Genomic DNA, 111,909 nt, shown 5'->3' with positions numbered 1-111,909 from the left:
GCCTGAAGGAAGAGTACGACGTGGTCGGCCACGACCAGACCATGGCCGGCAAGGCTTCCATCATGGGCGCCCTGTCGCTGTACCTGAACTTCATCAACATGTTCCAGTTCCTGCTCTCCCTGATGGGTCAGCGGAACGACTAAACGACGGGCCGCGACGGCTTGAAGTGAGGCCCCGGGGCAACCCCCGGGGCCTTTTTTGTTGCGGCGCAACTGGAGCGACTTTCGCCCGCAGCCGGATGGCGCCACAAAGGACAGGCAGAAGCCGAGCCCCCGAATGACCTCCATCGTCCGCCCGTCCGAAGATCGCGACCTGCCCGACATCACGGCGATCTATTCGCACGCCGTCCTGAACGGCACGGCGTCGTTCGAGATCGACCCGCCCGACGAGGCCGAGATGGCGCGGCGTCGCCGCGAATTGCTGGCCGCCGGCTATCCCTATCTGGTGGCCGAGGCCGACGACCGGATCGTGGGCTACGCCTACGCGTCAGCATACCGGCCGCGGCCCGCCTATCGGTTCACGGTGGAAGATTCGATTTATGTCGCCCCCGAGGTTCAGGGGCGGGGCGTCGGCCGGGCGCTGCTGTCGTCCCTGATCGCGCATTGCGAGCGGCAGGGCTTCCGGCAGATGATCGGCGTGATCGGCGACAGCTCGTCGACCGGCTCGATCGCGCTGCACCGTGCGCTCGGCTTCCTGAACGCCGGCGTGGTGCGCGACGTCGGCTACAAGCACGGGCGCTGGCTGGACCAGGTCATCATGCAGCGCCGGCTCGGATCAGCGGCCGAGGGCGTCCCCGCCATGGAAGGCGACCCCAAGGCCTAGCGCTAGCGCCTTACCCCGGGCGGTGGTGAGAACCGAAGGAGCCGCCACTTCCGGCCAGTTGAACCAGCAGTTCGGCCGGCTCCCACCCATGCCCGAAGGCGGCATGGATCTCGCGCATGTCGGCCAGGATTGTCGGTAGCCCGACAAGATCGGCCTCGAACATCGGGCCGCCGCGCCAGGCCGGGAAGCCGTAGCCGTGCAGCAGCACCATGTCGATGTCGAGCGCGCGCGGGACGATCTTTTCGGCCAGGATCCTGGCTCCCTCATTCGCCATGGCGGCGCGCACGCGCCGGACGAGCCGATCCGGGTCGAACGGCTCGCGCGGGCGGCCGAGCTCCGCCGAGACCGACTGGACGATCGCGGTCACCTCGGGGTCGACCTGCCGCTTGCCGTCCACATAGCGGTAGTAGCCCGCGCCCGTCTTCTGGCCGAAGCGTCCCAGCGCGCAGAGACGGTCCGCGACGGTTCCGCCGTAGCGCGCCTTCGGATCACGCGTTGGAGCGAGGCGCTTGCGGCGGGCGGCGCCGATGTCGAGGCCCGCGAGGTCGGCCACCGCGAAAGGCCCCATCGCCATGCCGTAGCTTTCCAGCGCGGCGTCGACCTCTTCGGGCAGCGCGCCGTCCTCGAGCGCGAAGTCGGTGATCTGCCGCCAGGTCGCCAGGATGCGATTGCCGACGAAGCCGTCGCAGACCCCGCAGGTCACCGGCAGTTTGCCAAGCCGTTTGGCGAGGGCGACGCCCGTCGCGACCGCATCGGGGGCGCTGGCCGCGCCCTCGACGACCTCAACGAGGCGCATGATGTTGGCGGGCGAGAAGAAGTGCAGCCCGATCACGTCGGCGGGGCGTCCCGAGGATTGCGCGATCTCGTTCACGTCCAGATAGGACGTGTTGGTGGCCAGCACGGCTCCAGCCCGCGCAACCGGGCCAAGCCGGCCGAAGATCTCCTTCTTGACGCCCATTTCCTCGAAGGCCGCCTCGATCACGAGGTCGCACCCGGCGAGGTCGCCGAAATCCTCCGAGACGGTCAGCCGCGAGAGCCGCTCGTCCTTGCCGGCTTCATCGATGCGGCCGGATTTGAGCGCCCGCGCGTAAAGGCCGGCGATGCGGTCCCAGCCCGCCCCGACGGCGGCCGTGCTGGTTTCCACCACGGTGACGCGAAGCCCGGCGTCGAGAAGCGACACCGCGATGCCGGCTCCCATGGTGCCGGCTCCGATGACCCCGACGGTTTCGACCTTGCGGGGCGTGACGCCCTCCAGGTGCGGGACGCGCTGGACTTCGCGCTCGGAGAAGAACGCGTAGCGCAGCGCCTTGGCCTGGTCGGAGCCGACCAGCTCGCTGAAGATCCCGCGCTCGGCCGCGAGGCCTTCGCGGATCGTCGTCGTGGTGGCGAGCCGCACGGCCTCGACGGCGCGCACGGGCGAGAGTTGGCCGCGCGCCTTGTTGACGACAGCGGCCGCGGCCTTGTCGAAGGCCGCAGGGTCGAACGCCGGCATGGAGAGCTCGCCCGTCCGGCGCAGCGGCTTGCCGACGAGACTGCGGGCGAGCGTAATCGCTTCGGCGCGCAGGTCGCCCGACGCGACGGCGTCCAGCAGGCCCATGGGCCTGGCCTGGGCGGCCTTCACGGGCTTGCCGGACGCGATCATCTCAAGCGCGGCGACCGGCCCGGCGAGGCGCGGCGTGCGCTGCGTTCCACCCGCGCCAGGGATGATGCCGAGCTTCACTTCGGGCAGGCCGACCGCAGCGCCCCTGTCGGCGATGCGGCCATGGCAACTGAGCGCGACCTCGAAGCCGCCGCCCAGCGCCGTGCCGTGGATCGCGGCCACGACGGGCTTTTCGCAGGTCTCGATCGCGGCCAGCACGTCCGACAGGCCGGGCGCGAGCGGCGGCTTGCCGAACTCGCGAATGTCGGCCCCGGCGATGAAGGTGCGGCCCTCGCATGCCAGCACGATGGCGTTGACGTCTGAGTCGCCGGCCGCGTCGCGGACGGCCTCCAGCAGCCCCGCCCGCACGGCCTGCGACAGGGCGTTGACCGGCGGGCTGTCCACCAGGATCAGCGCAACATCGCCCTCGCGGCGGGTCGTGACGGGGCCGTGGGGGGCGGCGCTGCTCATGGGGCGTCCTCGCTGATGCGTTTTGCGCGATCCTAGAGGCGGCGAGGCGGGGCTGGAAGCCCTTGCGACCGGGCAGGCGTTCCAGAGCCGGTGTGGAAATGCGATCACAGGCGCAGCTTTCCGCCCTCTCCGGCTTGAAACCCGCGAGCGGATGGACTATTCACCAACACCGAAGGGGCGCGTGGGCCGCAGAACCACGTGGTTTACGTCGTGCCCGCGCAAATCCTAGACCCATTCAGGTCGTTCCGCGCGACCGTTTGAAGCGAGACTGGACCGATGAAGATCCGCAACTCTCTCAAGTCGCTGCGCGAGCGTCACCGCGACAACCAGATCGTGCGCCGCAAGGGCCGCGTCTACATCATCAACAAGACCCAGAAGCGCTACAAGGCGCGCCAGGGCTGAGCCCCGGCGGCTGGCCCTCGGGCCGGCTTTCAACGTGATCCATCGAACAGGGCGCAGCCTCTGCGCCCTGTTTTCGTTCGTTTGCGGCCGGCTGCGACAGCGGAGCCTTTGACAGGCCGGGTTCGAGCCTTATGTTGACCGGATGCGCGCGATCCGGATCCTCCTGCTCTCCGGCCTAAGCCTCGCCATCCTGGGCGACGCCGCCCTTGCGGCCCCGCCGCAGCCGGCGCCCAAAAAGGCCGAGGCGCCGCCGCCTCCCCGGGCCGCCAGCCTTGGCGATCTTTATGAGCGGCTCGCCCGCACGACGGACGAGAGCGAGGCCAAGGGCATCGTGGCCAGCATCCAGCGGCGCTGGATGCGCTCGGGCAGCGACACGGCCGACCTCCTGCTGAGCCGGGCCATGGAGGCCGCGCAAGACGACCAGCCGCTCGCCATCGAACTCCTCGACCGCGCGATCGCGCTGCAGCCCAATTGGGCGGAAGCCTGGAACAAGCGCGCGACGGTGTTCTTCATGATGGGCGACATGACGCGCTCCATGGCGGACCTGCGCGAGACGCTGTCACGCGAGCCGCGCCATTTCGGCGCCCTCTCGGGCCTGGGGATCATCCTGCAATCCAACGGCGACCGGAAGCAGGCCTATGAGGTGTTTCGCAAGGCCCTGGCCGTGAACCCGTTTCTAGCCGACGTGAAGAAGGCCGTGCAGAGCCTCGAGCCGGACGTAGGCGAAACCAGCCTCTGACAATCGGGACGACGGTGCGGCATTTGGCGCGTCCGCGTCCTGAACCTTTTCCGGGGTCTCGCGCGTAAGCGTCGGAACCGGGAGTTCTCCGCCTCATGAAGTTTTTCGCCAATACGCTGGCGCTCACGGCCGGCGTAGCCTTGACCTCAGCCGCCGCCTCGGCGGTGCTGGCTGGCTACATGGATCGCCGATACTCGCCGCGCGGCAAGCTCGTGCGCGTCGCCGGCGCGACCGTTCACCTGGTCGACCGTGGCCCGCGCGATCGCGACAGCGCCGGCACGGTGCTGCTGCTGCATGGCGCATCGGCCAACTCGGGCGACATGATGATGGCGCTCGGCGATCGGTTGGCCGAGCGGTACCGGGTCATCGCGGTGGATCGGCCGGGGCATGGCTGGACGACCCGCCCGGGCGGTCGCGCCGACGCCTCGCCGGCCCGGCAGGCCGAAACCATCCGCGCCGCGCTGCGCGACATCGGGGTGGACCGGGCCGTGGTGGTCGGCCACTCCTGGTCGGGCGCGCTCGCGACCGCCTTCGCGCTGAACCACAAGGACCTGGTGAGCGGCCTCGTGCTCGTTTCGGGCGCGACCCATCCGTGGATGGGAGGCGTGGCCTGGTACAACTCGGCCGCCGCCGACAGCCGCCTCGCGCCGGCGTTCAACTACTCGATCGCGACGCCCGTCACCGCGCTCGCGCTGGACGCCGGGATCAGGGGCGTGTTCTCGCCCAACACGCCGCCGCCCGATTACGCGGAGCGCACCGCGGTGAGGCTGCTGCTGCGGCCGGCCGAGTTCCAGGCCAATGCGGAGGATCTCCTCGATCTTCACGCCTATGTGGAGGCGCAGGCTCCGCGCTATGGCGAGATCACGGTTCCGACCAGCATCCTGCATGGCGAGGCGGACAAGATCGTGTCGCCGGTGATCCACTCGGTGGCGATCAGCCGCCAGATCGCCGGCTCGAAGCTGATCCTGCTGCCGGGCGTCGGCCACATGCCGCACCACGTGGAGACCGAGCGCGTGCTGGGCGAGATCGACCGGGTCGCCGATGAGGCGCGCCGGGCTCTGCAGGCCGCCGAGTAACGGCGTCAGTTGCCCTTCGGCGGGGTCGCGGGGGCGGCGCGGCTAGGGTCGGTGAGCTGCACGGTCCAGCTCTTCTGCTCTCCGGTGTCGATCTCGAAGAAGCCGACGCGGTCGAAGCCGCGCGCCAGGCAATCCTCGATGCCGCGCACCGTGAATTCCTTGTCGCGCGTGCACATGAAGGTCTTGCCGCCCCACTCGCCGCCGCGGTCATAGTCCTGGGCGTAGATGTAGTAGAAGCGCGCCGCCAGCCCGCCCTTGAGCATGGTCTCGCACTCGTTCGGCTTCAGGTTCCACCAGCCTTCGGACAGCCAGCCCTGGCCGTCGCGATAGCCGAGCGCGACGCCGATGCGGCTCTGGGTGAGGTTGCACAGGCGCAGGTCCGCCAGCGCCGGCGCGGCGAACGCCACCGTGGAGACAAGCGCGGCGGCGAGCAGCGCGGGAAGTCGCATCGACATGGGCGAGAGCGTATCCGTGGTGAACCCGGAAGGGCGCGATTCGGCTGCGATTTGGCGAGGCTGGCCGGGCGCTGTCAACCGATCAGCACGACCCGCAGGTCATTGACATTGGTGCGGGTCGGCCCGGGCTGCAGCAGGTCGCCGATCGCCTCGAAGAAGCCGGTGGAATCGTTGCCATCCAGGCAGGCCTGGGCATCGAGGCCCGCTTCGCGCGCGCGTCGCAGCGTGGTGGCGTCCACGATCGCGCCCGCAGGGTCATCCGCCTTGCCGGCGCCGCCGTCGGTGCCGTCGGTGTCGCCCGCCAGCGCCGCGATCCCGCTCTCCCCGTCCAACGCGAGGGCGAGCGCCAGCGCGTATTCCTGGTTGGGGCCGCCCCGGCCTTCGCCCTTGATGGTGACCGTGAGTTCGCCTCCGGACAGGAGAGCCGCTTTCTGGCCGGCGGCTTTGAGGCGCAGCGCCTCCTCGGCGTGCGCGCGGGCGACGTCGCGCGCCTCGCCCTCCAGGTCCGCGCCCAGCAGGAGCGGCTCGTAGCCGGCCGCCTTGGCGGCTTCGGCGGCCGCCGCGAGCGACTGCGCGGGCGTCGCCACGATGGCGAATTCGGCGCGCGCGAAGGCGGGATCGCCGGGCTTGGGCGTCTCGTTGGCGTCGTCGTCCAGCAGCGCCTTCGCGGCCGGAGGCAGGTCCAGCTTGTATTTCGCCGCCACGGCGCGCGCGTCCGCCATGGTGGTCTGGTCCGGGACCGTCGGCCCCGACGCGATGGTAGAGGGATCGTCGCCCGGCACGTCCGAGATCGCCAGCGTGACGATGCGGGCCGGAGCCGCGATGCGGGCGAGGCGGCCGCCCTTGATCAGCGACAGGCGCTTGCGCAGCGTGTTGATCTCGCCGATGGACGCGCCCGAACGCAGCAGCGCGCGGGTGAGGCCCTGCTTCTCGGCCAGCGTGAGCCCGCCCGCCGGTGCGATCCAGTTGGCGGAGCCGCCGCCCGAGATCAGCGCCAGCACGAGATCGTCCTCGCCGGCCGCCTGGGCCAGCGCCAGCGTGCTGCGCGCCGCGGCCAGCCCGGCTTCGTCGGGGACCGGATGGCCGGCTTCCACCACGCCGACGACCCGTGTCGGCTCGCCATAGCCGATGCGCGTGACCGCGAGGCCGGAGAGCCTGGCCGGCGCTACGCCGCGCTCGTCGAGATAGAACCGTTCGGCCGCCGCCGTCATGCTGGCCGCGGCCTTGCCGGCCGCAAGCACGATGATCTGCCCCTTGGCGGGAGGCTCGGGAAGAAACGCCGGCAGGCAATCGCTGGGGTGAGCCGCACGGACCGCCGCGTCGAAGATGGCTCGCAGGGTCGCTCTGGTTTCGGCGGCGTCACGCATCGGGATCTCCCTGTTTTTCGCCCTCTTGCGTTCGGGCTTCTTGGGTCCGGCCTTCTTGGGTCCGGTCTTTATCGGTTCTTGGCCGGGCCACCCAGATGCCGATCAGGATCAGGGCGCCGCCCAAAGACTGCACCAGCGTGAGCGCTTCGCCCAGCGCGATCCACGCCACGATGGCGGCCGCGATTGCCTCCAGGAAGATCACCAGGGAGGAGAACACCGCCGGCAGGCGGCCGAGCGCCACCGAAAGCAGCCCCTGGCCGCCCGCGTGGCTCAGCCACGACATCGCAAACAACGCCGCGAGGCCGCCCATGGTGGCGGGCCAGAGCGCGTCCCCGGACAGCAGCGCGGCGGCGAGCAGGATAACGCTGGTGACGCAGGACAGCGCGAAGGTGACCCGGGCCGCGCCCGCATGCTTGCGCGCCGCCTGGACGGCGATGAAGTACAGCCCAAAGAACACCGCGGTGGCGAGGCCCATGAGGTCGCCGCGCAGCTTGGCGGGATCGACCTGCAGCGAGTTGCCGATCAGCGCGACGCCGCCCAGCGTGCAGATCGCGATGCCGACCACGATCTCGCGCCGGATCTTCTGCTTCAGCGCCAGCCACGAGAACAGCACCACCCAGATCGGCGCCGTGGTGGCGAAGAACGTCGCGTTCGCGATGGTGGTCTTCAGGATGGCGAGGTGCCAGAACAGGAGGTCGCCGGCGAACAGCAGCCCCGACACGACGGCGGCCTTGGTGAAGGTGGGCCGCGCGCCTGCGCCGGCGGAGCGCTCCTCCAGCAGGGCCCAGCCGTAAAGGACCGGAAGCGCCAGCGCGACGCGCCAGAACGCGGACGCGAAGGGGCCGACCCCGGCGTCGCTCGCCAGTCGGACGAACAGGGGCGAGACGCCCATCGCGAGCGCGCCGCCGATCAACGCCGCGAGAGCGCCGGCGCGGCCGCTCGCCACGCCGGGCGCCGACGAGGAGGGCCCGGAACGGGCGGCTTCAGGGGCGCTCATGGAAAACCGCTTCACGGTGGGAAAGGCCACTGTCCTATGGCAGTTCGTCGGGCCCGTCACTATGGTTGCGGGTCACTGGGATCCTTGCATGCCTGCCCCGCGCGACGCCGCCCCGATCGAACGACCCGTCATCATTCCAGGCGATCCCGCCAGCGGCGTGGTGCTGCTCTGCGACCATGCGTCGAACCGTATTCCGGCGGATTACGCCAGCCTCGGCATGCCGGCCTCCGAGCTGGAGCGGCACATCGCGTATGACATCGGCATCGCGGTTGTCACGCGGCGCATGGCGGAGCGGCTGGGTTGCCCGGCCGTGCTCAGCACGTTCTCGCGGCTGCTGATCGACCCCAACCGGGGCGAAGACGATCCCACGCTGGTGATGCGGCTGTCGGACGGGGCCGTGGTGCCGGGCAACGCCCGGGTCGATCGAGCCGAGGTGGAACGGCGGCTGGCGCGGTTCTATCGGCCGTATGACCGGGCGGTTGGCGCAGCCGTCGATGAGGCCCTCGCGTCGGGCGTTCCGCCCGCCATCGTGTCGATGCACTCGTTCACGCCCGCCTGGAAGGGCGTTCCGCGGCCCTGGCACGTCACCGTGCTGTGGGACGCCGATCCGCGCCTGCCCCTGCCGCTCATCGCCGCGCTGGCGGCCGACCGGGCGCTGGTGGTCGGCGACAACGAACCCTATGACGGCGCGCTGGCGGGCGACACCGTGAACCGCCACGCCACCGTTCGCGGCCTCTCCAACGCACTGGTGGAGGTTCGGCAGGATCTCATCGCAACGGCGGAGGGTCAGGCGGAGTGGGGCGACCGCATGGTGGCCGCGCTGGAAACGATCCTCGCGGATCCGGCGCAGCACCGGGTGGAGCGGCATCCGACGCGGACGGAGAGCCGCCACAGGGCCGCGTTTCGCCCCGATCCGGGCCCGAGCATCTGACGGCTGGGTCGCGCGCCTGTCCCCGCGTTCCACAGGGCCGCGACGCGGGCCTTGACCGCAGCCGCCCCATGTCCGAAACCCCCAGCCTCCAAACGACGACGATTCTCGCGGGGCAGACTCAATGGACACTTCGATCGCGGCCGACCAGCTGAAGGCCATCATCGAGCGCATCGAGCGCCTCGAGGAAGAGAAGAAAGCACTCAGCGAAGACATCAAGGATGTGTATGGCGAGGCCAAGGGCAACGGCTTCGATACCAAGATCATCCGCAAGATCGTGGCGATCCGGAAGCAGGATCACGCCGAGCGCAAGGAGCAGGAGGCCATCATGGAGCTCTATCTCGAAGCGCTCGGGATGGGCTGACCGGCCCGCGACATCCTTGTCGGCAGCAAGCGCGTCGCCTCGGCGGCGCGCTTTTCTTTTGAGCGGAGATCAGCGCGTGGGGCTGAAGGACGCGGTGGGCAGCGCCTTCACGGCCGGGCCGCTGAAACGATCCGTCCTCAATTCGGCCGGAGCCTGCTCGAACCGCATCGCGACCGTTGACGCCGGCTTGGAGCCGCCGCCCGGAACGTCCCTGGCGGAGGGCTTGGCCTTGGCGGTATTCACCACGGCGGTGCGCAGCTGCACCTGGCCGGACAGGCTGGCGCCCGCGAAGAGGCTTTGAAGCCCATCACGGTCCAGCGACGCGGTGGCGTCGGGATCATGAGCCGGTTCAGGCTGCCTGCTCGCAACCGTGGTGGTCGCGGCCGCATGCGGCGCCTCGGTGGGGCGCAGGCTCGGCATGCCGGCCGGCAGCGCGCCGGACGCCGGCGCGATCGGCATCGAGGCCGGGACCATCGGGACCAGCGAGGCCACCGTGACGGGCCGCGAGGGCGGCAGCGGCACGTTGGCGTAGACCGGCGCGGCCGACGCGCCGGAGCCGAGGTCGGCCGGGCGCGCCATCGGCAGCGGAACGTTGACGACGCGCGCCTCGACGGCGGTCGGGGCCCCAGCGGGGCCGGCCTGCCACACGAGCTGCGGCTGGGTCGGCTGGGGCTCGGCGACCTGTGCGGCCGCCACCGGCGGGGGTGGCGGGACGATGTTGGCCGGTCGGGCGGTCGGAAGCGGGACGTCGACGCGCCGCGGTTGCGCGGGCGCGGGAGCCGGCTCGGGCGGCGGTGAGGGCTCCATGACGGCCATGCCGGCGGGGCCCAAGGAGGCGACCTGGACAGGCGCCTGGACCGGGGCGGGAGCGGGCTCAGGCGCGGGCTGACGGCGCGCGAAGGGCTGGCTGCGGGCCGGGGCAGGGTCGGACGACCCGAACAGCGACCGCGACGCGTTCACGGCGACGTAGCGGTCGTCCTCGCCCGGCGTCGGCGCATAGGCGGCGACCTGCGCGGGCGGCCTCGGCTGGCCGCGTCCGCGACCGCGCGTCGGCTGCGCGAATTCCTCGTCCTCGTCCTCGCCGCCAAGGCCGAACAGCGCCGCGAAGAAGCTCTTGCCCTTGCGGCTCGCCACCACGCGGGTGCCGCCTTCCTCACCCTCGCCGCCGCCGCCGCCGAACACGGTGCCGCCATTGGCGATGACCTCGGCGGCCGCTTCCTCGTAGCGGGCCATCGGCTTGTTATCGAGCGGGAGGTGGACGGTCTTGCCGTCCGGGAACAGGCGCGTGAGCTGGTCACGGCTGAGACGGGGCCAATGACGCACGCTGCCGGCGTCGAGATGCACGAAGGGGTTGTAGGCTGTGGGGTAGTAGCCGACGCCGCCGCGCTGAAGACGCAGGCCGACTTCGCGCACCTTCGCCATGGAGGCGTCCGGCAGGTAGAAGTCCATCGCCTTGCCGAGCATGTGCTGCGAGTGCTTGGCGACCGCGCGCGAGCGGCGGCGCAGCATCGCGTTGGTCTCGGGCGCGCGATAGGCCGAAACGACGTTGATGGGCTCCTCGGAGCCGACCTCGCGGTACACTTCCCACACGATGTCGAACAGGCGCGGGTCCATGCTGGTGGGCTCGTCGCGACGCCAGTCGCGGAGCATCCAGTTCAGCTTCTCGAGCCCGTCGCGGTCGAACACCCCGTTCCGCTTGAACGTGATGGTCGCGCTTTCCTTGGAATGCGTGTGGTAGATGCTCAGCGACCGGGTGCCGCCATCCGCGACCGCGTTCCCGACATCGCCGGTCGCGCCCAGGATCATCGTGATCGCCGCAAGCGCGGGCGTCGCCGAACGAAGGCAACGCGATGCGAGAGCCGCGGGTCGAGACGCACGCCTTGAACGCAAGATTCAACTCATCGGTTGGTCGGAAAAAGGCGCAAACACGCCCAAAACCGTTGGAATGATGAATTGAACCTTGCCCAAAAGGATTAATGGCACGTTAGCGCCCCCCTGCGGGCCGCCTTGGCCCCAAGGGGGCCGGCGGTCCATTGCGTCGTTCCACCGCCGACTCGCGAGAGCCGACGTCAGCCTGGGTCCGATCGGGGCGAATATGACCACGGCGAAGAGGTCAGGTCAAAGCCTTGGCGAGGCTCGCCTGTTGACGGCGCCGCTCCGTGGAGGGCAGCTCAGGGCTGCCGGGACTGGGGCAGGGTTGTCGCATGCGCGAAGCGGCGGCCATCCGGGCCGACGCCGAGCGCCGTTTTGACCCGGCCGTCATAGCCGTAGAGGTCCTCGCGGCGCACGAGGCGGCCCGCATCGTCCACCCCGACTGTGAAGTAGGTGAGATGGATCGGCAGCGCCTGCTTGAAGTGAATGGTGCGCTCGCCCTTGCCGATCATCGCCCTCAGGCGCTTCTCGTCGAAGCCCTGGTCGCCAAGCACGAAGTCGGCCAGCCGGAACGGGTTCTCGACGCGCACGCAACCATGGCTGAAGGCGCGCTTCTCGTTGCCGAACAGCGCGCGCGACGGCGTGTCGTGCAGGTAGACGGCATGCTGGTTGGGGAACATGAACTTGATGAAGCCGAGCGCATTGCGCTCGCCGGGCGGCTGGCGGACCGAAACGCGGTCGCCGCGCCGGATGACCTCGTAACCGAGCCGCTGCGCGTAGAGCGGGTCGGCCGCCATCTTGGGCAGGAACTCGTTCTTCAGGATGGACGGCGGCAGGTACCACGACGGGTTGACAATGACGTGGTCCATCATGTGCGAGAAGATCGGGGTCGGCGAGGTCGTCTTGCCGACCACCACGCGCGTGCGGTGGATGACCTTGCCGTCCTCGTAGAGGCGCAGCGTGTACTCGGGCAGGTTCACCTCGATGTGGCGCGCGCCGAGATCCTGCGGCAGCCAGCGCCAGCGCTCCATGTTGGCGATGATGTCGCCAAGCCCGATGGCGCCGGGATTCGAGCGAATGCGGCCGGTGAGCAGGTCGGCGGTGCGCTGGTCGAAGATGCCGGTCGCCCGCACCCGCCGCTCGCGCTGGAAGCTCTTCACGGCCGCGATCAGGTCGTCGTCATAGGCGATGTCTGATTTCGGCGCGAGCGAGAGGCGCGCGCGGATCAGCGGCACGCGCTCGTCGGATGAGCCGAACCGGAGCGGCGGGCCCTCGAACTCGTCGCGCTCCTGCCGCACCGCGCCGGTGGATTCCCGCAACTCGTGCAGCTTCGCCTTGAGGGCGAGATAACCGGCATGGGGCGGCTGATAGGCGGCGAGCGCCTGCCCGGCGTCGGCGGCGCCCACGACGGCGGTCAGGATTTCGGCTGGAGCCGGAAGGTCGATATCGGGCGTGATCAGGTTCGACAGCCGGCTCGGCTCGATCCGGGCGCCGCGAGCGTCGCGTGCATAGGCGACCGCGGCGGCCGAGAGGGCGATCTCGGCGCCCGCGGCGTCCTCGGCCGCAACGGCGTCGAGGCGCGGCGTCGGATAGGCGGAAAGGTCGAGCCCGTCGTCCTCGGCGGTGGCGATCTGGGCGTGGAGCCGCTTTGCGGCGGGCCCGGGCGCGCCGGCCAAGATCCAGAGGGGTTCGTCGTTGCGGGCGGCGTAAAACGCCGCGATCTGCTCGCGCTCTTTCTTGCCGAGCCTGGCCACCGGGGCGGACGGCTTGCCGCCGCCGTCCACGAAGGCTTTCAGCGCATCCCGCAGAACGGCCGGCTCGAGCGCGGCCACGGCGGCGGCGGGCCGGTCGATCACGACCGTGACGGCGGGGAGATCAGGCGGCGGGATGTCGACGGCGGGGCTGTTGGGCGCGGCCACGACTGCGGCCGGCGCGGACGGGGCCGCGTGCTCGACGATGAGCTGCGTCGGCTCGTCCGGCAGCGGGACTTCGACGGTGGAGGCGCGCTTCTCGGCCGCCGCGTCAGCGTCCACGGCCAGAACGGACGGTTCATCAGGCAGCGGAACCGAGACGCCCTGATCGGCGACGGCCGCAATCGCGGCGTCGCTCTGCGCAGAGGCCGGCCATGCGAGCGCGAGCCCCATCGCGAGCGCCGAAACACCAACCCAAGACGCACTTCGGCTGCGCGCGCGCATCCCAAACTCCAGTCGATTCGCCATCGGCGACCTAGCCTCGGGTTTTAGCGCCCAAACCTACGAACGGCACAATGCAAACGCTTGCGAAAGGCCTGTGCGCCGCCACACGCGCCCGCTTTGGCGATGCTGTGTGGCCGGCGAACATCGCTTCTCAGGCTGCAGCGTTCTCGGCCTGCTCGTCGGAATCGTCGAGCCCGAGTTCCTTCAACTTCCGGTAAAGGGTCGAGCGGCCGATCCCGAGTTTGCGGGCCATCTCGGTCATGTGCGACCGGTAGTGGCCAAGTGCAAACCGAATCGCTTCCTCTTCGAGCGCCGCCAGGGTGCGGACGTCGCCGTTCTCGTCCAGCAGGGCGATGCGGCTCGGGTCGCGCAACTCGATCGGAGGCTGCGGGGCAGCCGCGAAGGCGGCTCCGTGGGCGGCGTAATCATCGACCAGACGCGGCGGCTGCGGCTGGGTCGGCGGCATGCTGTAGACGGACGCCGGCACGATCGGCGGCGGCGCGGGCGGCATCCGGACTTCGAAACCGTCGACCTGGGCGGCGATCTGCGGGAATTCGTCCAGCGTCAACTCGTCCCCGTCGCACAGCACGACGGCCCGGAAGACAGTATTCTCGAGCTGGCGGACGTTGCCGGGCCAGGGATAGCTGGCCAGCAGCGCGGCGGCCTCGGCCGAAAGGCCGCGCAGGCGCTTGCCCTCTTCTGCGGCGAAGCGCGCCATGAAGCGGCGGGCGAGATCGACGACATCCTCGCGGCGCGCGCGCAGCGGCGGGATCGTGATCGGGAAGACGTTGAGGCGGTAGAACAGGTCCTCGCGGAAGCGGCCCTGCTTCACGGCCTCGATCAGGTTGGCGTTGGTGGCCGAGATCAGCCGGACGTCGACCTTCACGGTCTTGCGCCCGCCGACGGGGTCCACTTCGCCTTCCTGGATGGCGCGCAGCAGCTTCACCTGCGCGTCGAGCGGCAGGTCGCCGACCTCGTCCAGGAACAGCGTGCCGCCATTCGCCTCGACGAACTTGCCGACATGCCGCTCGGTGGCGCCGGTGAAGGCGCCCTTCTCGTGCCCGAACAGGATGGATTCGACGAGGTTGTCCGGGATGGCACCGCAATTGACGGTGACGAAGGGTCGCCCGCGACGCTCCGACGAGCCCTGGATGGCGCGGGCCAGCAACTCCTTGCCGACGCCGGATTCGCCTTCCAGCAACACCGGGATGTTGGATTTGGCCGCGCGCTCGCCGAGCCGGATCACGCGCGCCATCTCGGGGCTGCGGGTGACCAGGTCCTTGAAGGTGAGCGTGCCCTGGACGTGGCGGTTGATGCGCCGGATCTCGTCCTCGAGCGCCTCGGTGCGCAACGCGTTCTTGATCGAGACCGCGAGCCGCTCGGCGCCGACCGGCTTCACGACGAAGTCCGCCGCGCCGGCCCGCATGGCGTTGATCACGGTTTCGATGGAGCCGTGGGCGGTCTGGACGATCACCGGAACGGCCTTGCCGGCCTGACGCAGGCTGCTGAGGACGCCCATGCCGTCCAGGTTCGGCATTACGAGATCGAGGATCACGAGATCGATCGAGTCGGCTTCGGGCCCGGTCAGAAGCGCGAGCGCCTGTTCGCCGCCCTCGCAAACGCGCGTGCCATAGCCGAGGCGCGACATCATGCTGTCGAGAAGGCGGCGCTGAATGGGATCGTCATCGACGATCAGGATCGTGCTGCTCATCTGCCGCCTTGGGTTGTATGTCCCGTTTCGGCGCGATCGTGACTGCGCCGGGTAAACGCCTCTTTAACAGGCGACCGAATGGCTGCCCTGCGCGGCCGGTTGCTGGCAGTGCGATCGAGGCCATATGTGCTATCCAGATTCCTGTTCTTTTTTCAGATGGTGAGACATGCCGCTGCTCAGGTCCGTTGTTCACGCTTCCGCATCCGCCTCCAATGCCGGCGCGGCGCTCGGCGATTTGCCGGAATGGGATCTGACCGACCTCTATCCGGCGATGGATTCGCCTGAATTCTCCAAAGAGCTCGGCGACGCCGAGGCTGAGTGCAAGGCGTTCGCGGACGCCTATAGGGGCAAGCTCGAGAGCCTGGTTTCGGCGGCGGACGGGGCCGAGACGCTGTTCACGGCCGTGCGCCGCTACGAGGCGCTGGAGGATCGGCTTGGCCGCGTGATCTCATATGCCGGGCTGGTTTACGCGGGCGACACCACCGACCCCAAGCGGGCGAAGTTCTACGGCGACGCCCAGGAGCGGCTGACGGCGGCCTCTTCGGACCTGCTGTTCTTCCAGCTCGAACTGAATCGCGTCGACGATTCCAAGCTCGACGCGCTGGCCGCCCACGCGCCGCTGAGCCATTACCGGCCGTGGCTGGAGGACATCCGCAAGGAGAAGCCCTACCAGCTGGACGACAAGCTCGAGCAGCTCTTCCATGAGAAGTCCGTCACGGGGCGGGCCGCCTGGAACAGGCTGTTCGACGAGACGATCTCGTCCCTGAAGTTCCAGATCGGCGGCGAGGAGCTGACGCTCGAACCCACGTTGAACAAGCTGCAGGACGCCGACGGCGAGGTCCGGCGCACCGCCGCGGAGGCGATCGCCAAGACGCTGGGCGCCAATCTGCGCACGTTCACGCTGATCACCAACACGCTCGCGAAGGACCGGGAGATCGCGGACCGCTGGCGCGGCTTCGGGGACGTGGCGGACAGCCGCCACCTGTCGAACCGCGTCGAGCGCGAGGTGGTGGACGCGCTGGTGTCGGCCGTGCGCGCCGCCTATCCGCGCCTGTCGCACCGCTATTATGCGCTGAAGTCGAAGTGGTTCGGCGTCGACGCCCTGAACTTCTGGGACCGCAATGCGCCGCTGCCCAAGGTCGAGCAGCGCACCATCGGGTGGCCGGAGGCGCGCGACACCGTGCTTGACGCCTACAACGGCTTCTCGCCGCAGATGTCCGAGATCGCCCGCCGCTTCTTCGATGGCCGCTGGATCGATGCGCCGGTGCGGCCCGGCAAGGCGCCGGGCGCTTTCGCGCATCCGACCGTGCCGTCCGCGCATCCCTACGTGCTGCTGAACTATCAGGGCCGGCCGCGCGACGTGATGACGCTGGCGCATGAGCTGGGCCACGGCGTGCACCAGGTGCTGGCCGCGCCGAACGGCGCGCTGATGGCGCCGACGCCGCTGACGCTGGCCGAGACCGCGTCGGTTTTCGGCGAGATGCTGACCTTCCGGGCGTTGCTGGCCAAGACCACTGATCGCGCCGCCCGCAAGGCGATGCTGGCCGCCAAGGTGGAGGACATGATCAACACGGTGGTGCGGCAGATCGCGTTCTACAGCTTCGAGCGCGATGTCCACACAACCCGGGCGGCCGGCGAGCTGACGTCCGAGCAACTCGGCGAGATGTGGATGAACGTGCAGGCCGAGAGCCTGGGGCCTTCGATCCGCCTAGGACCCGGCTACGAAACCTTCTGGACCTACATCCCGCACTTCATCCACTCGCCGTTCTACGTCTACGCCTATGCGTTCGGCGATTGCCTCGTGAACTCGCTCTACGGTGTTTACGAGAAGGCCCAGGACGGCTTCGCGGACCGATACCTCGCCATGCTGGCCGCCGGCGGCACCAAGCATCACACCGAGCTGCTTGCGCCGTTCGGGCTGGACGCCCGCGATCCGGCCTTCTGGAGCATCGGACTCAACCTGATCGAGGGCATGATCGTCGAGCTGGAAGGGATGGAGTAGGCATCCTCCGGTTGCGGTCGGTTTGTGGTGTGAGGGCGGCGGCCGCGACAGCGGTTGTGCTGGAGCTTGCGGCCGGCTCGGTGAGCGAGGAAGGCCTCGCGCGCTGGATCCGCGACAACCTGCCCTCCGGCTGACTAGCGCCACGCTCCGGCTGCGCCATCGACAGCGCGCATCAAGCGCCCCATATCCTCCGCATGGCTGATCAAGACGACGAACGGAACCGCTTCTCCGCACGGGCGGCGCGCTATGCGCGGGTGGGGGCGAATGTGGGCGGCGCTGCAGCGCGCATCGCTGGGGCGCGGCTGTTCGGGCGCGACGGCGAGCGCTCAGGCGCGCAGGCGCTGACGCAGGCGCTCGGGGGGCTCAAGGGCCCGCTCATGAAAGTCGCCCAGCTCATGGCGACGATCCCGGACGTGCTGCCGCCCGAATACGCCGAGGAACTCTCCAAGCTGCAGAGCGACGCGCCGCCGATGGGGCCCGCCTTTGTGAAGCGGCGCATGATGGCGGAGCTCGGCGCCGACTGGCAGTCGCGCTTCGGCTCGTTCGAGTTGCGGTCCTCCGCGGCCGCCTCGTTGGGGCAGGTCCACAAGGCGACCGCCAAGGATGGCTCGCTGTTGGCCTGCAAGCTGCAATATCCCGACATGCAGTCGGCCGTGGAGGCGGACCTGCAGCAGCTCGAGCTTCTGTTTTCGCTGCACCGGCGCATGGACCCGGCCATCGACACGCGCGAGATCTCCAAGGAGATCGGCGCGCGGGTGCGCGAGGAGCTCGACTATCGCCGCGAGGCGAAGCACGCCGCGCTCTACGCCGCCATGCTGAAGGACGAGCCGCAGGTGCGTGTGCCGGGCGTCTGGCCGGAGCTGTCGACCGGGCGCCTCCTGACCCTCGACTGGCTCGAGGGCGAGAAGATGCTGAGCTTCAAGCAGCACTCGCTGGTGGAGCGAAATCGCATCGCCACCGCGATGTTCAAGGCATGGTGGACGCCGTTCAGCCGCTTCGGCGTGATCCACGGCGACCCGCATCTCGGCAACTACACGGTGTTTTCGGAAGGCGGCGAGCCGCAGGGCATCAACCTGCTCGATTACGGCTGCATCCGCATCTTCCCGCCGAGCTTCGTGGGCGGTGTAGTCGACCTTTATCGGGGGCTTCTGGAGAACGACCCGGACCGCGTGGTGCACGCCTACGAGGTGTGGGGCTTCAAGGGGCTCACCAAGGAGCTCATCGAAATCCTGAACATCTGGGCTCGGTTCATCTACGGGCCGCTGCTGGACGACCGGGTGCGCACCATTGCGGACAAGGTCAGCCCCGCCGAGTACGGGCGGCGCGAGGCCTTCACGGTGCATAAGGCGCTGAAGGAGAAGGGGCCCGTGCGGGTGCCGCAGGAGTTCGTGTTCATGGACCGCGCCGCCATCGGCCTCGGCGGCGTGTTCCTGCATCTGTCGGCCGAGCTGAATTTCCACCGCCTCTTCGAGGACGCGATGGAAGATTTCGCCCTGCCGGCCGTCGAGGCGCGGCAAGCGCAGGCGCTCGCCGCGGTCGGGCTCAAGCGGCCGGCCTGACGCTCAGGCTCTCGCCTGACCCTCAGGCTCTCACCAGGTCGGCAAGCAGGCTCGCCGCCACGGTGAGCTTGGAAAGCGTCAGGCCCGAGCCGGTCATGCTCTCCACAGCGCCGGCGATCCGCTCGACTGAAGGGCCGCGCTTCTGCGTCCAGGCGTCGATGGCGGCTTCGCCATCCGGCAGGCCGAGCAGGGCGACCTCGCTGGTGAGCGCCCGGTGGGCGGTCTCGATGCCGGCCAGGGCGCGATCCAGCGCGAGCCGGTCGTAGTACTCGGTCGCCGGCACCTCCTGGGCGGCGTTGAACAGCGCCCCAAGCCGGAAGCGGTTGGCCACCGCGAAGTGGATCGCGGCGATCTCGGCCACGGGCCGTCCCACCTTCTCGGCCACGAGCACGATGTCGGGCGCCGCGCCGATGGCGGGCAGAGTGGCAAGGCGCTGGGCCAGCTCCTCGGGCACGCCTTCCTGCACCAGCGCGCCAGCCCGCCGGGCCACGGCTTCGCGGGCGTCCGGGCTGAGCGCCGCGTCACGGGCGCCCTCCACGGCGGCGACCCCGGAGCGGAAGCGGCCCACGACGTCGTCCAGCGAATGCTGCGACCAGTCCACGTGGCGGATGAACCAGACCATGCGCGACAACAGAAGGTCCTGCACGCCGCGATACAGGCGCAGTTGGAGTTCGCCCGAGATGCGGGCGTCGAGGCCGTCGATCGCGGTGTTCAGGGCGAGCAGGTCGAAGCTGTCGCGCGTGGCCGCATAGGCGGCCGCGATGGTGGGCGCGTCCGCGCCGGTCTGGTCGACCAGACGCGTCACCACGGTCGAGCCGCCGCGGTTGACGATCGCGTTGGCGAGTTGCGTGGCGATGATCTCCCGGCGCAGCCGGTGCGTCTCCACCGCATCCGGGAAGCGCTCGACCAGGATCTTCGGGAAATAGCGCACCAGTTCGCGCGACAGATAGGGATCGTCCGGCACGCGGCTGTCCAGCAGCGCGTCATGCAAGGCGAGCTTGGAGTAGGCCAGCAGCACGGCCAGCTCCGGCCGGGTCAGCGCCTCGCCCTTGCGGTCCCGCTCGGCCAGGGTGGCCTCGTCCGGGAGATACTCCACCGTGCGGTCGAGCCGCCCGGCGGCTTCCAGCGTCTGCATCAACCGGCGGGCGAAGCCGAAATCCTCATGGCCGCGCGCCTGAGAGAGGGAGAGCGCAAGCGTCTGCAGGTAGTTGTTGCGAAGCACCAGCAGGCCGACCTCGTCGGTCATCTCGGCGAGCAGGGTCTTGCGGGCGGCGTCGTCGAGGCGACCGTCCCGGACCGGCGGCGCGAGCGCGATCTTGATGTTCACCTCGACGTCGGAGGTGTTCACGCCGGCCGAATTGTCGATCGCGTCCGTGTTCAGGCGAATGCCCTTCTGGGCGGCCTCGATGCGTCCCAGCTGCGTCGCGCCCAGATTGGCGCCTTCGCCGATCACCTTGGCGGCGACCTGCGCGCCGGTGATGCGCACGGCGTCGTTGGCGCGGTCGCCGGCCTGGTCGTCGGTTTCGCTGGAAGCGCGAATGTAGGTGCCGATGCCGCCGAACCACAGCAGGTCGACGGGGGCCTTCAGGATGGCGCGCATGACCTCGGCAGGCGTCGCCTCGGCCTTGTCGAAGCCCAGCACGGCCCGGATCTCGGCCGAGAGCGGGATGGACTTCAGCGAACGCGCGAACACGCCGCCGCCCTGTGAGATCAGCGTCTTGTCGTAGTCCTGCCAGGACGAGCGCGGCAGGGCGAAGAGCCGCTGACGCTCGGCGAATGAGCGCGCGAGATCGGGAGCGGGGTCGAGAAAGATGTCGCGGTGATCGAACGCCGCGACCAGCCGGATCTGCTCGGAGAGCAGCATGCCGTTGCCGAACACGTCGCCCGACATGTCGCCGACGCCCGCCACCGTGAAGGGCGTGGTCTGGATGTCGACGTCGATCTCACGGAAATGGCGTTTCACCGCCTCCCAGGCGCCGCGCGCCGTGATTCCCATGCCCTTGTGGTCGTAGCCGACCGAGCCGCCCGACGCGAAGGCGTCGCCCAGCCAGTGGTGGTGTTCGATCGAGAGACCGTTGGCGATGTCCGAGAAGGTCGCGGTGCCCTTGTCGGCCGCCACCACCAGATAGGGATCGTCGCCGTCGTGCCGCACCGTGTCGGCCGGCGGGACGATGCGGTCGTCCACGATGTTGTCCGTGAGGTCGAGCAGCGTGCCGACGAACTCCTTGTAGGCGGCGACGCCCTCGGCCATCCAGGCTTGCCGGTCGGACGGCGGCGGCAGGTGCTTGGGCACGAAGCCGCCCTTGGCGCCCACCGGCACGATCACGGCGTTCTTGACCTGCTGCGCCTTCACGAGGCCCAGCACCTCGGTGCGGAAGTCCTGGCGTCGGTCGGACCAGCGCAGGCCGCCACGCGCGACCTTGCCGAAGCGCAGGTGGACGCCTTCGACGCGGGGCGAGTGCACGCAGATCTCATAAAGCGGCCGGGGCAGCGGCAGGCCGTCGATCCGGTGGCTGTCGAACTTGAACGCGATCGGGATGCGAGCCTTGCCGTTCGGCCCGAGCTGGAAGAACGAGGTGCGCAGCGACGCCTCGATCAGGTTCACGAAGCTGCGCAGGATGCGATCCTCGTCGAGGCTGTCGATGGCCTCGAGGCCGGCCTCGATCCTGCCGCGGATCTCCCTCTGGCGTTCGTCGCGGCCCGTCGCCGCCTCGGGCCGCGGATCGAAGCGCGCGTAGATGAGCTCCACCAGCAGGCCAGCCAGGCCGGCGTGCTTGGCCAGCGTCGTCCACATGTAGTCCTGGCTGAACGGCGCGCGGGCCTGCTGCAGGAAGCGCGACAGCGTGCGGAGCGCCGCGACGTCGCGCCAGCCAAGGCCCGCTTCGAGAACCAGCGCGTTGTAGCCGTCCGATTCGGCCAGGCCGCGGAACAGCGCCATCAGGGCGGCTTCGAGCTTCGGCTTCAGGGCGGCAACGTCGATCGCGCCTCCCTGGAAGCGCTCCAGCGCCATGTCGTGCATCCAGACCCGCCCGGCCTCCGACGCGCCGTCGGGCTCGACCCTGTAGGTCCGCTCGTTCAGCACCCGGAAGCCCAAGTTCTCCAGCAGCGGCACACGCTCGGAGAGGGGCAGGGGCTTGCCGTAGGCGAAGACCTTCAGGTTGACGCGGGTCTCGTCGTCGTTGTCGCGGCGCTCCACCCGAACGGCGCGCGGATTGGCGTCGTCGAGGCGTTCCAGAACCTGGATGTCCGCGATGGCCTGCGCGGGCCCGAACGCCTCGCGATAGGCGGCCGAGAACGCGCCGGCGAAGCGGGAGGCGACGCCGCGGGCTCGCGAGCCCTCCATGGCGTCCCCGAGGGCGTCCGCGAGCTGGTCGCTCCAGGTGCGCACCACCGCGTTCACGGCGTCCTCGAGCGCGCCCCGTTCGATGGCGGGCGTCTTACCCTCGTCGCGCCCGATGATGTAGTGCGTGCGCGCCAGCGGCCCTTCCGGATAGGCCGGATAGGCGGCCGAGAGCCGGCCCTTGAACATTTGCGCGAGCAGCTGGCCGACCCGGTTGCGCACCTGCGTGTCGTAGCGGTCCTTCGGGATGTAGACGAGCACGGAGACGAAACGGTCGAAGCGGTCCGGCCGGGCCAGCACGCGGACGCGCGGGCGCTCGTAGAGGGTCAGGATGTCGGTGGCGAAGCGCAGCAGCTGGTCGACGCCGACCTGGAACAGCTCGTCGCGCGGGTAGCTCTCCAGCACGTTGAGAAGCGCCCGGCCGGAATAGCTGGCCGGGTCGAAGCCGGCGCGGCGGATCACCTGCGCGACCTTGTGGCGGACATACGGGATCGCGCCGGTGGTTTCCGTGTAGGCGGACGACGTGAACAGCCCCACGACGCGCAGTTCGCCCGACAGCAGCCCGTCCGGGGTGAACAGCTTGACGCCCACATAGTCGAGATGGACGCGGCGATGCACCCGCGATTTCACGCTCGCCTTGGTGACGATGAGCGGCGCGGGCTCCTTCAGAAAGGCCCGGATCTCGGGCGTCATGGTGACGAGCTCGCGGCCTCGACGCAGCACCTTCACGTTCGGGTCGGCCAGAATGCCGAGACCGCTGCCCTCGACCGGATCGGCGGCGGAATCGCCCTCCGGCATGCGGTATTCGCGCAAGCCCAGCAGGGTGAAATTGTCGGCCGCGAGCCAATCCAGGAAAGCGATGGCCTCCGCGATCTCGTCGCCCGGCAAGGGCGGGGGATTGCTGCGGTAGGAGTGGATCGCCTCGGCGACGCGCCCGCGCATGGCGGCCCAATCCTGCACGGCGACGCGGACGTCGCCATAGACGAGCCCGAGCGCCTCGGCGAGCCGCTGGCGCGCCTCCTCGCCGTCGAGGCGATCGACATGAACCTGGATCAGGCTCTCGCGCCGGGCGCCGGGCTGGCCACCCGCCATCGCCTCACCGGCGAAGCGCACCAGCCGGCCTTCGGCGTCGCGCTCCACGGCCACGATGGGATGGGTGACGAAGCGAATCGTGAGGCCGCGCTCGGTCAGCTCCGCCAGGGTGGAGTCGAGCAGAAACGGCATGTTGTCGTTGAGCGCTTCCAGAACGGTGATGTCCCGCTCGTGGCCGCCGATCTCGACCCGGCGGTCGGTGAAGCGAATGTCCTCCCGGCCCTGCCGGCGCGGGGCGGAGAGATGCTCGAAGGCGCTCGCCGCAAAGCTCGCCAGGTCGGCGGGCGAATACAGCGCCAGGTCTTCCGGCGACACGCGTGCGAACAGGGCTTCGACGAACCCTTCCGGAACGGACGCTCCCGCCGCCGGGAGGGCCTCGACCACAGCGGATACAAGCCCTTGGCGCCCATCCCGGTCGCGCTTCAGCATGTCGATCTCCCCTCGCGGCATTGTTCCGGAGCCGTTTGCGTCGGCCCCGGTGGTTCGGCCATGCTAGGCACGGTCTGGTTGCGAAGCCATGACGGATTTTGGGCGTCGAGGAGAAGAATATGTCGAAAAACAAGCCTCAGACCGGGGAAAACCCGCGTCGGCAGGACGGGACGCCGCGCGTGATGGCGCTGGACCTTCCCCGCGCTGAGCTCAGCGAACCGATGCAGGCCTATTTCGACAAGTGCCAGGAGAAGATCGGCTTCGTCCCGAACGTCTTGGCCGCCTATGCGCATGACAACGCCAAGCTGGAGGCCTTCGCGGCGCTCTACAACGACCTGATGCTCGCGCCGTCCGGCTTGTCAAAACTGGAGCGCGAGATGATCGCGGTGGCGGTCTCGGCCGAAAACCGCTGCTTCTACTGTCTCACCGCACATGGCGCCGCGGTGCGGCAGCTCTCGGGCGATCCGGTCCTCGGCGAACTGATGGTGATGAACTGGCGGGCTGCGGATCTTTCCGCGCGTCATCGCGCCATGCTGGTGTTCGCATCCAGGATGACGCGCGCATCGCACGAGATCGTCGAGGACGACAGGCAGGCGCTGCGCGACGCCGGCTTCGGCGAGCGCGACATCTGGGACATCGCCGCGGTGGCGTCGTTCTTCAATATGTCGAACAGAATGGCGTCCGCGGTCGACATGCGTCCAAACGCCGAATACCACGCTCAGGCGCGGTAAAGCGCGGAGCGCGGCGGCGGCACGGGCGAGGGTCTGGCGCCCCGGGCTTTTCCGTGCTTCAAGCCGGCTCCTTTCGACGCATCTCCGGAGTTCGCCATGGAAACCCGCCCTCTCGGCCGCACCGGCCTGCAGGTCAGCCTCCTGTGTCTCGGCACCATGACGTGGGGGCAGCAGAACACCGAGGCCGAGGGCCACGAGCAGATGGACTATGCGCTCGACCAGGGCGTGAACTTCTTCGACACCGCCGAGCTCTACTCGATCCCGCCGAGCGCGGACACGCAGGGCTCGACCGAGCGCATCATCGGCACGTGGTTCCAGTCCCGCGGCTCGCGCGACAAGGTGATCCTGGCCTCCAAGGTCATCGGCCGCAGCGTCATGGACTGGTTCCGGGACGGCCGCATCCCGGGCGAGCTCAACCGGGCGCAGATGACGGAAGCGCTGGAGAAGAGCCTGAAGCGCCTGCAGACCGACTATATCGACCTCTACCAGCTCCACTGGCCGGACCGCCCGCTGCCCTGGGGCGGCAACCCAACCGTTTATCGCCACCAGGACTATGTCGGCCCCGAGAACCCGATCGAGCAGATCCTCGAGGTGCTGGGCGACTTCGTGAAGGCGGGCAAGATCCGCCATATCGGGCTCTCCAACGAGAGCGCGTGGGGGACGATGAAGTTCGTGCAGGTGTCGGAAGCGCGCGGCTTGCCGCGCGTCGCTTCGGTGCAGAACGCCTACAACCTCGTGAACCGCACCTACGAGACCGCCCTGGCCGAAATCTCGATGCGCGAGCAGGTGGGCCTGCTCGCCTACTCGCCGCTGGCGCAGGGCTATCTCACCGGCAAGTACCTGAACGGCGCGCGGCCGGAAGGCTCGCGCACGACGCTGTTCAACCGCGGCCAGCGCTACGAAAAACCCGGCGCCGAGATCGCGTTGGCCAAATACGTCGCGCTCGCGAAGGACTGGAGCCTCGATCCTGCGCAGATGGCGCTGGCCTTCGTGAACTCGCGTCCGTTCCTGGCCTCCAACATTATCGGGGCCACGCGCATGGAGCAGTTGAAGACCGACATCGCCTCCGTGAACGTCAAGCTGGCGCCGGAGCTGCTGGAGCAGATCGATGCGATCCACCAGGTCCACATGAACCCCTGCCCGTAGCGTACGAGGACGCAACCACGGGCGCGTGTTTGGCATTCCGCTTGCGAAGGCGGACGCCAAACATGTCACGCCGACAGCGATTGAGAATCACGCCGGCCTTGCTCATTCTGGGTCGGCGTGGAGAACTCGGGCGTTCTTCGCGCCCGTATCGACCGTCCCGCCCGGCGCTTTGCGCCGCGCTTCTCCTTGGGAGGGCAGGATGCCGCGTCTCTTCACCGGCCTCGAGGTGCCGCCCGAAATCGCCAGCGCGCTGGCCAGCCTGCGGGGAGGGCTCGTGGGAGCCCGCTGGATCGACGTGGAGAACTACCACGTCACCCTGCGCTTCATGGGCGACATCGACGACCATTATGCCCGCGACGTCTACCACATGCTCGCCGACGTCCGGCGGCGGCCGATCACGCTGACGATCGACGGCCTGACCACATTCGGGGGCGACAAGCCCCGGGCGCTGGTGGCGCGCATCAAGCCCGAGCAGGCGCTGATCGAGTTCCAGGCCGAGCAGGAGCGCATCGTCCGGCGGGCCGGCCTTCCGCCCGAGAAGCGCAAGTTCACCCCGCATGTGACGCTGGCGCGCCTGCGCGACACGACGCCCTGGCACGTGGCCGATTTCCTGGCCGGGCAGGGCCACGTGCCGTCGCGCAGCTTCACGGCGAACCGCTTCGTGCTGTTCTCGTCGCGCGCGTCCACGGGCGGCGGCCCCTACGTGGTGGAAGCCGCCTATCCGCTCGGTTGAGCGTTCATAGATGATGCGCGAGGGCTGGACCTTCGGGCCGTGCGCGCCACCTCTCGGGTGAGAACCGGGAGGATGGCATGGCGACGCGATTGGGAGACGACGAACGCAGGCAGGCGCTGGAGCATCTCACCGGCTGGGCGATGGCGGAGGGCCGCGAGGCGATCCAGCGACGCTACGTGTTCCGGGACTTCAGCGAGGCGTTCGGCTTCATGACCCGCGTGGCGCTGGCGGCCGAGCGGATGGACCATCATCCCGAGTGGTCCAACGTCTACAAGACCGTCGACGTGACGCTCACGACGCATGACGCCGGCGGCCTCACCGAGCTCGACGTGAAGCTGGCGCAAACCATGGACCGGCTGGCCGGCAAATAGCCGCAGGCTATTTCGGCTGCATGCGCAGGGCGCCGTCGAGGCGGATCGCCGTGCCGTTGAGCATGTCGTTGTTGATGATGGTCCGCACCATCGCGGCGTATTCCTCCGGCCGACCGAGCCGGGACGGAAAGGGAATGCCGGCTTCCAGCGACTTGCGGATGTCGTCCGGCACGCTCTCGAACATGGGCGTGTGGAACAGGCCCGGCATGATGGTCATCACCCGGATGCCGTAGCCGGCGAGATCGCGCGCGATCGGCAGCGTCATGCCGACCACGCCGCCCTTGGACGCCGAATAGGCGGCCTGGCCGATCTGTCCGTCCTCGGCCGCGACCGAGGCCGTGCAGACGATGACGCCGCGGCCGCCGTCCGGGGTGACGGGCTCCAGCCCGGCCATGGCGGCCGAGCTCTTGGCGATCATCCCGAAGGTGCCGGCCAGGTTCACGGCGAGCGCCTTGGCGAAGGTCGCCATGTCGTGGGGGACGAATTCGCCGGTGTCGCGCTTCTTCGACACCGTGCGCTTGCCGGGCGCGATGCCGGCGCAGTTCACCAGGATGCGCTCGACCCCGTGGGCGGCGCGGGCCTTGGCGATGGCGGCGTCCACGGACGCTTCGTCGGATACGTCAGCCATGCAGAACACGCCGCCAAGTTCGCGGGCGACGGCCTCGCCGCGCGCCTCGTTCATGTCGAACACTGCGACCCGCGCGCCCTGGGCGGCGAGCATGCGGGCCGTGGCCTCGCCCAGACCGGAGGCGGCGCCGGTGACGATGGCGGCTGTGGCGGCGTCGATCTTCATGGCGGCGTCTCCCGGGGCGTTTCTTGGCGCTGCGATTTCTAGCCGCATCCCGGCCTTCCCGAAAGGGTCGCGGCCGTGCGGAGGCTCCCACCTCCTTGTGCGCCGGATCATCGGGGCCATCTATGGGGGCGTGCGCGCGGCACTCCCCCCAACCGCCCGCGCCCTGGAGGCGACCATGACGCAGACGTCCGACGAGTGGCTGGGCCGGCCGCTGAACAAGGCCGAGATGGAGGCCATGCGCCGCGCCGCCCGCGACGAGAAGGGCGTGTTCGCGGATACGCTGCGGTTGCTGAAGCGCGTGGGCAAGAACATCCCCTTCGCGGAGGACGTTCTGGCCGCCTATTATTGCGCCCTAGACCCCAGCACCGAACGGCGCGTGAAGCTGATCCTGGCCGGCGCCCTGGCGTATTTCGTGATGCCGTTCGACGTGCTGCCCGACATCATGCCGCTGATCGGCTTCACGGACGACGCGGCCGTGATCGCAACCGCGATCGCGAGCGTGTCGCGGGCGATCAAGCCCGAGCACCGCGACCGCGCCAAGGAGGCGCTCGGCAAGGAACTCGGGGCCTAGGCCCCGTCCATCCGCACCACGACCTTGCCGGCCGCCTTGCGGTCGGCAAGCAGACGGATGCCCTGGCCGGTTTCGGCCAGCGGCAAAACATTCGAGACCAGCGCCTTCACGCGCCCCTCTACCGCCCAGGCGAAGATGGAGCGGATGTTGACCGCGTTCTGCACCGGCTCCTTGTCCGCGAAGGCGCCCCAGAACACGCCCTGGACATCGCAGCCTTTCAGCAGTATCAGGTTGAGCGGGATGCGCGGAATATCGCCGGCCGCGAAGCCCACGACCAGGAAACGGCCGCGCCACGCGATGGCGCGCAGGGCCGCCTCCGACAGGTCGCCGCCGACCGGGTCGTAGACGACGTCTACGCCCTTGCCGCCGGTGAGGCGCTTCAGACCTTCCTTCAGGTCTTCCTTGGAATAGTCGAGCGTCTCGGTCGCGCCGTGCTGGCGCGCCAAAGCGAGCTTCTCGGGCGAGGACGCGCAGGCGATCACACGCGCGCCCATGATGGCGCCGAGCTCGACCGCCGCGAGGCCGACGCCGCCCGACGCGCCGAGCACCGCCAGCGTTTCGCCAGGCTGGAGCTTGGCGCGATCCTGCAAGGCGTGCAGCGATGTGCCGTAGGTGACGAGCAGCCCCGCCGCGGCCTCGTCGGACAGGCCGTCCGGCACCGGAATGAGCCGCCCGGCCGGCGCGACCACCTTGGTGCGGCACGCGCCATAGCCGACATAGCCGGCGACGCGATGGCCGACCGTCAGCCCGGTGACGCCCTCGCCCAGCGCGCTGATGCGGCCGGCGAACTCCGCGCCGGGCGAAAAGGGCAGCTCGGGCTTCACCTGATAGCGGTTCTGGATGATCAGCGTGTCGAAGAAGTTCAGCGCCGCGCAGGCGACATCCACGACGACCTGCCCGGGGCCGGGCGTCGGATCCGGGAGTTCCTCGACGACGAGGCTTTCGGGCGGCCCGAAAGCGCGGCACAGAACGGCGCGCATGAACGTCTCCTGGTGAGTGAGGCTGGTTGCGCGGGGGCGCTATCCGGCTTCAAGGACGCCGTCAGCCTCGAGGGTCTTTCGCAATCGGCCAAAGGCCAAGCGGATTCGGGACTTCACGGTTCCAAGCGGCAGGTTGGCCCGCTCGGCGATCTCGCTGTGCGAGAGGCCTTCATAGAAGGCGAGCCGCACGAGATCGAGCTGCTCGGCCGGCAGGCTGCGCATGGCGATTCGAAGCCTTTCCTCGCGCTGCTGCAGGTCCAGCATGCGGTCGGTCTGCGGATCCTCGGCGACGTCGAGCTCGGCGTCGAGAGGGTCCATGAATTCGACGCGGTCACGCCGCAGGCCGTCGATGCGCCTGTTGCGGGCGATGCGGTAGAGCCAGGTGGGCACGGAGGACTTGGCGGCGTCGAACTGCTCGGCCTTGCGCCACAAGGTGACGAGCACCTCCTGGGTCAGCTCCTCGGCCGCGCCGGCGTCGGTGCCGAGGCGCGTCAGATAGGCGTTCAGGCGCGGCGCGAAATAGTCGAAAAGCTTCGCAAACGCCTCACGATCGCGCCGCTCGGCGACGGCGGCGACAAGGGCCGCCAATTCTTCGTGGGACGTCAACGCGGTGGCTCTGTCTCTTCCGCGATCTCAAATGCAGCGGCAGGCCTGGCTTGGCGCGGGCCGCGGATCGCGATCGCATGTTCGCATGTCCGGCGGCGTCGCGAAACAGAACTCGTCCGCAAAATGCGCGAAAGTCGGCGTCATGCCGTGTTCACGCCGCCATTCGTGGCGATTGATCATTCTAGCGCCGCGCTGCAGGCGAGGTAACATGACGCCCATGATTCGATCAGTCTCCCTGCGTTCGCCCCTCGTGATCTCCGTGCTCGCCGCCGCGCTCTGGTCGGGCTCCGCCCTGGCCCAGGACGCGAAGCCCGCAGCCAAGCCTGCGCCCAAGCTGCCGGCAGGCGCGCTCGGCGCGAAGCCCGCGCCGGCGAAGCCGGGCGCTTCGGCGAAGCCCGCGGCCCCGGCGAGCGCCGCCAAGTCCGGCGCGGCCAAGCCGGGAGCCAAGCCGGCGGTTGCGCCCGGCGGCGGACAGCCCGTGCAGCTCGAGGTATACGGCGACTGGGGCGCCTACGCGTCCACGACCGCCAAGGGCAAGGTCTGCTACGCGCTGGCCCAGCCCAAGGATCGCCAGCCGAAGTCCCTGCAGCGGGACCCGGGCTACCTGTTCATCGCCACGCGGCCGTCAGAGGGCGTGCGCAACGAGGTCAGCATGGTGCTGGGCTTCGTCACGCAGGACGGCGGCGACGGCAAGGCGGCGATCGGCAATGCGAGCTTCGCGCTCGTCACCAAGGGCAACGCGGCGTGGGTGAAGAACGCGGCCGAGGACGCCGCCTTCGTGGACGCCATGCGGCGCGGCCAGAGCCTCACCATCGAGGCGAAGTCCAAGCGCGGGAACAGCTCCACCGACCGCTACGTGCTGGCCGGCCTCACGCAGGCGCTGGACCGCGTGAAAAAGGAATGCCCCTGAGCTGACGCGCCGTCCGAGCGTAGCCGCGGGGGCCCGACCGGGCTCCGCCGCATTGGGGCCATCTTGGCCCCGCATAGGATTTCGCACGCACCTATGTTAGGGGATCGGCCGGCTGGCGCATGCGCCAGGCCGCCGTTTTCGCCGTTGGGGCGCCTGCGCGCCGGATCCGGACCATGACCGCCATTACGCTCGACCTTTCCCGGGCCAAGCCCGTCGACATGCCTGCGCCCGCCGTCGCGGCGGGCAAGCGCTCGCTCGTGGGCGTGACCCGCGCGGGGCTCGCCGAGGCCCTCGCGAGCGCGGGCGTGCCCGAGCGTGAGGTGCGCATGCGCGCCGGCCAGCTCTGGCACTGGATCTACTTCCGCGGCGCGCGGGACTTCGAGGCCATGACCAATGTGGGCAAGGGCCTCAGGCAGGCGCTGGCCGAGCGGTTCACGCTGGAGCGGCCCGAGATCGTGTCCGAGCAGGTGTCGGTCGACGGCACCCGCAAGTGGCTGCTGCGCATGCCGTCGACCGGCCCGCATGATCGCGGCGCCGAGATCGAGGCGGTCTACATTCCCGAATCCGACCGCGGAACGCTGTGCGTCTCGTCGCAGGTCGGCTGCACGCTCACCTGCACGTTCTGCCACACGGGCACGCAGAAGCTGGTCCGCAACCTCACCACGGCCGAAATCGTCGCGCAGCTCATCGTAGCCCGCGACGCGCTGGGCGAGTGGCCGGGCGGCGTCCGGCCGACGGACGGGTTGGTGCCGGACGTGGAGCGCGCGATCACCAACGTCGTGCTGATGGGCATGGGCGAGCCGCTTTACAATTTCGAGAACGTCCGCGACGCCATGGACGTGGTGTCGGACGGCGAAGGCCTGTCGCTTTCCAAGCGCCGCATCACGCTGTCGACCTCCGGCGTCGTGCCGATGATCGAGCGCGCCGGCTCGGAGATCGGCTCGATGCTGGCGATCTCGCTGCACGCCGTGCGCGACGACCTGCGCAACGAGCTCGTGCCGCTCAACAAGAAATATCCCATCCGCGACCTGCTGGAAGCGTGCCGCACCTATCCGGGCCTCAGCAATGCGCGCCGCATCACGTTCGAGTACGTGATGCTGAAGGGCGTCAACGACAGCCTGTCGGATGCGCGCGAGCTGGTGCGGCTGCTGAAGGGCATTCCGGCCAAGATCAACCTGATCCCGTTCAACCCCTGGCCGGGCACGAAGTACGAGTGCTCCGACTGGGAGCAGATCGAGGCGTTCTCGGAGGTGGTGTTCCGGGCCGGCTATGCGTCGCCGGTGCGAACCCCGCGTGGGCGCGACATCCTGGCGGCCTGCGGCCAGCTCAAGAGCGAAACCGAGAAGCTGCGCGCGCGGGCCCGGCTGATGCTGGACAGCGGCATCGGGGCCGAGGGGATGTTCGTCTCGCAGGAGAGCTGAGCCATGCGCCGCCTCGTTCTGGGTCTTTTCGGGCTCGTGCTGGCCATCCCGGCCGGAGCGCTGTTCCTGGTGATCGGCGGCCTTGCCGTGCCGGAGACGCGGGAGCTGGCGGCGGACCTGACGCTCACGAGCGTGTTCGCGCTCTTCGCCGCGCTCCTGAACGCCGAGGGGCCCGATACCGTCTGGGCGGTCGCGGCCGGCGCCTTCTGGGCGCTCACCACGGCGCTGCTGGTGTTGCCGCCGGTGCTCACGGCGCTGATCGGCGCCGCCGCCGGGCTCAGCTCCTATGTCTGGTACGCCGGCGGAGCGGGCTTGCTCACCATCGCGATCGCGTGGTTCGGCCGGGCGAGCGGGGCGACGCTGGACAGCGCGGACGTGAAGCTTCTGTCGCTGCTGTTTCTCACCGGCGCGGTTGCGGGCTTCGTCTACTGGGCGGTGGCGGGCCGCGACATGGGCCCGGTCAACGACCCTGCGTCAGCAAGAGCCTGAGCGCGAAGCCGCCCATCACGCCGGCGAAACCAAGGTCGAAGGCCCGCATCATCTTGCGGGAGCGGCGCATATAGGCCGTGAAGCGCTCGGCCGTCAGCACGATCGCGAAAGCGACCGGGACGCCCACCACCAGGAACCAGACGCCAAGGAACACCATCTTGCCGGCGGCGTGCGGATCCGTGGGCTCGACGAATTGCGGCAGGAACGTCACGAAGAACAGCACCACCTTCGGATTGGTGAGGTTGATGCCGAGTCCCGTCAGGAACACCGCGAAGGCGTTCCTCGATGCGCCGTCATCCGGCGCGACATGAAAGGCCGAGCCGTGGCGGAGCGACTGCCAGGCGAGCCAGAGCAGGTAGACCGCGCCGACGATCTTCGCTGCCGTGAACGCCGTCGTGGAAGCGGCCAGCAAGGCGGATAGGCCCAATCCGGCCAGCAGCGCGTGGATGACCACGCCCGTGGAGCAGCCCGCCACCGTGGCGAAGCCCGCGCGGCGGCCGCCCGCCAGCGTGCGCGCCAGCATCAGCCCCATGTCGGGGCCCGGCGTGATGGCGAGCAGGAAGCTCGCGCCCGTGAAGGCCAGCAGGGTGGCGGCGGAGGGTACGAAGTCGATCGACATGCGCGGGCTCAGGTTCAGCTGTCGCGGACCGTAGGAGCCCGGAGCCCGGCGCGCCACCCGTTTTCCGCCGCGCCTCACCGACCAACAATCGACGGGCTCTCCCGCCCGAGGGCGAGAGAGCCTCTTCGGCTCAGCGCAGCTTCGCCTCGAGCTCCGGGAGCAGCACGACGCTTTCCTGCTCGTTCGGGTCCGTGCGGGCGATGATGGCCACGCAGGGCTCGGTGTCGCTGGTGTTGTAGGGCAGGTGGGGAACGTCGGCCGGGATGTAGCAGTACTCGCCGGCGTTGAGGTCCATGTGCTGCTCGAGGTTGGGACCGAACCACATGGCCGAAGAGCCGCTCAGGACGTAGATCGCGGTCTCGTGCGACTCGTGCTTGTGCGCGTTGGCCTTAGCGCCCGGAGGGATCGTGACCATCTGCATGTGCAGGTGTCGAGATCCGACCGTCTCGGCGGAGATCCCGGGCTTGTAGGGAAGATTCTGCTTGCCGGTATATTCCGCGCCGGGCCGGACCTTCCGGCAAGTTGGCGCGCTCTCCGGTGTTTGCGGCGCGGTGGCGGGCTGAGCGTTGAAAGCCATGGCTGACCTCCTGATGGGTGCGAACTCCGATTGCCCCCATTCAGCGCCGGCCGTCGACGACGCGCAACCGTGTGCTTGGCTGCTCAGGCGGCCGCGGCCTCCTGCCTCGCCGGCAGCCCCGCCAGCAGGCCGATCAGGGCCCGGTCGTGCAGCACCACCATGGCTTCCTTCGGGTGCAGCCACTCGATCACGTCGTCGACGGATTCGGCGTCCATCAGCTTGGCTTCCGCCACCGCGCGCTCCCGGTCGATCTCGCCGCGCTTGCGGCGGGGGGCGGCGGGCAGCATGGCCTCGTGCCGCGACCGGAACAGCGGGTCCGCATGGAGGGCGCGCACCGCGACGTCGTCGTCAAAGCCGGCCTTGTCGAGCTCCCGCATCAGCGCGTTGGCGCGCGTCGCGATCGGCGGGGGCGAAGTCTCCTCGGGCGTCAGCAGCAGCCCGGCGCGCTTCAGCGCGAGACCCATCGACAGCATGCCGGACGCCGCCGAGATCGGGATCGCGAGCACGAGGCCCAGGATGGTGGGCGACATCCAGCCAAACAGCGACGGCGCGATCATGAAGGCCGAGATGCCCGTGAAGATGCCGAGCAGCATCTGCAGGCGATGGCGGCGGACGATGTCGCGGAACGGGATCGAGCCGTCGTCGCGCCGCTGAGGGTTCCAGCCGGTGTCGCGCCCGGCGATGATCTGGAATACCGCGCCGGACTGGATCACCATCAGGATCGGCGCCAGCAGGGCCGACATGATGACCTCGATGATCGCCGAGATCACCAGCCGGAAGCCGCCGCCGCTGGCGCGCCGCAGCGAGCCGCGGATCAGCGCCAGGATCAGGCCGAAGAGCTTGGGGGCGAGCAGGATCGCCATCGTGATGCCGAAGAGCTGCAAGGCGCGCTCGGCGTCGAAGCGCGGCCAGGCTGGAAACAGCGAGAACTCGCGCGTGAAATATTCCGGGCGCACGTAGCGCGTCTGCAGCACCAGCACGATGCCAACCACGAGTTGCGACAGCCAGAGCGGCGAGGCCAGGTACGAGAAGATCCCGGTCGCGAAATGCTGGCGCGTCGGCCAGGTCAGGCCGGCCGCGCCGATCACGCGCGAATGCTGCAGGTTGCCCTGGCACCAGCGGCGGTCGCGGGTGGCGAGGTCGATCAGCGACGGCGGGCTTTCCTCGTAGCTGCCCTCCAGGTCTGGCAGCATGTAGACGGTCCAGCCGGCGCGCCGGATCAGCGCCGCCTCGACAAAATCGTGGCTCAGGATGTGGCCGCCGAAGGGCGGCTTGCCGGAGAGGTGGGGCAAGCCGCAGTGATCCGCGAAAGCCTTGGTGCGGATGATGGCGTTGTGGCCCCAGTAGTTGCCTTCCCGGCCGGACCAGACCGCGAGGCCGGTGGCAATCACGGGGCCGTACATCTTGGCGGCGAACTGCTGCAGGCGCGCGAACAGCGTGTTGCGATTGATGATCAACGGCAGCGATTGAATGATGCCGGCGTCCGGGTCAGCCTCCATGGCGGCGGCGAGGCGAGTCACGCAGGCGCCCGTCATCAGGCTGTCGGCGTCCAGCACCAGCATGTGGTCGTAGGCGCCGCCCCAGCGGGTGACGAAATCCTCAATGTTGCCGGCCTTGCGGTTCGTGTTCTTCTGCCTGTGCCGATAGAAGAAGCGGGCCTTGGGGCCCAACCGCTCGCGCAGCGCCCAGAAGGCGCGTTCCTCGGCCACCCAGGCGTTCGGCTGGGTGCTGTCCGACAGAATGAAGAAATCGAAATGATCGATGAGGCCGGTGGCGTCGATCTCCTCGTACATGGCCTGCAGCGAGGCGAAGACCCGCGACGTCGCCTCGTTGTAGACCGGCATGACGACGACCGTGCGGGCGCGCAGGCTCTTGGGAACCGGCGGCGTCCGGCGGCGCAGCAGCAGCGCCACGAAGCCCAGGATCGCGCTCGTGAAAGCCAGGGCGATCCAGGAGAAGTTGACCGTAAACAGCGCCACGAGGGCCCACTGCAGCGCCGTGACGCCCGAGACCGACACGACCCGGTACATCTCGGAAGCGCCCCAGACGGTGAGCGCGATCGCGCCCGCAAACACGAAAAGGCGCGCCAGCCAGGGCTTGGGGCGACGCACGAGCGGCTTGCGCGTCTGCCTGCGCGACCACGTCCCAAGCGCCTGCACGGGCATCGCCAACGGCGATTCCGGCGGCAACGGCGGGTGATCCGCCGGCGCGATCACGCCGAGGGGCGCGTGCGGCGAAGGGGCGGCTACGGTGTCCAACGATACAGCCATGTCTCGCTCAAGGGCTTCCCGCCCGCTTCCAGCACGAGCCTCAATTCACAGGCGGTCTCGTTGCCGGGTTCGAGTTCGAAACCCACTCGGTAAAGCTTGCGTTCCGGATAGGGCCACAACCTCAGGTTCGATACCACGCCGGTCGCCGACGACAGCATCGCCTTGAGTTCCGCAGCCGTTTGGGCGGGCCGCAGCATGTCGCCCGTGAAGTCGACCGCGAAGCGCCGGGCCGTGGCCGTGCGGCCACGCCCGACGCGCGTCGATGTGACCTGCGCGAGGGGTATGCGCTCCGGCGGCTGCCAACACCAGAACTGCCGATAGGCGACCGAAACGTCGGCTCCCGGCTGAAGAGGCTGCTTGGGCCGCCAATAGGTCAGGACGTTGTCGTTGATCTCGGACTCGGTCGGGATCTCGACGAGCTGCACGAGGCCGGGCGACCAGTCGCCGATGGGCTCGATCCAGAGGCTCGGGCGGCGCTCGAAGTTCTGGTCGTCATCCTGGAAGGCGGCGCTGTCGCGGTCGCGTTGGATCAGCCCGAAGCCTTTCGGCGCGGGATCCACGAAGGCCGAGATCTGCAGCGTCTCGGGATTGGACAGAGGCCGCCAGATCCACTCGTCGTTGCCGTTGTGGATCTGCAGGCCGCCGCTCTCGTACACGGCGGGGCGCAGGTCATCGACGTTACGCCGGTCGTTGGGGCCGAACAGGTAGGTCGACGTCATGCCGGCCACGCCCCAGTTCTCGACGGGCGCCCGGGGAAACAGCGTGATCTCGGTGTCGATGATCGAAACGTCGCCGGTGCGCAGCGTGAAGCGGTAGGCGCCCGTCACGCTTTCAGAATCCAGCAGCGCGTGGATCACGAGATTGTCGGTCCGCGCCGCTGGTTGCTCGATCCAGAAGGCGCGGAAAAGGGGGAATTCCTCGCCCTTGGGATCGCCGGCCTTCAACGTGAGGCCACGCGCCATGACGCCGAGGTTCTGGCCCCGCGCGGACGAGCGGAAGAAGGTCGCGCCCTGGAAGATCGCGACTTCGCGCTGGCGGCCGTTCTGCGGGTCGCCGAATACCTTGAACCCGGAGAAGCCGAGGTCGGGCAGCGTCGCCGGGACCTTCAGCGATCCGTAGTCGAAGCGGCTGCGATCATAGATCACGCGCCGGACGATGCCGTCTTCGACGACATAGAGCGAGACGGCGCTCCCGAACGCGAAGCCGCGGTGCAGCGGCTCGACCGTGAAGCCGCGTCCCTCGTTGTTCCACAGCACGGCGCCCGGCTGGGCGCGTATGCCGATATATTGCTCATAGTTCAGCGCGTTGAACGGCTCAGGCAGGTCGCTCGAGGGCGCCTGATAGGCGCGCTTCGACAACAGCCGCGCGAGATCGGCGAGCGTCGTGGCCGTGAAGCGCTGCCCCTCGCCAAGCGCGCTCTGCAGCGCCTGCGCGACGAAATTCTGCCCCAGCGCCGGCGACGCGGCCGCCAGCGCGCCCGCGCCAAGGCCCCAGGCCAGCAGCGAGCGACGGTCCATCCGCGGCAAAGCCGCATCACTACCGTTGTGTGGGGGTACTCTCGACATTCAGTGGGAGACCTGTTTCGGACCCGCGGCGCATGAAACCACGCGCGAAGCTCGTGGCGCTACCCAACCGGGCGGGCTTCTAGCACATTATAAGGGCATCGCGAGACGTTTCCGAGGCCGCAAAATGGCCGATCGGCCGGGTTCTGGCGGTTTGTACGGCCCCGACCCGCAGACTTCACAGCTTGGAGCCGTCCGGGCGCGCGACCTGGCAACTGGTGCCGTCGGCCCGCCATTTTCCGCAGAGTTCGGCGGCCGCGGCGGCGTTCTCGAACGGCCCGGCGGTGAGGCGGTGGCGGACCGGCGTCCCGTCCGCCTGAATCACGCTGGCGGTGAGGCTGCCGACGCTGCTCTTGTGGCGCTGCTGCAGGATGCGCCACCAACCCCAGAGCGTTTCCGCGCTGGAGGCTTCGCCGAGCAGGAGCGTGAAGCCCAGCGGCTTGGTGACCGTGGTCTCGGTCGGGTTCGCGGTTGCGGCCGGCAAAGCGCCGGTTGTGGCGACATCCGGCAGGGCGGGCGCGTTGTTGCGGGCGAGCGGAGCCGTTGCGGCAGGGCTGCTGAACGCCTGCGGGGCAGGCGTGCGATCCAGGAGACGCGCAGCGAGACTGGGAGCCATCAGCAGGAGCGCCGCCACCGACGCGCCCGCCCAGGCGGCCCCGAGCGTCGTGACGCCGGGCGTCATCCTGGGCGCTTGGGCCGGGGCCGCCGCGAAGGCGTCGCCGGTTCCGATCGCGAAGCTGGGCTCAATTCGGGAATAGTTCATCAGGCAGCCTGGCGGCGGCGGCGGGCTTGTGAGGCGCCGACGCCGTGGTTAATCCATGGAAACCATAAGTCGGTATCGTAAACGAAACCCTGTCAGCCGAGTCGAGCGCCCATGTCGGACATCGTCGCCCCCGCCGCACCGCCCGCCACCGTGGCCTCGCCAGAGGGCGTCGATCTCGAGACCGGCGGCGATCTGCGAGAGGAATTGCTCGCCCCGATCGTCGCGCGGCGGGGACTGGCCATCATCCTGGCGGCCGGCGAGGGCACGCGCATGCGCTCCGCCCTGCCGAAGGTGCTGCACCGGATCGCGGGGCTCAGCCTGCTCGGCCACGTGGCCAAGGCCGTCCAGGCGGCCGACATCGACGCGATCGCGGTGGTGGTCGGGCCCGGGCGCGAGGACGTGGCCGCGGAGGCGCTGAGGCTCGCGCCGGGCGCGCGCGTGTACGTGCAGGCGGAGAGGCGCGGCACCGCGCACGCCGTGCTGGCCGCGCGCGACGCCCTGGCGGAAGGCTTCGATGACGTCGTGGTGCTGTTCGCCGATACGCCGCTGGTGACGCCCGCGACGGTGCGGCGGCTGCGCAATGCGGTGGGCGAGGGCGCCTCCGTGGCGGCGCTCGCCTTCGAGGCCAAGGACCCGACGGGCTACGGGCGGATGATCGTCGAGGAAGGGTCTCTGGTCGCCATCCGCGAGCACAAGGACGCGACCGAGGAAGAGCGGCGCGTGACCCTGTGCAACGCCGGCCTCATGGCGCTGGACGGCCGGCATGCGCTGGAACTGCTCGAGGGCATAGGCTCCGACAACGCCCAGGGCGAGTTCTACCTGCCGGACGCCGTGGAGCAGGCGCGCGCGCGCGGATACGCCACGCAGGCGCTGGTCGCGCCCGAGGACGAGGTGCGCGGCGTCAACGATCGTGTGCAGCTCGCGGCCGCCGAGGCGATCATGCAGGCAAGGCTCCGGGACGCCGCCATGCGGTCGGGCGTCACCATGGTTGCGCCCGAGACGGTGTTTCTCAGCCACGACACCGTGATCGGCCAGGACACGCTGATCGAGCCGAACGTGTTCTTCGGCCTCGGCGTCACGGTCGGGACCAACGTCGCCATCCACGCCAACTGCCATTTCGAGAAGGCCACGATCGGCGATGGCGCCGAGGTGGGCCCGTTCGCGCGGCTGCGGCCGGGCGCGGATCTCGGCGAGAAGAGCAAGGTCGGCAATTTCTGCGAGGTGAAGAACGCGCAGGTGGCTGCCGGGGCCAAGATCAACCACCTCAGCTATGTGGGCGACGCCACCGTGGGGGCGAAGGCCAATATCGGGGCGGGCACGATCACGTGCAATTACGACGGCTTCAACAAGGCCCGGACGGTGATCGGCGCCGGCGCCTTCATCGGCTCGAATTCGGCGCTGGTCGCCCCCGTGTCGATCGGGGACGGCGCTTTCGTGGGCTCCGGCTCGGTGATCACCGACGACGTGCCGGCCGACGCGCTCGCGCTCGGGCGCGGCCGGCAGGTGGTGAAGGCCGGCTGGGGCAAGGCGTTCCGGGACGCCAACAAGAAGGGCTGAGCCGCGGCGGCGGGGGCCGCGGCTCCCGTCAGCTCAGACCTTGCCCTGCAGGGCGACCGCGATCTCGTCCAGCACGGCCGGATCGTCGATGGTGGCCGGCATGGACCAGCTGTCGCCGTCGGCGATCTTCTTCATGGTGCCGCGCAGGATCTTGCCCGAGCGGGTCTTGGGCAGGCGGTTCACCGTGATGGCGATCTTGAACGCCGCAACCGGGCCGATCTTGTCGCGCACCAGCTTGACGATCTCCTTCTCCACGTCGAGCGGCGAGCGGTTGGCGCCGGACTTCAGCACCACGAAGCCGCAGGGCTGTTCGCCCTTGAGCGCGTCCTTGATCCCGATCACGGCGCATTCGGCCACGTCCGGGTGCGAGGCGAGGACCTCCTCCATCCCGCCCGTCGACAGGCGGTGGCCGGCGACGTTGATGATGTCGTCCGTGCGGCCCATGATGAAGAGGTAGCCATCCTCATCCACGAAGCCTGCGTCCGAGGTGTTGTAATAACCCGGATAGGCCGAGAGGTAGCTTTCCTTGAACCGGTCGTCGGCATGCCAGAGCGTGGGCAAGCAACCCGGCGGCAGCGGCAGCTTCGCGACGATGGAGCCCATCTTGTTGGGGCCGAGCGGATGGCCGCCCTCGTCGAGGATCTGCACATCCCAGCCGGGCATCGGGACGGTGGGCGAACCGTGCTTCACCGGCAAGGCGCCGAGGCCGAGCGGGTTGGCCACGATGGGCCAGCCGGTCTCGGTCTGCCACCAGTGGTCGATCACCGGGACCTTGAGGATCTCCTCGGCCCATTGCACCGTGTCCGGATCGGCGCGCTCGCCAGCCAGGAACAGGGCGCGGAAACCGCCCAGATCGTAGCGCGCGAGGTGCTTGGCCTCCGGGTCGTCCTTGCGGATCGCCCGGAACGCCGTCGGGGCGGTGAACAGCGCCTTGATGTCGTGCTCGGCGATCATGCGCCAGAAAGCGCCGGGATCCGGCGTTCCCACCGGCTTGCCCTCATACACCACGGTGGTGCAGCCGATCAGCAGCGGCGCGTAGACGATGTAGGAGTGGCCCACCACCCAGCCGACGTCGGAGGCGGCCCAGAACACCTCGCCTGGCTGCATGCCGTAGAGGTTGGTCATCGACCACGCGAGCGCGACCATGTGGCCGCCATTGTCGCGCACCACGCCCTTGGGCTTGCCGGTGGTGCCGGACGTGTAGAGCACGTAGAGCGGATCGGTCGCCAGCACGGGGACACAGTCCGCCAGCCGGCCCGCCGCCTTGGCGGCCGACACGGCGGCGGCCCAGTCGTGGTCGCGGCCGGGCTGCATGGCGGCTTCGCATTGCGGGCGCTGGAGCAGCAAGACCGATTCGGGCTTGTTGGACGCCAGCGCGATGGCTTCGTCCAGCAGGGGCTTGTAGGTCACCACGCGGTTCGGCTCGATGCCGCAGGAGGCCGCGAGCACGAGCTTGGGCGTGGCGTCGTCGAGGCGGGTGGCGAGCTCCTTGGAGGCGAAACCGCCGAACACCACCGAGTGGATCGCGCCGATGCGGGCGCAGGCCAGCATGGCGATCACGGCCTCGGGGATCATCGGCATGTAGATGATGACCCGGTCGCCCTTGTGCACGCCGAGGTCCTGGATGACGGTCGCCAGCGCGGCGACCTCGGTCTTCAGCTCCGCATAGCTGAGGGTGCGCTTCGTCCCCGTGACCGGGCTGTCATAGATCAGCGCGGCCTGGTCGGGACGCGTGGCGGCGTGGCGGTCGACCGCGTTCCAGCAGGTGTTGCATTCGGCGCCCACGAACCACCGCCCATAGGCGCCCTGATCCGGATCGAAGATCGCATCGGCAGGCTTGATCCAGTCGACCGCCTCGGCGGCCTCGGCCCAGAACGCCTGCGGGTCGGCTTTCCACTGCGCGTAGGTCTCGGGATAGCGGCTCTGCATTCGTCCCTCCCAGGATTTGTCCCACTGATACGCAGGCGTGGCCGGCGAACAAGACGACGGAAGTCGAGTTTAGCCCAAAGATGGAGACGGCCGCAGCGCGCCGGTCGGGTCTGCGCGGCGGCGGCTTGTCGGTGAGGCGCAAACCTGCGACCACTTTGCTCCCGCCGAACGATCCCCCGCCGATGATCGAAACGCCTCTCTTTTTCGCGATCGCGATCCCAGCCGTCGTGCTCATGGGCATGTCGAAGGGCGGCTTCTCGGGCCTCGGGCTGATCTCGATGCCGATGCTGGCCCTGGTCGTGTCGCCCGTCACGGCGGCCGCCATCATGCTGCCGATCCTCATCGTGCAGGACGCCGTGAGCGTGTGGGCCTACCGCCGGGATTTCGACCCGAGGCTCCTCTACATCATGGTCCCGGGGTCGATCGCCGGCATCGCGATCGGCTGGATCTTCGCCTCGCAGGTGCCAGAAGCGGCGGTGCGGGTCGGGGTCGGGCTGATCTCGGTGGGCTTCGTGGCGCTCTACTGGCGCGGGCGCAGCGTCATGGAGGAGGCCGAGCGGGAGCGACGCTCGGTTCTGGCGGGCGGGTTCTGGGGCGTGGTGGCGGGCTACACGAGCTTCGTCGCCCATGCGGGCGGGCCGCCTTTCCAGGTCTATGTGCTGCCGCAGAGGCTTTCGCCGCTGCTCTACGCCGGCACCAGCACGATGTTCTTCGCCATCACCAATCTCGTGAAGGTGGTCCCCTACGTGGCGCTGGGGCAGTTCTCGACCGATAACCTGCGCGCCTCCGCGCTGCTTTTCCCGCTCGCCATCGCGTCGACGTTCCTGGGCGTCTGGATGGTGAAGCGGATCGACGCCAAGCGGTTCTTCACGCTCATCTACGTGCTCAGCTTCGTGGTCGGCGTGAAGCTGATCTGGGATGGCCTGCGCGACCTGCTCTGAGGCGCCGTCCGACGATCGATCGATTGCCCGGCTCCGGCCGCACCGCTACGGTTCCGCCCGAACTTCGAAGCCGGCGGGAGGCGTGGCCATGGCGTCCGACATCTACGACATCGACCTCGACAAGAACCCGGCCAACTTCCAGCCGCTGACCCCGCTGTCGTTTCTGGAGCGCGCCGCACTGGTGTTTCCGGACCACACGGCGATCATCCACGGCGCGCTGCGCCGGAGCTATCGCGAGTTCCACCAGCGCTCCCAGCGCCTCGCATCGGCGCTGGCTAAGCGCGGGATCGGCCGCGGCGACACGGTCGCGGTGATGCTCGCCAACACGCCCGCCATGCTGGAGTGCCACTACGGCGTGCCAATGACGGGCGCCGTGCTGAACACGCTGAATACGCGGCTGGACCCCCCCATCATCGCGTTCTCGCTGGATCACGGCGAGGCCAAGGTGCTGATCGTGGATCGCGAATTCGCCAAGATCGTCGGACCGGCGCTCGCGATGGCTACCGTTAAGCCGCTGGTCATCGACTACGACGATCCGGAGTTCACCGGCCCGGGCGAGCGGCTCGGATCGCTCGACTACGAGGCGTTGCTGGCCGAAGGGGACGCCAGCTACGAGCGGGCGAGCCCGGGCGACGAGTGGGATGCGATCTCGCTGAACTACACGTCCGGCACCACCGGCAATCCCAAGGGCGTCGTCTACCACCACCGCGGCGCGGCGCTGCTGGCGCAGGGCAACGTGCTCACCTGCAACATGGGCAAGCATCCGGTCTATCTCTGGACGCTGCCGATGTTCCACTGCAACGGCTGGTGCTTCCCGTGGTCGATTTCGGCTGCCGTCGGCACGCATGTGTGCCTGCGCTATGTCCGGGCCGCCGCCATGTACGAGGCGATCGCGGAGCACAAGGTCACGCATCTGTGCGGCGCGCCCATCGTGATGTCGACGCTGCTGAATGCGCCCGACGCCGAGAAGCGGCCACTGCCGCACGTGGTGGAGTTCTTCACGGCCGCCGCGCCGCCGCCCGAGGCGGTGCTGGCCGCCATGAAGGCGGCAGGCTTCAACGTGACGCATCTCTACGGGCTCACGGAGACCTACGGGCCGGCTGTGGTGAACGACTGGCACGCCGACTGGAACGACCTCGATCCGGCCGCGCAGGCGGCCCGCAAGGCCCGCCAGGGGGTGCGCTATCTCGCGCTGGAAGCGCTGGACGTGAAGGACCCGGTCACGATGGAAAGCGCGCCGGCCAACGCCGAGGTGATCGGCGAGGTCATGTTCCGCGGCAACGTGGTGATGAAGGGCTACCTCAAGAACCGCAAGGCGTCCGACGAGGCGTTCGCGGGCGGCTGGTTCCACTCGGGCGATCTCGGGGTGAAGCACCCGGACGGCTACATCCAGCTCAAGGACCGGTCCAAGGACATCATCATCTCGGGCGGCGAGAACATCTCGTCCATCGAGGTCGAGGATGCGCTGTTCAAGCATCCGGCCGTGCAGGCCGCCGCGGTGGTGGCCAAGCAGGACGACAAATGGGGCGAGACGCCCTGCGCGTTCGTGGAGTTGAAGCCGGGCCGGGAGGCCACGTCCGAGGACCTGCTGGCGTGGTGCAAGCAGCACCTGGCCGGCTACAAGTGCCCGCGGCACATTGTGTTCGCCGAACTGCCGAAGACCTCGACCGGCAAGGTGCAGAAATTCCGCCTGCGCGAGATGGCCCGGGATATCTGAGCGGCCGCTTAATCCGGGCCCAAAAACAAACCGCCGCAGCGCGAATGGCGCATGCGGCGGCGAACTCACTCGGGGGACGCCACAATCACAGCGTCGGCCTGACCCTCAGTGCAGGGTCGGCTTGGCGGCCACTCGAAGCCGCTCGATCTGATCTTTCAGCAACAATTTCTTACGCTTCAACTCGGCGAGCCTGAGATCGTCCCCACTCGGGGCGCCTAGTTCCTTCTCGATCTCCTTGTCGATGGCCTGATGGCGGCGCTCGAGCTCCGCCAAATGGGACTGCAAAGCCATGCGATACCTCCCACGTTGGAACGTCATCAGTCTGACACAGGACCGCTCGAAGGGGGAAGCTATTCCGTAGAATTTCCGCCACCGCCGCCCGGCCCTTCAGGGAGGTAGGCGCCCTGCATGCCGACGGCAAGCGGAAGCGATGCGCAGCGCGTTCGACGGTTGCCGTGAGGGATGCTTGACCTCGGCCGATGCGCCAACCGCCGACCTCGGGTGGGCGACTCGCCCTCAGCCGACTTGCCCGCCGCGCCGCGTCTGGCATAGTGGATCGGTTCGCGACGGCGGGCGTGATGGGTCCCATCCATTGAACATGAACATCGACAGCACCGAGCCCACCGACGTCCAGCTCGCAGCTGAGTTGGCCCGTCTGCAGACCGAGCACCGCGACCTCGACGCAGCCATCTATGCGCTCGAAGGCATCGTCGCCGCCGACCAGTTGCAGATTCAGCGGCTCAAGAAGCGCAAGCTGGCCCTCAAGGACCGGATCATCCGGCTCTCGGACCAGATCACGCCCGACATCATCGCCTGAACGCGAGCCTGTTGGCCTTCGCGGCGTAGAGGGAGCGGTCGGCCTCCTGCAGGGCGTCCTGCACGGTCTGCCCCACCGTGAGCCCATGCGCGCCGAAACTGGCGCTGATCGGGATCTCGAGGCCGCGCCACTCCGCCGGCGAGTCGGCCAGGATGAGTTTCAGCGCGGCGGCTTTCTCGGCCGCGATGTCCTGGTTGGCGTGCCAAAGCAGAACCGCGAACTCGTCGCCGCCCAGCCGGGCCACCGTGTCGGAGGCGCGCAGGTTGCTGGCGAGCACGGCCGCGGTCTTGGCCAGCACGGCGTCCCCCGCCGGGTGCCCGAGCTGGTCGTTCACCTGCTTGAAGCGATCGAGATCGAGCAGCAGAAGCGACACCGGGACGCTGTAGCGCTCCGTGTAGGACAGCGCCCGCCGCAACTCGCGGATGAAACCGCGCCGATTCAGGACGCCGGTCAGCTCGTCGACATGCGCGAGCTCCTCCAGTTCCGAAATGCGGGATTTCGCCTGGGCGAGTTCGCGCGTGAGCTCAGCCACGCGGGCGCCCTCCGAATGAGGGCAAACCGTATCGAAAGGAGGGGTGACGTGGTTCACGATCGTTTCCGGCTATGCTAGCGCAGGGGGAGCGCGTTCTATAGTCCGCCCTGTTTTTCTTGAAAGCCGCTTAACTTTTGCGGGAGAGTTGGAATGAAGGCCCATAAACCAGTCGCCGTGATCATGGGCAGCCAGTCCGACTGGGCGACGATGCGTCATGCGGCCGAGACTCTCGAGGCGCTGGGGATCGGGCATGACTGCCTGATCGTCTCGGCCCACCGCACGCCGGACCGCCTCTACGACTTCGCCAAGGGCGCCAAAGCGGCCGGCTACCAGGTGGTGATCGCGGGCGCGGGCGGCGCGGCGCATCTGCCCGGCATGACGGCGGCGCTCACGAGCCTGCCGGTGTTTGGCGTGCCCGTGGAATCCAAGGCGCTGTCGGGGCAGGACAGTCTGCTCTCGATCGTCCAGATGCCGGCCGGAATCCCGGTGGGGACGCTGGCGATCGGCCGCGCCGGCGCGGTGAACGCCGCCCTGCTGGCGGCCGCCGTGCTGGGCCTCAACGATCCGGCGCTCGCCGACCGCGTGGACGCCTACCGGGCGCGCCAGACGGGCGCGGTGGCCGAACGACCCGTCAACGAGGCATGAGCATGCTGCATCCGGGCCAGACGATCGGCATCCTGGGCGGAGGGCAGCTTGCCCGCATGATGGCGCTCGCGGCCGCGCCGCTGGGGCTGAAATGCCATGTCTACGCGCCGGCCGGCGACAACCCGGCCTTTCAGGTGTCGGCGGCCGCCACGATCGCGGCTTACGACGACCAGGAGGCGCTTGCGGCCTTCGCGAGCGCCGTCTCGGTGGTCACCTACGAGTTCGAGAACGTGCCGGCGGCCACCGCGGCCTTTCTGGCGGAGCGCGTGCCCGTGCTGCCCGGGCCACGCGCTCTGGCGGTGACGCAGGACCGCTTCTCCGAAAAGAGCTTCCTGCGCGACATCGGGCTCGGCACGCCGGACTTCCGGGCGGTCGATGATCTTGCGTCGCTGGAGGCCGCCGTGGCGGCGCTGGGACGGCCCAGCGTGCTGAAGACGCGGCGCTTCGGCTATGACGGCAAGGGCCAGACCGTGATCCGGCCGGAGAGCGATCTGGCGGAGGCCTGGGAGACGGTGGGGCGGCAGCCCTCTATCCTGGAGGCCTTCGTGCCCTTCCTGCGGGAAGTCTCGGTGATCGCGGCGCGCGGGCGGGACGGCGACGTCGTCGCGTATGACGTCTGCGAGAACGAGCACCGCCATCATATCCTGGCGGTGACGCGGGTTCCGGCCGCGCTGGACGGCGAGGCGAGCCATGCGGCGCTGGAACATGCGGCCCGGATCGCGACCGCGCTGGACTATGTCGGCGTACTCGGCGTGGAGATGTTCGTGATCGCGGACGGCGGGCGCGAGCGGGTGCTGATCAACGAGATCGCGCCACGCGTGCACAATTCCGGGCACTGGACCACGGACGGGGCCGAGACGTCGCAGTTCGAGCAGCATGTGCGCGCCGTGGCGGGCTGGCCGCTGGGCTCGGCCGCCCGGCGCGGCGAGGTCGTCATGAACAACCTGATCGGCGACGAAGCGGACCAGTGGCGGCAGATCCTGGCCGAGCCCGGCGCCCACCTGCATCTCTACGGCAAGGCGGAGGCGCGGCCCGGCCGCAAGATGGGTCACGTCACCCGCGTGACGCCGCCCGGGCGCGCTTAACGCGGGCTGAGCCGCCCAGCCCAAAGGCCGCGCCCGAAATTCGAGCATTTCGGCCGTGGACAAGCCTGGGTGATTCTGTTAATCCACCGCATCCCGGCGTTGGCGCCTGCGCGTCACCCAGCCGAAACCCTTTCAAATCGAGACACGGGAAAACGACGCGTGCAGGTTCTCGTTCGTGACAACAATGTCGACCAGGCTCTCAAGGCGCTGAAGAAGAAGATGCAGCGCGAGGGCATCTTCCGCGAGATGAAGCTCCGCGGGCACTACGAGAAGCCCTCCGAGAAGCGCGCCCGCGAGAAGGCCGAGGCCGTTCGCCGCGCCCGCAAGCTGGCTCGCAAGCGCGCCCAGCGCGAAGGCCTCCTGCCGGCTCCGAAGCCGAAGGTCGTCGGCGGCGCTGCTCGCTGATCCTGCGCGCGGTCCGCGCGACCGCGTCTGGCACTATCCAACGGCGCCCCGACCGGAAGGTCGATGGGCGTCGTCTGTTTTTGGTTGCCTGGCGGATGAGCGGTTGTTGCAGAGCCGCAACATGCGCGTGGTGAGCGAATTCTTAAGATCCGTTCGTCACCTTCTCGCTCCAATTCGCCCGCATGCGTGACCGCTGGTCGTGATCACGCCTCGCGGCCTCGTTGTTTCGCTGGACATTGAAAGGTCCCGTCATGCGTCTTTCGCTGCCGCGCCCTGCTCCGCTGCGCCAAGCGGCCCGTCTCTCGGTGTTGTGCCTCGCAGTGGCGCTCGCGGGTTGTGAAACCGTCGGCCGCGGCATGAGCGGAGGCGCCGGGGTCGCCGAGATCGAGGAAGACAAGTCGGGCGCGCAGGCGATCAACATCACGTCGCTCACCGAGGTGATCCAGCGCAATCCGAACGACGTCAGCGCCTACAACACGCGCGGCGCCGCCTATGCGAAGATCGGCCGCTTCCAGGACGCGATCGCGGACTTCAGCAAGGCGCTGCAGATCAACCCCGGTTACGCGCCGGCCTACACCAATCGCGGCCTCGCCTACCGGCAGACCAACCGCAATGATGCGGCGCTCAGCGATTTCACGGCCGCCATCCAGGCGAACCCGAGCTATGGCCCGGCCTATCTGGCGCGCGCCAACCTGCTGCGGGCGCAGAACAACTACAACGAGGCGTTCTCGGACCTGTCGCAGGCCATCAAGCTCAGCCCCGAGTCGGCGCAGGGATACCATGCGCGCGGGCTGATCTATCAGCGCCAGGGCCAGCACAAGCAGGCCATCAACGACTTCGACGCCGCGATCGACCGGGATCCCTTCGCGGGCGCCCCCTACCAGGCGCGCGGCGCCAGCCTGATCGCGGTCGGCAAGTACGACGCGGCGGCGGAAGACTTCAACGCCGCTCTCAACGTCGACAACCGCAGCGCCGACGCCTGGGCGGGCCGCGGCATGGCGTATGAGAAGCTGGGCGACAAGGCGAAGGCGACCGAGTCCTACCAGCGCGCGCTGGTGGTGGACGCCAACAACGCGGCCGCCAAGGAAGGCCTGTCGCGCGTCGGCGGGCGTGGGGCCGGCGGGTTCTTTTGAGAGCCTGAGCGGCTTTCTTCGAGCGTTCGCAGGCCGCGGTTCACCCGCGGCCTTTTTCGTTGGCGCACCCGGAAACGCAAACGGCCGGCGCTGAGGCCGGCCGTCGAACGCGTGGAAACCCGGCGCCTTAGTGCGCCATGGCCTTGTTTATCTCTTCCACCATCTTCTTGGCGTCGGCGAAGAGCATCAGCGTGTTGTCCTTGAAGAACAGCTCGTTCTCGACGCCCGCATAGCCGGAGCCCATGCCGCGCTTGATGAACAGCACCGTCTTGGCCTTTTCGACGTCCAGGATCGGCATGCCGAAGATCGGCGAGGCCGGGTCCGTCTTGGCGGCCGGGTTGGTGACGTCGTTGGCGCCGATCACGAAGGCGACGTCCGCCTGCGCGAACTCGGAATTGATGTCCTCGAGCTCGAAGACCTCGTCGTAGGGCACGTTGGCCTCGGCCAGCAGCACGTTCATGTGGCCGGGCATGCGGCCCGCCACGGGGTGGATGGCGTACTTCACCTCCACGCCTTCCTTCTTGAGGTTGTCGGCCATCTCGCGCAGCGCGTGCTGCGCCTGGGCGACCGCCATGCCGTAGCCGGGCACGATGATGACCTTGGAGGCGTTCTTCATCATGAAGGCCGCGTCCTCGGCGGAGCCCTGCTTCACGGGTCGGGTCTCCTTCTCGCCGGCCCCGGCGGCCGCGCCGGAATCGCCGCCGAAGCCGCCCAGGATCACCGAGATGAAGGAGCGGTTCATGCCCTTGCACATGATGTAGGACAGGATCGCGCCCGAGGAGCCGACCAGCGCGCCCGTGATGATCAGCGCGAGGTTGCCGAGCGTGAAGCCGATGCCGGCCGCCGCCCAACCCGAGTAGGAGTTGAGCATCGACACGACGACCGGCATGTCCGCGCCGCCGATCGGGATGATGATGAGCCCGCCCAGCACGAAGCTGACCAGCGCGATCAGCCAGAATACGAGCAGCGACTCGGTGCGAACGAAGACGATGATCAGCACCACCAGCAGCACGGCGAGGCCGGCGTTGATGACGTGGCGCTGCGGCAGCATGATCGGCCTGCCGCCCATGTTGCCGTTGAGCTTCAGGAAGGCGATCACCGAGCCCGTGAACGTGATCGCGCCGATCGCCACGCCCAGCGACATCTCGACCAGCGAGGCGCCGTGGATATGGCCCGGGAGGCCGATGCCGAAGGCCTCGGGGGCGTAGAGCGCGCCGGCCGCCACCAGCACGGCCGCAAGGCCGACCAGCGAGTGGAAGAAGGCGACGAGCTGCGGCATCGCGGTCATCGGGATGCGGCGGGCCACCACCGCGCCCGCGCCGCCGCCGATGGCGAGGCCGAGCAGCACGAGCAGCCAGCCCATCGCGCCCGCGGGCGGGGCCAGCGCGAGGCTGGTCACCATCGCGATCGCCATGCCGACCATGCCGAACAGGTTGCCTTGCCGGCTCGACGCCGGGGAGGACAGGCCGCGCAGCGCCAGGATGAACAGGATGCCGGAGACGAGATAAAGGACAGCCGCGAGATTGGCGCTCATCGGATCAGCCCTTCTTCTTGTACATGCCCAGCATCCGCTGGGTGACCAGGAACCCGCCGAAGATGTTCACGCTGGCGAGGATCAGGGCGATGAACCCGAAAATGCGGGCCCAGACCGGGCCGCTGTCCATCGCGCCGGCGGAGCCGACGCCGACGGCCAGCAGGGCGCCGACGACGATCACGGACGAGATCGCGTTGGTGACGGACATCAGCGGCGTGTGCAGGGCAGGCGTCACCTGCCAGACCACGTAGTAGCCGACGAAAACCGCCAGCACGAACACGGCGAGGCGGAACACGAAGGGATCGATCGCGCCGCCCGTGGCGGCGTGCGCGGCCGCGCCGGCGGCGGTGGCCACTTGGTCGGCATAGGCCTGGGCGGCGTCGGCGGCGGCGCGCGCGACGCGGGCGGCTTCCTGGGCCCTCAGGACGAGGATGTCAGCTGGTTCAGTCGCCATGGTTCATCCTCCTCAGGCCGACGGCGTCGCGGGCGCGACCGGCGCGGGGTCAGGGGCTTTCGGCATGAAATTGGGGTGAACCACCGCGCCGTCGCGCGTCAGGTTCGTGGCCTTCACGAGCTCGTCGTCCCACTTCACGGCGAGCGCCTTCGACGCCTTGTCGATCATGGTCTCGAGGAAGTTGAAGAGGTTCTTGCTGTAGAGGCTCGACGACGTCGCAGCCAGGCGGCCGGGCACGTTGAGGTGGCCGACGATCTTCACGCCGTTCGGCGTCGTCACGATCTCGCCGGGCTTCGCCAGCGCAACGTTGCCGCCGCGCTCCACCGCGAGGTCGATCAGCACGGAGCCGGGCCGCATGGAGGCGATCATGTCCTCCGTCACGAGCTTGGGCGCGGGGCGGCCGGGGATCAGGGCCGTCGTGATGACGATGTCCTGCTTGGCGATGTGCGAGGCCACCAGCGCGGCCTGCTTGGCCTGGTAGTCCTTCGACATCTCCTTGGCGTAGCCGCCGGCGGTCTGGGCCTGCAGGAACTCCTCGTCCTCCACGGCCAGGAACTTGGCGCCGAGCGATTCGACCTGCTCCTTGGTTGCCGGGCGCACGTCCGTGGCGGTCACGACGGCGCCGAGGCGCCGCGCGGTCGCGATGGCCTGCAGGCCGGCGACGCCGACGCCCATGATGAAGATGCGGGCGGCCGGCACGGTGCCGGCGGCGGTCATCATCATCGGCAGGGCGCGGCCATATTCGGCGGCCCCGTCGATCACGGCGCGGTAGCCCGCGAGGTTAGCCTGCGACGACAACACGTCCATCACCTGCGCGCGGGTGATGCGCGGCATCAGCTCCATCGCGAAGGAGGAGAGCCCGGCGTCGGCCATGCTCTGGAGCGCGGCTTCGTTGCCGTAGGGATCCATGATGGCGAGCACGATCGCGCCGCGCTTCATCTGGCCGGCCTCGGCGGCCGTGGGGCGACGCACCTTCAACACCACGTCGGCGTCCGCGAGGGCCGCCTGGGCGCTTTGCGCCGTGGTGGCGCCTGCCGCCTGGTAGTCGGCGTCCGTGACGCCGGACGCGAGGCCGGCGCCGCTTTCGATCGACACCGTCGCACCGAGTGCGGCGAGTTTCTTCACCGTTTCCGGCGTGGCGGCGACGCGATCCTCATGCGGATCGGTCTCGGTAATCACGGCGATACGCATCGCGGGAACTCCGCTGGCCTACGGCGCGCCAGGCGCGCGGTGAGAAAGGAGAGCGCTGCGCCAGGCGGACGCCGCGCGCCTGAGGAGGTGTGGAAGGGTCAGAGCAGGAAGATGGCCATGCCGATCAGGATGACGATCACCGCGATCGTGCCGTACTTGGCGAGGTTCACGAACATGCCGTAGGTGCGCTCGTGCTCGGGATAATCCATCGCCGGATGTCCGCCCGCATGCGCCACGTTGTGATCAGCCATTTCGCCCTCATTTTTCAGGTTTCGGATTGGGTGGTCCCAGCCTGCGCGTGTAGCGCAAGCAAGGCCTTGACGCAATCCGAGCCGGCCGTTTCATCCCTCTCCGCAATCAAATCTAAATCGGTTCAGATCGACTGCTTTTCTTGTTCGAAAGCTGGCATGCCAGAAGGGCTGGCGCAAGTCCGCTTTAGCCGGCGGCGAGGCGAATGGCGGTCGCGGCGCCAAGGACGCCGGTGACGAGTGCGAAAAGGCTCAGCCCGCAGAGAACCAGGAACGGCGTCCAGAACGGCACTGTGCCGCCCAGCGCCGCGTTCGCGGCCGAAACGCCGAAGATCAGGACGGGGATCATCAGGGGCAGCACGAGAATGGAGAGGACCAGCCCGCCGCGGCGCAGGCTCGCGGTCAACGCCGCCCCGATCGCGCCGATAAATGTCAGGGCCGGCGTTCCCACCAGCAGGGTCGCGCAGACAGACGCCATCGCGTCCGGCGACAGCGCCAGCAGCAAGCCGAAGAGCGGAGCAGCCAGCGCAAGGGGGAGCCCCGTAGCGGCCCAATGCGCCAGGCCCTTCACGAGCACGACCAGTTCGAGCGGCGTCTCGCTCATGCGGATCAGGTCCAGCGATCCGTCCTCGGCGTCGGCCTGGAACAGCCGGTCGAGCCCCAGCAAGGTCGCCAGCGTCGCGGCGATCCACAGGATGGCGGGGCCGATGCGCGACAGCAGGTTCAGGTCCGGCCCGATCGCGAAAGGGACGATCGTGACGAGGATCAGGAAGAACACGAGGCCCATTCCGCCGCCGCCGCCGATGCGGGCTGCGAGCCGAAATTCGCGGGTGGCGAGGGCGAGAAGCGGCGACGTCATGCGCCGATCCGGATGGTAGCGGCCTCCCGCAGGCCCAGCGGCGCATGGGTGGCGGCGATCACAAGGCCCCCGCGCTCGAGGTGGCTCTCCACCAGTTCGGCGAACAACGCCTGCGATCCGGCGTCCAGCGCGGAGGTGGGCTCGTCCAGGAGCCAGACCGGGCGATCCGACACGAGCAGCCGCGCCAGCGCGAGCCGGCGGCGCTGGCCGGCCGAGAGATAAGCGCAGGGCAGGTCGGCCGCGTGCCCGAGGTCGAGGCGGTCGAGAGCGTCGTCGGGCGCCATCGAGGGTTCGCCCAGCATGGCCTGCCAGAACGCGAGCGCCTCCAACGGCGTGAGCGCCGGCTTCAGGGCGTCGCGATGGCCGACATAATGGGCCTGTTCGGGGAGGGTGCGTTCGTCATGGCCGCCGTCCAGCAGGATTGTGCCTGAGGCCGGCTCAAGGAGCCCGGCGAGAATCTGCAGGAGCGTGCTCTTGCCGGCGCCGTTGCGGCCCGTGACGGCGAGCGCCTGGCCTTCGTCCAGCGCAAATCCGACGCCTGAGAAGATCGGCCGGCCCGAGCGCTCACAGGCGAGGTTCTCGACAACGAGACGCATTGCGCGCGTGCGGCCTCTGATCCGTGATTCAACGACTTTCGTTCGTGTAGCGGGTCGCGCGGAAATTATCTATAAGCGCGACGGCTGCGCCGAGCGCTTTCATCCAGCGCGGGGACCTGGGCACCCCCGGGGCGGCGCGCGTGTTCACGCAATCCGGCCGAACCACGTTTCCGAACCCCAAGAGGATCCCGCCGTGACGCAATCACTCGACAGCTTCAAATCCCGCAAGAAGCTCAAGGTCGGCGAGAAGACCTATGTCTACTACTCGCTGAAGGACGCCGAGCAGAACGGCCTCGAAGGCATCTCCAGCCTCCCGGTCTCGCTGAAAATCCTGCTGGAGAACCTGCTCCGCTTCGAGGACGGGCGCACCGTCACGAAGGAAGACATCAAGTCCATCGCGGACTGGCTGACGCTGCGCGGCAAGGCCGAGCGTGAAATCGCCTTCCGCCCCGCCCGCGTGCTCATGCAGGACTTCACCGGCGTTCCGGCCGTGGTCGACCTGGCTGCGCTGCGCGACGCCATGACGAAGCTCGGCGGCGATCCCGAGAAGATCAACCCGCTCGTGCCGGTCGACCTCGTGATCGACCACTCGGTGATCGTCGACGAATTCGGCACCCCGAAGGCGCTGGAGAAGAACGTCGAGCTCGAATACGCCCGCAACGGCGAGCGTTACAACTTCCTGCGCTGGGGCCAGCAGGCCTTCGAAAACTTCCGCGTGGTGCCGCCCGGCACCGGCATCTGCCATCAGGTGAACCTCGAATACCTGGCCCAGACGGTCTGGACCAAGAAGGAGAAGGTCTCCAACGGCAAGGGCAAGACCGAGACCGTCGAGGTCGCGTATCCGGACACGCTGGTGGGCACCGATTCGCACACCACCATGGTGAACGGCATGGCGGTGCTCGGCTGGGGCGTCGGCGGCATCGAGGCCGAGGCGGCCATGCTGGGCCAGCCCATCTCGATGCTCATCCCCGAGGTGATCGGCTTCAAGCTCACCGGCAAGCCGCGCGAGGGCGTCACCGCCACCGACGTGGTGCTCACGGTCACGCAGCTGCTGCGCCGCAAGGGCGTGGTCGGCAAGTTCGTGGAGTTCTACGGCTCGGGCCTCGGCGCCATGACGCTGGCGGATCGCGCCACCATCGCCAACATGGCGCCCGAATATGGCGCGACCTGCGGGTTCTTCCCGGTGGACGGCGAGACGCTGGCCTTCCTGGAGACCTCGGGCCGCAAGTCCGAGCGCGTCGAGCTGGTGGAGAAATACGCCAAGGCGCAGGGCATGTACCGCTCGCGGTCTGCCCCCGACCCGGTGTTCACCGACACGCTCGAGCTTGATCTCGGCACCGTGCAGCCGTCCATCGCCGGCCCGAAGCGGCCGCAGGATCGCGTGCTGCTCACCGAAGCCAAGACGGGCTTCGCGACAGCGCTGGACACGGAGTTCAAGAAGGCCGCCGACCTGTCGGCGCGCTACAAGGTCGAGGGCAAGAACTTCGACCTCGGCAATGGCGACGTCGTGATCGCCGCCATCACGTCCTGCACCAACACGTCGAACCCGGGCGTCATGATGGCGGCCGGCATCCTGGCGCGCAACGCGGTGGAGAAGGGCCTCACCGTGAAACCGTGGGTGAAGACCTCGCTGGCTCCCGGTTCGCAGGTGGTCGCCGAGTACCTGTCCAAGTCCGGCCTGCAGGTCGCGCTCGACCAGCTCGGCTTCAACCTGGTGGGCTTCGGCTGCACGACCTGCATCGGCAATTCGGGGCCGCTTCCGGCCGAGATTTCCAAGACGATCAACGACAACGACGTCGTGGCCGCCTCGGTGCTGTCGGGCAACCGCAACTTCGAAGGCCGCGTGAACCCGGACGTGCGGGCGAACTACCTGGCTTCCCCGCCGCTCGTGGTCGCGTATGCGCTGGCCGGCTCCATGCAGGTCGACCTCACCAAGGACCCGCTCGGCGTCGACAAGAAGGGCAAGCCCGTCTACCTGAAGGACATCTGGCCGACCTCCAAGGAAGTCGACGAGCTGATCCAGAAGACGGTGACCAAGGCGTTGTTCAAGTCCAAGTACGCGGACGTGTTCAAGGGCGACGAGCACTGGCAGAAGATCCAGGTCGAGGGCGGCAAGACCTACAAGTGGAACATGTCGTCCACCTACGTGCAGAACCCGCCCTACTTCGAAGGCATGGAGAAGGAGCCCAAGCCCGTCGCCGACATCGTCGACGCCCGGGTGATCGGCCTGTTCCTGGACTCGATTACGACCGACCACATCTCGCCGGCCGGATCGATCAAGGCGGCTTCGCCGGCCGGCAAGTACCTGATGGAGCGGCAGGTCGCGCCCGCCGACTTCAACCAGTACGGCACGCGCCGCGGCAATCATGAGATCATGATGCGCGGCACCTTCGCCAACATTCGCATCAAGAACCAGATGCTGCCGGGCATCGAGGGCGGCGTAACCAAGTACTTCCCGGGCGGCGAGCAATTGCCGATCTACGACGCCGCCATGAAGTACAAGGAGGCGGGCGTTCCGCTGGTGGTGTTCGCCGGCAAGGAATACGGCACCGGCTCCTCGCGCGACTGGGCCGCGAAGGGAACCGTGCTGCTCGGCGTCCGCGCCGTTGTGGCGCAATCCTTCGAGCGCATCCACCGCTCGAACCTGGTCGGCATGGGCGTCGTTCCGCTCGTGTTCGAGGAGGGCACCTCGTGGCAGACGCTCGGCATGACGGGCGACGAGACGGTCACCATCCGGGGCCTGCAGGGCGACCTGAAGCCGCGCCAGAAGATGGAAGCCGAGATCACCTACGCGGACGGCAAGACCGTGAAGGTGCCGCTGATCTGCCGGATCGATACGCTCGACGAGCTCGAGTATTATCGCAACGGCGGCATCCTGCAGTACGTGCTGCGCAGCCTCGCGGCCTGATCGCGCGGCGCCGTCGCGGCGCCGACCCGGAGTGAGAAGAGGCCGCCGGCGCACCCGGCGGCTTTTTCGTGAGCGCAATTCAAGCCAACGTGAGTTTCCTCGTAACCGGGCGGGGCGTATCGTCCGTTCAACATCGGAGAGGACCACGGTTTTGAAGCACGCCAGCAGCCTGTCGATCCTCGCCGTCGCGGCAGGCCTTTGCGCCTCCGCGGCGATTGCGCAGGCGGCGCCGCAGCCGCGCGCCGTGGTGGAGCTGTTCACCAGCCAGGGCTGTTCCTCGTGCCCGCCGGCCGACAAGCTGATGGCCGAGTTCGCGCAGGATCCGACCCTCGTCGCGGTGTCGATGCCGATCGACTACTGGGATTATCTCGGCTGGAAGGACACGCTGGCCGACCACGCCTTCACGTCGCGCCAGCGCGGCTACGGCGAGCAGCGCGGCGACCGGCAGGTCTACACGCCCCAGGCGGTTGTGGACGGCGTCGCGCATGCGATCGGCTCCGATCCCGGCGCGGTCGCGCAGGCCGAGGCGGCGTCGCGCGGCAAGGGCGCGATGACGGTGCCGGTGTCGGTCGAGACCGCGGCCGGCACGATCCGGATTTCCGTCGGCGCCGGAGCGGCCGACGCGGAGGCCGGGGTCTATCTCGTGCCGGTGCGCAAGCGTTGCGACGTGTCGATCACGCGGGGCGAGAACAAGGGCAAGGCGGTTACCTATGTGAACGTCGCCCGCAGCGTGTTGCCGGTGGGCACGTGGAAGGGCCAGGCCGCCACCTTCGACGTCGCGGCCGCGCTCGCGCAGACGCGCGATGCCGACAGCTACGTGGTGCTGCTGCAAACCGGCACCGTCGGGCGGCCCGGCGTAATCCTGGGCGCCGCCAAGGGCCCGGGCCTCTAGTTCAATACTCGATCACCGCGTTCGGCAGCTCGTTCCTGTCGCCGGCTTTTGGCGGGCGATGGGCCGCGAGCGCGTCCGCGCAGGTTGCGACTGCGGCTTCCAGCCCGGCCGCCGGCTCGCCCGCCCTAAGCCGCTCGATCAGGAGATCGACAGCCTTGCGCCAGACTTCGGCGGGTACGGCGGCTTCCACGGCTGAGTCCGGGATTACGCAGGCATAGCGCTCCGCGACCGCGACGAAGATCAGCACGCCCGTGCGGCCCTCTGTCCTCCCCAGCCCGCGCACCACAAACTGCTCGGCCGCCGCCTGATGGGCGCGACGGCGCGCCGCCGGGCGGGGGACGAGCCTGTAGCGCAGAGGCGCCCATGAGAGGATCGCAAGCAGAGCAGCGAACACGCCGAGCTGGATCGCCAAAATGACCGGGATGTCCCAGCGCGTGGCGGCGAGCAGGAGCCACGGCGCAATCAGCGCCGCCGCGGCCGCGTACACGATCGGAATGAAGCGCCAGTCGCTGGCGTGACGCGCGACCACGCATACGATCTCGGCGTCCGTGCGCGCCTCGGCGGCCCGGATCGCTGCGTCGAGCCGCGCATGATCGGCCGGTGTCAGGAGGCGCCGCATCACCAATCTCCCGAGGCGCCGCCGCCGCCGGACGAGCCTCCCCCGCCCGAGAAGCCGCCGCCTCCGCCAAAACCGCCGCCGCCGGACCAGCCGCCGCCCGAAAACCCGCCGGAGCTCGGGATCACGATCCAGTTGCCGCCCCGGCTGCGATGCATGCGTCCGCCGCCGCCCTGGCCACCGCCCGTCATCATGCGCCAGAGAATGAACAGGATGAACGCGATCACGATCGCGGTGAAAATCCAGTCGTCTGGCGCGGGCTGCTCGGTGGCGCGAACTTCGGCGCGGCGCTGCCACTCCTCGGCGTCGCCGGTGAGAATGGACACGATCGCGTCGACGCCGCCCTCGATCCCGCCGGCGTAGTCGCCGGACTTGAATTTGGGCGCGACGGCCGTGGTGATGATCACCTTGGAGAGCGCATCCGTGAGCGCGCCTTCCAGGCCGTAGCCCACCTCGATGCGGACCTTGCGCTCGTTGGGGGCGACCAGTAGCAGCACGCCGTTGTTGGTCTTGGCTTCTCCGAGCTTCCACGTCCGGAAGAGCTGATTGGCGTAGTCCTCGACGCTCGTGCCCTGCAACGACGTCACGGTCGCGACCACGATCTGGTCCGAGGTCTTGTCCTCGTGCGCCTTGAGCTTGGCTTCGATGCGCTGGCGCGCGTCGGGGGCCAGGATGTTGGCGCCGTCGACCACCCGCCCGGTCAGCTGCGGAAAGGTGAGGGCGGCCCATGCGGCCGCCACGCCGAGCAGGAGGGCGACGAGCGCCGCCGTCCCGATCGTCGCCGCCTTGCCGCGCATGGGGCTCAGAACGTCACCTTGGGCGCGGCCTGGTTCTCGGGCGCGGTGGTGAAGGTCTCCATCGGTTTGGCCGACGGGTAGAAGATCGCCGCGATCCAGCGGCCCGGAATGGTGCGCAGCTCGGTGTTATAGGCCCGCACCGTGCCGATGTAGTCGCGCCGCGCCACCGCGATGCGGTTCTCGGTGCCTTCCAGCTGCGATTGCAAAGCCAGGAAGTTCTGGTTCGACTTCAGGTCCGGATAGGCCTCGCTCACGGCGATCAGCCGGCCCAGCGCGCCCGAGAGCTGGTTCTGGGCGTCCTGGAACTGCTTGAATTTCTCCGGATCCGTGATCGTGCTGGCGTCGACCTTGATCGAGGTCGCCTTGGCGCGGGCCTCGGTGACCTTGGTCAGCGTGTCCTGCTCCTGCTTGGCGTAGCCCTTCACGGTCTCGACCAGGTTCGGGATCAGGTCGGCGCGGCGCTGGTACTGGTTCTGCACCTCGCTCCAGGCGCCCTTGGCCTGCTCCTCGAGCGTCGGCACATTGTTGATGCCGCACGCCGAAAGCGTGAGCCCGACCACCAGGGCGGCCGCGGCGGCGCGGAGGCGGGGAAGAAAGGCCATGGCGTATCCTCGATCGCGAAGGCCGGATGGGGGTCCGGCGCCCGCTCGCAATGTAGGCATCGCGAAGCGGAATGGAAACGCGACCTTGGCCGAAAGGATCAATTCAGAAGCGGACCCCAGGCCGGATCCGACGCGAAGCCCGGAGACGGCACCGGAACCTCGACCCTGCCGGTGATATCCACCATGAAGACCTTGGCCCCGCCGCTGCCGCCCGCGTCGCGGAAGAACATCAGGTAGCGGCCATTCGGCGCCCAGGTCGGGCCCTCGTTGTGGAAGCCTTCGGTGAGGATGCGCTCGCCCGATCCGTCCGGCTTCATGATGCCGATCGCGAACGTGCCGCCCTTCTGCTTGGTGAAAGCGATGTAGTCGCCGCGCGGCGACCAGACCGGGGTGGAATAGCGCCCCTCGCCGAAGCTGATGCGCTTGGCGGGGCCGCCGCCGGCCGACATCAGGTAGATCTGCGGGGCGCCGCCGCGGTCGGACTCGAACACCATCTGCGCGCCGTCCGGCGATAGGGACGGCGACGTGTCGATTGCGGTGGAGTCGGTCAGCCGGGTCGTGGTGCGCGAGCGCAGGTCCATGACGAAGATGTTGGACGAGGAGCCCTGGCTGAGGCTCATCACGATCTTCTGCCCGTCGGGCGAGAAGCGCGGCGCGAAGGTCATGCCGGGGAAGTTGCCGACGACTTCGCGCTGGCCGGTCTCGATGTTGAGCAGGTAGACGCGCGGGTCACCGTTGCCGAAGGACATGTATGTCACTTCCTGGCTGGACGGCGAGAAACGCGGCGTGACCACGAGATCGTCGCCGCGTGTCAAGTAGCGCACGTTGGCGCCGTCCTGGTCCATGATGGCCAGGCGCTTCTTGCGGTTATCCTTGGGGCCGGTCTCGTCCACGAACACGACGCGGCTATCGAAGAAGCCCTTGTCGCCGGTCAGCCGCACGTAAATGGCATCCGAGATGATGTGGGCGACGCGACGCCAGTTGTTCGGGTCGGTGAAGTATTGCTGGCCGATGAGCTGCTGGCCGGCGAACACGTCCCACAGCCGGAACTCCGCCTTGAGCCGCCCGGACGGATCACGGATCACGCGGCCGGTGACCAGCGCCTGGGCGTTGATGACCTTCCAGCTGTCGAACTGCGGCGCCGCGTCCATGCTGGCGGTCTTCTCGACGAAAGCCTTCTTGTCGATCGGCGCGAAGACGCCCGAACGCTTGAGGTTGTTGGTGATGACCGCCGAGATCTGGGCGCCGAGGTTCGGATCCGCCCCGCCGAAATCCGTGATCGCGATGGGCATCGGCTGAAACGAGCCGCGGTCGACCGTGATGGAGATCTCCGCCTGAGCGCCGCTCGCGCCCAGCGCGGCCGTGGCGGCGACGCTCGCCGCGCCGAGCAGCGCGGTGCGGCGGTTCAGGAGCGGCGCGCCGCGAAGAAAGTCGGGATCGAAAAGGGACATCGGCAGAACCGTTGTTGTGAGTCAGGGGAGGGCGCTGGACCACCGAGCGTCAGCTCAGCATCTCCTTGGCGTCGAAAGTGATGCTCCAGTCACGCCAGTCGTTGAAGGTCGGCGCGTACTGGGCGGGGATCTTGAACGGCGCGCATTTGCGGATGGCGCGCACGGCGCTCTCCGCCATCGGGCCGAAGGCCGGATCGCTCGAGCTGTTGGCGATGCTGGGCGCGCCGGAGAGCGAGCCGTCCTGGTTCAGCACCATCTTGATCTTGGGCCGAAGGTTCTCGGCGTTGGCGGAGCCGGCAGGCGGGCTCCAGCACTGGGCCAGTTGTTCCTTCAAGAGCGCGCCGAGAGCGTCGCGCTGGCTGGGGCTGAGCTTTGGCCCGGTCGCATTAGGAGCGCCCAGCGAAGCCGTCCGGTTGATCTCCCGGCCGGTGCTGCCCGCCTGAGACGGCTTTTCCTTGGACTGAAGCAGCTTCTCGATGTTGGACGGGTCGAACTTGCTTTCCGTCTTGGCGGCCGCGAGCGCGGCGAGCTTCTTCTGCTCGGCCTCGCGTTGGCGGGCTTCCACCTGCTTGCGCTTCTCGTCCTCGGCCTTCTCGCGGGCGCGCATGTCGGCCAGGATCTTGGCCTCCTGCTCGGCCCTGAGGCGGGCCTCTTCCTTGCGCTTGGCGTCGGCGGCTTCCTGGCGGGCCTCAGCCTCGGCCTCGGCTTTCGCCTGGGCGACGGCTTTGGCCTTTGCTTCCGCGTCAGCCTTGGCCTTCGCCTCGCGGGCTTTGGCTTCCGCTTGCGCCTTCGCGTCGGCCTGAGCCTTGGCTTCGGCCTTGGCCTGCGCGGCGCGTTCCAGCGCTTCCTGGGCCTCTTCCTCGGCCTTCGCCTGCGCGGCGGCTTCGGCGCGGGCCTTGGCGTCGGCGGCTTTCTGGGCGGCGTCGGCCGCTGCTGCCTTGGCGGCGGCTTCCGCCTTGGCGCGAGCGTCAGCGGCGGCTTTGGCCTCAGCGGCCTTGGCCGCTTCAGCAGCCTTTGCGGCTTCCGCGGCCTTGGCGGCTTCGGCGGCGGTCTTGGCGTCCGCCTCCGCCTGGGTGTCGCGCGGACGCTCGGGCGGTGTCGGCACAGGCTCGGCGGCGGCGGCTGTCGGCGCGGGCACGTCGCGCTTCAACTCGGGCGTCTGCGTCTCGGGCTTCAGGTCTTCGACCTGCGCGAGCTTGTCGACGCGCGGCTTCGGCGTCGGCTGCGCCTTGCCGGTCTTCTCGCCCTTCATCAACTGCGAAAGCTGGGCTTCGCTGATCACCTCGACCGGCACCGCCTCGGTGGGTTCCTCGAACGGCTTGGTGTCCGAGAACGCCACGAGCGTCGCTCCCAGCAGGCCCACATGGACGATGCCGGAGATGATTGCGCCGGGTCTGGAGCGGTCGAATTTCACGCGGCGCGGCCCTTACTTCGCCGCCGGAGTGGGATCGGTCAGCAGCGCCACCTTGCGGTAGCCGGCCGCCGTCACGGTCGACATCACGTCGGCGACGAGGCCGTAGTTCACGCTCTTGTCGGCCCGCACATAGATGCGCTCGTCCTGGCCGGCGCGCTGGTTGGCCTGCGCGACCGCGGTGAGCTTGGTGGCGATTTCGTCGCGGCCGATCTCGGTCTCCATCAGGAAGACCTTGCCGTCCGCCTTCACGGAGATCGTGAGCGGCTGCTTGTCGATGTTCAGCGCGGCCGCCTTGGTCTGCGGCAGGTCCAGCGGCACGCCGGCAGTGAGCAGCGGAGCCGCCACCATGAAGATGATCAACAGCACCAGCATGACGTCGATGAACGGCGTCATGTTGATGTCCGACATCGGGCGATGCCGCTTGCCGCCGCGGCGGCGACGGCCGCCCTGCGAGCCTGCTCCGGCTACCGACATGGCCATGGGGGAAACTCCTCGCGAGCGGGGTTCAGGCGGCGATCCGCTCGTCGATCTGGCGGGACAGGATGGCCGAGAACTCGTCCGCGAAGCCCTCGAGGCGGGCCTGCTGCTTGGCGGCCTCCGCCTGGAGCTTGTTGTACGCGATCACGGCCGGGATAGCGGCGAAGAGGCCGATCGAGGTGGCGAACAGCGCCTCCGCGATGCCGGGCGCCACGACGGCCAGCGAGGTGTTCTTGGAGGCCGCGATGGAGCGGAACGACGTCATGATGCCCCAGACGGTGCCGAACAGCCCGATGAATGGCGCCGACGAGCCGATGGTGGCGAGCACGAGGAGCTTCGACTCCAGCCGCTCGACCTCACGGTTGATGGTGACGTCCAGCACCTTGTCGATGCGCTGGCTGAGCCCCATCACGGAGCGGCCCGCGCCCTCGAAGGAGCGCTTCCACTCCCGCATCGCCGCGACGAACACGGCCGCCATGGTGCTGGTCTGCCGCTCGTTCAGCATGCGGTAGAGCTCTTCGAGCGACTGGCCGGACCAGAATACTTCCTCGAAGCGGTCCATGGCCTTGCGGGTGCGATTAAAGAGCAGCGTCTTGTCGATGATGATCGCCCAGCACCAGACGGACGCGGCCAGAAGGCCGAGCATCACGAACTTCACCACGAAGCTCGCGTTCCAGAACATGTGCCAGACGGAGATCTCCGGGGCGGCGAGACCGCTCGCCATCACGTCGGTCGGGTTCATCGGCCAATGTCCTTTCGTCCTGCGGGCCCGCCTGAAGGCGAGCGGCCGGAACGTGCTTTCTGCAGAGTCCTGAAGCGATCCGCGTCAAGTCGTCCCGGAATCCGGCGAAACTATGGGCGCGGGCCCTGCAAGAGCCGCGCCTCTTCGAGTTTCCGAGTTAAGGCCCCGTCAGGGTTAACGTCCGGTTACGGGCGTGCCTTCCGGGTGACATCGACGCCGGCTTCCTGCGCGGAGGCGGTGATGCGCTGGCGGATGTCCGCCGGTAGGCGCGACGGGCGACCGTGCACCACGGAGGCGATCAGCACCTCGGCGGTCACCAGCACCTCGTCGCCGAGCATCACGCGCTGGCTCAGCGTCATGCTGGCGGCCTTCAGCCGGACCGGGCTCGTCTCGACCACCACGACGTCATCCATGCGGGCGGGCTTCAGCCAGTCGATGGTCATGCGCCGCACCACGAAGCCGAAGCCGTGGTCGCCATGCAGCAGCGCCTGGTCGACACCCAGATCGCGAATGAACTCCGTGCGGCCACGCTCCAGGAAGCGCAGATAGGAAGCGTGGTAGACGACGCCGGAGAAGTCGGTGTCTTCGTAGTAGACGCGAATGGAGAGGGTGTGGGTGGTCACGCCTGAAACTCTGCGTCGATATCCATGCGACCGTCAATGACGCGGATGACGAGGATGAGGCCGGTTTGAACGACGTAAAAGATCACGTGCCATCCGCATACGAGTGAGCGGACGCCGTTTTGAAGTTCCGGTCGTTCACGTCCCGCGTAGGGGTGCTCGCTTAACGAACGAAAAGCCCTGTCGATCCGGTCGACGAAGCGTATTGCCGCAATGCTGTTGCTCTCAGCCAGATAGGCGTACGCCGCACGTAAGTCGGCGTTCGCTCGGTCAGTCAGTCTGACGCGCATCGGGCCTTACCGGCGCGCTTTCACTTTGCCACCGAGCGTGAGGGGATCCCAATCGGATACGCGGCCGGCCTCCGCATCATCGAGGCCCTCCTGAACGAGGCGGCGCACAACTTCGAGGCGAGTGGCCAAGGTCTCCAAGCGCTCGGCCTCCCGAGCTTGCATTGAAGGATGCAAAGCATCGAGGGCAGTCAAGGCGCGTTGTTTGGCCGTGTCCATGTCTGGCAGCGTAGCCGAAATCGTCTCGACAGGCGAGGCGGATGGCCCGGGGGCGAAGTGGGGCGAGGAAATCACGGCGGCGGTCCTTGCTGCGGTCGTTCATCATCGCAACCGCGTCACACAACCCACCAGCGTCCGCCGGTTGCAGGCTCAGTCTTCCCCGCCCTCGACAAACAGGCCGAACTGCGCCGGCCCGTTGCGGGGCTCGGCCAGCCCCAGATGCCTGAACGCCTGCGGGGTCAGCAGCCGGCCGCGGGGCGTGCGCTGGAGGAAGCCCTGCTGCAGCAGGTAGGGCTCGATGATGTCCTCGATGGCGTCGCGCGGCTCGGAGAGCGCCGCCGCGATGGTCTCGATGCCGACGGGGCCGCCGCCGAAGTTCACGGCCACCATTTCGAGGTAGCGCCGGTCCATCATGTCGAGGCCGATCGCGTCCACGTCGAGCAGCTTAAGCGCCTTGTCGGCGACGGCCCGCGTCACCGTCTCGGCGCCGTCCACGATGGCGAAATCGCGCACGCGGCGGAGCAGGCGGCCGGCGATGCGCGGCGTGCCGCGAGCGCGCTTGGCAATCTCGTTGGCGCCGTCCGGGGCCATGTTGAAGCCGAGCACGCGCGCGCCGCGGCTGACGATGAGCTCCAGCTCGTCCACGGTGTAGAAGTTCAGCCGGATCGGGATGCCGAAGCGGTCGCGCAGCGGCGTCGTCAGCAGGCCGGCGCGGGTGGTGGCGCCCACGAGGGTGAACTTGGCGAGGTCGATCTTCACCGAGCGAGCGGCCGGGCCTTCGCCGATGATGAGATCGAGCTGATAGTCCTCCATGGCGGGGTAGAGGATTTCCTCCACGGCCGGGTTGAGGCGGTGGATCTCGTCGATGAAGAGCACGTCGCGCTCTTCGAGATTGGTGAGCTGGGCGGCGAGGTCGCCCGCCTTGGCGATCACCGGGCCGGATGTGGAGCGGAAATTGACGCCGAGCTCGCGCGCCACGATCTGCGCCAGCGTGGTCTTGCCGAGCCCGGGCGGGCCGACGAAGAGCACATGGTCCAGCGCCTCGCGCCGCGCCTTCGCGGCCTCGATGAACACCTTCATGTTGGCGCGGGCCGCGGCCTGGCCGACAAAGTCGTCCAGAACCAGCGGGCGGATCGAGGTTTCGATATCGTCCTCGCGCTTTTCAGCCTGCACGAGGCGGCGGGGCGGCGGCGTCACCATGCGTCAGCCCTCACCGCGCCAACTCCCGCAGCCCGAGCCGAATGAGCTGCGGCACCTCCGCGCCCTCGCCGCCGTTCTTCAGCGCGGCGGCCACGGCGGCTGAAGCCTGCGCCTGGGCGTAGCCGAGGTTCACCAGCGCCGACACTGCGTCCGCCACGGGCTTGGGCGCCGTGCGGTCCTCCACCGCGCCGGCGAGGCGCACCAGGGCGGGATCGAGGGAGCCGAGGCCGGGGGCCTTGTCCTTGAGTTCGGCGACTATGCGGGCCGCCAGCTTGGGGCCGACGCCCGGCGCGCGGGCCACGGCGGCTTTGTCCTGCGTGCCGATCGCGGTCGCGAGCGCGCCGCCGTCGAGCACCGACAGAATGGCGAGCGCCACCTTGGCCCCCACCCCCTGCACGGACTGCAGAAGGCGAAACCACTCGCGCTCCTGGTCGGTGCGGAAACCGAACAGCCGGATGGCGTCCTCGCGCACCTGCGTCTCAATGGAGAGCACCACGGCTTCGCCGGCCGCCGGCAGGGCGCCGAGCGTCTTGGCCGAGCACTGCACCACGTAGCCGACGCCATGAACGTCGAGGACGATGGAGTCCTCGCCATAGCTGTCGACGGTGCCTTTGAGCTTCCCGATCATCGCCCTATTCCAGCATTCTCAGCGCGCCCGCGCCAGCACGGCGGCTTCCAGCGCGCGGGCGCCGCGGTGCTGGGCATGGGTGAGCGCTACCGCGAGCGCGTCGGCGGCGTCAGCGGATTGAGGGTCGCACCGGGGCAGCAGCACGCGCACCATCATGTGGATCTGGTCTTTTTCGGCGTGGCCGGCCCCCACGATGGTCTTCTTCACCAGGTTCGGGGCGTATTCGGCCACCGAAATCCCGGCCTGCGCCGGCGCCAGCAGCGCGATGCCGCGCGCGTGCCCGAGCTTCAAGGTCGCGCGGGCGTCCTTGTTGACGAAGGTTTCCTCCACGGCGCACTCGTCAGGCTGATGCGCGTGAATCACCTCGGCGAGTTGCTCGTGCAACTGGCGCAGGCGATCGGCGAGCGTCAGCTTGCCATCCGAGTGAACGGAGCCGCAGGCGACGAAGCTCAGGCGCGAGCCCAAGGTGTCGACCACGCCCCATCCCGTGTTGCGGAGGCCGGGGTCGATGCCGAGGATGCGAATCGCCTGGATGCTCATGCAGGCGAGTTAGCCCGAGCGCAGGCTGCGCCGCCAGTGCGGCGGCGCCTCGGCGTCGCTCAGCCGGCGATCTTGGCCATCAGGGCGTCGGAGAATTCGGCGTTGGAGTAGACGTTCTGGACGTCGTCGTTCTCCTCCAGCGTGTCGAGCAGCTTGAGGATCTTCTCGCCGGCTTCGTCGTCCACCGCGATGCTGTTTTGCGCGCGCCAGACCAGCGAGGCCTTGCGGGGCTCGCCGAACTTCTCCTCCAGCGCCTTGGCGACGTCGCGGAGCGACTCCATGGAGGTCACGACCTCGTGGCCGTTCTCGCCGGTGGAGACGTCGTCGGCGCCGGCCTCGATGGCGGCTTCCATCATGGCGTCCTCGCTGGCCGCGCCGGCGTTGAACTCCACCACGCCGACACGGTCGAACATGAACGACACCGCGCCGGTCTCGGCCAGGCTGCCGCCCGCCTTGGTGAAGGCCGAGCGCACTTCGCCGCCGGTGCGGTTGCGGTTGTCGGTGAGCGCCTCGATGATCACCGCGACGCCCCCGGGCGCGTAGCCCTCGTAGCGGATTTCGTCGTAGTTCTCCGAGTCCGTGCCCATCGCCTTCTTAATGGCGCGGTCGACGTTGTCCTTGGGCATGTTCTCGGCGCGGGCGGCCTGGATGGCGGCGCGCAGGCGGGCGTTCATGTTGGGGTCGGGCAGGCCCATCTTGGCCGCGACGGTGATTTCGCGCGCCAGCTTCGAGAAGAGCTTGGACCGCATGGCGTCCTGCCGGCCCTTGCGGTGCATGATGTTCTTGAACTGGGAATGGCCGGCCATGGCGAACCTCAGAGTGAAACGGGCCGGCGCCCCGCGCGCGGCCGGTCGGAATGGAGCGCGCGCCTTATACGTCGCAGCGTCGCGGAAATAAAGGAAGCCGATGGAGCGGGAGCCCCCCGCTATTCCCAGAAGTGCGGACGCGCCTCGGAGAGGTGCGGCCCGATGCGAATGGGCGCGACGTCCAGCGCGTGGCCGGTCTTGTCGCAGACTTCCACGGCGATCCCGGCGAGCGCGCCGGGGCCGTTCGCGGGCTCCATCCGGGCGCCCGGCGTCTTCTGCAGGAAGCGGCGGATTGGCTCCTCCTTGGCCATGCCGAGGATGGAGTCGTAGTCGCCGCACATTCCGGCATCGGACAGATAGGCGGTGCCGCCGGGCAGGATGCGGTGATCGGCGGTCGGCACGTGGGTGTGCGTGCCCACCACCAGGGTGGCGCGGCCGTCCACGAAATGCGCCATCGCAAGCTTCTCGCTAGTGGCTTCGGCGTGCATGTCGATCAGAACCGCGTCGCAGACTTCGCCGAGCGGACAGGCGGCGAGCTCGCGCTCCACCGCCGCGAAGGGATCGTCCAGCGGGTCGATATAGAGCCGGCCCATGGCGTTGACGACCAGCACGCGCGCGCCGTTGCGGGCCTCCACCACGGTCGCGCCGCGGCCGGGCGTGCCGGGCGGATAATTGGCCGGGCGGATCAGCCGGGTCTGGCGCTCGATGAACACAAGCGCCTCGCGCTGGTCGAAGGAGTGGTTGCCCAGCGTCACGGCGTCGGCGCCGGCCGACAGGAGGTCGTCGCAGATGGCCTCCGTGATGCCGAAGCCGCCGGCCGCGTTCTCGCCGTTGATGACGACGCAATCGAGCTTCCAGCGCTCGCGCAGCGCCGGCAGCTGGTCCACGACCACATTGCGGCCGGAGCGCCCGACGACATCACCAAGGAAGAGCAGGCGCATGGGTCAATCTCATAGGTGGGACGGGCGAATGACTTCGCGCTCGGTGAGGATCCAGTCGAGCCGTCGGTCATGCGGTTCAGCGGGCACTCGCTCCACTTCCTGCAGCGAGAATGCAAGGCCTACGATGGTCAGCGGCTTGCCGTCCGCCAACATTCGCTCAATGGCGCGATCGTAATGGCCCTTGCCATAGCCGACGCGGTCGCCGAAGCGGTCAAACGCCGCCATGGGCGCGAGCATGATGCGTGGACGAACCTCCGGCGCGGTCTGGGGAGGTTCGCTCAGGCCGAAACCGGCCTTGTCGAGGGGGTCGCCGAACGCATAGGCGCGGAACTGGAGCCCCGTGTCCCGCACGACCGGCAGGCAGAGCGCGGCGCCAAGCTGGGCGAGGCGGCGCATCAAAGGGCGGGGATCGATCTCGCTGCGGATCGGCCAGAAGCCCGATACCGGGCCATCCGCGAGAACGTCGAGAAAGGGCAGGGGATGCTCGGCCAGCGCCGCGGACATCCGGGCGCGATCGGCCTCCGACAAGGCGTCTCGCCGGGACAGAACGTCCTGGCGGATCGCTGACTTGTCGTTGGTTGTCGTCATCGAAATGCCGAGTGCGGAGCCACAGTGGCCGTGGGACGACCGATCCCGGGAAACCTACAGCGTAGGTGGGTGCCGTGTGCCCGAGTCCAGGGACAAGGGCGGGGACAGCTCCCGTTAGGATCGATAAGGCCCCGGGGATACATGGTCCTCACGCACCCCGCAGCCCCGCGGTCCTGAATCTAGGTAGGCTGAAAGCGAATTGCCAGTCCTATTTGCGGCTCAGTTTCCGCCACGAGACGTGCGCTCGCGCACAGACAAAGCTTGCGGACCGGCGCAGTCAGCCGTTCTGGGTCGGCGCGAGGCTGCGCGCGACCGCTTCGATCCGGTCCGCGGCTTCCATCACGGCGGAGGCGATTTCGGCCTCGGTCTCGCCGAGCGAGCTCTCGACGCGATCATGCGATTCGCGCAGATGGGCGACTTCGCCCTCGAGCCGCGCGATGCGGTTGCGCATCTCCTCGCGCTCGTCGAGGAACGTGATGGCGGCCATCACGGTGAGCCGGTTGTCGCCGATTTCGCCGAAGCCCTTGCGCATCTCGCCAATCTTGGCGTCCACCTCGGCCGCCAGGCTGCGCAGATGGTCTTCCTGGCCGTCGTCGCACGCGATGCGGTAAATCTTTTCGGCAATCGTGACCGTGACTTGTCCCAAACTCACCTCCGACTCGACACGCCCACGCGCCGACGATGACTAGCCCCGCCCCACCGCCGCGTCGAGGACCGATCGCACGTCGCCCAGCGCGCGGTCGACGCGCCGGGCGAGTTCGTCGGTGGTCGCCTCCAGCCGCTTGCCATAGGCCACGGAGCCGTCCAGCTCCACGGCGAGCCGTGCGCGGTCGTCCTGCATGAGGGCGAGCTCGGTCTCCAACGTGCCCTTGGATCGCTCCGCCTCGGCGCGTCGCGCCGCCGCGACCTCGAGCACGCTGATGGATGCGAGGAGACGGGCGAGCGCCTGGTCGACGGCAGGGGAGCTAGGCATCGGACTCCGGGCGATAGCGTGGGAGCAGCGCCGATCGGGAGAATCAGGGGGCTGTCGCTTGCTGATAAAAAAAGTGTAGGGGCCGGCCGGATGAGGCGTCAACGCCCGTCCGGCCGGCGAAACGTCCGTCAACACCCCGCCTACGTCGAAAGAACGCCCCGGTGGCGGATCCCGCGCGGCGCTTACGTCTTTCCCGCGAGCGTCCGGCGCGGGGTCGTCATGCGGCGGGCGTAAGACGGGTTTTCGGCCTCGGCCGGGCCTGCTCCCGTAGCGGAAAGGATGAGGCGGGCGAGGCGGCCGGAGCCATCGCGAAGCCTGCCCTCACATTGACTCGCTTTGGCAGGATGCTATCAGTCCGCCCGTTTCCAGCACGGTGAGACCATGAATTTCAGTGACCAGCACGTGCCTATGGCCAACGCCATCCGTTCCCTCGCGATGGACGGCGTCGAGAAGGCGAAATCCGGCCACCCGGGCCTTCCCATGGGCGCGGCCGACGTCGCCACCGTGTTGTTCACGCGCTTCCTGAAATTCGATCCCACCGACCCGCACTGGCCCGACCGCGACCGTTTCGTGCTGTCGGCGGGCCACGGCTCGATGCTGCTTTACTCGCTGCTGTTCCTCACCGGCACGCAGGGCATGGCGCTGGACGACCTGAAGTCGTTCCGGCAGATGGGCTCCAAGACGCCGGGCCACCCGGAATACGGCCATACGCTCGGCGTCGAGACCACGACCGGCCCGCTCGGGCAAGGCCTGGCCACCGCGGTCGGCATGGCGATGGCGGAGCGCCATCTCGCGGCCGAGTACGGCTCCGACATCGTCGACCATCACACCTATGTGCTGGCGTCCGACGGCGACCTCATGGAGGGCATCTCGCACGAGGCGATCGCGCTCGCCGGCCACCTGAAGCTCTCCAAGCTGGTGGTGATGTGGGACGACAACGGCATCTCGATCGATGGCCCCGTGTCGCTGTCCGACAATGTCGACCAGCTGATGCGCTTCCAGGCCGCCGGCTGGGCGGCCGAGCGCGTCGACGGGCATGACCCCGCCGCCATCGAGGCGGCTCTGGAGCGCGCCCGCAAGGCGGACCGCCCGAGCCTGATCGCCTGCAAGACCATCATCGGCTTTGGTTCGCCCAAGCGCGCCGGCACCTCCAAGGCGCATGGCGAGCCGCTGGGCGCCGAGGAGCTCGCGGCCGCCAAGGCGCAGCTCAACATCTCGCCGGAGCCCTTCTCGGTTCCGCCGGACGTGCTCGACGCCTGGCGCGAGTCCAGCCAGCGCGGCAAGCCCGCTCACGAGGCCTGGAAAGAGCGCGTCGCCAAGCTGGACCCGGCGGTCCGCGCCGAGTTCGAACGTCGCCAGAGCGGCGCCCTGCCGGGCGGCTTCAAGGCGGCCATGAAGGGCTTGAAGGACAAGCTCGCGGCCGAGCCGCCGACGCTGGCGACGCGCAAGTCGTCCGAGCTGGCGCTGGAGACCATCACAGAAGCAGTGCCCGAGCTGTTGCTCGGCTCCGCCGACCTGACCGGCTCCAACAACACGCGCACCAAGAACGCCCAGCCGATCACGCCGGCGGACTTCTCGGGCCGCTACATCCATTACGGCATCCGCGAGCACGGCATGGCGGCCGCCATGAACGGCATGGCGCTGCATGGCGGCGTGATCCCGGGCGGCGGCACCTTCATGGTGTTCACGGACTACTGCCGTCCCGCGATCCGCCTGTCGGCGCTGATGGGCCTGCGCGTCGTCTACGTGATGACGCACGACTCGATCGGCCTCGGCGAGGACGGGCCGACGCACCAGCCTGTGGAGCATCTGGCGGCCCTGCGCGCCATCCCGCACCTCAACGTGTTCCGCCCGGCCGACGCCATGGAGACGGCCGAGTGCTGGCAATACGCGCTGGAGCACAAGACCGCTCCCAGCATCCTGGCGCTGACACGCCAGAACCTCACGCCCTTCCGCAAGACCGCGACCGATGAAAACCTGTGCGCCAAGGGGGCCTACGAGGCTTCGCCGGCGAGCGGCGGCGCCGCAAAGGTTTCCATTTTCGCGTCGGGGTCCGAGGTCGAGATCGCGTTCGGGGCTCAGAAGCTGCTGGCCGACAAGGGCGTGCCCGCCCGCGTCGTCTCCGTGCCGTGCATGGACCTGTTCCTGGCGTTGCCCGAGGCGGAGCGTGCGGCCGTGATCGGCGACGCACCGGTGAAGATCGCCGTCGAGGCCGGCCTGCGCATGGGCTGGGACGAGGTGATCGGCTCGGACGGACTGTTCGTCGGAATGACGGGCTTTGGGGCGAGCGGCCCCTACAAGGAACTCTACGCCCACTTCGGCATCACGGCCGAGGCGGTGGCGGAGAAAGCCGCGGCGCGGGTCTGAACCCACGCCTCATTTTTGCAGGCCCCGCGCAACCTTGGCCTCGGCTTTGCGTTGCGGCGGGGAGAGTTGGAGAAGGATGAGATCATGACCGTACGCGTCGCCATCAACGGATTTGGCCGTATCGGCCGCAACGTGCTGCGGGCCATCATCGAGTCCGGCCGGACCGACATCGAGGTCGTGGCCATCAACGACCTCGGCCCGGTCGAGACCAACGCCCACCTGATGCGCTACGACAGCGTGCATGGCCGGTTCCCCGGCACGGTGACGGTCGAGGGCGACACCATCAACGTGGGCCGCGGGCCCATCAAGGTGACGGCCGTCCGCAACCCGGCCGAGCTGCCGCACAAGGATCTCGGCGTCGACATCGCGCTGGAGTGCACGGGCATCTTCACGTCGCGCGACAAGGCCGCCGCCCATCTGCAGGCGGGCGCCAAGCGCGTCATCGTGTCGGCTCCGGCCGACGGCGCGGACCTGACGGTGGTGTACGGCGTCAACCACGACAAGCTGACGAAGGACCACCTCGTCATCTCCAACGCGTCGTGCACGACGAACTGCCTCGCCCCGGTCGCCAAGGTGCTGAACGAGGCCTTCGGCATCGAGCGCGGCATGATGACGACGATCCACTCCTACACGGGCGACCAGCCGACGCTGGACACCATGCACAAGGATCTCTACCGCGGCCGCGCTGCGGCGCTGTCGATGATCCCGACCTCCACGGGCGCGGCCAAGGCGGTCGGCCTCGTGCTGCCCGAGCTCAACGGCAAGCTCGACGGCTTCGCGCTGCGCGTGCCGACCCCGAACGTCTCGGTGGTGGACCTGAAGTTCATCGCCAAGCGGGCGACCTCCAAGGAGGAGATCAACGCCGCCATCAAGGCCGCGGCCGATGGCCCGCTGAAGGGCATCCTGGGCTACACGACCGAGAAGAACGTCTCGATCGACTTCAACCACGACCCTCACTCGTCCATCTTCCACATGGACCAGACCAAGGTCATGGAGGGCACGCTGGTGTCGATCCTGTCCTGGTACGACAACGAGTGGGGCTTCTCGAACCGCATGTCCGACACCGCCGTCGCGATGGGCAAGCTGCTCTGAGAGCCTGACGTGTGACCCGCCTCCGGCCACGGCCGGGGGCGTCTTCGCTTTGGGGCCTAAGGCCCTCCGACAGAGGACATCATGACCGCCTTCCGCACTCTCGACAGCGCTGACGTCTCGGGCAAGCGCGTATTGCTTCGCGTGGACCTCAACGTGCCGATGGAGAACGGCAAGGTGTCGGACGCCACCCGCATCGAGCGGGTGCTGCCGACGATCCGCGAGATCGCCGACAAGGGCGGCAAGGTGGTGCTGCTGGCGCATTTCGGCCGTCCTAAGGGCCGAGACCTCAAGGAAACGCTGCGGCCCGTGGCGGCCGTCGTCGCCGAGCATCTCGGCCGCCCGGTCGGCTTCGCGGAGGATTGCGTCGGCCCGGCCGCCAAGGCCGCCGTGGACGCCATGAAGCCGGGCGACGTGGTGCTGCTGGAAAACACCCGCTTCCACCCCGAGGAAGAAAAGAACGCCCCCGCCTTCGTGAAGGCGCTCGCCGAGAACGGCGACCTGTGGGTCAGCGACGCCTTCTCGGCGGCGCACCGCGCCCACGCGTCGACCGAGGGTCTCGGCCATGTGCTGCCGGCTTATGCGGGCCGCACCATGCAGGCCGAGGTCGAGGCGCTCGCGCATGCGCTCGAGGCCCCCAAGCGGCCGGTTCTGGCCGTGGTGGGCGGCGCCAAGGTGTCGTCCAAGCTGGAATTGCTCGGCAATCTGGTGAAGAAGGTCGACATCCTGGTGATCGGCGGCGGCATGGCCAACACGTTCCTGGCCGCCCAGGGCAAGGCTGTCGGCAAGTCGCTGTGCGAGAAGGACCTGCTCGACACGGCTCGCTCGATCCTGGAGACCGCCAAGGGCGCGAACTGCGAGATCGTGCTGCCCGTGGACGCCACGGTGGCGTCGGAGTTCAAGGCCCACGCGGCCAACAAGGTCGTGTCCGTGGACGCCGTCGGCCCTGAGGACATGATCCTCGACATCGGTCCGGCATCCATCGAAACCGTGAAGGGCAAGCTCGCGCAGGCCAAGACGCTGGTCTGGAACGGCCCCTTTGGGGCTTTCGAGCTGGAGCCCTTCGACACGGGCACCAACGCGGTCGCCCGCGAGGCGGCGCGGCTCACCAAGGCCGGCGGGCTGCTCTCGGTGGCGGGCGGCGGCGATACCGTGTCGGCGCTCAACCATGCGGGCGCGGCCGAGGATTTCTCCTACGTGTCCACGGCCGGCGGCGCCTTCCTGGAGTGGCTGGAAGGCAAGCCGCTGCCGGGCGTCGAGATTCTCCGCCTGCGCTGACTTGGCCGCAGGCTTACAAACGACCACCTTATCGACATCAACGCCTGTAATGTCTGGCGTATCGTCCGGGAGACAAGAACCATGGCGCGCATCACCCTGAGGCAGCTTCTGGATCACGCCGCCGAGCACGGCTATGGCGTTCCGGCCTTCAACATCAACAACATGGAGCAGGCGCTCGCCATCATGGCGGCGGCCGACGCCACCGATGCGCCTGTGATCATCCAGGCCTCGCGCGGCGCGCGCTCCTACGCCAACGACATCATGCTGAAGCACATGATGGACGCCGTGACGGAGATCTACCCGCAGATCCCGGTCTGCGTGCACCTCGACCACGGCAACAACGCCGCGACCTGCATGACGGCCATCCAGGCCGGCTTCACGTCCGTGATGATGGACGGCTCGCTCAAGGAAGATGGCAAGACCCCCGGTGATTGGGAGTATAATGTCGGCGTCACCAAGACGGTGGTCGACATGTCCCATCTGGGCGGCATCTCGGTCGAAGGCGAACTCGGCGTGCTCGGCTCGCTCGAAACCGGCATGGGCGAGAAGGAAGACGGCCATGGCGCCGAGGGCAAGCTCAGCCACGACCAGTTGCTGACCAACCCCAAGGAGGCGGTCGACTTCGTGCGCGCCACCAAGGTGGATGCGCTCGCGATCGCGATGGGCACCTCGCACGGCGCCTACAAGTTCTCCCGCAAGCCGGACGGCGCCATCCTGGCGATGAACGTCATCGAGGAGATTCACCGGCTGCTGCCCAACATGCATCTGGTGATGCACGGGTCGTCGTCGGTGCCGCAGGACCTGCAGGACATCATCAACGAGTTCGGCGGCAAGATGCCTCAGACCTGGGGCGTTCCGGTCGAGGAGATCCAGCGCGGCATCAAACACGGCGTGCGCAAGATCAACATCGACACCGACAACCGGATGGCGATGACGGGCCAAATCCGCAAGGTGTTCGCGCAGAGCCCCGGCGAGTTCGACCCGCGCAAGTATCTGAAGCCCGCCATGGACGCCATGACCAAGCTGTGCAAGCAGCGGCTCGAGGAGTTCGGCACCGCCGGCAAGGCGTCCAAAATCGGCAAGATCATCACGCTGTCCGACATGGCCAAGCGCTATGCCTCGGGCGCGCTCGACCCGCAGTTCGGGGCGTCCGCCCAGGCGGCCGAGTAAGCCACAAGGCCGCTTGCGGCTCCTTTCCGGCGCGATTCCTGCGCCGGCCTGTTCATCCAGGCTCCGGGCTTTGCGGCCCGGAGCCTTCGCACGATCGCCAGGACCATGACCGCTGACGCCACCACTGCCCGCCTCGTCCTCATGACGCCGCCCGTCCAGGACGCCGACGGCTGGCCCGGGACGATGGGCGACGCCCTGCTGGCGGCCGTCGCGGCCGCTCCGGTGGACGCCGTGCTGCTGCGTCTGCCCAAGCTCGACGAGCGGAGCCTGCTCAAGGCGCTGAAGCCTCTGATCGCGCGCCTGCAGGAGCACAATGTCGCGGTGTTGATCGAGGACGCTCCGGAACTCGTCGCCCGCTCCGGCGCGGACGGCGCCCATGTGAGCGACCCCGCTAAGCTGCACGAAGCGGCGGAAGCCATGAAGACGCTGGGCCGCATGGTCGGCGTCGGCAATCTGCGGGCCCGCCACGACGCCATGGAGGCGGCCGAGGAGGGCACCGACTACGTTCTCTTCGGCGAGCCCCGTCGCGACGGCAGCCTGCCGCCGCTCTCGGGCGTGCTGGAGCGCGCCCAGTGGTGGGCCGAACTGTTCCAGACGCCTTGCATTGCGTATGCGCCGACGCTGGACGACGTGGCTGCGTTGGCCGCGACGGGGTGCGAGTTCGTGGCGCTTGGCGAAGCCGTGTTCGCCCATTCGGGCGGTCCCGCCGAGGCCATGACGCTGGCCCTTGCGGCGCTCCAGAAGAGCGCAGAGGCTCCGGCCCGGTGAGGTTCACGCGCAGCAGGCTCTTGCGGGCGGCGCGCCTGGGCGCGGCTATCGCGGCCCTCCTGGCTGCGCAACCCGGACACGCCCAGACGGCCACGCCTGAGACCAGCGCCCCGGCGGCCCAGCCGCAGCCCTCCGTCACCCCGCCCGCGCCGGAAACCGCCGCGCCCGCGGCGCCGGCCCAGCCCCTCGACGTCGCCTATGGCGCCTATCAGCGCGGGCTCTACATCACGGCCTTCCGCGAAGCGACCAAGCGCATCGCGGAGGATCCGAACGACGCGGCCGCGATGACGCTGCTCGGCGAGCTTTACAGCGCCGGGCTGGGCGTCGCGCAGGATTGGACCAAGGCTGCCGAATGGTACCGCCTCGCCGCCGGACGCGGCGACCCCAACGCGGCCTTCGCGCTGGCGATGCTGAAACTCGACGGCAAGGGCACGCCACGCGACGCCGCCGAAGGTCGCCGCCTGCTGGAGAGCGCGGCCGACGCGGTGCCGGACGCCGCCTATACGCTCGGCCTCATGCTGCTGCAGGAGAACAAGGCGGAGAGCGACAAGCGGGCCGTGCAGCTTTTCCGGGACGCCGCTGACGCGGGCGACGCGGATGGCGAATACGCGCTCGCGGTGGTGCTGCGCGACGGGCGCGGCGTTCCGCGCGACAACGCCCAGGCGGCGGCCTGGATGGGCCGCGCCGCGCGCGACCGCAACGTCTCCGCGCAGGTCGAATACGGCATCATGCTGTTCAACGGCGATGGCGTGCGCAAGGACGAGACCGCCGGCGCCAAGATGTTCCTGAGCGCAGCCGAGCAGGGCAACCCGGTGGCGCAGAACCGCCTGGCGCGCATCTACGCCGCAGGCCGGGGATTGCCAAAAAACGTCATCGAGGCGGCCAAATGGCACGCGATCGCGACGAACCAGGGCATCAAGGACCCGTGGCTCGACGAAAACCTGAAGGGGCTAAGCCCCGAGGACCGGCGCAAGGCCGACGAGGCCGTCCGCAAGTGGCTGGGCAACTAGGGCGCTTTGGCCTGAGCTGCCGACGCTGCGGCGTTCGATCAAAACCCCTTCCTGCTTGACCTCGCCCGGCCCGTCGTGCTTTTGGGCGCGTTCTCCTCCCACGAAAGACCTTCGCGCATGGCCCGTATCAGCGGCAACGACATCCGTCCCGGCATGGCCATCAACCATGACGGCGGCCTCTGGGTCGCGGTGAAGACCGAGAAGGTCAAGCCTGGCAAGGGCCCGGCCTACAACCAGGTCGAGCTCAAGAACCTGATCGACGGCCGCAAGCTGAACAACCGCTTCGGAACGGACGACCGGGTCGAGGAGATCTCGCTCGAATATCGCGAGTTCCAGTTCCTCTATGTCGAGGGCGACAAGCTCGTGTTCATGAACAACGAGACCTTCGAGCAGATCGAGTTGCCGAAGGAGTTCGTGGGCGATAGCGCCGCGTTCCTGCAGGACGGCATGACGGTGACGTTGCGCCTGCATCAGGAGCGGCCGATCAGCATCCGCTTGCCCGAGCAGGTGGTGCTCACCATCACGGAAGCCGATCCGGTGATGAAGGGCCAGACGGCCGCCTCGTCATACAAGCCCGCCCGGCTCGAGAACGGCTTGCGCATCCTGGTGCCGCCTTTCATCAACGCCGGCGAGAAGGTCGTCGTCGACACGACCGAAATCACCTATGTACGGCGCGCCGAATAAGATCGCCTCCGCGCCGCAGCCCCCGCCGACGAACAAGACCAGAGACACGCCATGATCCGCTCCGCCCTGATGACCGTGATGGTCGACGCCGTGATGAAGGCCGCCAAGGGCCTGCGCCGCGACTTTGGCGAGGTCGAGAACCTCCAGGTGTCCCGCAAGGGGCCCGGCGACTTCGTGTCCCTGGCGGATCATCGTGCGGAGAAGACGCTGCAGGAGTCGCTCGAAAAGGCGCGGCCGGACTTCGGCTTCGTGATGGAGGAGAGCGGTGTCGTCGAAGGGCGTGACAAGACGCATCGCTGGCACATCGATCCGCTCGACGGCACCACGAACTTCCTTCATGGCATCCCGCATTTCTGCATCTCGGTCGGGCTCGAGCGCGAGAACCTGCTGGTCGCGGGCGTGATCTACGACGTCATCAAGGACGAGCTCTTCATCGCCGAGCGGGGCAAGGGCTGCTTCCTGAACAACAAGCGCATGCGCGTCGCCGCCCGCACGGACCATCTCGACGGCGTGTTCGCAACCGGCATCCCGACGCTGGGCCGTCGCGACCATCCGGGCTACCTGAAGCAGTTATCGCGCGTGATGCTGAAGTCCAGCGGCGTGCGCCGCATGGGCGCGGCCGCGCTGGACCTCGCCTGGGTGGCGGCCGGTCGCTATGACGGCTACTGGGAGCAGGGCCTGAACTCGTGGGACCTGGCGGCCGGCGCTCTGATGATCCGTGAGGCCGGCGGCTACGTCACGGATGCGTTCGGCAAGGACGACGTGTTCACGGCCGATACGCTCGTGGCCGGCAACGAGGACATGCACCGGGCGCTGCTGAACATCCTCAAGGACGCGCGCGCCGCGACCGCATAGCGCTTTCCTGTTGTCCGGATTAAGGATTACGCGCCCGCCGCCTTGAATGAGGCGGGCAGGGGCGCGAACATGGCCGCCCCGATCGCGAGGCCCCATGGCGATTCCTCTCGAAATCCAGCGTTTGTCTTCTCCGCGGCGCCATCTGCTGCGGATGGCCGTGTTCCTGATCCTCGCCGCCTTTGTGGCCCTGATCCTCTACAAGGCGATCTGGAACGCCTTTCTGGCCAATCCAGGCCTGAACGGGCTGATCTTCGGCGTGCTGCTGATCGGCATCATCCTGGCGTTCCGGCAGGTGATCCGGCTGTTTCGCGAGATCCGCTGGGTGAACGCCGTGCGGGCGCCGAACCTCGAGAACCGCAACATCGAACCGCCGGTGCTGCTCGCCCCGATGGCCGCGATCCTGCTGAACCGCCAGGGGCCGAGCGCCGGCTCGGTGACCGTCACCCCGGCGATGCTGCGCTCGCTGCTGGACTCGGTCGGCATGCGTCTCGACGAGTCGCGCGACATCGGCCGCTACCTGACGGGCCTGCTGGTGTTCCTTGGACTTCTTGGCACCTTTTGGGGCCTCCTGGAGACCGTCGGCTCGGTCGGCCGCGTGATCCAGACCATGAAGGGCGGGGCGGACGCCACGCTGATGTTCGAGGACCTCAAGAGCGGGCTCGCCGCGCCGCTGGCCGGCATGGGCATCTCGTTCTCGTCCTCGCTGTTCGGCCTCGCCGGATCGCTCGTGCTCGGCTTTCTCGACCTGCAGGCCGCGCAGGCGCAGAACCGCTTCTACAACGAGGTGGAGGACTGGCTTTCGACCACGGTCGCGGAGCCGACGCCCGAAGCCTTGCCGATGATCGGCAGCGGCAGCGGCACGGATGTGCGCGCCGCGCTGGACCGGCTCAGCTTCGCCGTGCAGGAGGCCACCGGCAGCCGCGGCACCACGGCGGCGCTCGCCAACCTGGCGGAAGGCATCCAGGCGCTCGTGCATCACATGCGCTCCGAGCAGCAGCTCATCCGCGACTGGGTGGAGAGCCAGGCCGGGCGTGACGCCGACATGCGCAAGCTGCTGGAGCGCATCGCCGCCGAGGACATGCGCCGATGAGCCTCGGGCGCACGCGGCGAGGCCAGCGCCCCATCGATTACTGGCCCGGCTTCGTGGACGCGCTGTCGACGCTGGTGCTCGCCATCGTGTTCCTGCTGTCGGTGTTCGTGCTGGCGCAGTTCTTCCTGAGCCAGCAGGTCACCGACAAGGACCAGGCGCTGGTGCGGCTTACCCGGCAGATCTCCGAGCTCACCGACCTGCTCGCGCTGGAGCGCGTCGGCCGCAAGAGCTCGGACGACAACGTGCTACTCCTGTCCGACACGCTGAAAGCGGCCGAGAACGAGCGCAACCGGCTGCAGGGGCTCGTCGACTCCAGCTCGGCCGGGGCGGCGGCGGCTGGCGGGCAGGTGGCGGCGCTCAGCAAGGAAGTGGAGACGCAGCGCCAGCTCGCCGCGCGGGCCGCCAACCAGGTCGAGATCCTGAATCAGCAGATCGCCGCCATGCGTCGGCAACTCGCGGCCCTGGAGGAGGCGCTGAACGCCTCGGAATCGCGCGACAAGGAAAGCCAGGCGCGCATCGCCGACTTGGGCTCGCGGCTGAACGTGGCGCTCGCCCAGAAGGTGCAGGAGCTGGCGCGCTACCGATCCGATTTCTTCGGTCGCCTCCGGCAGGTGCTGGGCAACCGGCAGGACGTGCGCATCGTCGGCGACCGCTTCGTGTTCCAGTCAGAGGTGCTGTTCGATCCCGGCGCGGCGGGCGTGAACCCGGCCGGCACGGCCGAACTCGACCGGCTGGCGGCCGCGCTGGTGACGCTGGACCGCGAGATCCCGGGCGACATCCCGTGGATCATGCGGGTGGACGGCCACACCGACAAGCGGCCGCTCTCGGGCTCGGGGATCTACAAGTCCAATTGGGACCTCTCGGCCGCGCGCGCGATCGCGGTGGTGCAATACCTCGTCTCGAGGGGCGTGCCGCCGCAGCGGCTCGGCGCCACGGGCTTTGGCGAGTTCCAGCCGCTGGAGCTGGGCGACACCGACGAGGCCTTCAAGCGCAACCGACGGATCGAGCTCAAGCTGACGGAGCGGTGATGCGCATCCGACCCATGGAAGATAACGATCTGGCCGCCATGACGCAGCTCTGGGTCGAGAGCTGGCGGGACGTGATGCGCCAGATCGACTTCGAGGCGCGGCGGGGATGGTTCGAGGGCCGCATCGCGAGCCTGCGGGCGGACGGCGTCGGGGTGTTCGTGGCCGAGGACGACGAGGGGCTGCTCGGCTTCGTGACCATCGATGCGCGCAACGGCCATCTCGACCAGCTCGCCGCCGCGCCGCGCAGCTGGGGGCAGGGCGCCGGGCTGGCGCTGCTGAACCATGCCAAGGCGCTGTCGCCCACCGGCGTGCGGCTGGAGGTGAACGCCGGCAACGACCGGGCGCTGCGCTTCTACGAGCGCGAGGGCTTCCGGCGCACCGGGGAGGGCGTCAGCGCCGCCTCCGGGCTGCCGCTGTTCCACTACGCCTGGGAGCCCTGAGCGGCTACTCGGCGGCGCGCACGGCCAGCGCGGCGGCCCCGGCCTCGAACTGTAGGCGCGCCAGGCGGGCATAGAGGCCGTTGCGGTTGACGAGCTCGGAATGCTTGCCCTGCTCGACGATGCGGCCCTCGTCCATCACCAGAATGCGGTCGGCCTTCAGGATGGTGGCCAGCCGGTGCGCGATCACGATGGTGGTGCGCCCCTCCATCAACCCGTCCAGCGCCTCCTGCACCAGGGTCTCGCTCTCGGCGTCCAGCGCCGACGTGGCTTCGTCGAGGAGGAGGATGGGGGCGTCGCGCAGGAGCGCGCGCGCGATGGCGATGCGCTGGCGCTGCCCGCCCGAGAGCGTGACGCCGCGCTCGCCCACGCGCGTGTCATACCCCTCCGGCAACGCCTCGATGAAGCGGTCGGCGGCGGCCTGGCGCGCGGCTTCGCGCATCTGCGCGTCGGTGGCGTCGGGCCGGCCATAGCGCAGGTTTTCGGCGATGGTGGCGCCGAACACCACCGGGTCCTGCGGCACAAAGGCGATGCGCCGGCGCAGGGCCTCGGGGTCGGCTTCCACGAGCGGCACGCCGTCCACCAGCACGCGGCCTGCCTGCGGGTCGTAGAAGCGCAGCAGCAGCTGAACCACGGTGCTCTTGCCGGCTCCGGACGGGCCCACGATGGCGACGCGCTCGCCCGGCGCGACCGCGAAGGAGAGATCCGACAGCACCGGGTGGTCGTCGCGGGTCGCATAAGCGAAGTGGACGTCCTCGAACGCGACGGAGCCGACGGGCGGCTGCGGAAACGCGGTGGGGTTGCTCGGCGCCGCGATGCGGGGCTTCACGCCCAGGATCTCGGCGATGCGGCCGGCGGCGCCCGCCGCCGCGCTGACCTCGCTCCAGACCTGCGAGAGCTCGCCGAGCGCGCCCGCGCCGAACACGGCGTAGAGCACGAACTGCGACAGCCGCCCGCCCGTGATCCGGTTGGCGAGAACGTCCTGCGCGCCGTACCACAGCACCGCCACCACGCTGGCGAAGATCAGGAAGATCGCCACCGCGGTCAGGATCGCGCGCGCCAGCGTGGCCGTGCGGGCGGCGTGGAACGCGTCCTCGGCGGCCTGGGCGAAGCGCGCCAGCGTGGGCTTCTCGGCCGTGAAGGCCTGCATGATGCGGGTCGCGCCGATCGCCTCCGTGGCGAAGGCGGAGGCGTCCGCCAGCCGGTCCTGCGCGAGGCGCGACCGCTGGCGCACCGAGCGGCCGGACGCCACCAGCGGCAGCACGATGAACGGGATGGCGAGCAGCACCAGCCCGGACAGGCGCGGGCTGGTGATCACCATCATGGCGATCGCGCCGATGAACAGCACGAGGTTGCGCAGCGCGATGGAGGCGCTGGCGCCGAACGCCGATTTGATCTGCGTGGTGTCGGCCGTGAGCCGCGAGACGATCTCGCCGGACTTGGCGGTGTCGTAGAAGCTCGGGTCCAATCGCGTCAGATGCGCGAAGACGGCGGTGCGGACATCCGTCATCACGCGCTCGCCAAGCGTCATCACGAGGTAGTAGCGGGCCGCGCTCGCAAAGGCCAACACGGCCACGACCAGGATCATCACCGTGAAGTAGCGGTCGATGAAGCCGGCGTTCTCGGGCGAGAAGCCGTTGTCGATGATCCGGCGCACCGCCAGCGGGATGGCGAGCGTCGCCATGGAGGCCAGTACGAGGGCCGCCAACGCGGCCGCGATCCGGCCGCGGTAGCGCAACGCGAACGGCAGGAGCGGCTGGAGGTCTCGCAGCGACGTCCTGTCCCGTTCGGCAGGGGCGTCCGCGGCCATGGGGGCCACCGGGGCCTGCAACCGGCTGGAAGGCGTCGCTGAAGCGGGATCGGACATCGGTACTCTCGTTTCTGAAACCCGGGCCGTATATCGGAGCCCTGGCCGGCTTGTGCAGCGGTGCGCCCTGCGCTATAGGGGCGCAACATCATTCCAGGCTCCTATAGACGATATTGGGGCGCCGCGGCGACCCTGCGAGGACTACTCATGAAGCCCGAGATTCACCCCGACTACCACACCATCAAGGTCGTGATGACCGATGGCACCGAGTTCCACACCCGCTCGACCTGGGGCAAGGAAGGCGATGTCATGCAGCTCGACATCGATTCCAAGACGCACCCGGCCTGGACCGGCGGCACGCAGCAGCTGATGGACCGTGGTGGCCGCCTGTCGCGCTTCAACACGAAGTTCGGCGGCTTCGGCATCGGCGCCAAGAAGTAAGATCGGCTGCGCCGGCTCCGGCCGGCGCTTTCCGCCCGCGGGTGGAGCCTTTGAATCAAAAAACCCCCGGCTGCGCGCCGGGGGTTTTTGTTTGGGTCGAAGCCCGGCTCGGCGATCCGTGGGACCGTCGAGGCGCGCTCCAAGATCTATCCACCAAGCGCGTTGGTCGTCTCAGCTCCGGAAAGCCGACTGCAGCAGGCGCTGCTGCATGGCCACAGGGTTCGGGATGGTCGGCGCATCCTCGGTCTTGCCTTCCATGAGGCGGTCGAGATGCAAGATGCGGCTCTGCAGGCGCAGGGAGCTGCCGATCAGCATGCGCAGCTGCTCGGGAAGGCTCTCGACCGTCTCGGGGCTGCTCGCGCCGTTCTGGCTCGAGAGGCGCACCTTCTCCTTCTGGCGCTGGGCGTCGTCGGAGGTGAGCTCGCCTTCCGACACGGCGCGCTGCAGCAGCAGCCATGAGGCGAGTTGCATCAGGCGGGTCGTCAGCCGCATGCTCTCGCTCGCATAAGCGAGCGCGGCGAGGCGCGGCAGGTTCTTGGATTCTTCCCGGCCTTCGCCGTCCAGATAGGCGGCCGTGGCCTCCACGAGGGACATGCCCTCGCGAAACAGCGTGCGGAACGCATCCGAGGAGACGAAGCTCTCCGCGAAGGACACGGGCTTCGGGAAAGAAACCTTGTGCTGGATCTCGTTCATCACGCCACTTCTCCGCTCACTGTCGCGGCGCTGGCTCCCTGTCGTCCCGGAACGATCCCGGCGCAGGGTCCAGCCGCCTTCGTGGCGGTACGGAGCAAACATAGCGCCAGCCGGGGCTGGTACGCCACTTTAACTGTTTGTTAACCCTAACGCTGTGGACAGCTCACCCGCAACGCGCGGCCGCCCCCACGGGTTGCGGCAGGCCCAAAATGCCCGACCAGGTTGAGAACGCAAAAAAAAAGCCGCCCGAAGGCGGCTTTGCGGAGTGGGTAAACAGGGAGGCGTCAAACAGAGTGGACAGGAGCCACTCGACATCCAGAAGGAATCTGGATGTTTCATTCATAGTCCCGAAAGCTTAACTGGCCGTTAAGGCGCAGCTTCGCTTTGGTCGCTCCTGTGCCGAAATCGTCCGCCGGGTCGAACCCCGTCCCGGAACGCCACACTGCATCTCTCCGGCGGGGCCGACGAGGCGACCAGCAGCGTCGCCGCCCGCCACGCTCTCATGCGCCTCGCCGGCTTCGCGAGCCGGACGCGAAGCCATCCAGCCTATATGCCCGGCGTTAGCTGGATTGCTTCGCTGTCGCTCGCAATGACGGGGAGGGTGCCACCGACGCTTGCACGAAGGCTGAACTCGCCTCGCCGTCATCCCCGGCGACCTGCGCAGCAGGTCGGGAAGGGAATCCAGGGGCAAAGGCGCTCACTCCTGGATCCTCTTCCCGGCGCTGCGCGCCGCCGGGGATGACGGAGAGAGCCGGGGTGATGACAGAGGGGGCTCCCGCCGATGAGGCGCAACAATCCGCGCGACCGTTCAGCTCTTGAAGAACGCCGAGGCGGCGTCGCGGGAGGCCATCTTGGCGTGCCGGGCGTCCTGGAGGCGGGCGATTTCGGCCTGGAGCTGACTGACGCGCTCGTCGATTTCGTCCACCGACAAGGCCGAGAGGTCCTGCCCGACGGCATGTTGCATCGGCTTGCGTTGGGGCAGGTCGTCTGCGAAGGGATCAGCCATGGTGCGCTCCATCTGCGATGACGGTGCGTGCAGGATAAACAAGCCCGGCGGGAGCGCAAAACGGCGCAACCGGGACCATTTGCGCCAGAACGCGTTCCCGACCGCCATTTCCGCAGCCCCGAGGAGGCCCGCATGACCGCAACGCCGCAGACCATGACCGCGATCGGCATCAAGGAGCCGGGCGGTCCCGAAGCGCTCGCGCCGGAAAGCCGGCCCGTGCCGCAGCCCGGCCCTGGCGAAGTGCTGGTGCGCGTGGCGGCCGCGGGCGTCAACCGGCCCGACGTCATGCAGCGCAAGGGACTTTATCCGCCGCCGCCCGGCGCCTCGGACATCCCGGGCCTGGAGATCGCCGGCGAGGTGGTCGCAGTGGGCGAGGGCGCCACGCGCTACCAAGTCGGCGACCGGATCTGCGGGCTCGTATCGGGCGGCGGATACGCGGAGTATTGCCCGGTTCACGAGAGCAACGCGTTGCCGATCCCGGAAGGCGTCTCGATGGTGGAGGCGGCCGCCATTCCGGAGACCTTCTTCACGGTCTGGACCAACGTCTTCGAGCGCGGCCGGCTGAAATCCGGCGAAACCTTCATGGTGCATGGCGGCACCTCCGGCATCGGCACCACGGCGATCATGCTCGCCAAGGCGTTCGGCGCGACCGTGATCACGACGGCCGGATCCGACGAAAAGTGCGAGGCCTGCCGCAAGCTCGGTGCGGACGTGGCGATCAACTACAAGACGCAGGACTTCGTGGCCGAGAGCAAGGCGGCGACCGGCAAAAAGGGCGTCGATCTGATCCTCGACATGGTCGGCGGCGACTACATCGCCAAGAACTACGAGGCGGCAGCCGTTGAAGGGCGCATCGTGCAGATCGCGTTCCAGTCCTCGTCCAAGACGCAGATCGACTTCATGCGCCTGATGCTGAAGCGGCTGACCCATACGGGCTCGACCCTGCGCAGCCGTTCGCCCGCCGAAAAGGCCGGGATCGCCGACCAGCTCGTCGAAAAGGTCTGGCCTCTCGTCGCGTCCGGCCAGGTCCGGCCCGTGATCCACAAGACGTTTCCGCTGGCCGAGGCCGCACAGGCTCACGCCCTGATGGAAACGAGCCAGCACATCGGCAAGATCGTGCTCACGGTCGGGTAAGCGCCCTTTCCGGCCTGCAATTCGCCCGTAAACCATCACGCCGATTGCGTCGGGACGGCGGGCGGATTATATAGCGCGCATCCCCGATCAGTGATGGCTGCCCTGGGGCTCCGACCGAAAGGTCCGGCCGGAGCGCGAAGGAGCTATGTCGTCACCGGGCCTGGTTTTCAGCGCCGCATGCAGAGGAGCGCGATCATGAGCACTGGACCGCTGATGCCGAAGGCGACGGCCGTCTGGCTTGTCGACAACACGTCGTTGTCGTTCGAGCAGATCGCCGACTTCTGCAAGCTGCACCCGCTCGAGGTGAAGGGCATCGCGGACGGCGAAGTGGCCGCCGGCATCAAGGGGCTCGACCCCGTCGTGGCCGGCCAGCTCACGCGCGACGAGATCGAAAAAGGCGAGAAGGACCGCAACCACACGCTCAAGCTGGCGGTGTCGAGCGTCCGCATTCCCGAGCAGAAGCGCAAGAAGGGGCCGCGCTACACGCCTCTGTCGCGCCGCCAGGATCGCCCGAACGCCATTCTGTGGCTGCTGCGCAATCACGCCGAGCTCAAGGACGCGCAGATCATGCGCCTGGTGGGCACCACCAAGACGACGATCCAGCAGATCCGCGACCGGACGCATTGGAACGCCGCGACGTTGAGCCCGCTCGACCCCGTGACGCTGGGCCTGTGCTCGCAGATCGACCTCGACTTCGAGGTCGCCAAGGCCGCCAAGGACCGTCCCGCCAGCGTCGAATCCAGCGGCCAGACCCTGCTGCCCGCCGAGATCACCACCGCCAAGGAGCCGGTGCAGCAGCCCTTCGCATCGCTCAACGCGCCCAAGGAAGAGGAAGAGCGGATCGACGCCGACTCGGTGTTCGCCAAGCTCAAGCCCCTCAAGGGCCGCCGTGGCGAGGACGACGACGAGTAGTCCGGCTGTTGCGGCCGAGACACATGGTTTGACGATGGCCGGGCATGTCCCGGCCATTCGCTTTTCTGGCGCGGTTTCGCCGCAAATCAGCTTTCAGAACGACGCCTGCTCGGCTTCGTAAGGCCGCCAAGCTCACGTTGCGTCGTTCACCAAGCATTCACCATCCGGGCAATCGCTCGAATGCAACATATTCCGAAAACGATCCGGCAAGGTTGACGGAACCTTCGCTTAACCACCCGGGCGTAAGCGTCGGGTCAACGGTTTATCACAAGGAGCAAGACTATGACGGGTACCCTCGCGGTCGCGAAAGCGGCGAAGCTCGGCATCGTGCTCGCGGCGGCGCTGACCCTGGCGGCCTGTTCGTCGAACAAGGCGGCGGACGGCTCTGACGCCATGGGCGCCGGCGGCGCAGGACGGTTCGGAGCAGGCGGCGGCGCGGGCACGCCGGGTTCGGCCCAGGACTTCATCGTCAACGTCGGCGACCGCGTGTTCTTCGAGACGGACTCGACCGACCTGACCCCGACCGCGACCGCCACGCTGGACAAGCAGGCGCAGTGGCTGAGCCAGTACCCGCGCTACGCCATCACGATCGAAGGCCATGCGGACGAGCGCGGCACGCGCGAATACAACTTCGCGCTCGGCGCCCGACGCGCCCAGGCGGCCCGCGACTACCTCGCCTCGCGCGGCGTGAACGGCTCTCGCCTGAAGACGATTTCGTTCGGCAAGGAGCGTCCGGTCGCGGTGTGCGACGACATCTCGTGCTGGTCGCAGAACCGCCGCGCCGTCACGGTGCTGGGCGGCGCCGCGGGCATGTGATCCGCAACGCCTCGCGACAAGAGCCGGCGCCCATGTGGCGCCGGTTTTCGTTTGCGGCCACTGTCACGCTCACGCCAGATGGGCGACATATTTTGGCCGTGGCGGCTCCCATGCTAGACGAGGGCTGCAGATGCCCGAGCCCGGAAGATCCTCCACCATGATTCGTCGCGTCGTGTGGGCCCTTGCGGCCGTCCTACTCGCAGGGCTGATCGCCCCCTCCGCCCAGGCGCAGGATGTGTCCGAGTTGCTGGTGCGCACCAGTCGCCTGGAAGGGCAGGTTCGCCAGCTCTCCGGGCAGATCGAGCAACTCCAGTTCCAGAACAAGCGGCTGGAGGACCAGCTGCGCAAGTTCCAGGAAGACGTCGAGTTCCGCTTCCAGGACATCAAGGGCGGCTCCCGTCCGGCCGCCTCCGGCGCGACGCCGCCAGCGACCCAGCCCAAGGCGCCGCCCCAGAAGCGCAGCGACGCGTTCGACCCTTCGGCGCAGCCGGCTGCGCCCGGCGCGCCGCGCACGCTCGGATCGCTCGGCGGCGACGGCGGGCTTGGCGCTGCGGCCGCTGCTCCGGGCGGCGCCCAAGATCGCGCCGGTCTGCCAGACCGCGGCATTGCGGACATCATCGATGATGAGCCCGGCGCGCCCATGGACCTTGGCGGCATGAACCGCCGTTCGGCCGCGCTGCCGCAGGGCGCCTTGCCGCCGGGCGGCGTCGGCGCTCCGCCTTCCGCGGTGCCGCAGGCTTCGCCTCCGCCCGGCACGCCGCGCGTCGCAGCCCCGATGCAGACCGGAACGGTCGCCACAGCCGGATCGGGCCTCGCCAAGGACGACTACGACCTCGCCTACGGGCTCGTGCTGCAGCGGCAATACGAGCAGGCCGAAAACGCCTTCAAGCAGTTCCTGCAGGCGCACCCCCGCGACCGCATGGCGGCCAACGCGACCTATTGGCTGGGCGAGACCTACTATCGCCGGGGCCAGTATCCCGACGCGGTGGAACAATATCTCAAGGTCTACAAGCAGTATAACGGCTCCAAGGTCGCGCCCGAAAGCATGCTGAAGCTCGGCCTCGCGCTGCGCGGCATGGGCCAGCCCGACCAGGCCTGCGCGACGCTCGCCGAGGTGACGCGGCGCTACCCGGACGCGTCCGCGGACGTGCGCGCGATGGCGGACCGCGAGATCCGGAAGGGCTCCTGCGCCAATTGAGCGGGCCTGCGCCGATCGAGGCGGCGGAGGCGGAGCGCCTGTTCGCGCCGTTTGCGGCGCACGAGGCTATCCTGCTCGCGGTGTCCGGCGGAATCGACTCCGTCGCCATGATGTTGCTCGCCGCGCGCTGGCGATCTTCTAGGCCTAGCGGGCCTCGGCTTTTCGTCGCCACCGTCGATCACGGGCTCAGGCCCGAATCCGCATTAGAGGCCGCGGCAGTGGCCGGCTGGGCGCGAGAGGCGGGCCTTTCGCACGCGACGCTCGTTTGGGACAATCGCCCGACGGGCGGGGCCAGCCAGGAACTCGCCAGGGAAGCCCGCTACGGCCTGCTGCGCGAGCATGCCCGAGCGGTCGGGGCCGATGCCCTGGCGACCGCGCACCACGCTGACGACCAGGCCGAGACAGTGCTGATGCGCCTGGTCCGGGGCAGCGGTCCCGCGGGCCTCGCCGGCATCAGGGAGGCGACGACCCTGGATGGGCTGGCGCTCTTGCGTCCGCTGCTCGACATCCCGAAGGAACGGCTGGCCGAAACCCTCGCGCGGGCCGGCCAGCCTCATTGCGAGGATCCGAGCAACGCAAAGCCGCTCTATGCCCGAAACAGGATCCGGCGGTTGTGGGCTCTCCTGGAGCCCGAGGGGCTGACGCGGGAGCGCCTGACCACGCTGGCGGCCCGCGCCGATCGGGCCGAGCAGGCGCTCAGCGCCGCCGCGGAGGCGGCTTACCTCCGGCTTGCGTCGCAAGCCCCGGAAGGGCTCGCATTTCAGCCCACGCTGTTCGACGAGCCCGCAGAGATCCGGCTGAGGCTCCTGGCGCGCGCCGTCTTGGAGGCGCGCCGCGATGGCGAGGCCCTGAGGCTGGAGCGGATCGAGGCGCTGGAGGCGGCTGTCTCAGAGGCGGCGGCGGAGCGGCGCGGGCTGCGGCGGACGCTGGGCGGCTGCGTAGTGACGCTCGACCGCAACGGAATGGTCACGGTGACGCAGGAAATGCCGCGGCGCCGCGGGGCCAATCATCAAGCATAGACGCCGGTTCGGCTCGCCATGGGGCCGGGCGCTTGCTAAGAGCGGGGCTCCCACGCGGATGAGTTCCGGGGCTTCCCTTGGCAAGGGGGCGCCCCGATCCTACATTAGCGACACGCAACCTCTCGAGATCGCTCTCCTGGCGGTACGAGACTGACCAAGGCGATCGATCGGTAATGAACCCGAACGTCCGCAATTTCGCCCTCTGGGTGATCATCTTCCTGCTCGTGCTCGCGCTCGTGACCCTGTTCCAGAACCCTGGGCAGCGCGGTCAAGCCTATGACATGAGCTACAGCCAGTTCCTCAGCGAGGTCGACACCGGCCGCGTGTCCAACGTGATCATCCAGGGTCCGGAGATCCACGGCACGCTGTCGGATGGTCGACAGTTCCAGACCTACTCGCCGAACGATCCCGGCCTGGTGCAGAAGCTCTCGCAGAAGGGCGTGAACTTCTCGGCGAAGCCCCTGCAGGAGAACCTGCCCTGGTTCCTGGCCCTGCTGGTGAACTGGATGCCGCTGATCGTCTTCATTGCGGCCTGGATCTTCCTGTCCCGGCAGATGCAGGGGGCGAGCGGCAAGGCGATGGGCTTTGGAAAGTCCAAGGCCAAGCTGCTCACCGAAGCGCATGGCCGCGTCACCTTCGAGGACGTCGCCGGCATCGACGAGGCCAAGGAAGACCTTCAGGAGATTGTGGAATTCCTGCGCGACCCGCAGAAGTTCCAGCGCCTCGGCGGACGCATTCCGCGCGGCGTGCTGCTGGTCGGCCCCCCCGGCACCGGCAAGACGCTCACGGCCCGCGCCGTTGCGGGTGAGGCCAACGTGCCGTTCTTCACCATCTCGGGCTCGGACTTCGTCGAAATGTTCGTGGGCGTCGGCGCAAGCCGCGTGCGCGACATGTTCGAGCAGGCGAAGAAGAACGCGCCCTGCATCATCTTCATCGACGAGATCGACGCAGTCGGCCGCCATCGCGGCGCCGGTCTCGGCGGCGGCAACGACGAGCGTGAGCAGACGCTGAACCAGCTCCTGGTCGAGATGGACGGCTTCGAGGCCAACGAGGGCATCATCATCATCGCGGCCACCAACCGGCCCGACGTGCTCGATCCCGCGCTGCTGCGTCCCGGCCGCTTCGATCGCCAGATCGTGGTCTCCAATCCGGACGTCATCGGCCGCGAGAAGATCCTGCGCGTCCACATCCGCAAGGTGCCGCTCGCGCCGGACGTCGACCTCAAGGTGGTTGCGCGCGGAACGCCGGGCTTCTCGGGCGCCGACCTGATGAACCTCGTCAACGAAGCCGCGCTGCTGGCCGCCCGTCGCGGCAAGCGCATCGTCACCATGGCGGAGTTCGAGGACGCCAAGGACAAGATCATGATGGGCGCGGAACGCCGCTCCACCGTGATGACGCAGGAAGAGAAGGAGCTGACCGCCTATCATGAGGCCGGTCACGCCGTCGTCGCCCTGAACGTCCCGTCCGCGGATCCGCTGCACAAGGCCACCATCATCCCGCGTGGCCGGGCGCTCGGCATGGTGATGCAGTTGCCGGAAGGCGACCGCTACTCCTACCGCTACAAGTGGATGACCTCGCGCCTGGCCATCATGATGGGCGGCCGCCTCGCCGAGGAAATCACCTTCGGCAAGGAGAACATCACCTCCGGCGCCCAGAGCGACATCGAGCAGGCGACCAAGCTGGCCCGCCTGATGGTGACCCGCTGGGGCTTCTCGGACGAGCTCGGCACGGTGGCGTATGGCGAGAACCAGGACGAGGTCTTCCTCGGCATGTCGGTCTCGCGCCATCAGAACGTGTCCGAGGCGACATCCCAGAAGATCGACCAGGAAGTCCGCAACCTGATCGAGCAGGCGGCGCGCGACGCCCGCAAGATCCTGACGGACAAGCACGACGAATTCGTCGCCATCGCCAAGGGGCTTCTCGAATACGAGACGCTGTCCGGCGAGGAGATCAAGAACCTGATCGCCGGCAAGCCGCCGGTCCGAGACGCCGGCGACGAGCCGCCGAACCGGTCCGCCCCGGTGGTGCCGACGGCCGGCAAGACCCGCCCCCGGCAGGAGCCGGATGGCGGGCTGGAGCCTCAGCCGCAGGCCTGATCGCCGACTGCGACAACTGTGAGTTGTAACGCCCGGCCTTTGCGCCGGGCGTTTCGTTTGTGTGGCTCCGCTCGCGCTTCGGGCCTAGTCTTTGCATCAGGTAAGCCAGATCGGTTTACGGGGGGCGGGACATGCAAGAGACGACAAGGTCCGTGGACGAGATGCTGCCGGCCCCGCGCCTGGCCGCGCTCGGACTGCAGCACGTGCTGGTGATGTATGCCGGCGCGGTGGCGGTGCCGTTGATCATCGGGCGAGCGTTGAAGCTGCCGCCCGAGCAGGTGGCTTTCCTGATCAGCGCCGACCTGTTCGTTTGCGGCCTCGTCACCCTGATCCAGTCCTTCGGCGCGCCCGGCCTCGGCATCCGCCTCCCGGTCATGATGGGCGTCACTTTCGCGGCCGTCGGCCCCATGGCGGCCATGGCGGGCAATCCCGCCATCGGATTGTTGGGGATCTACGGCTCCGTGATCGTGGCCGGCGTGGTCGGCGTGCTGCTCGCACCCTTCATGAGCCGTTTGCTGCCCCTTTTCCCGCCTGTGGTCACCGGTACGATCATCACGGTGATCGGCATCTCGCTGATGCGCATCGGCATCAATTGGGCGGGCGGCGGGCTGCCGACGAGCCCCAGCTTCGGGGCGCCGTTCAACCTCGGCATGGCGGCGTTCGTGTTGCTGGTGATCCTCGCCATCACCAAGTATGGCCGCGGCTTCGTCGGCAACGTGGCGGTGCTGCTCGGTATCGTAGCGGGCTGCGTGTTGGCGACCCTGCTGGGCGAGATGAGCTTTGCGAAGGTCGCTTCGGCGTCCTGGTTTGGCCTCGTCCTTCCCTTCCAGTTCGGTTTGCCGACCTTTGACCCCGTCGCGTGCCTGACGATGTCGCTGGTGATGATCGTGGTCATGATCGAATCAACCGGCATGTTCCTGGCGCTCGGCGAAATGACCGGAACGAAAATCACGGGCGACGATCTCACCAAGGGGCTGCGCGCCGATGGCGTCGGCACCATCCTGGGCGGGGTGTTCAACACCTTCCCGTACACGTCGTTCTCGCAGAATGTCGGTTTGGTCGGCGTCACGGGCGTGCGCTCGCGCTACGTGGCGGTGGCGGGCGGGCTGATCCTGGTGGTGCTCGGGCTGATCCCGAAACTCGGCGCGCTCGTCGAGGCGGTGCCGACCTATGTGCTGGGCGGGGCAGGGATCGTGATGTTCGGCATGGTGGCGGCCACCAGGATCCGGATCCTGGCGGCCGTCGACTTCAAGACGAGCCGGAACAACCTCTTCGTGGTCGCGATCTCGATCGGCTTCGGCATGATCCCGCTGGTCGCCCCGACCCTGCTGAAGAAGATGCCCGAAGTGCTGCACCCCTTGCTCGACTCCGGCATCCTGCTGGCGTCCATCGCGGCCGTGTTGCTGAACGCCTTGTTCAATGGCCTCGGAACGTCCGAAAAGGCGGCCGGAGCCCTGACGCAAGCTGCGCTCGCTGCCGACCAGCACTAAGCAAACACCGTGCGCGATGCTTTTCGGCAGGGCGGCGGAGCGAAGCTTCGTCGGCCTGTTGCGGTTTGAAAAGATTTGTGAGTCACACTTCGAGCTTGGTCGCTGCATAAGACGGTGTGACCGAGAATTGAGTCGGTCGCTGCCGAGGACGGATCATGAGCAGGAAATACTTCGGGACCGATGGCATCCGCGGTCTGTCCAACCGGGTGATCACGCCCGACCTGGCCTTGCGCGTGGGGCAGGCGGCCGGATTGGCTTTCCAGCGCGGCGACCACGCTCACCGGGTGGTGATCGGCAAGGACACGCGCCTGTCGGGCTACATGATCGAATACGCCATGGTGGCGGGGTTCACCTCCGTGGGCATGGACGTGATGCTGCTCGGCCCGATGCCGACGCCGGCCGTCGCCATGCTGACGCGGTCGCTGCGCGCCGATCTCGGCGTGATGATCTCGGCTTCCCACAATCCCTTCCAGGACAACGGCATCAAGCTGTTCGGCCCTGACGGTTTCAAGCTCAATGACGACACCGAGCGCGAGATCGAGGCGCTGATCGACGCCGATCTCGCCGCCAAGCTGTCCGAGCCCCGCGACCTCGGCCGGGCGAAGCGCATCGAGGGCGTGCACGCCCGCTATATCGAATTCGCCAAGCGCACCCTGCCGCGCAACATGGACCTCTCGGGCCTGCGCATCGTGGTGGATTGCGCCAACGGCGCCGCCTACAAGGTCGCGCCCGAGGCGCTCTGGGAGCTCGGCGCGGAAGTCGTCTCCATGGGCGTCGAGCCGGATGGCTTCAACATCAACAAGGATGTGGGCTCCACCGCCCCGGATGCGCTGAGCCGCAAGGTGCGCGAGCTGCGCGCCGACATCGGGATTGCGCTGGACGGCGACGCCGACCGCGTCGTGCTGGTAGACGAAAAGGGCCAGGTGGTTGACGGCGACCAGCTGATGGCCGTGGTGGCGAAGAGCTGGCGCGATGACAACCGGCTAACGCAGCCCGGCGTGGTCGCCACCATCATGTCGAATCTCGGTCTCGAGCGGTATCTCGGCGATCTCGGGCTTGGGCTCGCCCGCACGGCGGTGGGCGACCGGTATGTGCTCGAGCACATGCGCGAGCATGGCTACAATCTGGGCGGCGAGCAGTCCGGCCATATCATCCTGTCCGACTACGCCACCACGGGCGACGGCCTGATCGCGGCCTTGCAGGTGCTCGCGGTCGTCAAGCAGCAGAACAAGCCGGTGAGCGAAGTCTGCCACTGTTTCGAGCCGTTGCCGCAAATCCTGAAAAACGTCCGATTCCGCAAGGGCGAGCCGCTGAAGGACCAGTTGGTCGTCAACGCGATCGCGGCGTCGCGGGAGCGCCTTGGGACCCATGGACGGCTGGTGATCCGCCCGTCGGGCACCGAGCCGGTGATCCGCGTGATGGCGGAGGGGGACGATCGCGTCATCGTCGAGCGGGCGGTGGACGATGTCGTCGACGCGCTCACGTCGGCGGCCGCTTGAGGCTCGCCGTGGGGACGGAGAGCGGCCCCAAGCACGCCCGTAAACGCACGCGTAAGGTTAAGTCTTAGGGTTAAGTCGCCCTTAACTCTCCCCTGTCAATCTGGCCCCTGTCGAATAGCGGTTGGACGGCGTCTCGCGCCCGTCCGGCCAAAGCAGGGAACTTGTGTCATGGGCAGCGTGAAAATCCTCGCTCTTGCGGGCGCCATGGCGATCGGGGCGATGGGCTTGGCTCACGCGGCCGATATGCCGCTTCCTCCGCCGCCGCCGTTGGCGCCGAGCTACGAACCCTCGTCCGAGTATTCGGGCTGGTATCTGCGCGGCGACCTCGGGGTCGCCTTCGCGAGCGAGTCGAAGTTCGAGTCGATCGCAACTCCGGCGGTCGAATTCACGCACGACTACCATTCGATCGGGCAGGCCGCGATCTTCGGCCTCGGAGTCGGCTACCAGTTCAACAGCTGGTTCCGCGCCGACGTGACCGGTGAATACCGGACCAACATGAAATATCGCGCGACCGACAGCTATGGCTGCGGCGCCGGCCGGTGCCTCGATCTCTACACCGGCAAGCTCCAGCAGAGCGTGTTCCTGGCCAACGGCTATTTCGACCTCGGCACCTGGTACAATGTGACCCCGTACCTGGGCGTTGGTCTCGGCACCGCCTATAACGAGTTCGGCTCCGTTCAGGATTACAACCCTTCGGTTGTCGGGCATGGATCGTCGGCCGCCACCAGCAAGTGGGGTTTCGCCTGGGCTTTGATGGCGGGCGCGGCGATGAACCTGACGCCCAACCTGAAGTTCGACGTCGGCTATCGCTATCTCAACCTCGGCGACTACTCGGCGGTGGTGAATTGCGATTGCGGCTCCTCGACCCAGGAGCACAAGTTCAAGCTCGCCTCGCATGATGTGCGCATGGGCCTGCGCTACATGTTCACCGACACCGCCCTGCCTCCCATGGCGCCGCCTCCGCTGATCCGGAAGTACTGAGCGTCCCGAGTTCGGCGGCTCGCACGAGCCGCTGGTTTCCGAGCAAAGAGATCGGCGGCTCTACACGAGCCGCCCCTGTGAGAGGCGGCCCGCGGATGTACCGGGCCGCCTTTTCCGTTTGACGCCGTACGCCCGTTCGCCTACCCCGGTCAGCGGGACACTCCTCCCCAACGAGGAGCGCCCATCTGCAAGGATGGAGTACAGCGATGTCGAACGCACTGCCCGGCCGCAAGCCGGCCAATCCCCTATTCTCGTCCGGCCCCTGCGCGAAGCGCCCCGGCTGGTCGCTCGAAGCGCTCGCGGATGCGCCGCTGGGCCGCTCCCACCGGGCCAAACCCGGCAAGGCGAAGCTGAAGCTCGCCATCGACCTCACCCGCGAGGTGCTCCAGGTTCCGGCCGACTACCGAATCGCAATCGTGCCGGCCTCGGACACCGGCGCGGTCGAGATGGCGATGTGGTCGCTGCTCGGCGCCCGCGGCGTCGACATGCTGGCCTGGGAAAGCTTCGGCGAAGGCTGGGTTACGGACGCGATCAAGCAGCTGAAGCTGAAGGACGCGCGCGTCCTGAAGGCCGGCTATGGCGACATCGTCGACCTCGCGACCGTGAATTTCGACAACGACGTGGTGTTCACCTGGAATGGCACCACCTCCGGCGTGCGCGTGCCGAACGGCGACTGGATCCCGGCCGACCGCGCCGGGCTGACGATCTGCGACGCCACCTCGGCGGCCTTCGCCCAGCGGCTCGATTGGCCCAAGCTCGATGTGGTGACCTTCTCCTGGCAGAAGGTGCTGGGCGGCGAGGCCGCGCACGGCATGCTTATCCTGTCGCCGCGGGCCGTTGAGCGGCTGGAGAGCTACACGCCGGCCTGGCCGATGCCGAAGATCTTCCGCATGACCAAGGGCGGCAAGGTCACCGAGGGCCTGTTCGAGGGCGAGACCATCAACACGCCCTCCATGCTGTGCGTGGAGGACTATATCGACGCGCTGCAGTGGGCGAAGCGGATCGGCGGACTTGACGCCCTGATCGCGCGGGCGGACGCCAACACGAAGGCGCTTGCCGGCTTCGTGGCCAAGAACGACTGGATCGCCTTTCTGGCCAAGGATGCGGCCATCCGCTCCAACACCAGCGTGTGCCTCGTGTTTTCCGATCCCGCCGTGCAGGCTCTGCCGGCCGATGCGCAGGCGGCCTTCGCCAAGGCGGTGGCGGGCGCGATCGAGAAGAACGGCGCGGGATTCGACATCGGGGCCTACCGCGACGCCCCTCCTGGGCTGCGCATCTGGTGTGGCGCCACGGTGGAGACCGCCGACGTCGAGGCGCTGACGCACTGGATCGCGTGGGCCTTCGCGGAGGCCAAGGCCGGGCTCGCCAAGGCCGCGTGAGCATCCTGAAGCCCCTCGTCCTTCGAGAAGCGGGCTTACGCCCGCTCCTCAGGATGAGGGGTGTTTTCGCCTCAATCTGAGCCCTCATCCTGAGGAGCCGCCGCAGGCGGCGTCTCGAAGGACAAGGGCGACCCGCATGCTCAAGGCGCCCAGCGCCGCCCCTCCCGCGTGAGGGATGAAGGAGACACACCATGGCTCCCCGCGTTCTCATTTCAGACAGCCTGTCGCCCGCCGCCGTCGCCATCTTCAAGGAACGCGGCGTCGACGTGGACGTGAAGCCCGGCCTCGACAAGGACGAGCTCGCCCGCATCATCGGCGACTATGACGGGCTCGCGATCCGCTCGGCCACCAAGGTCACGGCGAAGCTCCTGGAGAGCGCCACGCGCCTCAAGGTGGTCGGCCGTGCCGGCATCGGCGTCGACAATGTCGACATCCCGGCCGCGACCGCCAAGGGCGTGATCGTGATGAACACGCCCTTCGGCAACTCGATCACCACGGCCGAGCACGCCATCGCGCTGATGTTCGCGGTGGCGCGCGAGATCCCGGCCGCCGACGCCTCCACGCAGGCCGGCAAGTGGGAGAAGAACCGCTTCATGGGCGTCGAGATCACCGGCAAGACGCTGGGTGTGATCGGCTGCGGCAATATCGGCTCCATCGTGGCCGACCGGGCGCTGGGGCTGCGCATGCGCGTAATCGCGTTCGACCCGTTCCTGTCGCCCGAGCGGGCGCTCGACATGGGCGTCGAGAAGGTGGAGCTGGACGACCTCCTGGCGCGGGCGGACTTCATCACGCTGCACACGCCCATGACGGCGCAGACCAAGAACATCCTGTCGGCCGAGAATCTTGCGAAAACCAAGAAGGGCGTTCGCATCGTCAACTGCGCGCGTGGCGGGCTGGTGGACGAGGTCGCGCTGCGCGCCGCGCTCGACAGCGGCCACGTGGCCGGCGCGGGCTTCGACGTGTTCACGGCCGAGCCCGCCAAGGAGAACCCGCTTTTCGGCCACCCCAACGTGGTGTGCACGCCGCATCTGGGCGCGGCAACCAACGAGGCGCAGGAGAACGTCGCCCTGCAGGTCGCGGAGCAGATGTCGGACTACCTGATCCGGGGCGCGATCACCAACGCGATCAACTTCCCGTCCATCACGGCCGAGGAGGCCCCGAAGCTGAAGCCCTTCGTGGCGCTGGCCGAGCGGCTCGGCTCCTTCGCGGGGCAGCTCACCGACACCGACATCAAGGAAGTGCGCATCACCTATGAGGGCGCGGTGGCGGGCCTGAAGATCAAGGCGCTCACGGCGGCGGCAATTGCCGGGCTGTTGCGGCCGGCGCTGCAGGACGTGAACGTGGTGTCAGCCCCCATCGTCGCCAAGGAGCGCGGCATCGTCGTGGAGGAGACCACGCGGGCGGCCGAGGGCGACTACGAATCGCTCATCACCGTCACGGTGATCACGGACGAGCAGGAGCGCTCGGTGTCGGGCACGGCCTTTCACGACGGGAAGCCGCGCTTCGTCTCGATCAAGGGCATCAAGGTGGACGCCGAGTTCGGGCCCTCGATGATCTACGTCACCAACGAGGACAAGCCCGGCTTCATCGGCCGCTTCGCCAGCCTTTTGGGCAACGCCGGCGTCAACATCGCCACCTTCGCGCTTGGCCGAGACGCGCAGGGTGGATCGGCGATCGCGCTCGTGGAGGTGGACGGCGAGGTGCCGGCCGCCGTGCTGGGCCAGATCCCGGCGCTGCCGGGCGTGAAGCAGGCCAAGGCGCTGCGGTTCTAAGCGAGCCGCCGCGCGGCGACCCTGGTGGACTTGCATGGTCCTCCAGGGCTGCTATCTGGGTGCATCCCAGCACCGGAATACGGCCATGCGTTTCCTCGTCGTTGAAGGCAACACCCGCGAGGGGCGGCTGCAGCACCGCGACATGTATGGGATGACGCCGTCGGACTCGTATGGCGCCGTCCTGCAATCGCTGGAGCCGGAGGCCTTGTACGACGTGGCGTTCCCGGCGGACGAGGGCGCCAACCTGCCCGACGGCGCGGGGCTGGAGAGCTACGACGCGGTCGTGCTCACCGGCTCGGCGCTGAACGCCTATAATGTCGAGCCGGCGGTGACGCGGCAGATCGAGCTCGCCCGGGCGGCCTACGCGTCCGGCACGCCGATGTTCGGCTCGTGCTGGGGCATCCAGATCGGCGCGCTGGCGGCGGGCGGAGACGTGCGGGCCAATCCGAGCGGGCGCGAGATCGGCTTCGCGCGCCGGATCGTCGCCACGGAGGCCGGGCGCTCGCATCCGCTGCTGGCCGGGCGCCCCGCGGCCTGGGACGCGCCCGCCGTGCACCTCGACGCCGTCACGACGCCGCCGGGCGACGTCACCGTGCTGGCCCAAAATGCCCTGACGCCCATGCAGGCGGCCGAGATCCGCCACGATGGGGGCGTGTTCTGGGGCGTCCAGTACCATCCTGAATTTAGCCTGGGCGAACTCGCCGCCATTCTGCGTCGCTGTGGCGGGTCCATGCTGAAGGAGGGGTTCTTCCGGTCCGAGGCGGACCATGCGCGCTATGTGGACGAATTGGAGCAACTCGACCGGCAGCCGGAGCGGGCGGACCTCGCCTGGCGTCACGGCCTCGACGCCGAGGTGCTGGATCCCGCGAAGCGGCTGACGGAAATCCGCAATTTCCTCGACCTGCGAGTCAAGCCGACGCGCTCGGTGCGGGGCCGCGCCTAAGCCCGGCGACATTCGGGCGAGCCGCCGCAAGGCCACGCTCACGCCGCAAAGATTGCACGTTTGTCGTCTGTGGTGGCCCGGCGGAAACAACCGTCGTCCAGAGGGTCATCCATGCGCCGTGCGCTCGTCGTCCTGCTTCTGTCGGGGATCTCCACCGCGGCGCTCGCCGCTGACCTCGAGGCGCTGTCCAAGGCGGACGCGGTTACGGTTTACCCGGATGGCGCTGCCGTGACCCGGACGGTGTCGGTCGCGTTGCCGGCCGGCGCCACGACGCTGGTTCTGCGCGGGCTCAGCGGCTCCATCGATCCCGCCAGCGTGCGCGTGCAGGGGCAGGGCGACGGCGCGATGGCGATCGGCTCGGTCGAAACGCGCCCTTCGCAGGCGGACGCCAGGCCTGCGCTGGATCCCGAACTCGAAAAGCGCATCAGCGCGCTGAAGGCTGATCGCGACGGCGTCGCCGGCCAGATCGAGGCGGCCGAGCTCAAAAAGAAAGCCATCGAGACGTTCGCGCAGGCGAGCCCGGAGAAGCTTGGCTCCGAGGCCAAACCGCTGGAGATCGACCGCTGGTCGGCCGCCTGGGATGCGGTCGGCGACGGCGCGGCGCGCGTCAACGAGGCGCTGCGGGGCCTCCGGACCAAGGCGCGGGACCTCGACGAGCAAATCGCCGCCCTGGAACAGTCGCGTCCGCGGATCGCGCCGCCCTCCTCACCCCGGCGTGACCTGCTGATCGCCATCGAGACGACCGGCGCGGTCAACGGGGCACTGACGGTGACGTACCGGGTCGCGGCTGCGAACTGGCGGCCCGTCTATGACGCCCGGCTCGAGACCGGCGGCAAGGACCGCAAGCCGTCGCTGGAATTGGTGCGCCGCGCCCAGGTGACTCAGCGCACCGGCGAGGACTGGTCGGACGTGGCGCTTTCGGTGTCCACCATCCGGGCCGCACGGGGCACGCAGGCACCGGACGTGCCGCCGCTCACCGTCAACGTGTTCGATCCGCAGGTGGTCGCGCTGGACGCAGCGCGCTCCCAGCAGAACAAGCTCATGATGGAGCGCGCGGCGCCGCCTGCGGCGCCCAGCCTCGCGGCGCCGCGCCGGGACGCGGCCCCGGCGCCGGTGGAAGCCGTCGAACAGGTCGCCCAACTCGACGCAGGGGATTTCCAGGCATCCTTCCGGGTCGCCGGGCGTGTGACCGTTCCGCGTGACGGAGCCGCCAAGAGTTTCCTGCTCGGCAGCCGCAAGGTCGAGCCCGGCTTGCTCGCCAAGGTGGTCCCGGCGCTGGACGAGACCGCCTATTTGGAGGCGTCGTTCGCCAACGAGGACGAAGCCCCGATCCTGCCCGGCGATGTCGCGCTGCACCGCGACGGTTTCTATGTCGGCAAGGGTCGCCTGAAGCTGGTCGCCCCGGGCGACAAGCTGGACCTCGGCTTCGGCGCCGACGATCGCATCAAGGTCACGCGGGCGCCGGTGAAGCGCAAGGAGAACGAGCCATCCTGGATCGGTTCCACGAAAACGGACCAGCGTGAGTTCAAGACCACGATTCGCAACCTGCACGACACGCCGCTGCGGATCGCCGTGATCGACAGGATCCCGGTTTCGGAAAACTCTTCCATCACCGTGGAGCCCTTGCCCGGCACGCCGCCGACCGAGAAGATCATCGCCGACAAGCGGGGCGTCATGGGGTGGACCTGGGATTACCAGGCCGGCGAGCAGAAGGAGATCAAGCTCGGCTACCGGCTGAAATGGCCGGCGGATCGGGACATTGCGATCGACGGAGCGCCGCTTCGTTAGGCGCCAGTCCTGGATCGCGCGCGCTGGACCGCGAGCCTCCGGCTCGCTCTTCACGAGGCCAGCCGGTGCGAGCCGGAGGCTCGCGGTCCAAGGAGGATCGCCGTCGCGCTTTACGCCCCGGCCCTTTGCGGGTAATGCTCCCGCGCAAGCCCCGGCTGATCCGACTTGCGGAACGGCCGGGGTTTTTGTTTTTGAACTTCTGTGTTTGGACCGGGACGACGCCGCGCGCCGCCCCCGCCGCGGATGGAGAGATCGATGGCCAACGTCGTCGTCGTGGGCGCCCAGTGGGGCGACGAGGGTAAGGGCAAGATCGTCGACTGGCTCTCGGAGCAAGCCGACACGGTCGTGCGCTTCCAGGGCGGTCACAACGCCGGCCACACGCTGGTGATCGGCGAGAATGTCTACAAGCTCTCGCTTCTGCCCTCCGGCGTCGTGCGGCCGAACAAGCTCGCGATCATCGGCAATGGCGTCGTGCTCGACCCGCATGCGCTGGCGGCTGAAGTCGAGAAGCTGCAGGGGCAGGGCGTCGCCATCTCTCGCGACAACCTGCGCGTGGCCGAGAACGTGCCGCTGATTCTCTCGGTCCACCGCGAGCTCGACGCGCTGCGCGAGTCGTCCAACACGGCCGGCACGAAGATCGGCACCACCAAGCGCGGCATTGGGCCGGCCTATGAGGACAAGGTCGGTCGGCGCGCCATCCGGCTGATGGATCTCGCCGAGCTCGACACGCTGCCGGCCAAGATCGATCGCCTCCTGGCGCATCACAATGCGCTGCGCCGGGGACTTGGCCTTTCGGAGTTCGACGCCCAGGCGATCTTCGAGGAATTGTCGTCCATCGCCCCCAAGGTCCTGCCCTACATGGACACGACATGGCAGCTGCTGGACGAGCAGCGCCGCGCCGGCAAGCGCATCCTGTTCGAAGGCGCGCAGGGCGCACTGCTCGACATCGATTTCGGCACCTACCCGTTCGTGACGTCTTCAAACACCATCGCGGGCCAGGCGGCGACCGGCTCCGGCATGGGGCCGCGCTCGGTCGGCTACGTGCTGGGCATCGCCAAGGCCTACACGACCCGCGTGGGCGAGGGACCTTTCCCGACCGAGCAGGACAATGACATCGGCAATTTGATCGGCGAGCGCGGGCGCGAGTTCGGCACCGTGACGGGCCGCAAGCGCCGCTGCGGCTGGTTCGACGCCGTGCTGGTGCGCCAGACCGTGCGCACCTCCGGGATCGACGGCATCGCGCTGACCAAGCTCGACATCCTGGACGGCTTCAAGGAAATCCAGGTCTGCACGAAATACCTGCTCGACGGGAAGGAATACGACCACCTGCCGGCCAGCCAGGGCGCGCAGGCGCGGATCCAGCCCGTGTATGAAACCATCGACGGTTGGGAAGGCTCGACGGCGGGCGCGCGCTCCTGGGCGGATCTTCCTGCGCAGGCCATCAAATACGTGCGCAGGATCGAAGAGTTGATCGGAGCGCCCGTGGCCCTTGTGTCCACGAGCCCGGAGCGTGACGATACGATCCTGGTGCAGAACCCCTTCGAGGCTTGACCCCCACAGGCTTCTCCTCCACTGAGGCGCCATGGCCGATTATTATCCGCTGATTTCGCGCGCTGTCGCCAACATGGTCGAAAGCACGCCCGAGCAGCGTCGGGCGCTGTACGAGCGCGCCACGAACGCGCTGCTGGGCCAGTTGCGGAACTCGGACCCGCCGGTCGCCGAGGCCGACATCGCGCGTGAGCGGGTCGCGCTCAAGGATGCGATTCGCCGGGTCGAAACCGAATATGGCGGCGGCGTTCCGGCTGGAACGGACATGCTCGAGGAGCCGCTTCCGGCGCGCGAGCCCTATGAGGAGCCGCCCCAGGCGCCTGCGCCGCAACCGGCATTTGACCAGCCCGAGGAGGCCGTCAATCCTGACCGCCTGCGGCCGGCCGCGCCACGGCCGTCCGTCAGAGATCGCCGGCCGTGGCTGAGGGCCGCCGTGATCGGATTGGCGATTGCGGTGGTGGTCGGCGTTACGGCGATCACGGCCATCCAGCTGAAGCAATCGCCCTCGGAGTTCACGCCGGGCCGCCAGACGGCGGCTACGCAGCCGGCCGAGCAGGATCGCAAGTTCCAGGAACGCTTGTCGGGCGACGCGCCGGCGCAACCCGCGGAGACGACGCAGCCGCGCACCGCCGCGCAGCCGCAGCAGGCTCCGGCCGGCGCTTCGGCCGCCATCGGGGTTCTGCAACGCGCCCTGCTGGTGGAGGAAGCCGCCGAGGGCACGACCGAGATCCGCCAGACGGTGGGCCGGGTGTTGTGGCGGCTGGACAACGTGCCGGCGGGCGCGGGCGAGCCGCTGGACGTCGCCGTGCGGGCCGAAGTCGAGGTCGCGGACGCCGGGCTCAAGGCCGACGTCCTCCTGCGGCGCAACCGCGACGGGGCGCTGCCCGCCTCGCATACGGTCGAGATCCGCTTCACGGCCGGTCCCAAGGCGGCCAATGGCGCGGTTCGGGACCTGGGCGTTCCGGAAATGCGGAACGAGGAAACGGCCCGCGGCACGCCGCTCGCCGGCATCTCGGTGCCGGTGACCGAGAACGTGTTCCTGATCGGGTTGTCCAACCTGCCGGTGGACATCACCCGCAATCTCGAACTGCTGCGCACCCGCAACTGGTTCATGACGCCGCTGCGCTTCGCCAATGGCCGACGCGCGCTGCTGCTGTTCGAGAAGGGTCCGACGGGCGATCGCACCATCGGAGACGCCATCAGCGGATGGCAGCAGGGCGGGTGAAAACCGCCTTTCGCTTAGGCGTGGGCGGGGAGGGCTAGTTGGCCCGCTTCCTGCTTGGCCACCGCCTCGCGAACGGCCTTCTGCACCTTCTCGAAAGCCCGCACCTCGATCTGACGCACGCGCTCGCGCGAGACGCCGAACTCCTCGGAGAGCTCTTCGAGGGTGATCGGGTCGTCGGCCAGGCGGCGCGCCTCGAAAATGCGGCGCTCGCGCTCGTTCAACACGCCCAAGGCGTCGCGCAGGGCGACGTGGCGGTTGTTCGCTTCCTCCTGCTCGACCAGCAGCGATTCCTGGCTGGCGCTGTCGTCGGCGAGCCAGTCCTGCCACTCGCCTTCGCCTTCGCCGTCCGAGCGGATGGGAGAGTTAAGCGAGCTGTCGCCGCCGAGGCGGCGGTTCATCTCGATCACTTCCTGCTCGTGCACGCCGAGCTTGGTGGCGATCTGCTTGACCTGGTCGGGACGCAGGTCGCCCTCGTCCAGCGCCGAGATCGAGCTCTTCGCCTTGCGCAGGTTGAAGAACAGCTTCTTCTGGTTGGCGGTGGTGCCCATCTTCACGAGCGACCACGAGCGCAGGATGTATTCCTGGATCGAGGCCTTGATCCACCACATCGCGTAGGTGGCGAGGCGGAAGCCCTTCTCGGGCTCGAACCGCTTCACGGCCTGCATGAGGCCGACATTGCCTTCCGAAATCACTTCGCCGATCGGCAGGCCGTAGCCGCGATACCCCATGGCGATCTTGGCCACGAGACGCAGATGCGACGTGACGAGGCGGTGCGCGGCCTCGGAGTCCTCATGCTCGCGCCAACTCTTGGCGAGCATGTACTCCTCCTGCGGCTGCAGCATCGGAAACTTGCGGATCTCGTCGAGATACCGCGACAGGCCGCCTTCGGCGGCGATGATCGGCAGGGACGCCATGGATCCTCCTAGGCCCCTCGCAAGCAGGCCGTTCTGGGCCGCCACGAAGCACGGCCACGACAACAGTCTATCATCGGCGTGACATTGGCCGAAAGAGGGCAGGGCGCATCATGCGCGCCGGGCCATCGATCAAACGCGCGCGAGCCGCGAGGGTTCTCGTGGTGCTCGCTTTCGTCGCGGCGCGCGATCAGGCTCCTTGCCGGAGCGCCTCGATCAGCTGCTGGAGATCGTCGGGCAGCTCGCTCTCGAAAACCATCGCCTCGTCGGTGACCGGATGCGCGAAGCCGAGCAGGGCCGCGTGCAGGGCCTGCCTTGGGAAACTCTCCACGATGGCGCGGGCCTCCGGCGCGAGCAGGGTCGCCTTGGTGCGGAAGCCGCCGCCATAAAGGCTGTCTCCCACCAGGGGGTGGCCGAGATGCGCCATGTGAACGCGGATCTGGTGCGTGCGGCCGGTTTCCAGCCGGCAGGTGATCAGGCTCGCGACCGGCTCCCCGTTGGAGCCGGTGAACACCTCGTCGATCTCGTAATGCGTGATGGCCTCGCGGCCCTTCTCGCCGGACACAACCGCCATGCGGTCGCGATGCTTGTTGGAGCGATCCAGCTTCGCGTCCACGGTGCCGTGCTTTCGGGGCAGGACGCCCCACACGACAGCCCGATAGGCGCGCTCCAGCGGGCCGGTGCGGCCGTGATCGGCGAACTGGTCGGCGAGCTTCTTATGCGCGAGGTCGGTCTTTGCCACCACCAGCAGGCCGGTGGTGTCCTTGTCGAGCCGGTGCACGATGCCGGGCCGGCGGACGCCGCCGATGCCCGACAGGCTGTCGCCGCAATGGGCGATCAGGGCGTTCACGAGCGTGCCGGTGTCGTGGCCGGCGGCGGGATGCACCACGAGCCCGGCGGGCTTGTCGAGCACCAGCAGCTGGTCGTCCTCGAACACCACGTCGAGCGGGATCTCCTCGCCCGCGGGCTCCGGCGGAACCGGGGGGGGAACCACGAGGGCGATCTCCTGTCCGGCGTCCACCTTGCGGCCGGGATCGTCCGCGCGCGCGCCGTCGATCGTGACGCGCCCGTCGAGGATCAGCGCCTTTAGGCGCGTGCGCGACAGGGTCGGGACCATCACGGCCAGGAAGCGGTCCAGGCGCTCGCCTTTGTGTTCCGGGCGGGCTAGATAGGCCTGAGGGCCTTCGATCGCCTCGGCGTCGCCGTCCTGCACGTGTCGTCCTTTCCGTATCCGAGCCGCCCTGGGCCCCATGACCGCAGATCCCATTTCCGTCGCCGCGACGCCATCCGACGAAGCGGATCCGGCCGAGAAGGCTGCGAAGGCGAAGGAAGCGGCGCGGCTGATGGCGATGAAGATGCTGGTGATCACGCTGGGCGTGATCCTGGTGGCGCTCGCCGTCGTGGTCTTTTCCACGCTTGCGATACGCGCCGTCAAGGGCGGCGGTCAAACCGCCTCCGCGCCGCCGCCGGCGCTGCCCGGCGAAGGCGCCGCCCGGCGGCCGATCCAGGCGCTCCTGCCGGCGGGCTCCCGGGTGGTGTCGACCACGCTGGGCGACGGGCGTCTCGCGGTCACGACGGAGGGGCCGGAAGGCTCGATCGTGATCCTGTTCGACGCCAGGACGCTGGCCGAAACGGGCCGGCTGCAGCTCGGCGGGCCGCGCTGAAGGCCGCGCGCTTTTTCGGCCCAGGCGCCGGAATTTGCGCTTGCCGCCCCGGATCGGCGCCGTTATAGGAGGGCTCCCGCGGCGGCTTCGCCCGCCACGAGCCGCTCCCATCGTCTAGCGGTCTAGGACGTCGCCCTCTCACGGCGAAAACTGGGGTTCGATTCCCCATGGGAGCGCCAGCAATTTCAAGGCCTTAGTGCCGAGCTGGTTCAAACAACTTAATATTCGTTGAGTAATGGGCTACAAGCACCGTTACCCGCTGAGGCCAGGGACTGGTGTGGATAGGGTGAGGAGAGCGACGCCCAAATCAATCGATACTCCGCACTGATCAGAGACCCACCAGCGGCTGCGGGCACCGCAACCCCGGGCGGGGCCGCGCGGGCGTTCAGCCCCTCTCGGCGCGTGGACCATTGCTATATTTACTGCCAAGCTTGAGAATGCGTCCACAGATGCAGCACGTTTGACGGGCGGAGATTCGTAGTTGCGCACCCGAACCTTGATGGCTCTGAGCGTAGCCCTAACCGGTTGCGTGGGGCCGGGAACTATGCTCCCGGGTACGATCTATTCGACCAGCGGGCGCGTTCTTGCATTTCAGATCGAGAAGACGGCAAGCGGAGGCAGAGTGGCTGCGACCGACGCCAGTTCCGGCGAGCAGTTCGACGGTTCATATGTCGGTATCAGTCCGACCATCAGCACAGACATGTCCGCGTCAGCGTTCAGTGGAGGCGCGTCCGCTTTCGGAGGCTCCTCATCAACGACCTCTACTAACATAGCGAATGCCCGAGCGTTCCTGCGGGGCAGCAAAGGATCCATGCTGACTTGTGAGATTAACATCCAGAAGGGATTTCAGCCCAGGGGTATAGGTTCTTGCCACGATCAGGGCGGGCAAAACTACGTTCTGCAATTTTGATAGACTTGCCAGAAGTGGTGTTGACCCCTCAACCATGTTCGGAGAAGCCGCATTCTCATTGGCACTGATTGCATCTATTTGACGCTGCCATCCGGACCGCCCCTGCCACCGCGAGGGCGTGATCGCCCTTGGCGCGCAGACATTTTTCCGCATAACGGGCTATTTCACTGTGCTCGGCGGTGCCCGTGTCCATCAATATCGTTGGCCGATCATCTGGCGGTTAGGCGCGAGCCCGCGCGGACGCCATTATGCCTAATCCGGATCTGCGGTGAGGATAGCGGCCGTTTCTGTTGGGCCCTCCGTCAGCGCAGGAGGCATGGCCTGTGCAAGCGGCGGCGAGCCAGCCAGAGCAGGCCTATCGCGTGCTTGTGCTACTGATCTGTATCAGTCCTTGCTGGTCAAGATGCGCCGGCTGTTATCGTGAAGTCCACGCGGTGCAGATTGATGCCGCGTGAGCCCGTGACCGGCGCGCCCGTGGAGCAACGAGGCCTGATCTCATGGATTCACGTGAGCCTTCTCCAAGCCGCGTCGAAATCGGCTTTCTAGCTCTTGCGGAAGCCACCATGCTTTATTTCGCTAAGCGCTACGGCCCTGTCCCCAGGACAGGGCCGATTGGAGAGCGGCTGAAGAGCATCCGCCTACGACGGGTTGAAGAAAGGCGCTCTGCGGCGCAAGAGCGGACCATTCCGCAGGGAACTGTGACATGGGGCTATTGGATCGAGCTATGTGCTGCACGCATTCGCCAGGGCGTAGAACGCGGCGACCTCCCTATGTACGTACAACCGCTTGGCGGAGGCGTTGATGACTGTCCGGTTCTTCTAGGGACTGTAATCCGATTAACACCGGCAGCGATTTCGGCTTGGCCCAAACGGCCACCCAGGGGCAGTCGCTTCTCGGGACTAACCGGTTTCAAAGCATCCTTCAGTTGCCGATGCGTTGGAAGCAGTTGGCAATGCACATGCCTCAACTGTGTAGGTTGGGGATGGCCTGCACCTCTGCCATCCTGGTGGTGGATGCCGTCCAGTTCGGCCGCTGGCTGACGCGGCGAAAATCTCTAGAGCGCTGGGCGTCGAGTGCGGTCGGTGCACGCGGGGGGAGGCCGAAATCACCTAAGACGAAGGACGTTCGTAGGCGAGGTCGGCCAGGACCGTCACATAAGCTAGTCCAGATCGTTGGGGAGCTGAAGCGCGCGGGGATTTGGACGCCAGGGCATAGTGCCGAGCAACTATGGCGCTCAGTCAATCGAAGGTACGACGGCGAGATGCCCTCTCCTAAAACCCTCCTGCGGATCGCTCGACGCATCTGAGGCAGGAAAAAAGCCCGCAAGCTTCCTCGACCACAAATCGCGGGACATAAATCGGCCAAAAGGCTCGAGACGAAATTCAGGCTCTCGTATCTCCATATCTGTCCATTGATGGTGATAGTTGGAGATAAACGAAATGACTGGCGAACGACTCCTCCGTCCGAAGCAAGTATACGATAAAACAGTCGGGTATATCCCTTGTAGCCGAGCGCAGTACCATAAGCTGATCAAGGCAGGGATAATTCCTCGTCCGGTCCGATTGGGCTCAATGAACTTTCATTCAGAAAAAGAAATTCTTACTGCCATCGAGCATATCAAAGCGGGCATAACTATGACCGAGTCGCACTGATGGCTCCGGGAAAGGATCGCTCTCGCTATAAGCCAATGGAGCCGGACTGGCTTGGTGCTGGACCAGCGGCACCGTCAGCGGCTGTAGTTCCAGAAACTGCCGCTACCAAAGACGTACCGCGCGTTGTTCCCCCGGCAGCCAAACTCGAGGTACGCGGAAAGGTCGTATTCGGCTACTGGCATAGCCCTGCACGACCGATGTCGCTGAAGCCGATGGCGAGGCTTCGTGTTGCAGAAATCGGGCGTCTAATTCAGCACCGACACGGGCCAAGATGCGACACCGATGACAGAGAGCTGTACGCCGATGCTCTGCTCCAAGTGGCGCCCCTGAATCTATGCAAAGGACTCCTCGAACTCGCCCTTGGCATGCGAGATATTGAAATCGCTGCTGCAGTGGCGAGTGTAGGCTCGCAGGCCTCAAAGGGCTTGTCTGCTGGCGAACTCGGAAATCTGCTTTGCCTGAGGTACACCGAGCGCTTGGCACTCCGAATCCGAACAATCCGTGCATTTGACGTGGAGCCGGTTTCGCTTGAGCAACGACGGGAGGCGGACCGCCGCAGAAAGATGGAAAAGGCAAGGGCTGCAGGCGTTCGGCCTCGCACCCTCTATGAAGCAGGGTCCGTTTCTGCGCAGGCCCGGAAAGAGGGTGTTTCGAGATCAACCATCTACCGAAGACGAATTGCTCGCTCCCGTGAAACAGGCGGAAATGGGCCGTGACACAGAGGCGTTTGATCCTAGGCTTATCACTCGCTTTTTGCGGTTTGTGGATCGAACTAGCGGTCCTCCTTCTTAGCCCTCTCGGAACAACGCTACCGGGGCCTCTTTCATGACGACGTGATAGTCAAAGTGGGAATGTGCAAATAGGCCCGAGGTCCCCTGTAGGACCTCGGGCTGGCCGCAGCGG

General features: G+C 68.2%; 101 protein-coding genes, 1 tRNA gene, 1 other RNA gene and 1 pseudogene (1 of these 104 cut by a window edge). 56 read left to right on the top strand and 48 right to left on the bottom strand.

The features are described from left to right. Together AC1DSZ_RS14490 and AC1DSZ_RS14485 are read left to right on the top strand one after the other, a co-directional pair. Positions 1-143 carry the 3' end of a Bax inhibitor-1/YccA family protein gene (locus AC1DSZ_RS14490; RefSeq protein ID WP_476839047.1) on the top strand. Its footprint begins 643 nt before the window's first position, so 143 of the gene's 786 nt are visible here — the last part of the coding sequence; its start codon lies beyond the left edge, outside the window; the stop codon is at positions 141-143. Between the two features lie 133 nt (positions 144-276). Further along, a complete protein-coding gene (locus tag AC1DSZ_RS14485; protein ID WP_476839046.1) occupies positions 277-822 on the top strand; it encodes an N-acetyltransferase family protein in 546 nt (181 codons plus the stop codon). A gap of 10 nt (positions 823-832) precedes the next feature. On the opposite strand, the gene AC1DSZ_RS14480 is transcribed toward AC1DSZ_RS14485, so the two are convergent. After that, positions 833-2,932, bottom strand: coding sequence for a 3-hydroxyacyl-CoA dehydrogenase NAD-binding domain-containing protein (locus tag AC1DSZ_RS14480; protein ID WP_476839045.1), 2,100 nt, complete (start codon positions 2,930-2,932; stop codon positions 833-835). A 276-nt stretch (positions 2,933-3,208) separates the two neighbouring features. Here AC1DSZ_RS14480 and ykgO point away from each other — a divergent pair, with 276 nt between their 5' ends. The 3 genes from ykgO (at position 3,209) to AC1DSZ_RS14465 (ending at position 5,149) form a co-directional block, all read left to right on the top strand. Continuing rightward, on the top strand, positions 3,209-3,334 hold the full coding sequence (ykgO, locus tag AC1DSZ_RS14475; RefSeq protein ID WP_106334813.1) for a type B 50S ribosomal protein L36: 126 nt from the start codon (positions 3,209-3,211) through the stop codon (positions 3,332-3,334). A gap of 142 nt (positions 3,335-3,476) precedes the next feature. Continuing rightward, positions 3,477-4,073: a tetratricopeptide repeat protein gene (locus AC1DSZ_RS14470; RefSeq protein ID WP_476839044.1), complete on the top strand. Its 597-nt coding sequence runs from the start codon at positions 3,477-3,479 to the stop codon at positions 4,071-4,073. Between the two features lie 95 nt (positions 4,074-4,168). Further along, a complete protein-coding gene (locus AC1DSZ_RS14465; protein WP_476839043.1) occupies positions 4,169-5,149 on the top strand; it encodes an alpha/beta fold hydrolase in 981 nt (326 codons plus the stop codon). A 5-nt stretch (positions 5,150-5,154) separates the two neighbouring features. Here AC1DSZ_RS14465 and AC1DSZ_RS14460 read toward each other — a convergent pair whose 3' ends face one another. The 3 genes from AC1DSZ_RS14460 to AC1DSZ_RS14450 all read right to left on the bottom strand — a co-directional run bounded on the left by AC1DSZ_RS14460 (position 5,155) and on the right by AC1DSZ_RS14450 (position 7,968). Further along, positions 5,155-5,598: a DUF1036 domain-containing protein gene (locus AC1DSZ_RS14460; protein ID WP_476839166.1), complete on the bottom strand. Its 444-nt coding sequence runs from the start codon at positions 5,596-5,598 to the stop codon at positions 5,155-5,157. Between the two features lie 80 nt (positions 5,599-5,678). Continuing rightward, complete coding sequence (locus AC1DSZ_RS14455) at positions 5,679-6,971, bottom strand: glycerate kinase type-2 family protein (protein ID WP_476839042.1); 1,293 nt, start codon at positions 6,969-6,971, stop codon at positions 5,679-5,681. Then, entirely contained in the window at positions 6,964-7,968 is a 1,005-nt protein-coding gene (locus AC1DSZ_RS14450) for a DMT family transporter (protein ID WP_476839041.1), read from the bottom strand. The genes AC1DSZ_RS14455 and AC1DSZ_RS14450 overlap by 8 nt, the downstream gene beginning before the upstream one ends. Positions 7,969-8,056: 88 nt before the next feature. Here AC1DSZ_RS14450 and AC1DSZ_RS14445 point away from each other — a divergent pair, with 88 nt between their 5' ends. Together AC1DSZ_RS14445 and AC1DSZ_RS14440 are read left to right on the top strand one after the other, a co-directional pair. After that, on the top strand, positions 8,057-8,899 hold the full coding sequence (locus AC1DSZ_RS14445; RefSeq protein WP_476839040.1) for an N-formylglutamate amidohydrolase: 843 nt from the start codon (positions 8,057-8,059) through the stop codon (positions 8,897-8,899). Positions 8,900-9,020: 121 nt separating this feature from the next. Further along, a complete protein-coding gene (locus tag AC1DSZ_RS14440) occupies positions 9,021-9,260 on the top strand; it encodes a DUF2312 domain-containing protein (protein WP_188519482.1) in 240 nt (79 codons plus the stop codon). A gap of 69 nt (positions 9,261-9,329) precedes the next feature. Here AC1DSZ_RS14440 and AC1DSZ_RS14435 read toward each other — a convergent pair whose 3' ends face one another. The 3 genes from AC1DSZ_RS14435 to AC1DSZ_RS14425 form a co-directional block, all read right to left on the bottom strand. After that, a complete protein-coding gene (locus AC1DSZ_RS14435) occupies positions 9,330-11,066 on the bottom strand; it encodes a peptidoglycan L,D-endopeptidase MepK (RefSeq protein WP_476839039.1) in 1,737 nt (578 codons plus the stop codon). Between the two features lie 365 nt (positions 11,067-11,431). Next, positions 11,432-13,276 (bottom strand): L,D-transpeptidase family protein, encoded by a 1,845-nt coding sequence (locus AC1DSZ_RS14430; RefSeq protein ID WP_476839038.1) that lies wholly within the window; start codon positions 13,274-13,276, stop codon positions 11,432-11,434. Positions 13,277-13,478: 202 nt separating this feature from the next. Then, the gene (locus AC1DSZ_RS14425) at positions 13,479-15,038 is read right to left on the bottom strand and encodes a sigma-54-dependent transcriptional regulator (RefSeq protein WP_476839037.1); all 1,560 of its coding nucleotides are present in this window, start codon (positions 15,036-15,038) and stop codon (positions 13,479-13,481) included. A 166-nt stretch (positions 15,039-15,204) separates the two neighbouring features. Here AC1DSZ_RS14425 and AC1DSZ_RS14420 point away from each other — a divergent pair, with 166 nt between their 5' ends. Together AC1DSZ_RS14420 and AC1DSZ_RS14415 are read left to right on the top strand one after the other, a co-directional pair. Next, a complete protein-coding gene (locus AC1DSZ_RS14420; RefSeq protein WP_476839036.1) occupies positions 15,205-17,040 on the top strand; it encodes a M3 family oligoendopeptidase in 1,836 nt (611 codons plus the stop codon). 194 nt (positions 17,041-17,234) lie between these two features. Continuing rightward, a complete protein-coding gene (locus AC1DSZ_RS14415) occupies positions 17,235-18,599 on the top strand; it encodes an ABC1 kinase family protein (protein ID WP_476839035.1) in 1,365 nt (454 codons plus the stop codon). Positions 18,600-18,621: 22 nt separating this feature from the next. Here AC1DSZ_RS14415 and AC1DSZ_RS14410 read toward each other — a convergent pair whose 3' ends face one another. After that, positions 18,622-23,460, bottom strand: coding sequence for an NAD-glutamate dehydrogenase (locus tag AC1DSZ_RS14410; protein ID WP_476839034.1), 4,839 nt, complete (start codon positions 23,458-23,460; stop codon positions 18,622-18,624). Positions 23,461-23,579: 119 nt separating this feature from the next. On the opposite strand from AC1DSZ_RS14410, the gene AC1DSZ_RS14405 reads away from it, so the two are divergent. The 4 genes and pseudogenes from AC1DSZ_RS14405 to AC1DSZ_RS14390 all read left to right on the top strand — a co-directional run. Next, entirely contained in the window at positions 23,580-24,191 is a 612-nt protein-coding gene (locus AC1DSZ_RS14405; protein WP_476839033.1) for a peroxidase-related enzyme, read from the top strand. A gap of 96 nt (positions 24,192-24,287) precedes the next feature. Beyond that, positions 24,288-25,337 (top strand): aldo/keto reductase, encoded by a 1,050-nt coding sequence (locus tag AC1DSZ_RS14400; RefSeq protein ID WP_476839032.1) that lies wholly within the window; start codon positions 24,288-24,290, stop codon positions 25,335-25,337. A gap of 199 nt (positions 25,338-25,536) precedes the next feature. Beyond that, positions 25,537-26,070, top strand: coding sequence for an RNA 2',3'-cyclic phosphodiesterase (thpR, locus tag AC1DSZ_RS14395; RefSeq protein ID WP_476839031.1), 534 nt, complete (start codon positions 25,537-25,539; stop codon positions 26,068-26,070). A 74-nt stretch (positions 26,071-26,144) separates the two neighbouring features. Beyond that, positions 26,145-26,441: pseudogene (locus AC1DSZ_RS14390) on the top strand (4a-hydroxytetrahydrobiopterin dehydratase); the annotation flags it as partial. A gap of 7 nt (positions 26,442-26,448) precedes the next feature. Here the strand turns inward: AC1DSZ_RS14390 and AC1DSZ_RS14385 are convergent. Beyond that, positions 26,449-27,234 carry an SDR family NAD(P)-dependent oxidoreductase gene (locus AC1DSZ_RS14385; protein ID WP_476839030.1) on the bottom strand — a complete coding sequence of 262 codons (786 nt, stop codon included), beginning with the start codon at positions 27,232-27,234 and terminating at the stop codon, positions 26,449-26,451. Between the two features lie 175 nt (positions 27,235-27,409). On the opposite strand from AC1DSZ_RS14385, the gene AC1DSZ_RS14380 reads away from it, so the two are divergent. After that, positions 27,410-27,805 carry a YkvA family protein gene (locus AC1DSZ_RS14380; protein ID WP_244643944.1) on the top strand — a complete coding sequence of 132 codons (396 nt, stop codon included), beginning with the start codon at positions 27,410-27,412 and terminating at the stop codon, positions 27,803-27,805. Here AC1DSZ_RS14380 and AC1DSZ_RS14375 read toward each other — a convergent pair. Next, complete coding sequence (locus AC1DSZ_RS14375) at positions 27,802-28,785, bottom strand: NADPH:quinone oxidoreductase family protein (RefSeq protein ID WP_476839029.1); 984 nt, start codon at positions 28,783-28,785, stop codon at positions 27,802-27,804. The genes AC1DSZ_RS14380 and AC1DSZ_RS14375 overlap by 4 nt on opposite strands. A gap of 39 nt (positions 28,786-28,824) precedes the next feature. Next, on the bottom strand, positions 28,825-29,391 hold the full coding sequence (locus AC1DSZ_RS14370) for a sigma-70 family RNA polymerase sigma factor (RefSeq protein ID WP_476839028.1): 567 nt from the start codon (positions 29,389-29,391) through the stop codon (positions 28,825-28,827). A 208-nt stretch (positions 29,392-29,599) separates the two neighbouring features. On the opposite strand from AC1DSZ_RS14370, the gene AC1DSZ_RS14365 reads away from it, so the two are divergent. The 3 genes from AC1DSZ_RS14365 to AC1DSZ_RS14355 all read left to right on the top strand — a co-directional run bounded on the left by AC1DSZ_RS14365 (position 29,600) and on the right by AC1DSZ_RS14355 (position 32,211). Next, the gene (locus tag AC1DSZ_RS14365; RefSeq protein ID WP_476839027.1) at positions 29,600-30,301 is read left to right on the top strand and encodes an invasion associated locus B family protein; all 702 of its coding nucleotides are present in this window, start codon (positions 29,600-29,602) and stop codon (positions 30,299-30,301) included. A 173-nt stretch (positions 30,302-30,474) separates the two neighbouring features. Then, entirely contained in the window at positions 30,475-31,722 is a 1,248-nt protein-coding gene (rlmN, locus tag AC1DSZ_RS14360; RefSeq protein ID WP_476839026.1) for a dual-specificity RNA methyltransferase RlmN, read from the top strand. Positions 31,723-31,725: 3 nt separating this feature from the next. After that, entirely contained in the window at positions 31,726-32,211 is a 486-nt protein-coding gene (locus tag AC1DSZ_RS14355) for a hypothetical protein (protein ID WP_476839025.1), read from the top strand. Here the strand turns inward: AC1DSZ_RS14355 and AC1DSZ_RS14350 are convergent. The 5 genes from AC1DSZ_RS14350 to AC1DSZ_RS14330 form a co-directional block, all read right to left on the bottom strand. Then, on the bottom strand, positions 32,183-32,830 hold the full coding sequence (locus tag AC1DSZ_RS14350; RefSeq protein ID WP_476839024.1) for a LysE family translocator: 648 nt from the start codon (positions 32,828-32,830) through the stop codon (positions 32,183-32,185). The genes AC1DSZ_RS14355 and AC1DSZ_RS14350 overlap by 29 nt on opposite strands. Positions 32,831-32,960: 130 nt before the next feature. Beyond that, on the bottom strand, positions 32,961-33,407 hold the full coding sequence (locus AC1DSZ_RS14345; protein WP_476839023.1) for a cupin domain-containing protein: 447 nt from the start codon (positions 33,405-33,407) through the stop codon (positions 32,961-32,963). Between the two features lie 83 nt (positions 33,408-33,490). Beyond that, the gene (gene mdoH, locus AC1DSZ_RS14340; protein WP_476839022.1) at positions 33,491-35,677 is read right to left on the bottom strand and encodes a glucans biosynthesis glucosyltransferase MdoH; all 2,187 of its coding nucleotides are present in this window, start codon (positions 35,675-35,677) and stop codon (positions 33,491-33,493) included. After that, a complete protein-coding gene (locus AC1DSZ_RS14335; protein WP_476839021.1) occupies positions 35,653-37,194 on the bottom strand; it encodes an OpgD/OpgG family glucan biosynthesis protein in 1,542 nt (513 codons plus the stop codon). Before AC1DSZ_RS14335 ends, mdoH begins: the two co-directional genes overlap by 25 nt. Before the next feature lie 223 nt (positions 37,195-37,417). Beyond that, the gene (locus AC1DSZ_RS14330; RefSeq protein ID WP_476839020.1) at positions 37,418-38,002 is read right to left on the bottom strand and encodes a hypothetical protein; all 585 of its coding nucleotides are present in this window, start codon (positions 38,000-38,002) and stop codon (positions 37,418-37,420) included. 216 nt (positions 38,003-38,218) lie between these two features. Between AC1DSZ_RS14330 and glmU the strand changes: the two genes are divergently transcribed. Continuing rightward, on the top strand, positions 38,219-39,559 hold the full coding sequence (gene glmU, locus AC1DSZ_RS14325; RefSeq protein ID WP_476839165.1) for a bifunctional UDP-N-acetylglucosamine diphosphorylase/glucosamine-1-phosphate N-acetyltransferase GlmU: 1,341 nt from the start codon (positions 38,219-38,221) through the stop codon (positions 39,557-39,559). A gap of 33 nt (positions 39,560-39,592) precedes the next feature. On the opposite strand, the gene AC1DSZ_RS14320 is transcribed toward glmU, so the two are convergent. Further along, complete coding sequence (locus AC1DSZ_RS14320) at positions 39,593-41,488, bottom strand: propionyl-CoA synthetase (RefSeq protein ID WP_476839019.1); 1,896 nt, start codon at positions 41,486-41,488, stop codon at positions 39,593-39,595. Between the two features lie 182 nt (positions 41,489-41,670). On the opposite strand from AC1DSZ_RS14320, the gene AC1DSZ_RS14315 reads away from it, so the two are divergent. Together AC1DSZ_RS14315 and AC1DSZ_RS14310 are read left to right on the top strand one after the other, a co-directional pair. Continuing rightward, complete coding sequence (locus tag AC1DSZ_RS14315) at positions 41,671-42,429, top strand: sulfite exporter TauE/SafE family protein (protein ID WP_476839018.1); 759 nt, start codon at positions 41,671-41,673, stop codon at positions 42,427-42,429. 88 nt (positions 42,430-42,517) lie between these two features. Then, positions 42,518-44,146: an acyl-CoA synthetase gene (locus AC1DSZ_RS14310; RefSeq protein ID WP_476839017.1), complete on the top strand. Its 1,629-nt coding sequence runs from the start codon at positions 42,518-42,520 to the stop codon at positions 44,144-44,146. A 105-nt stretch (positions 44,147-44,251) separates the two neighbouring features. Here the strand turns inward: AC1DSZ_RS14310 and AC1DSZ_RS14305 are convergent, their stop codons facing one another. Further along, a complete protein-coding gene (locus tag AC1DSZ_RS14305) occupies positions 44,252-44,437 on the bottom strand; it encodes a YdcH family protein (protein ID WP_188519460.1) in 186 nt (61 codons plus the stop codon). 307 nt (positions 44,438-44,744) lie between these two features. On the opposite strand from AC1DSZ_RS14305, the gene AC1DSZ_RS14300 reads away from it, so the two are divergent. After that, entirely contained in the window at positions 44,745-44,963 is a 219-nt protein-coding gene (locus tag AC1DSZ_RS14300; protein WP_476839016.1) for a YdcH family protein, read from the top strand. Here the strand turns inward: AC1DSZ_RS14300 and AC1DSZ_RS14295 are convergent. After that, complete coding sequence (locus AC1DSZ_RS14295; protein WP_476839015.1) at positions 44,953-45,495, bottom strand: GGDEF domain-containing protein; 543 nt, start codon at positions 45,493-45,495, stop codon at positions 44,953-44,955. The genes AC1DSZ_RS14300 and AC1DSZ_RS14295 overlap by 11 nt on opposite strands. A gap of 150 nt (positions 45,496-45,645) precedes the next feature. On the opposite strand from AC1DSZ_RS14295, the gene purE reads away from it, so the two are divergent. From purE to AC1DSZ_RS14275, 4 genes are all read left to right on the top strand, one after another. After that, positions 45,646-46,140, top strand: a complete 495-nt coding sequence (purE, locus tag AC1DSZ_RS14290; protein ID WP_476839014.1) for a 5-(carboxyamino)imidazole ribonucleotide mutase — start codon at positions 45,646-45,648, stop codon at positions 46,138-46,140. Positions 46,141-46,142: 2 nt separating this feature from the next. Further along, positions 46,143-47,225: a 5-(carboxyamino)imidazole ribonucleotide synthase gene (locus AC1DSZ_RS14285; protein WP_476839013.1), complete on the top strand. Its 1,083-nt coding sequence runs from the start codon at positions 46,143-46,145 to the stop codon at positions 47,223-47,225. A gap of 159 nt (positions 47,226-47,384) precedes the next feature. Then, positions 47,385-47,630, top strand: a complete 246-nt coding sequence (gene rpsU / locus AC1DSZ_RS14280; protein ID WP_188519455.1) for a 30S ribosomal protein S21 — start codon at positions 47,385-47,387, stop codon at positions 47,628-47,630. Between the two features lie 251 nt (positions 47,631-47,881). After that, positions 47,882-48,763, top strand: coding sequence for a tetratricopeptide repeat protein (locus tag AC1DSZ_RS14275; protein WP_476839012.1), 882 nt, complete (start codon positions 47,882-47,884; stop codon positions 48,761-48,763). 127 nt (positions 48,764-48,890) lie between these two features. On the opposite strand, the gene AC1DSZ_RS14270 is transcribed toward AC1DSZ_RS14275, so the two are convergent. From AC1DSZ_RS14270 to ccmA, 6 genes are all read right to left on the bottom strand, one after another. Then, positions 48,891-50,297 carry an NAD(P)(+) transhydrogenase (Re/Si-specific) subunit beta gene (locus AC1DSZ_RS14270; protein ID WP_476839011.1) on the bottom strand — a complete coding sequence of 469 codons (1,407 nt, stop codon included), beginning with the start codon at positions 50,295-50,297 and terminating at the stop codon, positions 48,891-48,893. A gap of 4 nt (positions 50,298-50,301) precedes the next feature. Beyond that, positions 50,302-50,751: a proton-translocating transhydrogenase family protein gene (locus tag AC1DSZ_RS14265; RefSeq protein WP_188519452.1), complete on the bottom strand. Its 450-nt coding sequence runs from the start codon at positions 50,749-50,751 to the stop codon at positions 50,302-50,304. A gap of 12 nt (positions 50,752-50,763) precedes the next feature. Continuing rightward, positions 50,764-51,942: a Re/Si-specific NAD(P)(+) transhydrogenase subunit alpha gene (locus AC1DSZ_RS14260; RefSeq protein WP_476839010.1), complete on the bottom strand. Its 1,179-nt coding sequence runs from the start codon at positions 51,940-51,942 to the stop codon at positions 50,764-50,766. 98 nt (positions 51,943-52,040) lie between these two features. After that, positions 52,041-52,193 carry an aa3-type cytochrome c oxidase subunit IV gene (locus tag AC1DSZ_RS14255; RefSeq protein WP_476839009.1) on the bottom strand — a complete coding sequence of 51 codons (153 nt, stop codon included), beginning with the start codon at positions 52,191-52,193 and terminating at the stop codon, positions 52,041-52,043. A gap of 184 nt (positions 52,194-52,377) precedes the next feature. Continuing rightward, positions 52,378-53,049 carry a heme exporter protein CcmB gene (ccmB, locus tag AC1DSZ_RS14250; protein ID WP_476839008.1) on the bottom strand — a complete coding sequence of 224 codons (672 nt, stop codon included), beginning with the start codon at positions 53,047-53,049 and terminating at the stop codon, positions 52,378-52,380. Beyond that, on the bottom strand, positions 53,046-53,645 hold the full coding sequence (gene ccmA, locus AC1DSZ_RS14245; protein WP_476839007.1) for a heme ABC exporter ATP-binding protein CcmA: 600 nt from the start codon (positions 53,643-53,645) through the stop codon (positions 53,046-53,048). The genes ccmB and ccmA overlap by 4 nt, the downstream gene beginning before the upstream one ends. A gap of 193 nt (positions 53,646-53,838) precedes the next feature. On the opposite strand from ccmA, the gene acnA reads away from it, so the two are divergent. Together acnA and AC1DSZ_RS14235 are read left to right on the top strand one after the other, a co-directional pair. Then, positions 53,839-56,553 carry an aconitate hydratase AcnA gene (gene acnA / locus AC1DSZ_RS14240; protein ID WP_476839006.1) on the top strand — a complete coding sequence of 905 codons (2,715 nt, stop codon included), beginning with the start codon at positions 53,839-53,841 and terminating at the stop codon, positions 56,551-56,553. Positions 56,554-56,704: 151 nt separating this feature from the next. Then, positions 56,705-57,445 carry a DUF1223 domain-containing protein gene (locus AC1DSZ_RS14235; RefSeq protein WP_476839005.1) on the top strand — a complete coding sequence of 247 codons (741 nt, stop codon included), beginning with the start codon at positions 56,705-56,707 and terminating at the stop codon, positions 57,443-57,445. A gap of 1 nt (position 57,446) precedes the next feature. Here the strand turns inward: AC1DSZ_RS14235 and AC1DSZ_RS14230 are convergent, their stop codons facing one another. The 18 genes from AC1DSZ_RS14230 to AC1DSZ_RS14145 form a co-directional block, all read right to left on the bottom strand. Beyond that, positions 57,447-58,064 (bottom strand): TPM domain-containing protein, encoded by a 618-nt coding sequence (locus tag AC1DSZ_RS14230; protein WP_476839004.1) that lies wholly within the window; start codon positions 58,062-58,064, stop codon positions 57,447-57,449. Beyond that, entirely contained in the window at positions 58,064-58,858 is a 795-nt protein-coding gene (locus AC1DSZ_RS14225; RefSeq protein WP_476839003.1) for a TPM domain-containing protein, read from the bottom strand. Before AC1DSZ_RS14225 ends, AC1DSZ_RS14230 begins: the two co-directional genes overlap by 1 nt. Before the next feature lie 5 nt (positions 58,859-58,863). Further along, positions 58,864-59,460, bottom strand: a complete 597-nt coding sequence (locus AC1DSZ_RS14220; protein ID WP_188519443.1) for a LemA family protein — start codon at positions 59,458-59,460, stop codon at positions 58,864-58,866. Positions 59,461-59,558: 98 nt separating this feature from the next. Then, positions 59,559-60,911, bottom strand: coding sequence for a Tol-Pal system beta propeller repeat protein TolB (gene tolB, locus AC1DSZ_RS14215; protein ID WP_476839002.1), 1,353 nt, complete (start codon positions 60,909-60,911; stop codon positions 59,559-59,561). A gap of 49 nt (positions 60,912-60,960) precedes the next feature. Then, positions 60,961-62,325 carry a cell envelope integrity protein TolA gene (gene tolA / locus AC1DSZ_RS14210; protein WP_476839001.1) on the bottom strand — a complete coding sequence of 455 codons (1,365 nt, stop codon included), beginning with the start codon at positions 62,323-62,325 and terminating at the stop codon, positions 60,961-60,963. 12 nt (positions 62,326-62,337) lie between these two features. After that, a complete protein-coding gene (gene tolR / locus AC1DSZ_RS14205) occupies positions 62,338-62,805 on the bottom strand; it encodes a protein TolR (protein WP_476839000.1) in 468 nt (155 codons plus the stop codon). 25 nt (positions 62,806-62,830) lie between these two features. Beyond that, a complete protein-coding gene (gene tolQ, locus AC1DSZ_RS14200; RefSeq protein ID WP_476838999.1) occupies positions 62,831-63,544 on the bottom strand; it encodes a protein TolQ in 714 nt (237 codons plus the stop codon). 185 nt (positions 63,545-63,729) lie between these two features. Continuing rightward, entirely contained in the window at positions 63,730-64,167 is a 438-nt protein-coding gene (gene ybgC / locus AC1DSZ_RS14195; RefSeq protein WP_476838998.1) for a tol-pal system-associated acyl-CoA thioesterase, read from the bottom strand. Next, entirely contained in the window at positions 64,164-64,454 is a 291-nt protein-coding gene (locus AC1DSZ_RS14190) for a type II toxin-antitoxin system RelE/ParE family toxin (RefSeq protein WP_476838997.1), read from the bottom strand. Before AC1DSZ_RS14190 ends, ybgC begins: the two co-directional genes overlap by 4 nt. A 366-nt stretch (positions 64,455-64,820) precedes the next feature. After that, positions 64,821-65,870, bottom strand: coding sequence for a Holliday junction branch migration DNA helicase RuvB (ruvB, locus tag AC1DSZ_RS14185; RefSeq protein ID WP_476838996.1), 1,050 nt, complete (start codon positions 65,868-65,870; stop codon positions 64,821-64,823). A 10-nt stretch (positions 65,871-65,880) separates the two neighbouring features. Beyond that, a complete protein-coding gene (gene ruvA, locus AC1DSZ_RS14180) occupies positions 65,881-66,498 on the bottom strand; it encodes a Holliday junction branch migration protein RuvA (protein ID WP_476838995.1) in 618 nt (205 codons plus the stop codon). An 18-nt stretch (positions 66,499-66,516) separates the two neighbouring features. After that, the gene (ruvC, locus tag AC1DSZ_RS14175; RefSeq protein WP_476838994.1) at positions 66,517-67,038 is read right to left on the bottom strand and encodes a crossover junction endodeoxyribonuclease RuvC; all 522 of its coding nucleotides are present in this window, start codon (positions 67,036-67,038) and stop codon (positions 66,517-66,519) included. A gap of 59 nt (positions 67,039-67,097) precedes the next feature. Further along, positions 67,098-67,844, bottom strand: a complete 747-nt coding sequence (locus AC1DSZ_RS14170; RefSeq protein ID WP_476838993.1) for a YebC/PmpR family DNA-binding transcriptional regulator — start codon at positions 67,842-67,844, stop codon at positions 67,098-67,100. 119 nt (positions 67,845-67,963) lie between these two features. After that, positions 67,964-68,785, bottom strand: coding sequence for a TIGR00282 family metallophosphoesterase (locus AC1DSZ_RS14165; RefSeq protein WP_476838992.1), 822 nt, complete (start codon positions 68,783-68,785; stop codon positions 67,964-67,966). Between the two features lie 9 nt (positions 68,786-68,794). Next, a complete protein-coding gene (locus AC1DSZ_RS14160) occupies positions 68,795-69,373 on the bottom strand; it encodes a 5-formyltetrahydrofolate cyclo-ligase (RefSeq protein ID WP_476838991.1) in 579 nt (192 codons plus the stop codon). Positions 69,374-69,385: 12 nt separating this feature from the next. Next, positions 69,386-69,542: non-coding RNA, 6S RNA (ssrS, locus tag AC1DSZ_RS14155), on the bottom strand. A 108-nt stretch (positions 69,543-69,650) separates the two neighbouring features. Beyond that, positions 69,651-70,025 carry a cell division protein ZapA gene (locus AC1DSZ_RS14150; protein ID WP_476838990.1) on the bottom strand — a complete coding sequence of 125 codons (375 nt, stop codon included), beginning with the start codon at positions 70,023-70,025 and terminating at the stop codon, positions 69,651-69,653. Between the two features lie 33 nt (positions 70,026-70,058). Further along, a complete protein-coding gene (locus tag AC1DSZ_RS14145) occupies positions 70,059-70,346 on the bottom strand; it encodes a DUF4164 family protein (protein WP_188519430.1) in 288 nt (95 codons plus the stop codon). A gap of 381 nt (positions 70,347-70,727) precedes the next feature. Between AC1DSZ_RS14145 and tkt the strand changes: the two genes are divergently transcribed. The 11 genes from tkt (at position 70,728) to AC1DSZ_RS14090 (ending at position 82,125) form a co-directional block, all read left to right on the top strand. Then, the gene (gene tkt, locus AC1DSZ_RS14140) at positions 70,728-72,713 is read left to right on the top strand and encodes a transketolase (RefSeq protein WP_476838989.1); all 1,986 of its coding nucleotides are present in this window, start codon (positions 70,728-70,730) and stop codon (positions 72,711-72,713) included. Positions 72,714-72,797: 84 nt separating this feature from the next. Beyond that, a complete protein-coding gene (gap, locus tag AC1DSZ_RS14135; protein WP_476838988.1) occupies positions 72,798-73,805 on the top strand; it encodes a type I glyceraldehyde-3-phosphate dehydrogenase in 1,008 nt (335 codons plus the stop codon). Between the two features lie 81 nt (positions 73,806-73,886). After that, positions 73,887-75,080: a phosphoglycerate kinase gene (locus AC1DSZ_RS14130; protein WP_476838987.1), complete on the top strand. Its 1,194-nt coding sequence runs from the start codon at positions 73,887-73,889 to the stop codon at positions 75,078-75,080. 81 nt (positions 75,081-75,161) lie between these two features. Further along, positions 75,162-76,250: a class II fructose-bisphosphate aldolase gene (gene fba / locus AC1DSZ_RS14125; protein WP_188519426.1), complete on the top strand. Its 1,089-nt coding sequence runs from the start codon at positions 75,162-75,164 to the stop codon at positions 76,248-76,250. A gap of 105 nt (positions 76,251-76,355) precedes the next feature. Continuing rightward, complete coding sequence (locus AC1DSZ_RS14120) at positions 76,356-77,018, top strand: thiamine phosphate synthase (protein WP_476838986.1); 663 nt, start codon at positions 76,356-76,358, stop codon at positions 77,016-77,018. Then, positions 77,015-78,028 carry a tetratricopeptide repeat protein gene (locus AC1DSZ_RS14115; protein ID WP_476838985.1) on the top strand — a complete coding sequence of 338 codons (1,014 nt, stop codon included), beginning with the start codon at positions 77,015-77,017 and terminating at the stop codon, positions 78,026-78,028. Before AC1DSZ_RS14120 ends, AC1DSZ_RS14115 begins: the two co-directional genes overlap by 4 nt. Positions 78,029-78,145: 117 nt before the next feature. Beyond that, positions 78,146-78,712, top strand: coding sequence for an elongation factor P (efp, locus tag AC1DSZ_RS14110; RefSeq protein WP_476838984.1), 567 nt, complete (start codon positions 78,146-78,148; stop codon positions 78,710-78,712). 51 nt (positions 78,713-78,763) lie between these two features. After that, complete coding sequence (locus AC1DSZ_RS14105; protein WP_476838983.1) at positions 78,764-79,567, top strand: inositol monophosphatase family protein; 804 nt, start codon at positions 78,764-78,766, stop codon at positions 79,565-79,567. Positions 79,568-79,661: 94 nt separating this feature from the next. Beyond that, a complete protein-coding gene (locus AC1DSZ_RS14100; RefSeq protein ID WP_476838982.1) occupies positions 79,662-80,657 on the top strand; it encodes a flagellar motor protein MotA in 996 nt (331 codons plus the stop codon). Then, positions 80,654-81,685, top strand: a complete 1,032-nt coding sequence (locus tag AC1DSZ_RS14095; RefSeq protein ID WP_476838981.1) for a peptidoglycan -binding protein — start codon at positions 80,654-80,656, stop codon at positions 81,683-81,685. Before AC1DSZ_RS14100 ends, AC1DSZ_RS14095 begins: the two co-directional genes overlap by 4 nt. Then, positions 81,685-82,125, top strand: a complete 441-nt coding sequence (locus AC1DSZ_RS14090) for an N-acetyltransferase family protein (RefSeq protein WP_476838980.1) — start codon at positions 81,685-81,687, stop codon at positions 82,123-82,125. Before AC1DSZ_RS14095 ends, AC1DSZ_RS14090 begins: the two co-directional genes overlap by 1 nt. A 4-nt stretch (positions 82,126-82,129) precedes the next feature. Here AC1DSZ_RS14090 and AC1DSZ_RS14085 read toward each other — a convergent pair whose 3' ends face one another. Next, positions 82,130-83,989: an ABC transporter transmembrane domain-containing protein gene (locus tag AC1DSZ_RS14085; protein WP_476838979.1), complete on the bottom strand. Its 1,860-nt coding sequence runs from the start codon at positions 83,987-83,989 to the stop codon at positions 82,130-82,132. Between the two features lie 147 nt (positions 83,990-84,136). Between AC1DSZ_RS14085 and rpmE the strand changes: the two genes are divergently transcribed. Then, the gene (gene rpmE, locus AC1DSZ_RS14080; protein WP_188519418.1) at positions 84,137-84,370 is read left to right on the top strand and encodes a 50S ribosomal protein L31; all 234 of its coding nucleotides are present in this window, start codon (positions 84,137-84,139) and stop codon (positions 84,368-84,370) included. Between the two features lie 171 nt (positions 84,371-84,541). Here rpmE and rcdA read toward each other — a convergent pair whose 3' ends face one another. Both rcdA and AC1DSZ_RS14070 read right to left on the bottom strand, forming a co-directional pair. Next, the gene (rcdA, locus tag AC1DSZ_RS14075) at positions 84,542-85,063 is read right to left on the bottom strand and encodes a protease adaptor protein RcdA (protein WP_188519417.1); all 522 of its coding nucleotides are present in this window, start codon (positions 85,061-85,063) and stop codon (positions 84,542-84,544) included. An 808-nt stretch (positions 85,064-85,871) separates the two neighbouring features. Further along, positions 85,872-86,069: a DUF1192 domain-containing protein gene (locus AC1DSZ_RS14070; protein ID WP_476838978.1), complete on the bottom strand. Its 198-nt coding sequence runs from the start codon at positions 86,067-86,069 to the stop codon at positions 85,872-85,874. Positions 86,070-86,201: 132 nt separating this feature from the next. Here AC1DSZ_RS14070 and AC1DSZ_RS14065 point away from each other — a divergent pair, with 132 nt between their 5' ends. The 15 genes from AC1DSZ_RS14065 to AC1DSZ_RS13995 all read left to right on the top strand — a co-directional run bounded on the left by AC1DSZ_RS14065 (position 86,202) and on the right by AC1DSZ_RS13995 (position 105,869). Then, on the top strand, positions 86,202-87,203 hold the full coding sequence (locus tag AC1DSZ_RS14065; protein ID WP_476838977.1) for an NAD(P)H-quinone oxidoreductase: 1,002 nt from the start codon (positions 86,202-86,204) through the stop codon (positions 87,201-87,203). 195 nt (positions 87,204-87,398) lie between these two features. Further along, positions 87,399-88,115 carry a DUF1013 domain-containing protein gene (locus AC1DSZ_RS14060; protein ID WP_476838976.1) on the top strand — a complete coding sequence of 239 codons (717 nt, stop codon included), beginning with the start codon at positions 87,399-87,401 and terminating at the stop codon, positions 88,113-88,115. A 282-nt stretch (positions 88,116-88,397) separates the two neighbouring features. Further along, positions 88,398-88,931 carry a peptidoglycan-associated lipoprotein Pal gene (gene pal, locus AC1DSZ_RS14055; RefSeq protein ID WP_188519413.1) on the top strand — a complete coding sequence of 178 codons (534 nt, stop codon included), beginning with the start codon at positions 88,398-88,400 and terminating at the stop codon, positions 88,929-88,931. Between the two features lie 157 nt (positions 88,932-89,088). Further along, positions 89,089-90,129 carry a tol-pal system protein YbgF gene (gene ybgF, locus AC1DSZ_RS14050; protein WP_476838975.1) on the top strand — a complete coding sequence of 347 codons (1,041 nt, stop codon included), beginning with the start codon at positions 89,089-89,091 and terminating at the stop codon, positions 90,127-90,129. Continuing rightward, entirely contained in the window at positions 90,126-91,148 is a 1,023-nt protein-coding gene (tilS, locus tag AC1DSZ_RS14045) for a tRNA lysidine(34) synthetase TilS (RefSeq protein ID WP_476838974.1), read from the top strand. Before ybgF ends, tilS begins: the two co-directional genes overlap by 4 nt. 173 nt (positions 91,149-91,321) lie before the next feature. Beyond that, positions 91,322-93,244: an ATP-dependent zinc metalloprotease FtsH gene (gene ftsH, locus AC1DSZ_RS14040; protein WP_188519410.1), complete on the top strand. Its 1,923-nt coding sequence runs from the start codon at positions 91,322-91,324 to the stop codon at positions 93,242-93,244. A gap of 131 nt (positions 93,245-93,375) precedes the next feature. Next, the gene (locus AC1DSZ_RS14035; RefSeq protein WP_476838973.1) at positions 93,376-94,734 is read left to right on the top strand and encodes a nucleobase:cation symporter-2 family protein; all 1,359 of its coding nucleotides are present in this window, start codon (positions 93,376-93,378) and stop codon (positions 94,732-94,734) included. A gap of 155 nt (positions 94,735-94,889) precedes the next feature. Then, positions 94,890-96,233, top strand: coding sequence for a phosphoglucosamine mutase (gene glmM, locus AC1DSZ_RS14030; protein WP_476838972.1), 1,344 nt, complete (start codon positions 94,890-94,892; stop codon positions 96,231-96,233). 168 nt (positions 96,234-96,401) lie between these two features. After that, on the top strand, positions 96,402-97,214 hold the full coding sequence (locus AC1DSZ_RS14025) for an outer membrane protein (RefSeq protein ID WP_476838971.1): 813 nt from the start codon (positions 96,402-96,404) through the stop codon (positions 97,212-97,214). 206 nt (positions 97,215-97,420) lie between these two features. Further along, positions 97,421-98,593, top strand: coding sequence for a phosphoserine transaminase (locus tag AC1DSZ_RS14020; RefSeq protein WP_476838970.1), 1,173 nt, complete (start codon positions 97,421-97,423; stop codon positions 98,591-98,593). Between the two features lie 191 nt (positions 98,594-98,784). Then, positions 98,785-100,365 carry a phosphoglycerate dehydrogenase gene (serA, locus tag AC1DSZ_RS14015; RefSeq protein WP_476838969.1) on the top strand — a complete coding sequence of 527 codons (1,581 nt, stop codon included), beginning with the start codon at positions 98,785-98,787 and terminating at the stop codon, positions 100,363-100,365. A gap of 85 nt (positions 100,366-100,450) precedes the next feature. Next, entirely contained in the window at positions 100,451-101,308 is an 858-nt protein-coding gene (locus tag AC1DSZ_RS14010; RefSeq protein ID WP_476838968.1) for a type 1 glutamine amidotransferase, read from the top strand. A 111-nt stretch (positions 101,309-101,419) separates the two neighbouring features. Further along, positions 101,420-103,096, top strand: a complete 1,677-nt coding sequence (locus AC1DSZ_RS14005) for a mucoidy inhibitor MuiA family protein (RefSeq protein WP_476838967.1) — start codon at positions 101,420-101,422, stop codon at positions 103,094-103,096. A 255-nt stretch (positions 103,097-103,351) separates the two neighbouring features. Next, complete coding sequence (locus tag AC1DSZ_RS14000; protein ID WP_476838966.1) at positions 103,352-104,647, top strand: adenylosuccinate synthase; 1,296 nt, start codon at positions 103,352-103,354, stop codon at positions 104,645-104,647. A 31-nt stretch (positions 104,648-104,678) separates the two neighbouring features. After that, positions 104,679-105,869, top strand: a complete 1,191-nt coding sequence (locus tag AC1DSZ_RS13995; RefSeq protein WP_476838965.1) for a histidine kinase — start codon at positions 104,679-104,681, stop codon at positions 105,867-105,869. A gap of 14 nt (positions 105,870-105,883) precedes the next feature. Here AC1DSZ_RS13995 and rpoH read toward each other — a convergent pair whose 3' ends face one another. Both rpoH and AC1DSZ_RS13985 read right to left on the bottom strand, forming a co-directional pair. Next, positions 105,884-106,783 carry an RNA polymerase sigma factor RpoH gene (rpoH, locus tag AC1DSZ_RS13990; protein WP_476838964.1) on the bottom strand — a complete coding sequence of 300 codons (900 nt, stop codon included), beginning with the start codon at positions 106,781-106,783 and terminating at the stop codon, positions 105,884-105,886. Between the two features lie 187 nt (positions 106,784-106,970). Beyond that, positions 106,971-107,993, bottom strand: a complete 1,023-nt coding sequence (locus AC1DSZ_RS13985) for an RluA family pseudouridine synthase (protein WP_476838963.1) — start codon at positions 107,991-107,993, stop codon at positions 106,971-106,973. A gap of 37 nt (positions 107,994-108,030) precedes the next feature. Here AC1DSZ_RS13985 and AC1DSZ_RS13980 point away from each other — a divergent pair, with 37 nt between their 5' ends. Both AC1DSZ_RS13980 and AC1DSZ_RS13975 read left to right on the top strand, forming a co-directional pair. Beyond that, positions 108,031-108,444, top strand: coding sequence for a DUF6476 family protein (locus tag AC1DSZ_RS13980; protein WP_476838962.1), 414 nt, complete (start codon positions 108,031-108,033; stop codon positions 108,442-108,444). A gap of 103 nt (positions 108,445-108,547) precedes the next feature. Next, positions 108,548-108,623, top strand: a tRNA-Glu gene (locus AC1DSZ_RS13975). The last annotated feature ends 3,286 nt before the right edge of the window (positions 108,624-111,909 follow it).

It is taken from the genome of Alsobacter sp. P4_H11 (genome assembly GCF_056400925.1).
Note: the sequence above shows the minus strand (reverse complement) of the source record. Positions and strands in the feature narration are given on the sequence as shown.

What these genes read in the sequence shown, in the direction of transcription:
- AC1DSZ_RS14485 (WP_476839046.1), top strand. Translation starts at nt 277, where the DNA reads ATGACCTCCATCGTCCGCCCGTCCGAAGATCGCGACCTGCCCGACATC.
- AC1DSZ_RS14480 (WP_476839045.1), bottom strand. Translation starts at nt 2,932, where the DNA reads ATGAGCAGCGCCGCCCCCCACGGCCCCGTCACGACCCGCCGCGAGGGC.
- ykgO (WP_106334813.1), top strand. Translation starts at nt 3,209, where the DNA reads ATGAAGATCCGCAACTCTCTCAAGTCGCTGCGCGAGCGTCACCGCGAC.
- AC1DSZ_RS14470 (WP_476839044.1), top strand. Translation starts at nt 3,477, where the DNA reads ATGCGCGCGATCCGGATCCTCCTGCTCTCCGGCCTAAGCCTCGCCATC.
- AC1DSZ_RS14465 (WP_476839043.1), top strand. Translation starts at nt 4,169, where the DNA reads ATGAAGTTTTTCGCCAATACGCTGGCGCTCACGGCCGGCGTAGCCTTG.
- AC1DSZ_RS14460 (WP_476839166.1), bottom strand. Translation starts at nt 5,598, where the DNA reads ATGCGACTTCCCGCGCTGCTCGCCGCCGCGCTTGTCTCCACGGTGGCG.
- AC1DSZ_RS14455 (WP_476839042.1), bottom strand. Translation starts at nt 6,971, where the DNA reads ATGCGTGACGCCGCCGAAACCAGAGCGACCCTGCGAGCCATCTTCGAC.
- AC1DSZ_RS14450 (WP_476839041.1), bottom strand. Translation starts at nt 7,968, where the DNA reads ATGAGCGCCCCTGAAGCCGCCCGTTCCGGGCCCTCCTCGTCGGCGCCC.
- AC1DSZ_RS14445 (WP_476839040.1), top strand. Translation starts at nt 8,057, where the DNA reads ATGCCTGCCCCGCGCGACGCCGCCCCGATCGAACGACCCGTCATCATT.
- AC1DSZ_RS14440 (WP_188519482.1), top strand. Translation starts at nt 9,021, where the DNA reads ATGGACACTTCGATCGCGGCCGACCAGCTGAAGGCCATCATCGAGCGC.
- AC1DSZ_RS14435 (WP_476839039.1), bottom strand. Translation starts at nt 11,066, where the DNA reads ATGATCCTGGGCGCGACCGGCGATGTCGGGAACGCGGTCGCGGATGGC.
- AC1DSZ_RS14430 (WP_476839038.1), bottom strand. Translation starts at nt 13,276, where the DNA reads ATGGGGCTCGCGCTCGCATGGCCGGCCTCTGCGCAGAGCGACGCCGCG.
- AC1DSZ_RS14425 (WP_476839037.1), bottom strand. Translation starts at nt 15,038, where the DNA reads ATGAGCAGCACGATCCTGATCGTCGATGACGATCCCATTCAGCGCCGC.
- AC1DSZ_RS14420 (WP_476839036.1), top strand. Translation starts at nt 15,205, where the DNA reads ATGCCGCTGCTCAGGTCCGTTGTTCACGCTTCCGCATCCGCCTCCAAT.
- AC1DSZ_RS14415 (WP_476839035.1), top strand. Translation starts at nt 17,235, where the DNA reads ATGGCTGATCAAGACGACGAACGGAACCGCTTCTCCGCACGGGCGGCG.
- AC1DSZ_RS14410 (WP_476839034.1), bottom strand. Translation starts at nt 23,460, where the DNA reads ATGCTGAAGCGCGACCGGGATGGGCGCCAAGGGCTTGTATCCGCTGTG.
- AC1DSZ_RS14405 (WP_476839033.1), top strand. Translation starts at nt 23,580, where the DNA reads ATGTCGAAAAACAAGCCTCAGACCGGGGAAAACCCGCGTCGGCAGGAC.
- AC1DSZ_RS14400 (WP_476839032.1), top strand. Translation starts at nt 24,288, where the DNA reads ATGGAAACCCGCCCTCTCGGCCGCACCGGCCTGCAGGTCAGCCTCCTG.
- thpR (WP_476839031.1), top strand. Translation starts at nt 25,537, where the DNA reads ATGCCGCGTCTCTTCACCGGCCTCGAGGTGCCGCCCGAAATCGCCAGC.
- AC1DSZ_RS14385 (WP_476839030.1), bottom strand. Translation starts at nt 27,234, where the DNA reads ATGAAGATCGACGCCGCCACAGCCGCCATCGTCACCGGCGCCGCCTCC.
- AC1DSZ_RS14380 (WP_244643944.1), top strand. Translation starts at nt 27,410, where the DNA reads ATGACGCAGACGTCCGACGAGTGGCTGGGCCGGCCGCTGAACAAGGCC.
- AC1DSZ_RS14375 (WP_476839029.1), bottom strand. Translation starts at nt 28,785, where the DNA reads ATGCGCGCCGTTCTGTGCCGCGCTTTCGGGCCGCCCGAAAGCCTCGTC.
- AC1DSZ_RS14365 (WP_476839027.1), top strand. Translation starts at nt 29,600, where the DNA reads ATGACGCCCATGATTCGATCAGTCTCCCTGCGTTCGCCCCTCGTGATC.
- rlmN (WP_476839026.1), top strand. Translation starts at nt 30,475, where the DNA reads ATGACCGCCATTACGCTCGACCTTTCCCGGGCCAAGCCCGTCGACATG.
- AC1DSZ_RS14355 (WP_476839025.1), top strand. Translation starts at nt 31,726, where the DNA reads ATGCGCCGCCTCGTTCTGGGTCTTTTCGGGCTCGTGCTGGCCATCCCG.
- AC1DSZ_RS14350 (WP_476839024.1), bottom strand. Translation starts at nt 32,830, where the DNA reads ATGTCGATCGACTTCGTACCCTCCGCCGCCACCCTGCTGGCCTTCACG.
- AC1DSZ_RS14345 (WP_476839023.1), bottom strand. Translation starts at nt 33,407, where the DNA reads ATGGCTTTCAACGCTCAGCCCGCCACCGCGCCGCAAACACCGGAGAGC.
- mdoH (WP_476839022.1), bottom strand. Translation starts at nt 35,677, where the DNA reads ATGGCTGTATCGTTGGACACCGTAGCCGCCCCTTCGCCGCACGCGCCC.
- AC1DSZ_RS14335 (WP_476839021.1), bottom strand. Translation starts at nt 37,194, where the DNA reads ATGGACCGTCGCTCGCTGCTGGCCTGGGGCCTTGGCGCGGGCGCGCTG.
- AC1DSZ_RS14330 (WP_476839020.1), bottom strand. Translation starts at nt 38,002, where the DNA reads ATGAACTATTCCCGAATTGAGCCCAGCTTCGCGATCGGAACCGGCGAC.
- AC1DSZ_RS14320 (WP_476839019.1), bottom strand. Translation starts at nt 41,488, where the DNA reads ATGCAGAGCCGCTATCCCGAGACCTACGCGCAGTGGAAAGCCGACCCG.
- AC1DSZ_RS14315 (WP_476839018.1), top strand. Translation starts at nt 41,671, where the DNA reads ATGATCGAAACGCCTCTCTTTTTCGCGATCGCGATCCCAGCCGTCGTG.
- AC1DSZ_RS14310 (WP_476839017.1), top strand. Translation starts at nt 42,518, where the DNA reads ATGGCGTCCGACATCTACGACATCGACCTCGACAAGAACCCGGCCAAC.
- AC1DSZ_RS14305 (WP_188519460.1), bottom strand. Translation starts at nt 44,437, where the DNA reads ATGGCTTTGCAGTCCCATTTGGCGGAGCTCGAGCGCCGCCATCAGGCC.
- AC1DSZ_RS14300 (WP_476839016.1), top strand. Translation starts at nt 44,745, where the DNA reads ATGAACATCGACAGCACCGAGCCCACCGACGTCCAGCTCGCAGCTGAG.
- purE (WP_476839014.1), top strand. Translation starts at nt 45,646, where the DNA reads ATGAAGGCCCATAAACCAGTCGCCGTGATCATGGGCAGCCAGTCCGAC.
- AC1DSZ_RS14285 (WP_476839013.1), top strand. Translation starts at nt 46,143, where the DNA reads ATGCTGCATCCGGGCCAGACGATCGGCATCCTGGGCGGAGGGCAGCTT.
- AC1DSZ_RS14275 (WP_476839012.1), top strand. Translation starts at nt 47,882, where the DNA reads ATGCGTCTTTCGCTGCCGCGCCCTGCTCCGCTGCGCCAAGCGGCCCGT.
- AC1DSZ_RS14270 (WP_476839011.1), bottom strand. Translation starts at nt 50,297, where the DNA reads ATGAGCGCCAATCTCGCGGCTGTCCTTTATCTCGTCTCCGGCATCCTG.
- AC1DSZ_RS14265 (WP_188519452.1), bottom strand. Translation starts at nt 50,751, where the DNA reads ATGGCGACTGAACCAGCTGACATCCTCGTCCTGAGGGCCCAGGAAGCC.
- AC1DSZ_RS14260 (WP_476839010.1), bottom strand. Translation starts at nt 51,942, where the DNA reads ATGCGTATCGCCGTGATTACCGAGACCGATCCGCATGAGGATCGCGTC.
- AC1DSZ_RS14255 (WP_476839009.1), bottom strand. Translation starts at nt 52,193, where the DNA reads ATGGCTGATCACAACGTGGCGCATGCGGGCGGACATCCGGCGATGGAT.
- ccmB (WP_476839008.1), bottom strand. Translation starts at nt 53,049, where the DNA reads ATGACGTCGCCGCTTCTCGCCCTCGCCACCCGCGAATTTCGGCTCGCA.
- ccmA (WP_476839007.1), bottom strand. Translation starts at nt 53,645, where the DNA reads ATGCGTCTCGTTGTCGAGAACCTCGCCTGTGAGCGCTCGGGCCGGCCG.
- AC1DSZ_RS14230 (WP_476839004.1), bottom strand. Translation starts at nt 58,064, where the DNA reads ATGCGGCGCCTCCTGACACCGGCCGATCATGCGCGGCTCGACGCAGCG.
- AC1DSZ_RS14225 (WP_476839003.1), bottom strand. Translation starts at nt 58,858, where the DNA reads ATGCGCGGCAAGGCGGCGACGATCGGGACGGCGGCGCTCGTCGCCCTC.
- AC1DSZ_RS14220 (WP_188519443.1), bottom strand. Translation starts at nt 59,460, where the DNA reads ATGGCCTTTCTTCCCCGCCTCCGCGCCGCCGCGGCCGCCCTGGTGGTC.
- tolB (WP_476839002.1), bottom strand. Translation starts at nt 60,911, where the DNA reads ATGTCCCTTTTCGATCCCGACTTTCTTCGCGGCGCGCCGCTCCTGAAC.
- tolR (WP_476839000.1), bottom strand. Translation starts at nt 62,805, where the DNA reads ATGGCCATGTCGGTAGCCGGAGCAGGCTCGCAGGGCGGCCGTCGCCGC.
- tolQ (WP_476838999.1), bottom strand. Translation starts at nt 63,544, where the DNA reads ATGAACCCGACCGACGTGATGGCGAGCGGTCTCGCCGCCCCGGAGATC.
- AC1DSZ_RS14190 (WP_476838997.1), bottom strand. Translation starts at nt 64,454, where the DNA reads ATGCGCGTCAGACTGACTGACCGAGCGAACGCCGACTTACGTGCGGCG.
- ruvB (WP_476838996.1), bottom strand. Translation starts at nt 65,870, where the DNA reads ATGGTGACGCCGCCGCCCCGCCGCCTCGTGCAGGCTGAAAAGCGCGAG.
- ruvA (WP_476838995.1), bottom strand. Translation starts at nt 66,498, where the DNA reads ATGATCGGGAAGCTCAAAGGCACCGTCGACAGCTATGGCGAGGACTCC.
- ruvC (WP_476838994.1), bottom strand. Translation starts at nt 67,038, where the DNA reads ATGAGCATCCAGGCGATTCGCATCCTCGGCATCGACCCCGGCCTCCGC.
- AC1DSZ_RS14170 (WP_476838993.1), bottom strand. Translation starts at nt 67,844, where the DNA reads ATGGCCGGCCATTCCCAGTTCAAGAACATCATGCACCGCAAGGGCCGG.
- AC1DSZ_RS14165 (WP_476838992.1), bottom strand. Translation starts at nt 68,785, where the DNA reads ATGCGCCTGCTCTTCCTTGGTGATGTCGTCGGGCGCTCCGGCCGCAAT.
- AC1DSZ_RS14160 (WP_476838991.1), bottom strand. Translation starts at nt 69,373, where the DNA reads ATGACGACAACCAACGACAAGTCAGCGATCCGCCAGGACGTTCTGTCC.
- AC1DSZ_RS14145 (WP_188519430.1), bottom strand. Translation starts at nt 70,346, where the DNA reads ATGCCTAGCTCCCCTGCCGTCGACCAGGCGCTCGCCCGTCTCCTCGCA.
- tkt (WP_476838989.1), top strand. Translation starts at nt 70,728, where the DNA reads ATGAATTTCAGTGACCAGCACGTGCCTATGGCCAACGCCATCCGTTCC.
- gap (WP_476838988.1), top strand. Translation starts at nt 72,798, where the DNA reads ATGACCGTACGCGTCGCCATCAACGGATTTGGCCGTATCGGCCGCAAC.
- AC1DSZ_RS14130 (WP_476838987.1), top strand. Translation starts at nt 73,887, where the DNA reads ATGACCGCCTTCCGCACTCTCGACAGCGCTGACGTCTCGGGCAAGCGC.
- fba (WP_188519426.1), top strand. Translation starts at nt 75,162, where the DNA reads ATGGCGCGCATCACCCTGAGGCAGCTTCTGGATCACGCCGCCGAGCAC.
- AC1DSZ_RS14120 (WP_476838986.1), top strand. Translation starts at nt 76,356, where the DNA reads ATGACCGCTGACGCCACCACTGCCCGCCTCGTCCTCATGACGCCGCCC.
- efp (WP_476838984.1), top strand. Translation starts at nt 78,146, where the DNA reads ATGGCCCGTATCAGCGGCAACGACATCCGTCCCGGCATGGCCATCAAC.
- AC1DSZ_RS14105 (WP_476838983.1), top strand. Translation starts at nt 78,764, where the DNA reads ATGATCCGCTCCGCCCTGATGACCGTGATGGTCGACGCCGTGATGAAG.
- AC1DSZ_RS14100 (WP_476838982.1), top strand. Translation starts at nt 79,662, where the DNA reads ATGGCGATTCCTCTCGAAATCCAGCGTTTGTCTTCTCCGCGGCGCCAT.
- AC1DSZ_RS14095 (WP_476838981.1), top strand. Translation starts at nt 80,654, where the DNA reads ATGAGCCTCGGGCGCACGCGGCGAGGCCAGCGCCCCATCGATTACTGG.
- AC1DSZ_RS14090 (WP_476838980.1), top strand. Translation starts at nt 81,685, where the DNA reads ATGCGCATCCGACCCATGGAAGATAACGATCTGGCCGCCATGACGCAG.
- AC1DSZ_RS14085 (WP_476838979.1), bottom strand. Translation starts at nt 83,989, where the DNA reads ATGTCCGATCCCGCTTCAGCGACGCCTTCCAGCCGGTTGCAGGCCCCG.
- rpmE (WP_188519418.1), top strand. Translation starts at nt 84,137, where the DNA reads ATGAAGCCCGAGATTCACCCCGACTACCACACCATCAAGGTCGTGATG.
- rcdA (WP_188519417.1), bottom strand. Translation starts at nt 85,063, where the DNA reads ATGAACGAGATCCAGCACAAGGTTTCTTTCCCGAAGCCCGTGTCCTTC.
- AC1DSZ_RS14070 (WP_476838978.1), bottom strand. Translation starts at nt 86,069, where the DNA reads ATGGCTGATCCCTTCGCAGACGACCTGCCCCAACGCAAGCCGATGCAA.
- AC1DSZ_RS14065 (WP_476838977.1), top strand. Translation starts at nt 86,202, where the DNA reads ATGACCGCAACGCCGCAGACCATGACCGCGATCGGCATCAAGGAGCCG.
- AC1DSZ_RS14060 (WP_476838976.1), top strand. Translation starts at nt 87,399, where the DNA reads ATGAGCACTGGACCGCTGATGCCGAAGGCGACGGCCGTCTGGCTTGTC.
- pal (WP_188519413.1), top strand. Translation starts at nt 88,398, where the DNA reads ATGACGGGTACCCTCGCGGTCGCGAAAGCGGCGAAGCTCGGCATCGTG.
- ybgF (WP_476838975.1), top strand. Translation starts at nt 89,089, where the DNA reads ATGATTCGTCGCGTCGTGTGGGCCCTTGCGGCCGTCCTACTCGCAGGG.
- ftsH (WP_188519410.1), top strand. Translation starts at nt 91,322, where the DNA reads ATGAACCCGAACGTCCGCAATTTCGCCCTCTGGGTGATCATCTTCCTG.
- AC1DSZ_RS14035 (WP_476838973.1), top strand. Translation starts at nt 93,376, where the DNA reads ATGCAAGAGACGACAAGGTCCGTGGACGAGATGCTGCCGGCCCCGCGC.
- glmM (WP_476838972.1), top strand. Translation starts at nt 94,890, where the DNA reads ATGAGCAGGAAATACTTCGGGACCGATGGCATCCGCGGTCTGTCCAAC.
- AC1DSZ_RS14025 (WP_476838971.1), top strand. Translation starts at nt 96,402, where the DNA reads ATGGGCAGCGTGAAAATCCTCGCTCTTGCGGGCGCCATGGCGATCGGG.
- AC1DSZ_RS14020 (WP_476838970.1), top strand. Translation starts at nt 97,421, where the DNA reads ATGTCGAACGCACTGCCCGGCCGCAAGCCGGCCAATCCCCTATTCTCG.
- serA (WP_476838969.1), top strand. Translation starts at nt 98,785, where the DNA reads ATGGCTCCCCGCGTTCTCATTTCAGACAGCCTGTCGCCCGCCGCCGTC.
- AC1DSZ_RS14010 (WP_476838968.1), top strand. Translation starts at nt 100,451, where the DNA reads ATGCGTTTCCTCGTCGTTGAAGGCAACACCCGCGAGGGGCGGCTGCAG.
- AC1DSZ_RS14005 (WP_476838967.1), top strand. Translation starts at nt 101,420, where the DNA reads ATGCGCCGTGCGCTCGTCGTCCTGCTTCTGTCGGGGATCTCCACCGCG.
- AC1DSZ_RS14000 (WP_476838966.1), top strand. Translation starts at nt 103,352, where the DNA reads ATGGCCAACGTCGTCGTCGTGGGCGCCCAGTGGGGCGACGAGGGTAAG.
- AC1DSZ_RS13995 (WP_476838965.1), top strand. Translation starts at nt 104,679, where the DNA reads ATGGCCGATTATTATCCGCTGATTTCGCGCGCTGTCGCCAACATGGTC.
- rpoH (WP_476838964.1), bottom strand. Translation starts at nt 106,783, where the DNA reads ATGGCGTCCCTGCCGATCATCGCCGCCGAAGGCGGCCTGTCGCGGTAT.
- AC1DSZ_RS13980 (WP_476838962.1), top strand. Translation starts at nt 108,031, where the DNA reads ATGACCGCAGATCCCATTTCCGTCGCCGCGACGCCATCCGACGAAGCG.